Raw genomic sequence first — 111,383 nt, forward strand, 5'->3', positions numbered from 1 at the left:
GTGGTCGTCATGTCTCGTCCACGTGGACCGTCTCCTCGACGACCATCCGCGGCCCGGCGCCGGGATCGGCGAACTCGGCTGCGTCGTCCATGACCTCCCGGCCCACCTCGGACTCGAACGCGTCGTTCAGCGCCCGTCCGTCCTTGAACGTGAGCTCGAGCACGCCGTCGTACTCGGCGTCGTCGGGGTTCACCGGCACTGACGTGCTATACCGTTTCAGGCCGGGCAGGTCACGGGCGATCTCGGCGTGGTCGCCCTGCCACCGCTCGGCGAACTCCTCGTGGCTGTACTCGTCGTCCCGGACGAGAAACTCGACCAGTGTTATCATACATCGTCACTGTTGCCAGCCGCCGACTTTGTTCTATCGGTGCGGTGTGTCCACGGCAGTCGCGGTGATTGTTTACGGGTGCCAAATAACTATGTGCGCGGATCGAGGTATCTGCGGTATGTCCGTATCCGAATCCGAGATGCCGGCGATGCGCGTCGATCACGTCGGCATCGCCGTCGAGTCGATCGAGGACGCCGAGGCGCTGCTGTTCGTCCTCGGTTGCGAGAAGATCCACGAGGAGGCGAGCGAGTACGGTCAGTTCACCTGGGCGACGTACGTCCTCGGCGACGCCTCCCGACTCGAGCTTATCGCCCCCGAGGACGGCTCGGAGTCGTTCCTCACGGAGTTCCTCGAGCGGCAGGGGCCCGGGCTCCACCACGTCACGCTCGAGGTCGCGGACCTCGAGCGAGCGGTCGACGTGCTCGAGGCGCACGACGTTCCCGTCGCCGACCACGCCGAGTTCGAGCACTGGGGAGAGGCGTTCGTTCCGCCGTCGAACCCGACGGGCGCGTTGCTCCAGTTGATGGAGTACGACGACGGCTACGCGGACCACCGCGAAGCCGGAACGCGGCTGTTCGTACGCGGCGAGCCGCTCTGACCGGGCACTCGGGCACGGGTTCCGTCCAGCATCGAGGGCCGGGAGCGCAGTCGCGGCCTGTCACGTGATCACGGCCCTCATCATTTATTGTACTGTGCGAAAAACACGTTCGTGATGTACAAACACGTGGCCCTACTGGTCCGTCAGGACGGCCTGTCCCACGAGGAGTTCGTCGAGCACTGGCAGACCGAACACACCCCGATCGCCCGCGAGATCGAGGGGGTCGTTCGCTATCAACAGGTGCTGCCGACCGAACCGGACCACGCCGAGTTCGACGGGATCGCGGAGCTCTACTTCGAGGACCTCGAGGCCCTCCACGACGCGCTCGGCAGCCCGGGCTCTCGGGACTACGATCCGACGAAGGAGATGGCGGCGAAAGCCCGCGAGGACGTCGACAACTTCCTCGCGATCGAGGACCGGCCCCGGTTCATCGGCGAGGAGATCGTCCAGAAGGACGACGTCGACGGCGATACGGACGGCCTCTACAAGCATTCGGCGTTTCTCGTCCGACAGGAGGGACTGAGCCACGAGGAGTTCGTCGACTACTGGCAGACCAATCATACGCCGATCGCCCGCGAAATCGAGGGCGTCGTGAAGTACAACACGGTCCTGCCAACCGATCCCGAACACGCGGAGTTCGACGGCGTCGCCGAACTCTACTTCGAGGACATAGAGAAGCTGTACGACGCGCTCGGCGGCGAAGGCTCCCGGGACTACGACCCCGAGAGAGGCAAGGCGAAGGAGGCACGCGAGGACGTCGACAACTTCCTCGCGATCGACGAACGGCCGCGGCTCATCGGCCGGGAACGGGTCGTCACGGACGAGCGCTGATCGCCATGTCGGAGCCAGATTTCGATTTCGACGAGCAGGTCCGCGACGCGTTTCCGGAACTCGAGGAGATCGCGGACGGCGACCTTCGCGACCGCGTTGTCGAGGCGTGGGTTCTCGGCCTGGAACGCGGCGGCTGGCGGGACGTCGAAGAGATCCCCTACGCCTGGAACATCCACGAGGCCACGAACGTCGAGCACGTTCGCGGCGTCACGCGCATCGCACTCGAGTCCGCCCGCGAGCAACGGGAGTTTCACGGCGCCGACCCGGATATCGACACGATCGCCGCCGCGTGTCTCCTCCACGACGTCGGCAAGTGCTACGAGTATCCCGCCTTCGTGGACGACGAACTGCTCGCAGCGCCCGATCCGACCTACGTCAGCGAGGAGATCCCCCACTCCATCTCCGGCTACGCGCTCGCCCACGAGGTCGGCTGTCCGCTTTCCGTCCAGCGGGCGATTCCGCACTTCCTCGGCGAGGTCCCGAAACGGACGCTCGAGGCCGAACTCGTCAAAAGCGCGAACTCCGCCTCCTCGAACGCCATCACGCAGGCGACGATGGGAATCACGCTCCAGGAGTGGGTCGAGGAGTACTCCCAAACCTCGTAGCCGGGTCGGCCGTGAGACGGTACCGGAATCTACTACCCGGTTCGAACGATACGAACGAAACCACGGACCGTTCGAACAGCGGGAACAGGTTTTTGTCAGTTCTTCCCGAATGTGCACACATGGCAAGCGACTCGCGACACAGGCCGGTCGAAACCGTCGAAACCGCCTTCGACATCGTCGACGTGGTCAAAGCGGCCGACGGTGCGGGGATCACCGAGATCGCCGCCGAACTCGAACTGGCGAAGAGTACGGTTCACCGCCATGCGAAGACCCTCGAGGCGCGGGGACTGCTCGTCCAGGAGGGCGACACCTACCGTATCAGCACGTGGTTCCTCGATTACGGGATCCACGTTCGCAACCGCCACCGACTGTACAACGTCGCCAGACCGAAAGTCGACGAACTCGCGGCCGAAACCGACGAAAAGGTCTGGTGCGTGATCGAAGAGCACGGCGTGGGCGTCCACATCTACGGCGCTCAGGGACGACACTCCGTGAAAACCCACGCTCGGATCGGTCAGCGGACGCACCTCCATCAGTTCGCCGCGGGGAAGGCCATTCTCGCACACCTCCCCGACGAGCGAATCGAGAGGATTCTCGACGACTACGGTCTTTCCGCACAGACGGATCGGACGATCACCGATCGCGACGAACTCCGCGACCACCTCGAGACGATCCGCGAGCGAGGATACGCGTTCAACCGCGAGGAGTCGGTGATCGGCGTCCACGCCGTTGGCGCGCCGATCAGGAACGAGTCGGGCACCGCGATCGGAGCGATCAGCGTCGCCGGTCCCGCGAATCGACTGCGCGGCGACCTGATGACCGAGGAACTCCCCGATCTGCTGCTCGGCGCGACGAACGAAGTCGAAGTCAATCTCGCTCACTCGTAAATCGGCTCGCGGCACGCGCTAGAATGCCTCCTCGTTCGAACTATTCGAACACCGACGATGCCGGCTCACCGTTACAGGTCGATTTCGATTCGAATAGTGGCACGTGAGCGTCCGAACGCTCGAGTATCCCACGAATGACCGCTATCGAGAGGAGCGAGTGAGACGGTATCGAAACGGAGCGATCCGCGCCAGATATTACAAAGGTACATCTGTAATCCACTCTCCCTGTGCGAGAAGAGGAGGAACAATCATGCACAATGGTGACGGAAAACGCGGCGGATACCGTTTCGATCCGTTCCCATAGCTCGAACGGAGCGTGGAAGACGGTCGGGTCCGAACGATCGATCGACGGCTTACAACTCGAGGAACTCCTCGGCGGTCTCCCAGAGGAGCTTACGCTGGACCGACTCGTCGAAGTCGAGTTCGGCGAACTGCTCGAGCCACGGCTCGGGCTCGAGCATGGGGTAGTCGGTTCCGAACATGACCTTGTCCGAGAGGAGGGACTTGGCGTACTGGAGCACCTGGTCGTCGATATACCGCGGCATCCACCCGGAGAGGTCCATGTAGACGTTCCCCTTCTGCTGACAAATTGCGAGCTGTTCTTTCTCCCAGGGGTAGGCGGGGTGGGCGATGAGAATCTTGAGATTCGGGTATTCGGCCGCCACGTCGTCGATCAGCATCGGATTCCCGTACTTGATCTTCAATCCGCGACCGCCCGGCGAACACGCCCCGAGCGTCGAGTTGCCGCCGTGGAAGACGACGGGAACCCCGAGATCCTCGATCGTCGCCCAGAGTTCCTCGTGTTCGGGATCGGACGGGTCGAACCCCTGGGCGATCTGCTGGAACTTGAACCCGGAGAGATCCAGGTCCTCGACGCAGCGGATCGCCTCCTCGACGCAGTCGTCTTTGAGCGGGTCGACGGAGCCGAAGCCGATGAAGAAGTCGGCGTACTCGTCACGAACCTCGGCGACGTAGTCGTTCGGAACGGGCGGATTTCCGGTGTTCGTTTCCGCGTCCCAGCCGAGCAAGACGGCGCGGCCGACGCCGGCGTCCCGATACTCCTCGAGCATGTGTTCGTACGTGTCCGGCTCGAGGTCGGCACCGAACCGGTCGGCCGCGTCTTGCATCATCTGCCCGCCCGCATCGTGGAGGAACTCGCTCGTCGGCTGGTGGGCGTGCATGTCGATTGCGCGCGGCTCGTCGAGTACCGTAGGCGAACCCATACTACGAGCGATGTGACGATGCTATATGTATTTTCGTCCGCCGACCGCCTCCCATCACTCCGTGGACTCGCAGCCGTCGATCACGACTTCGAGACCAGTTAGGTGACAGTTCCAGAAAATCCATATTCCATATGCTTCCCTGTAGCTACCGGTCCACATATATATTTAGAAAATATTGCCGTTATTTTCGAAACTGGGACTTGATGGCCATAATCGGTGTTTAAGAGTGATTACTGAGATCAACGATCTATTCTTCCGGGAGTCTAATCGAACACCCATAAGAAGCAAACAAGGCTCTAGAGGCCCATATGGGCACGTTATCGGATGGTAAGAAAAACTCGCGAGTTATTAGATAGAGTAATTATATATCTTCTAAAAATAGTTCACTCGAAAGCGTCATATCATTCTCCGCGAGCACGGCTCCGCGCTACTCCCCACGATACGCCAAACTGGAAATTTGGACCACTCGACGGGACGGTCGGGCCGCGGTATCCGATCGTCGACAACGTACGGACGGTCACTGTCGAATGACTGCGCGTAGAATCGATGGAGACGATTCTTGCGGACGCCGATACCAGTCGGCGCGGACGGCAACCGACTCGAGCCAGTTCTCACAGAAATGCAAGGAGGAAGCCCACGACTTTAGTCGTGGGAGGAATCCGACTCCGACGAGAGTCCGCGCAATGACTCCTCGCCGATTTCGTCGAGCACGTGCTGGTGAAACGCCTGCAACGCGGCGCTTTCGTCTTCCGCAAGGACGACGTCGCTGGCCGAGAGGGTGGCCAATCCGAACGTCCGCGGCGTCGGCGAGTCCAGCAGTTGGCGTTCGAGCGCGATGTCGCCGGCATCGAGCGCGCCGACGAAATCCTCGATCTCCGCGACGTCGAGTTTGTCCTCGAGAATCTCCCGATAGGTCTCCTCGATGACCGCGAAGTTCTCTAAGTCCTCGGCGAAGCCGAGCAGCATCTCGCTCGAGACCTGCTGCTGGCTCGCGGACTTCTCGTAGCCCTTGTAGCGTTTGAGGATCATCAGCGACCGCGTCGCGTTGATCCGGAAGTACCGCTGGAGGAGGTCGGTGCCCGAGAGGGCGGCCCGGAGGTCATCTCGGACCTGTTCGGGCTCGAGGTCGTCGACGATTCCCTCGATGTCGACCTTCCGATTCAGCGGCATCGAGAGGACGAAGCCGTTATCGGCGACGGCGACGCGGACGTTGGCGGTCGCCTCCTGGGCGCAGCGGTAGGCCAGCAGCCGCGAGAGACCGTCGTTGAACTGCCGGCCGTACAGCGAGTGGACGTAGTAGTGGCGCTCGTACTCGTCGCGGTCGCGGACGACCTCGATGGCGAGTCGCTCGTCGGTGCTGATACTCTCCGCGCCGGCGTATCGGAACTGGTGTTCGAACAGTCGCGCGATCGCCCGCACGCTGTCGTCGTCGAGCGGGAACTCCCGGAGCCAGGCGCGGACCCGCGGCGGGCCGCCCGCCTCGAAGTGAGCGAGGAGTTCGGCCTGAAACGCGAGGATTTCGCGGCCCAGATCGTACGACAACGGCAGCCGTTCGGAGTACCACGAGGGGACGGTCGGCCGCGCGCTCGTGCGATCGACGTACACCTTCGACCCGCGACGATAGCGATACTCGAAGTGGTCGCCGCCGAGGACGAAGACGTCGCCCTTCTCGAGCGTGTCGAGGTAGCTCTCGTCCAGTTGGCCGACCCACTCGTTGCTCCCGCGCGTGGAGACGTCGCAGGTGAAGGAGTCCGGGATCGTTCCGATGTTGGTCATGTAGATGACCCGCGCCAGCCGGCCCCGTTTACCGATCAGCGTCTCGCCGACGGGGTACTCCTCGTAGTGGTGCTCGCCGTCGGGCGGGTCGTTTGCGTCGCGCCAGACCTTCGCGTAGACGTTGCGATCCCCGAGGCCGGCGTACTCGGCCGTGAGGTACCGCATCAGCGACTCGTACTCCTCGTCGGTGTAGTTCCGGTAGGGATAGGCGCGCCGCAAAATTGCCTTCAGTTCGGACTCGGGACGGATATCCGCGATGGCCATTCCGTAGACGTGCTGGGCGGCGACGTCCTGTGCGTTCTCGGGGATCGAGACGGAGTCGACGAACCCCTCCGCGGCCTTTGCGAGCATGACCGCACACTCGAGCAGTTCGTCCCGATCCAGCGCGATGACGCGGCCCGTCACGGTCTGGCCGACGCGGTGGCCCGCCCGGCCGACACGCTGGAGGAGGGACGCGACCGATTTGGGCGAACCGACCTGCACGACGAGATCGACGTGGGGCATGTCGATCCCCAACTCGAGGCTCGTCGAGGTCGTCACCACGTCGAGATCGCCGTCTTTCAATCGGCCCTCGATATCCTGTCGAACCTCCTTCGAGAGGCTGCCGTGGTGACAGCCGGAGTTCCCCTCGTCGTAGGCGTCGAACTCCTCGCGGAGGTTGTGCAGGACTCGCTCCGCGCCTGAGCGCGTGTTCGTGAAGACGATCGTGTTCGTGTGCGCTTGGATGTGCTCGTGGAGCATCCGATAGAACCGCTGCTGGACGACCTCGCGGGACGTATTGATCAGATCGTCGGTGGGACACTCGAGTCGCATATCGAACTCGCGGGCGAAGCGGGCGTCGACGATCTCGTACGGGCGGGGCTCGCGGCTCACTGGATTCTCCGCTCGCTCTTCCGAGGCGCTACGCGCCTCGCACCCCACCAGAAACTCCGCAACGTCGGAGAGCGGTTCGATCGTCGCCGAACAGCCGATCCGAGTGATGTCGCCTTCCGCCATCGCCTCGAGTCGCTCGAGGCTCACCGAGAGGTGCGTGCCGCGTTTCCCCGCCGCGAGCGAGTGGATCTCGTCGACGATAACGTACTCCACCGTTCGAAGCTTCTCGCGGAATTTAGGGGAATTGAGCAGAATCGCGAGCGTCTCGGGGGTCGTGTTGAGGATGTGGGGCGTCTCCTCGAGCATCTGCTGGCGCTCGTAGGAGGAGGTGTCGCCGTGGCGGATGGCGTGGCGGATCTCGCCCATCACCGTGTCGTCGTCGCGCTCGGCGACGATTTCCTCGATTCCCTCGAGCGGCACCTCGAGGTTGCGGTGGATGTCGTTGGCGAGCGATTTGAGGGGAGAGACGTAGAGACAGTAGACGGCGTTCTCGAGGCCCTCCTCGGACTCGCGATCGAGTTCGTACAGGGAGTTGATGATCGACAGGAACGACGACATCGTTTTGCCGCTGCCGGTCGGGGCACAGACCAACGTGTTCGTCCCGTCGTGAATCTTCGGGATCGCGCCCCGCTGTGGCGGGGTGAAAAAACCCTCGTTTTCGGGAACGAACTCGCCGAACTCCTCGAGCCACCACTCCTGGACCGCGGGCTCTAAGAGGTCGAAAACGTCGCGGTCCTCGACGGTGACGGACGCCGGATCGAAGGGGAGATCGTCGTCGGCGACCGGCAATTCGAGGCCGTCGTTCCCGCTCATTGTCGTCGACTCGGGGGCGGGAGGGAAGAGGGTTTGGTCACCGGAGTGAAAGTGAACCCTGGGATCGGTCGATCGAGTTTCGGCGACGAGGAGACTCGTCCCTGCACTCGCAAGCCGGTCGTGTTTATACTCGACTATCAACCAAGCGAAGCGGAGGATGACGTGAGACAGCGAGACACGATCCGTCCGAATCGATCGGGCCACCGAACCGCGTCGTCGAATACAGTATGAGCCGATTGACGCGTCGCACGCTACTCTGCGGAATCTCGCTTTCGGCCGGTGTCGGAGCCCTCTCCGTGGCCGGACGAGAGAGCCGACTATTCGCTTCGGATTCGGGCGACGAGGGGGTCGCGTTCGATCCGGCGACCGACGGGTTCGGGTTCGACAACTACTCGACGCCGCCCGTGGCTCCGGACCCGACGGCGTTCGTCTCCGAGAGCGCTCTTCAGGAGGCTCTGACGGCCTCTTGGGAGACGACGCTCGGCGACCGACTGTCGCTCCCTGCGAGTGCCACCCCTGAGGGTCAGATTCGAACGGTCGCCGAACGGCTCTACGCGAACGCTAATCGACTGTTCGGAACGAAGGGCTACTGCTACGGCATGGCCGCGGCGGCGCAGTGGTACTTCGAGGAGCCGAGCGCCCGTCCCGTCGACCGCGAATCGACCAGCGAGATCGAACACGTCGACGATCCGCTCGAGGACCGGTCCTCGTCGCCCGTGCGCGACGATATCGAGCGATTCCACCGGGGCCAGTTCACCGACCTCGAGTCGTGGATCCGACGACGAGTACTGCTTTGGCCCGAGCGGATCGACTACCGATCGCAGGTCGACGACATTCGCGAGGCGATCGACAAGTTCGGCTCGGCGGGTCTGACGATCTCCGGCGAGAACGTACTCGAGGCCCACTACGTGCTCTGTTACGATTACGTGGAAAACGAGAACGACGTCACGTTCGCCGTCTACGATCCGAACGACGCCGCAGACGAGTACGAGGGGAGAAGCGACTCGCGGATCGTCGGCATCGATACGACCAGCGACGAACCGCTGCTAGGGTCGTACGAGGGGACATACGATCGATTCCTCTTCGATCGAACGGATCGAGCCGTCAGCACCCGGGTCAGAGCGGATCAGGACCGCTAGCTCGCCGTCACAGCTCCGTCACGACCTCGACGCCGCGAGTATCGTACTCGCTCATCGCCGCGAGTCGGTCGGAGACGTCCTCGAGCCTGACGCGATTCGTGACCAGCCGTTCGGGCTCGAGCGTGCCGGCGTCGATCATCCGGAGCAGTTCGTCGTACCGCGACGGCGGCATGCCTCGAGAGCCGACCACGGTAACGTCCCAGCGTGTCAGCTCGTCGATCGGCAGCGACACCTCGCCCTTTTCGGCGGCCGTCGTCAGCCCGATTTGAACGTGTGTGCCCCGGATGCGGAGACAGTCGACGCTATTTCGGCACGTCTCCGCGCGTCCGAGCGCGTCGACGGAGACGTGCGTTCCCGTTTCGGTAATCGACTCGATTACTCCCGGCACGTCCGTCGCCTCGCCCTCGAGTTCCGCCCCGTTTACCGTCTCCTCGGCCCCGAGATCGGTCGCCATCGCGAGCGGCTCGTCGCGAACGTCGACCGCGATCACGCGAGCCCCGAGTGCGCTCGCGATCTGGACGGCCGCAAGCCCCAGGCCACCACAGCCGTGGACGGCGATCCAGTCCCCGGCGTCGACGCCGGCCCGGTGCGCGAGCGCGTGGAACGCGGTCACGTACCGACAGCCGAGCGCGGCGACCGCCTCCGCGGAGACGTCCTCCGGAAGCGTCGCGGCGTTGAAATCGGCGTGGGGGACGTGGACTTGCTCGGCGAACGCGCCGGGAACGCTCGATTCGAATCCCAGCGCGTAGCCATCTTCGCAGACGTTTCCGTGGCCGTTCCGGCACTGATAGCACGACCCCTCGCCCAGGTTGAACGGGACCGCGACGCGGTCGCCTTCATCGAGCGTGTCGACTCGCTCGCCGACTCGAGCGATCCGCCCGGCGGGCTCGTGGCCGAGAACCTGACCCAGCGGCACCTGATCGTCGGCCCACTCGCCGTGGCCCTGCCAGGCGTGCCAGTCGCTCCGACAGATACCGCAGGCGTCGACGTCGACGACGACCCCGTGGGGGGCCAGGTCGGGCGGGTCGACGGACTCGATCGACAGCGGTTCGCCGTAGGCCTCGAGTACTGCAGCGCGCATACCGTGGCTGTCGAACGGTGACGAGTTAAGATATCCGGCACGCGAGTCGCCGAGCGACCGACCGCAACGTTCCAAGAGGGTACGCTTATCGGCCAGGCCGTGTGAGTGTCCGATATGCGTGTCACCTTTCTCGGAAGCGGCAGCGCGATGCCGACGGGGGAACGATTCCAGACGGGGATTCTCGTCCAGGAGGGCGGCCGAAATCTGCTCGTCGACTGCGGGTCGGGCGTCCTCCATCGACTCCAGCAGTCCGGCGTGGGTTACGAGAACGTCTCGACCGTGCTTCTCACGCACCACCACCTGGATCACGTCGCCGACCTGCTCCCGCTGATGAAAGCCCGCTGGCTCGCCGGCGAGGAACACCTCGAGGTCGTCGGGCCACGGGGAACGAAGGCGCTGGTCGACGACTTACTCGAGGTCCACGAGTACATGCAGGGGAAACTCGAGTTGCAGGTTCGGGAGGTCGTCCCCGGCGAGTTTTCCGTAGCGGGGTTCGACGTTTCGGCTTACGAGACCCGCCACTCGCTGCCGTGTCTGGCCTACCGTTTCGGCGATCTGTTCACCTTTAGCGGCGACAGTGAAGCCTTCGCCGGGCTGGCGAACTTCGCCGAGGGGTCGGCGATTCTGGTCCACGACTGTTCGTTCCCCGACGACGTCGACGTCTCGAACCACCCCACACCGGAGACCCTCGGCAAGGCGTTAGCCGGCCGGGAGATCGGCCGCGTCTACCTGACCCACCTCTATCCCCACACCGACGGTCGTCACGACGAGATGCTCGAGTCGATCGGGACGCAGTACGACGGCGACGTGCGATTCGCCGAGGACCTCACGACGATCTCGGTCGAGTAACTGGGCGGCGATCGGCATACGGGTACGAATTCGGACGCGTTCGGTACCATCCTTCTCGATTTCGGGTAGAGATAGACGATTGATCACTCGTAGCTATTCTTTCGTGAGAATAATACACATGCTGACATTCGTATCCGAACAGGTATATGGCGTGAGTTTGTAGGATCGTAACAACAGAATGGTTCCCTGTACTCAGACGGCGAATTTCGACGAGGTGAGCGGATGAATATTCCGAATCGACTCGCGGAGATCGTGACGACCCACTCCAAGATCGTCATTCTCGCCCTAATACTGACGACGGCGCTCGTCGGTGCGGGAATGCCGATGGTCGACGACGATTCCTCGCTCGATCAGTTCGAAGGCGAGTCGGACGAAGCACAGGCGCTCGAGGATATCAACGAGCGGTTCGAGTCCGAGGGTGACGAGAATACGACGTCGGTTCAGGTGATAGCACGAGGCGATAACGTCCTCACCCAAGAGTCAGTGATCGACTCGCTCGAGTTCCAACAGGAGATTCACGCGAACGAGTCGATCAACGCGACGCTCGTCGAGAACGACTCGATCACCGGCGTCGAGAACATCCTCGCGATTACGGCGATCAGTCAGGAACAGGCCGCTGAGCTCGAAGCGCAGGGCGCCGAACTCGAGGAACGCGAAGCCGCACTCGAGCAACGGCGCGGCGCGCTCGAGGACGGACTCAACGAGACGATCGAGCTCCACAACCAGTACGAGGCCCAGCTCGCAGCTGGCGACGAAGACGGCGCCGCGGAGACCGAAGCCGAAATCGAGGCCACCGTCGAGGGCGCAGCCGAAGCAGCCGAGCTCGACGACGAGCAGACCACCGAGTACGAGGAGATGGTGGAACAGGCTCGCGGTATCGAGTCCGAGCGAATCGAGATTCGCGAGGAGACGGACAACTACGAAGAGGATCCGGAGTATCAGGAGCTGTCCGAGAGCTTCGAAGACGTCTACGCCGGCGCGACGTTCGGCGTCCTCGAGGACGAGTACGACCAACTCGAGGCGGACTCCGAGCAGTTCCAGGAGGAGCAAACAGCACTCCAAGAGGGTGGCGGCGAACAGCCGTCGCTCGACGAGCAGATCGAGGCCCTCGAAGAACTCGACGACGACGAGTTCGAGGAGCTCCTGACCGACACGCTGTCAGACGACGGAAACAACGGCGCTGCCGCGCTCGGGTTCATGGCGTCGTCGTACGATCCCGGATCGACCCAGGCCGACGCCCGCATGACGTTGGTCGTCCAGGAGATGGAGGGCGATGCGATGCAGATGGGCGGTGATACCGGTGGAGTTCTCGAGAGTCAACTCGACCTTCGTGAGCTTGCCAACCAGCAAGACCAAGAGTACATGGTCTTCGGTATCGGCATCATTACCGACGAGATCGACCGTTCGATGGGCGACAGTCTCGCGATCGTCGGCCCGCTCGCGCTGTTGTTCGTCGTCGTCGCGCTGATCATTGCCTACCGGGATCCGCTCGACATTGCGTTGGGGGTCGTCGGAATCGGCGCCGTGTTAGTCTGGACGTTCGGCTTCATGGGCTGGGCCGGTATCGCGTTCAACCAGATGATGATCGCGGTTCCGGTGTTGCTGATCGGGCTTTCCATCGACTACGCGATACACGTCTTCATGCGTCACCGTGAGCAACGGGAGACCGACGGTGTCTCGAGCACCGTCCGCGGCTCGATGACGATCGCGCTGGCCGGCGTCGGCGTCGCCCTCGTCTGGGTGACCGCGACGACCGCGATCGGATTCCTCGCGAACTTGGTCAGTCCCATCGGTCCCATCCGGGAGTTCGGCATCATCAGTTCCGTCGGGATCATCGCTGCACTGATCATCTTCGGCGCGCTGATTCCGGCCCTCAAAGTCGAGATCGATTCGTTCCTCGAGTCGCGCGGGATGAGTCGTCGAAAGCGCGCGTTCGGAACCGGCGAGGGACGGTTCACCAACGTCCTTACGCTGGGGTCGACCGCGGCGCGAAAGATTCCGGTGATCGTCCTGATCGCCGCGCTGTTGCTCACCGCCGGTGGCGTCTACGGCGCGAGTCAGGTCGACACGAGCTTCGACGAGGAGGACTTCCTCGCGGAGAGTCCGCCGGCCTGGACCGAACACCTGCCGGGTGGGATGGCCCCCGGCGAGTATCAGGCCGCAGACGACCTCAAGTTCGTCAACGAGAACTTCCAGCGCCAGGACACGCAGGCCCAGATACTCGTCGAGGGAGATATAACCGACGACGACGCGTTACGGCAGTTATCGGATGCCCAGGACGAAGCCGCAGAGAGCAGTACCGTCTACACGCTTCCGAACGGCGAGGCGGACGTACAGGGCCCGATCTCGGTGATGGAGGAGACGGCCGCACAGAACGAGTCGTTCAACGAGTCGTATCAGGCTGCGACCGACGGCGACGGCGTCCCCAACGAGAACCTCGAGGAGTTGTACGACGAACTGTTCGAAGTTAACGGGGACGCTGCGAGTACAGTCCTCTACCGAACCGACGACGGCAACTACGAATCGGCCCGGCTGATCATCTCGACGCAGGGTGACGCCAGCTTCGCCGACACGACCGACGAGATGCGAGCTATCGCGGGAACGATCGACGTCGACGGCACGGGCGACCAGCGTAACTTGAACGCCGGCGACGGCGAACTCAATGCCATCGCGACCGGCGATCCGATCGTCAGCTACATCGTCGAACAGGACCTGCTCGATACGGTCCTCCAGAGTCTGATGATCACGCTCGTCGCCGTCTTCGGCTTCCTGACGGCGGCCTACTGGCTGACCGGCAACAGCGCGACGCTCGGGACGGTAACTCTGCTCCCGGTCGCGTTCGCTGTCAGCTGGATCCTGGGGACGATGCATCTCCTCGACATGCCGTTTAACGTGTTGACGGGGATGATCACCAGCCTCACGGTCGGGCTGGGCGTCGCCTACAGTATCCACGTCAGCGCGCGGTATACGCTCGAACTCGAGCGACAGGGCAACGTCTGGGACGCGATGCACACGACGGTTACGGGGACCGGCGGGGCGCTGCTCGGCAGCGCCGCGACGACCATCGGCGGATTCGGCACGCTCGCCTTCGCCATCCTTCCCGTGCTCCGGCAGTTCGGGATCATCACCGGCCTAACGATCGCGTACTCGTTCCTCGCGAGCGTGATCGTCCTGCCGACGCTGCTGGTGCTCTGGACGCGGTACTTCGGTCCGGACGTCTCCTTCGACGCGCCGGGATCGGTAACCGGGACGCCGACCGCAAGCGACGGCGGGACCGATAGACAGACCGAAACCGAAATAGCGGACGGCGCGAGAGACGAGGGAGAGTGACCATCCGTGACTGACGACGAGAGTGAGGCCGTCGACGCGTTCGAACGACTCGGGCTCACCAGCTACGAAGCCAAGGTGTTCATCGCCTTACACCGGCTGGGGTCCGGCACCGCACGGGACGTCGCCAACGTCACCGACGTGCCTCGCTCGCAGGTGTACAGCGTCGCGGAAAGCCTCGAGGATCGCGGCCTCCTCGAGGTCCAGCAGTCGAGCCCGATCCGGTACCGGCCGGTCAGCATCGAGGAAGCACAGAACACGCTCGAAAAGCGGTTCGAACGCGAACGCGAACGGGCCTTCGACTACGTCGAGGGGGTCAAAGAGGAGTCGTCGACGGAGGAGACTCAGGAGGACCTCTGGACCGTCCGCAGCCGCGACCGAGTCGACAGCCGCGTCGTCGATCTCCTCTCGCAGGCCGATGACCGGATCATCTTCGGAACGCGGCTGCCGACGTTCGTCACGGAGTCGATCGAGCGGACCATCCGGGAGCGGGCGGCTGCCGGCGTCTCGGTTATCATCATCAGTCGAACCGACGAGATTCGAGACCGGTTCAGCGATATCGACGGCGTCGAGACCGAGTCGCCACCCGACTTTCGCGAGAGCGACGAGCGATCCGGCCGGATCGTCGTCGTCGACGGGGAGAGCATTCTGCTGAGCGTGGTCGACGACGACGGGAGCGAGACCGCGATCTGGAGCTCGGATTCGCTGTTTGCGTCCGTGTTGATCCAGCTGATCGAAGCGAGCGACCAGTTGCGACCCAACTCCGAGTGACGAAACGACGGTCGCTGCTGCCCGTTGCGATTACTCGAGTCGGTACCGTAACAGCGCCGCGATACCGCCGAGGTTCGAGAGCTGTTGGCCGGGCGGGAACTCGCTCGAGAACACCGTCACGTCGCCGCCTTTCTGTTCTGTCGTGCGGACGATCTCGTCGACGCTGATGGCCCACTCGCCGTCGGGACCGCGTTCTTTCTGCAGCCGATCGTCGAGGACGAGCAGGCGTTCGATCGCGCCGAACTCGGCGGCCTGCTTTACCTGATCGGGACCGTAGGCGGCTTTCGCGCCCTCGGCCATACGCCGCGTGAGTTCGTCGATGTACTCGGCCTCGCTCTCGATGCGGGTCTCCTGTTGAACGTCCGCGACGGCGCCGCGTTTGAGCACCTCGTGGACGCCGCGGTCGCCGACGCTGGCCGTATCGACCATCGTGATCTTCTCGGCGACCTCGGGGACGTTGTTCTCGATGTACTTTCGGGCGTCCTGTTTCGTAAAGCCCGGCCCGGCGAGGATGATCGCGTCGGCGTCCTGTCGCTTGAGGACGTCCCCGAGCTCCGAAAACAGCTCCGAGCGCCCGCGACTGTACTCGCCTTTCCCGGTCGTCCCGGTGATCGTCGCCCGCTCCTCGGTGCCGTACTGGGCGACCGTGTGGACGTGGGCCTGTCCCTCCTCGACGGTCGCGATGGCGACGTCGGGGTTCTCGGTGGCCTCCTCGGCTTCCTCGAGGCGGGCCTCCTGATCCGGTTTGAAGTACTTCTCGATCGAGAGCTCCTCGCGCTCCTCGACGTTCAGCGTGTGGTGAAACCCGAGTTGATCCTCGCGCGAGCAGGCGACGATCTCGCCGCCGACGCGGAGTCGGTTGGCGAACTTGTGGAACTCGATGTCTTCGACGGCGATGGCGACCCACATCGGTTCGCGCTCGCCGCCCGTATCGCGCATCTGGTCGTCGTTGCGCTGGATCCGCCGGGTCGTATCGCCCGCGACGCGGTCGCCGGGCTCGAGGACGTACTGCAGGTGCCAGAGGTCGTCGACGCTCTCGGGGACGACGGTGACCCGTTCGCGCCCGCCCTCGACCTGCTCCCGGTCTTTGATCTGCATACCCGGCCCTTCTCGAGGGGTCGGTAAGTGCGTGACGGATCCGACGGGTTCCCCCGTCAGGCGTGCACGAGGTAGTTCTCCGAACACCAGACCCACTCGTTGTACGCCGGCACGTGTAGCCCCCACCAGGTGATGCCGTCGCACTCTTCGGGGCCGTTCATGACCTCCCCTTGCGTTCCCTCCGGGAGGGTCAACACGACATCGTCGTTGAGACAGGGCTGCTCACGGCCGTTGAGCGCGGTCGTCGTGACGACGTCGTCGCCCATCGCGAACGTATTGCCGCCACCGCCGCCGTCGCTGTCGCGGACGAGATCCGCGAAGTGAGCCATGTCCCAGTCGGGGTACGGACAGGTTCGACCGCCGTGGTGGAAGCTGCTACAGTCACCGTCCGGAACGTGCGTGTGGCCGATGATCCCGCCGGATTCGTTCTGAATGCAGGTGTTGCTTGTATAGAACTCGAGGGGAATGTCGTGCATGTCGGCGATACAGCGGACGAGGTCAGCCGACGATTCGTAGCACGCGTTGGTGATGCCGTTGTCGTCGAACCACTCGTGTTCGATTCCGATCGATCGGTGGTTGGCAATGTATCGGGCGTGCCAGGCCGTGCGGTCGTGGTGGACGAGTTGATCGACGTGGCCCGCCGACGGTCCCTCGGTCCAGTCGTAGTTCTTCACGAGGTAGTGAGAGCTCACACCCGAGTTCGAACTGGTCAGGGTATTCAGCGCGCCCTGATAGGCCCCCGCGGTCACGTGGATGACGATCCAGTCGATGCCGTAGTCCCGCGAACTGTGATTCGCCGCCTCGACCCATCGGTCCGCGGCGTCACACTCGGTGTGTGATGCTGTTACTCGGCTAGACTGGGTGCCGAGAAGCGTTCCGGTTCCCGCGGCAACACCGGTCGCCTGCAGGAATCGCCGTCGTTTCCACCGTCCGTCGTCGCCGTCCGCCCGTGCTGTTTCGGAGCGATCGTTTTGGTCCGGATTCGACGCTGCTGTGTCACGTCCAGCACAATTGAGACACATGGCAGCGCATGCCACGACCCGTGTAATAACAGTAGTGTCTAGCATCGTAACTAGCATGCTAGATCTATTGTTTTAACTTGAATAGTATAGCAACAAGCTCGGATCGACCTCGCATGCGACCTGGACGGTATCAGCTCGCCCCTCGCGGGAGATTCGATCGCAGTTCGTATCGGGCTCCGCTACAGTCACGATTGGTACGGAATGGCATAGTTAGGGACGCACGGTATCCCCTTGGGGAGCCAATAGTGTGTATGAAACTCGCACACGTCCAGCTCTTCGAAGACTTCGGCACGCGATCGCTCGCGGTTCACGCGGTCATGGTCCTCGCGTTCGTCAACGCGGTCCTCGCGGGACTGTTTATCCAAGGAGAGATCGGTCTCGTCTCGTTCGTCGCCCTCCTCAACTTCACGGCGGGGCTGTGGGTCGCCCACTCGATTCACTCGCTCGGAAACTCCTCGAGCGACGACGAGTACGACGGCATCCTGAACGAGTTGCTGGACCGCGACGCGAGTACCGACACCGACGTCTCCAAGTCCGAATTCGATACCGGCCGCTTCGGCCGCCTGCTCGCACTCATCGCGGCCGTGACCGCGGTCTCGCTGTTGACCTCCGCGCAGGTCATCGAGGGGTCGGTCCTCCCCGTCGCGATCGTCGCCGTCGGCGCTATCGCCGTCGTAACGGCGATTATCGGCTTCCTGATTGCAGTGGGTGCGTCCTACGACGAGAGCCAGCAACGCTGGTCCGATCGGATCGACGCGAACGCGGAGGCAGACGGCGGCGAGATCGACAACTGATCGCGAGAACGGCACTCGTCGGCGCGAAGGGATCGACGAACAGCCGTGAAAAGCGAGTCCGGCGACAGCAGCGCTTCGAAGCCGTGCGATCCGCTCAGTCGACGAGATCCTCGAGTTTGCCCTTCGTCTTGTCCACGGCCGTTTCGAACGCCTTCTCGATCTCCTCGACGGAGCGTTCGACGAGGCGAACGCGCTCTTTCGGTACGCGCCGCACCACGTCGTTGCCGTCCTCGTCGGTGCCGTAGGCGAACAGCCAGTGACCCTGGAAGTAGGCGATGTGATCGTTGTCGACGGTGGCTCGCTCGAGGTCGCCGGTCGCGGTTTCGTAGACGATCGTCGCTTTGCCCAACTCGAGATCGGTCTCCGTGTCAGTATCCAGTTCTACCATGGTTGACGCGTCGACCGTCAGCGGTGTAGGCATGGGCCCGGCACGTGCAGCCCGGTTCGGCCGAAACAGATGGACCAGCCCTCGAACCGTTCCCAAATCGTTCCCTGACTCGGCGACCTCGCTCGGTCCAGCGTCGACTGTGTGAGTCGGGAACTGTGCAAGCCGGCGACCGACCTCCGTTCCAGAAAATTCTGCCGCTATCGCGGACTGATCGATCGGGAACATCTCGGCCTAGTCGGTCGGTTTCAGCCTCGCCCGGAACCGCCGCATCGGTAAGCATTGCCCTGTCCGACGGATGGAGGCCCGTCGCGGCCCGATGGAATGTATGACGATCGCACTGCGAACGCTCGACGACGGCGCGTGGATCAGCGTCAACGACAGCCGCCAGGTGAGCGTGAGCGACGTCTGGACGCTCTCTCGAGGCGTATTCTGTGACTGTGAACCCGCGTACGTCCTGCTCGAAGGCTTCGTCGATGTCGGCGTCGACGGCTCGACCGTGACCGCGGACGCCGTCGGCCAATGTCTCGACTGCGGCACCCGCGACTCGATCGATCGGTTACCCATCGGCCAAATCGTCGACGGCGAGTTCGAACCGTACGGCCCCGAAGGCGTCCAGTCGCTCGTAGAGCCCGAGCGCTGAGACGGCGGTAACCGATACTGGCAAAGGCGACCGGAACCGGTGAGAACCGGGGCAAACTGACGACAGACGGAGGGGCTTATACGTCCCCGCCATATAACGGATCCAATGCCTACTGACGTCGAACAGTGGAAGGACGAACTCTACGGGACCGACATCCGCACCGAAATCGAACACTTCGCCGATGAGGGGTGGGAGTCGATCCCGGACGACGAACAGGACGCCTGGTTCGAGCGATTCAAGTGGTACGGCCTGTACCACCAGCGAGCCGGCCAGGAGTCGTACTTCATGATGCGGATCGGTCCGCCGGGTGGGGTCCTCGAGCCCGGACAGTTCCGACGCATCGTCGAAATCGCGGACGAGTTCTCCCGCGGGCCCGCCGCAAACCCCGAGTTCGGCAACGGCTGGCTCGACGTGACGACCCGACAGGCGATCCAACTCCACTGGATCCGTCTCGAGGACGTCCCCGAAATCTTCGAACAACTCGAGGACGTCGGCCTCTCGACGGTCCAGGCCTGCGGTGACTCCTGGCGGAACATCGTCGGCTGCCCGGTCGCCGGCAAGGACAAACACGAGCACGTCGACGCCGACGCGCTCGCGACCGAGCTGCACGACACGTTCAAGGAGAACGAGGCGCACTCGAACCTGCCCCGCAAGTGGAAGGTGTCGGTAACGGGCTGCGACGAGGGCTGTGGCCAGGGTGACATCAACGACCTGGCGTTTGAGCCCGCCGAAAAGGAGGTAGACGGCGAGTCGGTGACCGGCTACAACGTTCGCGTCGGCGGCGGCCTCTCGCGCAACGAGCCGCGGTTCGCCCGGAACATCGACGTCTTCGCCACGCCGGCACAGGCCGTCGAGGTCGCGGGCGGCATCTCGGCGCTGTTCCGCGATCACGGCGACCGCGAGAACCGATACAACGCGCGAATCAAGTTCCTCGTCGACGAGTGGGGCCCCGAGAAGCTTCGCGAGACCCTCCAGGAGGAGTACGTCGACTTCGAACTCGAGACCGCGGGCGAGGACCTGCGCGAGTCCTACTCCTACAACGCGGGCGAGGCCGACGGCAAACACGACCACGTCGGCGTCCACGAGCAGGTTGACGGCAACTACTACGTCGGACTGAACGTCCTCGTCGGCCGGATCGGCGTCGACGACGGCTACGCGCTCGCGGACGCGGCGGAGGAACACGGCTCGGGCGAGGTTCGACTCACCCAGCGCCAGAACATCATCCTCACCGACGTGGCCGAGGCAAACGTCGACGACCTGCGCGCGGAATCGGTGCTCGAGGACTACAGCCCCGACCCGCATCCGTTCCAGCGCGGCTCCATCGCCTGTACGGGCACCGAGTTCTGCTCGCTCTCGATCGTCGAGACGAAGAACCGCCAGGTTCGGTTCGGCCGCTGGCTGACCGAGAACGTCACCCTCCCCGAGGGCGTCGAAAACTTCCACATCCACCTGTCGGGCTGTACGGCCTCCTGCGCTCAGCCCCAGATCGCCGACGTCTCGCTGCGCGGCATGAAGACGCGAAAGAACGGCGAACCGGTCGAGGCGCTCGACATCGGCCTCGGCGGCGGCCTCGGCGAAGAGCCGCAGTTTGCCTCGTGGGTCACCGAGCGCGTCCCGGCGGACGAGGTCCCCGGCGCGATCGCGAACCTGCTCGAGAATTTCGAAGAAGCGCGGGACAGCGACGAGCAGAGCTTCCGGGAGTTCGTCGCCAACCGCGACGACGAGGAACTCGCCGACCTGATCGAACCCGAGGAGACGGACTACGAGGATCCGTTCATGCACAACACGAAGCGAACGTGGTACCCCTACGCCGAGGAGGACGACCTCGACGAGAGTCCCGCGCCGGCACGTGCGGACGGGACCCCGATTCCGTCGGACGACTAAGCCTCGCAACGCCGAACCGGGCTCCTGCGTTCTGCGGTACTGCGGTCCCCTTTTCGAACGCGTGTACTAATTGCTTCGGCAGCGTCGGTCTCGAGTCGCCTAAGTGCGTTCGACGATTCCGTTCCAGTATGACCGACCGACTGATGAAAGTCAACGCCTACACGACGCTCGACCTCGTCGATGCCGTCGCCAAGGGACAGGAGTTCGAAACCGAGGCGTTCGCCGTCGCGAACGCGACCTCCGACAAGAAAGTCCCCGACTGCGTCCGACTGCAGTTCGAACTCGACAACATGACCGAAGAACACCTCCCTGCACACATGGAGGAACTCGAGTTGACCCCCGAGCAGGCCCGAGCGCTCGCGGCCGACCTCGAGAAACACGCGGACCGGGTTGAGGCAGCCGACGACGGGCAGTCGGACTGAGTCGAATGCGTTCGTCAACGCCGTTCTTTCGGGCTGTTCGTGGGGAGAGCTCGGACACGTCCCGTTCGTCGCCCTGCTCAACTCCGCTGTAAGGCTGTGGGTCGCCCACTCGAGTCACTCCCTCGGACATAGTGTCAACGGCGATAGCAAATACGCTGGCGTTCTGAACGAACTGTTCGACACCGACAGCGAGGCCGCCGACGGCAGACTTGACACCGAGCGGTTCGGCTGGCTGCTCACACTGATCGCAGCCGCGCCTGCAATCGCGTCGCTGACCTCGTGGCGCAAATCGTTTCCAGCGAAACCGCGACCGGTCCGTCGTTTCAGCAGTAAACCGCTACAGTAAACCGTTTCAGGAGAGAAACAACGGTTGTGTGCAGCTCACCGCGCCACCCGGACCGGACGCCTCAGCGCGAACGTACGTACTCGATACGTCTCTCAGCGGGAGGGTGGTTCCGGTGGCGATCGGTTCGCCGTCGCCGATCCACCGAACCGACGTCGCCTCCGGCGACGCGATGCGAGCGCGACCGTCGTCGACGGTGATCGAGTCGATCGCCGGGGCGATACTGTCCCCGTTGTACTGAACGTAACTTCTGCCGGCCCGTAACGCGTCGATGACGCCCGCCGGCGATCGCTCCTCGAGCAGCAGTACGGTTCGGGAGCGATCGAATCGCTCGTTTTCCGGCGACCGCGGTCTGGCGTGGTAATCGTCGTTTGCGAACGCCCAAATCGGTCGTTGGGGGCCGAACTCGACGAGTAGCTCGTCCCAGATGTCCCGACAGCCGGGATACCGGTCCCGCGCGTTGAACGCCTCGACGCCGAGCACGGTATCGACCCGCTCGAACAACTCTACGTAGGTTTCGAGGCCTTCAGGCTGGGGGTATCGCCCCGGGTGGGGGAGAAACGAGACGCCACCACGCTCGTCGATTTCGGTGGCGACTTGCAGGAGGGATTGTCCACGACCGTGTCCGAGATCGTTGTCGAGACTCACGATGTCGTGGCGCTCGTCGATACCCTCGACGGTTCCGCGAAGCTCGGCCCCCTGTATCGGAAGCACGTCGCCTGCCCCTTCGTGTCGCTCCCACTGCGACCACGGCCAGCTGGTCACGTCGAGGTCCTCGAAGAAGGGTTCGCCTTTGTGCTTGGTCCCGTCGACGTAGTACTCGTGTTCGGTCACGGCGAGGGCACTGTAGCCGGCGAACTGGTATTTGTCGATGAGATCGCCGGGAGAGGGTCGCTCTCGGTCTCCGCCGTCGGCTATCTCGCCGGCTGGGTCGTGAGTGGCAGACTCCGGATCGATGCAGTTTCGCGGCTCGTGGAGGTGAAACTGAGAGAGACACTGGTCGGTGGTCTCCCACTCGACAGCAGCGTAGGGGTTCAGTGTGACGGGCGATGAGCTGGCTCGCGAGCGGGTATTTTTCATTTGCTGTGTGGGTTGTGGGAGGGACGATATGGGGTGTCGAGGCCGGCCGCGCATCGATCCGGCGGTTGCAGTATGGATGGTCACTGGGTACAGATGACTCTCGGCGTTCGATCGTTCACGCTTTTTATAGCGGTGTGACATCGGCAGCCTGCGTTGACTATCGGATCCGGCTGGGCTAACCGTGTCAGTTCGAACGTCTCTCGAGTGTTGTGCTCCACTCCAACCGGCGACGGTTCGTCCGAGCGATCGACTACGGCTTTCGCCACACGTCTCACGAAACAACGGAGGCAGATAACGCTGTATATGTGTCACACAGAGGGATATATAGCGCTCTACTGCACTCCAGTAGCATCCGTTAGCGCGATAGTTCGACGGGCGACGTGACTGTCGTGAGGAAACAATGGCTGACTTCCGTGTGTCATGATCCGGGCAACCGCGAGCCGTCCTGTGGTTGCTCCGGGACGCTGTTACGCCAGACCGTCTCAGTCCAGCACTCTCGATCGGATGCGATCGTAGGTTGCTCGGTCCACCCCGGCGAGTCCGAGTCGGTCGTCGTGGGCGTCACTCCCGCCCGTCGCCACCAGGTCGTGGTCGTTGATCGCCGCCACGACAGGCGCGACGTCGACGCCCCGGTCGTAAGGATAGGCGAGTTCGACCGCATCGAGATCCGCGGATAGCGCCAGTGCGCGCTCCGGATCGGGGTACCGAAGCGGGTGGGCGAGTCCGACCAGCCCACAGGCCTCCGAGAGCACGCGCCGTCCGCGATCGAATTCAGGAACCGTCCGCGGGACGTGGCACGGACAGCCGTCTCCGATAAGTTCGTCTCTGGCCCGTCGGTACTCGTACGGCGCGTCGCTGCGGTCGATCGCGTGAGCGATGTGCGTCCGATGGATTCCGGGCGCGACAGCCACGTCCAGATCGACGCCGAGTTTTTCCTCGACGCAGGCTACGATCTGTCGCGCACGCTCGACTCGGTTCGCTTGCACCGTCTCGAGGAATTCCTTCAGGCGCTCCGATCGCCGGACGCCGTAGCCGAGCAGGTCGACGCGCAGCTCTCCGGTCGTCACGCCCAGTTCGATGCCGTGAACGATCTCGATCCCATCGCGTCTCGTCAGCGGGCGATCAAGATCGGGATGGACCCGATCGTGATCGGTGACTGCAACCGCCTCGATGCCGGCCCGCTCGGCGGCTTCGGGGAGCGTCGCAAGCGGTAGCGTTCCATCCGAGTTCGTCGTGTGTACGTGGAGATCTGCGACTACCATTCTATGTAAGTGTCCGCATGCGACCGTACGAGCGGACGTGCATCGTTCGTGGGTGACGTGCGCCCCTTGGTCGCCGTCGGCAGGATTTGGAACTCACCTCGAGTCGGTTTACCGCTTCCCAGTCGGTAACTGCAGGGCCGAACCAACCGCCACGACTGGATTCGACTCTCCATGTTAGACTGAGGATGCCACTAGCGGTTCCAGTTCGGTCGTCACGTCGTTTATGATCTCCTCGATCGTCTGTTCCATATTCTCGTTGGTGATACTCGTCGCTCCGTTCCGTTTTCCTTCCTCGACGATGTATTCCTGAAGCGTCCGGATATCCGCGATGTTCTCGAGGTACCGTCCGGCGTTCCTGTTGCTCGTGTTCGCTCTGGCGTGAAACCGTCTGGCGTGTTCCGCTTCGTTCGGCACCTCGAGAACGTACCGAAACGTATGACAGTCGTCTCGATCCCCCATCCCCAGATATCCCGGCACGACATGGACGCCGTCGACGATCGAGTTCACGCCCTCTTTGACGCCTCTGTCGATGACCGGCTTGACCCCTGTGCTCACGACGTTGACCTGCTGATTGAACCCGTAGATGAGAGAGTCATCCACCAGGTCAGCTTTCACCGTTTCGTCCGCATTGAAACTGGACTGGTGCAGGGACGGGACCAGTTCCGTCGACACCATATTTCGCATGATCTCGCGGACAGTGTCGGTTTCGATGATCCTGTTGATGTCGAGTCGGTGAGCGAGTTCGATGGCGAGCGTCGACTTACCGATCCCTGCGGTGCCGCCAAGCAGGATAAACAGCGGTTTCTCCAGCCGCCACAGTTGTCTGGTTACCCTGTAAACTCGTTCCTCTCTTTGCAATCCCCTCTCTTGCAGTTTCCGTTGCACCCGCTGTTGGATCTCCCTCGAGTGGACGACCTCGACCTGATCGAGTTCTCGATCGATCTCCCTGACGATCTCGTATCGTTCCTCCAGTGGTAATCCGGTGATCGCCAGCGAGGTGGCAAGCAGCCCCTTCGAGAACGGATGACTGTTCCCGTCTTTGAGTACGTCTGTCATTCGTTCGGGCTGTGGCCGGCAAGCGTTCGTTCACAGAGCGAGATCACCCCCGCATCCAGGCTGTCGACGCTCCCACGGATCGGCGTCGCTTCGTTGTGCATGAACACGATCTCCAGCCCGTTCTCTTTTGCGTATCGTCCGGCGACATCGATCGAGGCCGCTTTGATCTCGGTGAGCAACACGTCGGCGTCACCCATTCCGTCGTCCAGGTCACTCCGGAGTTTGGGCCGGTTCGACAGATTGGTACTGAGGCCGACGACGTCACAGCCGTGTTCCTCCTCGAGAGCCGTTTCGATAGTGGGTGCGACCGACTCCGGCGCGGTCGTGGCGACGAAGACCGATCGCCCAGCGATGTCTTCGCCAGGGACCGGTCGGAACGTCGTCAGTAGATACTCGAGATCCGGAGCGAGACTAGTGATCCCCTCCTCGATTCGTCGTACCTTCTCCTCGCTTGCAAGCGGTTCTTCACACATCGTCACCACCGCCATATCTGACGTTTGCACGCGATACTGTCCGAAATACTGTAGAACGTGTTCGAGCGGCTGGGCCGCTCCGATGAGGGCGATCCTCGCGTCCGTCTCGACCGGGGGCATCGTCGCACCCGATCCTTCCATGATGACGAAGCCGTCGGCGAGGTCGGCCGTCCGCTCGGCTCCGGCGACCACGTTCGAGGCGACGGGATTTCCCGCCATTCCGCCACCACATCGCCTGCAGCCGACGGTGGGTACATCGGCGAGCAGCGCGTCCTCCAAGTAGTCCGACGCGGCGTGTTCCCCGCGTTCCGCCAGTTCGATGAGCGCATCCGCGTCGATCGTTCGCTCGCTCGTATCGACGACGACCGGGTCGGGCGGCCCACCACGGCCCATACAAACGATCGTCGGATCGTATCCCTCTTCGTCCATCGTCCGGGCAATCGAAACGCTGACAGCGGTCTTCCCGATCCGCTTTCCCGTCCCGATAATCGAGAGACTCGGCTGTTCGAGCACATCGTTCGCCTCGGGGCTCTCGAAGACGAAATCCGCACCGATGTAGTCGACTCCGTGAGTCAGGATCGTCGATGCGATCTCGAATCGATCCTCGTAGGTCACGACGGGTTCGTCCGACAGGTCGACGACGAGCGACGGGTTCTGTTCGAGAATCGCCCGTTCGATCGCGTCGAGAACGTCACCGTCCGGGGTATAGATTTCGGCGGCAGTTCCGGTCGCTGCTAACGCCTCCGTCGGGTCCTCGATCTTTTCGGTCCCACCCAGAAAGACGAGTCCGGCGACGACCGCGCCGTTCGACTCGAGTGTCTCGAGCGTTGCCGTCGTTACCGGCGGATAATGCTCCCCATCGACCAGGCAGACGACGTCGCCCCCATCGAATCGATCGAGGGCCGCGTCGGACAGGTGAAGGGGCATGTTCGTGTTAGTTGATGTCTCACTCATAAACTTCGGTGTCATTCTCCCCACGCTTGTCGAGAAAAAGCACTAGCCATACTATAACACCGCCTAGAGGTGGAGCAGTGACGTTCCCTGGACGAAAATCGCTCCCTCGAGACGCGATTAGTTCGCGCGAACCGACCGCGTCTCGGACCGGTACGATCGACAGGTCCTCAAGATTACAACGCTAAGCCCGGTTCGATAGCTGCTTCCGCGCCGGGCTGCTGGCTCACCGACCAGTCACTCCTCGGCGATCCGGCTCCCGCCCGGCGGCATGAAGTGCTGGATCCGGTCCGGACTGGCGATCTTGCGGACGAACGACTCGTCCTCGAACTGCTCGCGGAACCGTCGATAGAGCCGTTTTGCCGCGTCGGCCTGCGCGTAGCGACCGGGCTCGAGTTCGATCGTCGTCGCGGCCTGATCGACGACGGCCGACGGCGGCCCGCCGATGACGCGGGTGTAGGGCTCGCACTGGATGCCGACCGCGACGCCGACCGGCGTATCGTCGTAGTAGGTTCGATCGCCGCGAATCGCGAAGCCGCCTTTCTCGAGGTACTCGCCGCTCTCGGGCGTCTTGGTAACCTGATCGGAGTCCACGGCGTAGACGTCGCCCGCGTAGCGGCCGTCCTTCCAGACCGACGCGTAGGAGACGGCGAACTGGGCGGCCTCCTCGATGCTCGTCTCGGGCAGTTCGATATCCGAGGAGGACGCCTCGCTGGGATCGGTGGCCTTCAAGACGGTGACGGGGCCGCCGTGGGCCTGCGTGTGAAGCACTTTGTCGCCCGGCTCGAGGTACTTCTTCACCAACTCCTCGTTCTGGTCGGCGTTGCGCCCGCCGATCACGAGGTAGCCGTCGCTGGTGTGGAACCAGCGGAACCGGTCGTACCAGGGCTCGTTCTCGCGGATCGGGACGGAGGGCATCGAGAGCCAATCTCGATCCTCGCGCTCGACCTCGTCCGCGTCGTCTCGCTCGTCGTCGCCATCGTCGGCCTCCCACTGGTCGCGGCGACGCTTGGCTTCCTCGAGATCCTTCCGAGTGTTCTCGATGGCCGCGAGCGCGCCCTCCTTTTTCTCCTGGACGGCTTTGGCCTCGGTGTAGAGTCGGTCGGCGTTCTGCTCGACGCCCTGCGTGGTCTCGAGATCGACGTAGTCGTCGTCGACCTCGACCGTTACGATTCCTTCACTGCCGTCGACGTCGATGACCGCCTCGGCGGCCTCGATCCCCTGCTCCGCGCCGGCCTCGAATCGCTCCTCGATCTCGTCCCAGGGCCGGTCCTGGGCGCGCGCCTCCTGAATCGTCGAGAGGATGTCGTCGACCAGGCCGTACTCGGCGTACAGCGACTCGGCCTGCTCGCGCAGCATGTCGGCCTCCTGCTCGAAGCCCTCGATCGCGCCCTGCTGTTGCTCGATGATACGCTCCTGTTTGGCGATCTCTTCCTCGAAGTCGGGGCGTTGGTCGGTCGGATCCGGCTCGCCCTCCTCCTCGAGTTCGAGTCGGAAGAAGTAGTCGTCGAGCGCGCTCAGATAGGAGTCGTACGGCTCCGAGGCCAGTTCGACGTGTTCCTCGAGCGGGAACGGCGTCACGTCGACGACGCGATCCGGACTCGAGTCGCCGTCGTCCCCGGTTTCGTTCTCTCCGCCGTCCTCGCCGCCGTCGCCGTCCTCGCCCTCGTCCGCGAAGTAGAGTCGCGGATCGAAGTTGCCGTTGCGAAGGTCGAGCGCGAGTCGTTCGATCGCCTCGTAGAGCCGATCGTAAACGTCCTCGTCGGCGTCGCTGATGTCCATCGCCTTCTCGACGCTGGCGCGGGTACAGATCTCCTCGGCGTAGAGGCCGCCGAAGTTGAGCTGGGTTGCCAGCGTACGGACGACATCGGTGTCCGACTCCTCCATCTCGTGATCGAACACCTCACGAGAGACCGTCAGCGGATTCGTTCGGCTGTCGGGGAACTCGTAGCGCGAGCCCGGAACGACCGTCCTGGACTTCAGACGGACGGTCTCGAGGCAGTCGATCACCTCGTACTCGCCGTCGGTGACGGCGACGTTTCCCTGCCCGAACAGTTCGACGATGATCCGGGTGGTGCCGTCCTCGCGCTCGAAGGTGAACTCGAGGATGCGGTCGAACTCGAACTGCTCGACGCCGGCGAAGTCGGCACCCGACAGACGGTTTCGGAGCATCATCGCGAACTGCGGCGGTCGGCCCGGAGCGTCCGGCACTCGCTCGGGGGCGACCGTGTGGGCGCGTTTGACCTCGCCGACTTCGATGATGAGTTCGAGGCGGCCGCGATCGAAGTCCCGCATCTTGAGTCGCACGAGATCGTCGCCGTAGAGATAGGCCTTGTCGAGCTTCGCTCCCTCGTAGGCCCCGAGTTCCCCGACGAGGGCGGCGAGGTCGACGCTCGTAAGCTCCCGCTTTGGATCCATATCGTAACTGCCCGGCGCTGTCAAAAAGGCGTGTCGCTCCGTCGCGGCGACGGCGAGGGTGAACCGGGACCGACAGTCGGAAAGGCTAATCCGGACCGACCCCCTTCGTGACCGTATGAGCGACACTGTCGACGCCCGACGGAAGCGGGCTGGGTGGTGCATCCAGCAGCGCGAACAGGACAGCGGAGGTCGCCACCCATGAGCCAGCCAGACGACCGCCCGTGGAAGCGCGTTTCCCGGTTCCCCACGTTCGTCGACCACCTCGAGGACGAGGGCGCGTTCTCGGTCAGAGAGATCGTCGAAAATCTCGAGGTGGACATTCCCGTCGACGGCGTCGTCTACCACGACCGGGGCATCCGCGCGCCGGGCTACGACGCGACCTTCATCCACGAGCCGTCGCGGAGTCGACCCGCGTTTAGCCTCGAGGTCGATACGATCGGTCCGCGAAACACTTGGGCGGTGTTTGACGCCCAACTCGGCTGGGATCTCTACCTCCTGCAGGCCGACGGCGTGGCGGCGCTCGCGTGGGTGAGCGACGAGGAGTACAAGACCGAGGAGGCGACGATGTTCGACTCGAAACACGACGCGCTCGCCGCGGGCCGCTTCTCATTCGGCGTCTTCCTTTACTCGGGCAGCGACTGGGAGGAGCGCGTCGACCGCATCGAGCGAACCGACGCGCCGGCGTATCTCAAGCGCGACGACGGCACGCCGGTGATCCCGCAGAATCCCTCGGAGTTCTACGACTACATCGGCTCGAGCGCGACCGAGTTGCGCCAGAGTGGCGGCAACGCACCGCCGTACCTCGGGATCCTCGAGGTCGAGGTTACGATCGACTAGAACCGAACTTTTTCCGCCTCGGGTGCGCTCGCCACTCGTCTGCTCACGGGCGCGAAGCGCCCGTTCGCATGGCCCGCGGGACCTTTGGTCCCGCGCTGGCGCAAAAACTTCGATGAAAAACGGCCGACTGCTCGGCCTCCGACCTCGCGTCAGTGAACCGCGCTCACTCCGTTCGCGCGGATGCTCGGCGGTGGAATCGCTACTTCTCTACTGAGCGGCTCTCGACACGGACGGTTCGGAAACGGCGCTTGCGGTCGTCACCAACGCTCGATGCGATACGGACCGTCCACCGTCTCGAAGCGATCGACGCACAGTACGCGATCCAGTTCGTGGAGGGCTTCGCAGGCGGCCGTCACGCTCTCAGTCGCGTCACGACGTGGCACGTCAGTCGAGAGTCGGTCGTGACCGCCAGTTTATCGTCGTCCACGTCGACCTCGCCGGTCTCCCGGACGTCCGCGTAGCGGACGATCAGGAATGACTCGAGGATCGCCTGTGTGCCGACGGCCAGCTTGCCGCCGTGGTCGACGGGAACCGGGATGCACAGCGTCGCCGCCGCGATGACCTCGGAGACGGTCTTTCGTTCGAGCATAGTCGGTTCGCGATACGCCGGCCGAGTAAAATGGGTACCAACGTCGTCTCGTCGACACTCAGTCGTCGTACACCGCGTCGAAGAACGCGACCTCGAGGTCGACGGTTCGCCGGAACAGCGACTCGACTCGAGCCTGCCGCCGCGGCGATAGCTCGGGACCGACGGCGTCGAGTTGGCCGCGGAGCCAGTCGACGAACTCGCGAAAGCCCGCGGTCGCGTGGAGGTCGATCCACTCGGCGTAGTAAAACGGGAGGTCGGCGCCCGTACTCGGCGGGCCGTCGGCGTCGGGATCCGCGTACGTCTCGACGGCAGCGACGGCCCACTGCTCGTAGATCCACTCAGCGGGGACCAGCACGGCGAGCGTCTCCGCGTAGCCGCCCTCGTGGGAGGCCCGACCGAGCAGATCGATAAACGCCGCCGTCGGTTCGGCTAACTCCGGATCGGTTCGGCGCGAGTCGGGCACCTCGAGCGCGTCGAACGAGCGCAGGAAGTAGTCGTCCTCGTCGTCGGTGATCGTCTCGAGAAACTCGACGAGCGGCCGCTTGGCCGCCATATCGGGGGCCTGCCCGACCGCGCGGCCAAAGACGCTGACGAGGTCGTTGACGAAGGCGTAGTCCTGGACGAGGTAGTCGGCGAAGGCGTCCGCCGACAGCGTCCCGGCGCCGAGTTCGTCCGTGAACGGGTGTTCGACCGCGTCGGTCCAGGCGGGTTCCGACCGCTCTCGAAGCCAGTCGGTGAACCTGGGCTCGTCGTCGGTTTCGTCGGCGCTGGCTGCGTACTCCGCGTACGTCTCGAACGATTCAGTCATAGCTCCCACCCCTCGAGCGTGTACGCCATCTCCCAGAATCGGTACTCGAGTTTGGCGCTCGTCAGAAACGCCTCGCGCATGGCGTCGTGCTCGCCCGGATAGCGCTCGCCGCAGTGATCGACGAACTCCCGACACCACGCCGTCGCCTCGCGGAACTCCTCGCCCGTGTACAGCTCGATGAACGGCGTGTACCGGTGTTCTTCGTCGGCCAGCTCGGCCATGTGCTCGCCGACATCGAGGTAGCCCTGCATGCAGGGGAAAAGCGCCGACGCGATTTCGGCGATCGACCCCTCGTAGGCCGTTCGCACGAGAAAACTCGTGTAGGCGACGCAGGTCGGCGCCTTCTCGACGGACTCGAGTTCGTTGATCGAGATACCGTAATCGGCGGCGAACTCGCGGTGAAGATCCATCTCGTGGTCCAGTACGTCGTGGGCGACTCCCAGCAGGTGGGTCATCGTCTCCTCGTCGCGGGCTTTCGAGCCCGCGATCGAGAACAGCCGCGCGTAATCGAGCAGATATCGATAGTCCTGTTTCACCCAGTGCTGGAACGCCGCCTCGTCCAGCGTTCCGGCCGCGAGTTCGCGGACGAAGGGGTGGTCTTTCTGTGCCGCCCAGATGCGGTCGCCGTCTTCCAGCAGTCGGTCGCTGAATCCCATCTCGACTCGAGACTGAGAACCGCCAGCGTATTATAACAAACTAGTATAACTCGATGATTCTTCGCGGAACTCGGCACCGTCGGTCGCAATTGGTACCGGCTCGAGACCCGCCGTTCGTTCGAAATGTTCCCGTAGCTGGCTGCACACTGGATCGAGCGAATACGAAAGTGCACGCCGTGATCGTTCGTTCGGTGGGGGCGAACGATTCGGGGAGCGATATCGGCGTGCTGAGAGGTAACTCGGTGTGCCGTTGTCGGTCTGGGGAACGCAGACAACGGTGCCGACGAACGTCGGCGTTCGATGAACAGTCTTCGACAATTATAAATTTTTCCCACAGTATCCAGTATTTAATTGGCGGTAAACGGCTCGAGCAACTGCGCCAGCGTCGGGCCACTCTCCTCGGACGAACGGAGAGTATCCGCCCCGAAGGGGAACATGCTCGAACCAGCACGGACACTGCGAGGGCTACGGGCGCGGCGATCGCAACGCCGCTCACCCTGTCCGCGACCGAAAGCGGGACTCGCTCGATTCGGTTCTGATCGCGTTTGGCGCAGCAAGCGGCGCCGTCGGTATCAGAATCGTAACGAACGAAGCGGCGTCGAAACAACCCAATCCGTTCGCTCGAGCGGTAACGCCGCCGACCGATCGCAGAGCCGATCGGTTTGCCCGAGTCGAGAAAACCGGTCAGAGGGGCTTGCTGACGTACGGCCCGTCCTGATGGTAGCCGAGTTTCTCCCGGTAGTACTCCCGCGCGCCGATGCCGGAGATGACGCTGACCTTGTCGTAGCCGGCGTCGGCGGCGAGTTCCTCGGCGCGGGCCATCAGGCGTCGGCCGTAGCCGCGGTGTTGGTGCTGGTCCGTTTCCCCCTCCTCGCCCATGGCGACCTCGGTGCCGTAGACGTGGAGTTCGCGGACGAGCGCGGTATTCTCGAGTTCCGGCCGCACGGGGTCGTTCGGGAATCGCAGCCGGCAAAAGCCGATCAGCAGGTCTTGCTCGAAGTCCTCGAACGAGATGAAGTGCTCCGTGCCGCCGCAGGCGTCGTAGGTCAGCACGTCGAGTTCGATCTGGTCGGGTTCCTCGTCGTTCATCCCGGCCTCGCGACAGCGGATGCACTCGCAGGACCAGCCGTGTTCGTCCATCCGTTTACGGGCGAGCTGTCGGAGGTTGGACTTCCAGACGCCGGCGTCGATGTAGTCCGCCGGAATGTCCCGCTGGACGCGCTGGAGGCGCGTGTACCGCGGGATCATGTCCTTGATCTCGGCGACGAGGTCGGCGGCCTCCTCGTTGTCGAGGGGGTCGTACTCGCCTTTGTGCCACCAGTCGTAGGTCGCCGTCCCGCGGACGATGAGCGTCGGGTAAATCTTCAGGAAGTCCGGCTTCCACTGCTCCTGCTCGAAGATCCGCCGGAAGTCCTCGAGACACATCTCCTTGCTCATCCCGGGCTGGCCGGGCATCATGTGGAAGCCGACCTTGAACGCCGAGTCCCGGAGGCGCTGGTTGGCCTCGATCGACGCCTGCGCGCCGTGGCCGCGGTGCATCTCCCGGTTGATGCGCTCGTAGGTCGTCTGGACGCCGACCTCGACTTTCGTCCCGCCGAGGTCGAGCATGCGGTCGATCTGCTCCGGGTCACACCAGTCGGGTTTGGTCTCGAACGTGGTCCCGATGTTTCGGATATCGTTCGTCTCGTTTTCGGCGATAACGTCCTCGAGGTACTGCCACTCGTACTCCTCGGGGTCCTGTGCGAAGCTGACGCCTTCGGCCGGTTCGGGCTCCTTGTCGACGTCGAAGTCGTTCATCGCCTCGAGCGCGCGCTTGACGAACCACTCCTGGTAGTCGTGGCTCCGGGCGGTCATCGTCCCGCCCATCAGAATCAACTCCACTTTGTCGACGGGGTGGCCGATCTCGCGCAGTTGCTCGAGTCGCAGCGTCACCTGTCCGTAGGGGTCATAATCGTTCTGCACGCCGCGTGCAGCCGCCGGCTCGTCGCCCGTGTAGCTCTGGGAACTCGAGAACTCCGAGTCCGGGCCGCCGGGACAGTAGAGACACTTCCCGTGGGGACAGCGCTCGGGCGAGGTCATGATCGCGACGGGCGAGACGCCGGAGGCCGTCCGGACCGGCTTGCGCTGGAGGACCGCCTCGAGCTCCTCGCGGCGCTCCTGGGGCGCGTAGTCGAGGATTTCGGAGTTCTTGGGCACTTTCGGTGCCGAGAACTCGGAGCAGGCCGCTAACTTGGCCTTCTCGACCTCGTCGCGTTCGATCTCGCCCGCGAGAATCCGCTCGACGAGCGTCGCACAGACCTGCTCGAAGGCGTCGGTCTCGGTCGGATCGGAGTCGGGCGTCTCGGTACTCACTACACTGATTTGGACGGTCGCGGCGAATAAGCGTGTCGGAGTCGCGACCCCCGTGCGACGGGCTCGACGGTTCGAACGGGACCCGTTACAACCGCGCGGGGTCGGGCGGGCCGGTGACTGGGACGGCACGCCCGACCCCGAATAACCGCCAGTCAATGTCCGTTCGAGGCGGGGGATTTCGACCGAGCCGCCGCGCATACCGGCGGAACCGTTAAGCCGTCCCTGCTGGTAGTCCCATCGGACTGAATGTCCCCGCAGCTGTCGGTCGTCTTCCTGGCGGTAGCGTTACCGTTCGTAGTCGCGGCTGCGACGCCGCTGCTCTTTCGGGCGCTCGGCGAGCGGACGGGGTACGTCGGATCGGTAACGGCGCTTGGCTGTTTCGGCTTGCTCGCCAGTCAATACGGCGCCGAGGGGACCGTTGCCGTCGAGTGGATCCCGTCGCTCGAGGTCGCGCTGCGGTTCACCGTCGATAGCTGGGCGCTGCTGTTCGCGCTGCTCGCGAGCGGCATCGGGGCGCTCGTCTTTCTGTACTCGACGGCGTACATGCACGGCGAGTCCGGCCTCGTCAGGTACTACGCCGCCCTGCTCGCCTTCATGGGCTCGATCATCGGCGTCGCGCTGGCCGCCGACTTGCTCTCGATCTTCCTCTTCTGGGAGCTCACCAGCCTCTGTTCGTTCGTCCTGATCGGCCACTACACGGCCGACGACTCCTCGCAGTACGCCGCCCGGATGGCCATGTTCGTGACCGTCGGCGGCGGCCTCTTCCTGCTCGTCGGCTTCCTGCTCCTGGCGCTGGTCGCCGGCGACGCCCTCGGCCCCGCGGCGGCGTTCGACCTCGCCGCGATGCTCGCAAACCCCGACGAGATGCAGTCCGCGCTCCGCGAGGAGGGGCTGTTTCTGCCGGTGCTCGGACTGATCGCGATCGGCGCGGGGGCCAAATCCGCGCAGGTCCCGCTGCACTTCTGGCTGCCCAACGCGATGGCCGCGCCCACGCCCGTTTCGGCCTTCCTCCACTCCGCGACGATGGTGAAAGTCGGCGTCTACTTCATCGGCCGGGTTCGGCCACTGCTCGCGAGCCTCGAGTGGCTCTACCTCTTTGCCACCCTCGGGCTGACGACGATGACCGTCTGTGCGATCCTGGCGGTCGCCTCGACGGACATCAAGGAATTGCTGGCGTACTCGACGGCCAGTCACCTCGGCCTCATCACGGCCGGTTTCGGCTTCACGTCGGTGCTCGGTGCCGAGACTGGCGTCTTCCACCTGCTCAACCACGCGCTGTTCAAGGCAGCCCTGTTTCTGGTCGCCGGGATCATCGCCCACGAGGCGGGGACACGGCGGCTCGAGGACCTCGGCGGCCTTCGCCACGACCTGCCGATTACGGCCGGTATCACCGCGATCGTCGCGCTCAGTATGGCCGGAATTCCGCCGTTCAGCGGTTTTTACTCGAAGGAACTGCTCTTCGAGGCGGCCGTCGAGGCGAGTCACGTCCACGACATCGGCCTGCTGGGGTGGCTCTACCCGGCCGTCGCCGTCTTCGGGAGTATCTTCACCGTGCTCTACTCGCTGCGATTCCTCTCGCTGTTCTTCGGCGGGCGACCCGACGCGCTCGAGGACGTCCACCGACCCTCGATCGCACTGCTCGTCCCGCCCGCCATACTGGCCGCACTCACGGCCGTCATCAGCGTCGACCCCGAGATTGCAGTCCGCGCCATCGTCCAGGGCGGCGTCGACGCGACCGCCGTCGAGACCCACGAGATGCACGTCGGGATTCCGACTTCGTACTCCCCCGCCGTGGGGATGAGCATCGTCACCATTGGGCTGGGATTCCTCGCGTATCCCTTCTACGGCACCGTTCATAACGGAATTCGCACGATCCCGCGGACGGCCCCGCCGATCAGTTCGAACTGGTGGTACGACGGGATCGTCAACACCCTCACGGACGGCGGCTCGTGGCTCGCAGCCCAGATTCACAACGGCCTGCTCAGGACGTACGCGACGTGGACGCTCGCCGCGACCTGCGCCCTCGCGCTCGCGGGCTTCGCCGCGACGGGGACGATCGTTCCCGTGGAACTCGTCGACGTCGACGCCCCGCCCGTGATCGCGCTCGTCCTGCTCGTCGCGGTGATGGCCGGTCTCGCCGTCGTCCTTTCGACCTCCCACATCGCCGGCATTCTCACGCTCTCGATTCTGGGATTCATGGTCGCCATCTTCTACATCCTCGCGAGCGCCCCCGACCTCGCGTTGACCCAGCTGGTCGTCGAGACGCTCATCCTCGTGATCTTCCTGCTCGTCATCGAGGAGATTCCCGAGTACTACGAGGTCGGTCTCGGTCGGATCGCCCGCGATGCCGTCCTCTCGATCGCCGTCGGCGCGACCGCGTTCGTCACCGTTCTCGTCACGACCGACGCGCGCCCTGAGGGGAGTACCGCCATCGCCCGCTACTACGCCGAGCGCGCCGTTCCCGACGGCGGCGGCACCAACATCGTCAACGTGACCCTCGTCGACTTCCGCGGCTTCGACACGCTCGGCGAACTCGTCGTGGTCGCGCTGGCCGCGATTTCGATCCTGACGCTCGTCGTGATGCGCGAGGGAGGGGACGACGAATGACGCGAGCAGGCACCACCGCTCGAGGTGAGAGGCTGTGACGACGGTCATCATGCGCACGACCGCTCGAGCGGTCGTGCCGATTATCTTCGTCGTCGCGGCTTCGCTGTTCGTGGAGGGCCACAACCTCCCCGGCGGCGGCTTCATCGCCGGCGTGCTCACGACGACCGCGTTCGCGATCATCTACCTCGCCTTCGGTCTGGACTTTCTCGAGCGCGGGGTGCTCGGCCGCGACGTCGATCCCGGCGAGGAGCGCTCGCAGGATCGCGTCGTCGTCGCCTACCGGCGCCTGTTCGAGTACGGGCTGGCGATCGCCGTCCTCAGCGGACTCGTCCCATTGCTGTTCGGGTATCCGTTCCTCTCGCAGTCGTACGTCATCTTCGAGGGGGTACCGATCTACGACCACGTCGAGATCGCGAGCGCGCTCGCGTTCGACTTCGGCGTCTTCTGCGTCGTCGTCGGCGGACTCCTAACGATCCTCTCGGTGGTGGGTGCCGAATGACGGCGTTCGTCGTCGCGGTTGTAGTCGGCGCGCTGTTCGCGCTCGGGACGTTCTTGCTCCTCAGGCGGGACCTGATCCGGGTCGTCTGGGGGCTGGCCATCATCAGCCAAGCGGCGAACGTCTACCTGCTGGCGATGGGCGGGATCGCGGAGGGGACCGCCGACACGGTCCCCGTTCTGGCCGGCCACGGCGAACACGTTCCGGAGACGGCCGATCCGTTGGTTCAGGCGCTCGTCCTGACCGCGATCGTCATCGGCTTCGGCATGACCGCGTTCGCGCTCGTACTGTCGTATCGGGTCTACGAGGAACACGACACGTTAGACGTCTCCGACCTGGGTGATCGCGACTGATGACAGTTCCACTGGCCGCACCGCCGATCGGTACCGAATCGCAGCTCGTGATCGCCCCGATGCTCGTCGTTCTGGTTACGGGCGTCGTCAGCCTCCTGTTCGGTCGGTGGCCGCGGGCGCGAATCGGCGTCAGCCTCGCCGGCGGCGTCGCCTACGTCGTCGCCGTCGCGGCGATCGACTGGTACGTCGTCCTCGCGCCGGACGCGCCGGGGATCGCGACCTACCAGGTCGGCGACTGGCCGGCACCCTTCGGCATTACGCTCGTCGCCGACGGCCTGTCGGCGTTCATGCTCACCATGGTCGCCGTCATCGGGGTCGCCTCGCTGACCTTCTCGACGCGCGTCCTGCCCGAGATCGACCGCCGGAGCTACTACTTCCCGCTGTTTCACTTCCTGGCGCTCGGCGTCACCGGCGCCTTCCTCACCGGCGACCTGTTCAACCTGTTCGTCTGGTTCGAAGTGATGTTGATGGCCAGCTACGTCTTCGTCGCCTACTACGGCGGCCCCCAGCACACCCGCGCCGCGTTCTGGTACGTCGCGCTCAACCTGCTCGCGAGCGCGGTCTTCCTGCTGGGCGTCGGCGGCATCTACGCGACGACGGGTACGCTCAACATGGCGGATCTCGCCCAGCGACTCGCCGATCCGGCGGCGTACGGCATCGATCCCGGCCCGGTCGTCGGCCTGCTGGCGCTTCTCCTGTCGGTGTTCGCGATCAAAGCCGGCCTCGTCCCGTTCCAGTTCTGGATTCCGACCGCCTACCGTGCCGCGCCGCCGCAGATCACCGCGCTGCTGGCCGGCGCGACCAAGAAGGTCGGCATCTACGCGATCATCCGGCTCTCCTTTACGATCTTCGCCGGCGCGCAGGTCGGCGTCTCGCTCGAGGCGCCGGTCGTCGGAACCGTGGTCGCCGGAGACTCCCCCATCGCGTTCGTCGGGGCCGCGCTGTTCGTCATGGCCGCCGGCAGCATTCTCGTCGGCGGCATCGGCGCCGTCGGCCGCGACTCGATCGAGGGGGTGCTGGCGTACTCGAGTATCGGACAGGTCGGTTTCATCGCGCTGCCGGTCGCTATCGCGGCGACGACCCAGAGCGCCGAGTTGCGCCACCTCGCCATCGTCGCGGCGCTGGTCTACGCCCTCAACCACACGCTGGCGAAGGGGCTGCTCTTCCTCGCGGTCGGCGCGATCAGATCGTCGACCGGGACGAGTCAGTTCGCCGGCCTCGGCGGCCTCGCGGGACGGTCGCCGCCGATGGCCGTCGCCGTCTTCGTCGGCTCGCTCGCGCTCGTCGGCATCCCGCCGTTGTCGGGCTTTTTCGGAAAGCTGCTCGTCTTCGATACCGCGGCTCGAGCGGAGCTGCTCCCCGTTATCGCCCTCCTGCTCGTCGGCTCCCTGCTGACCATCGCCTACGCGACCCGAATGTGGAATCAGAGCTTCTGGGGCGCGCGAACGACCGCCGTCGAGGACGCGACCGTCGATTCCGTCCAGGTCGGCGTCCTGATCGCGCTCGCGGCGATCATCGTCGCGGTCGGCGTCGGCTTCGAACTGGTCTACGAGTTCGCGGACGCCGCCGCGACGGCCGCACTGGACGTCGAGGGGTACGTCGACGCCGTGGACCCGGCCGGTCCCGACGACCTGAGCGAGCTGGACGACGCCGGCGAGAGTGCCAGCGGAGGTGACCACGCGTGAAGATTCGTACCTGGCCGATCGCGGGCATCGCCTTCGCCGTCCTGTGGCTCTTCGTTCGCGGCGTTTCGCTCACGCCGATGGTTCTGCTCGGCCAGTTCCTCTTCGGTCTGGTCGTCGGCCTCCCGACCGCGTACCTCTTCCGCCGGCTGTACGCCGGGCGGATCGATCTCGGCCGCGGCATCCTCGCGCTTCCCTACGCGGGTTGGTACGTCGCAACGTTCGTCTGGGAACTCGTCCGCGCGAATCTGGACGTGGTCTATCGAGTGCTCTCCCCGGAGATGCCGATCGAACCGGAAGTGATCCTGGTGCCGCTTCGCGTCGAGTCCGACGTCGCGGTCACGCTCATCGCCAACAGCATCACGATCACTCCCGGCACGGTCACGCTGGATCACGATACGGAGACGAACGCGCTCTACATTCACGCGATCGACGGCCGCGACCCGAAGGCGATCGTCGCCCCAATCTGGCGGTGGGAGGACGCCGCCCTCGAGATGTTCGACGAGCGGGCGTCGTCCGACGATCCGCCGCGAGAGATCGTGGTCTCCGGGGGGGAACGGAGTCGACGCTACGGCGGGGAACCGCTGGGTGATACCGATGACTGAACTGATCGGTCCGGACGTCCTCGAGCTAACGGTTCGTGCGGCGCTGATACTCGTCGGCCTGCTCTGTGTGTGCTGTAGCTACCGCGTCATCGCCGGGCCGACGAATCCGGACCGCGTGGTCGCACTGGACGCCATCGCCACGAACGTCGTCGCCATCGCCGTCCTCTTCGCCATCCAGACCGACCGCGGCCTGTTCGTTACGGTGAGCCTCGTGCTCGCGATCATCGGCTTCATCGCGACGGTCGCGGTCGCGAAGTTCGTCATCGAGGGGGAGGTGATCTGATGATCCGAACCGCGGTTATCATCGCCCTGATCGTCGTCGGCGTCTTCTTCCTGACGGTCGGCACGATCGGCCTGCTGCGCCTGCCGAACGTCTACAACCGGATGCACGCGACGAGCAAGCCGACGACGCTCGGTACCGCCGCGGTCTTCCTCGCCGGCTTCGTCCACTTCGGACCGGGCGACGAGGGACTCACCTCGCTCATCGGGATCGCCTTCCTCTTTCTGACGGTTCCGACGGGCGCCCACATGATCGCCCGGTCGGCCGAACGGATCGGGATCCCGTTCCTCGGGAGCGTGACCTGGCCGGACGCGTCGGTACTGCTGGACGAACGACAAGAAGGGGAGGAAAATCGATCCGCGGACGACGGCGACGACTAAGGACCCCTTGCCGCCCCCGTTCAGGAGTCGTACTCGAGGTCCCGTTCCCGGCTTGGAGCCCGTCGCTCGCGCTGTCGTTGCTCTTGGACGTCCTCGAGCGTCTCCGTCTCCAGCAGTCGCTCGAGTTTCCGCTCGAACTGTTCGTCGGTGAGGTCGCCCGCGGCGTAGCGTTCGCGAAGCGTCTCGAGGGCGTCGCCGGGAGTCGGTTCATCGGCGTGCTCCGGGTTCGAACCGGCGCTCGGCGACTCGTCTCGGTCGTCACCGTCTCCCCACCACTCGTCCCACGAGTCGTCGGTCCACGAGTCCCACCACTCCGTGCGGTCCGCTTCGTCGCCGTACAGGAGCGCGACGAGGGGAACGACGACGATGTAGCCGATGAGCAACGCGGCGAGCCACCACGACTGACCGGTGAACATCGCCGCGAGCCAGAATCCGGTGACGATCGTCGCGGTAATCTCGGTGATGTTCTCACGGAATCGAGTCGCGGGATCGTCGCTCATGGGCGTGAATAGACGTGCTGGACCGAAAGCTGTTTCCACCGAACGGCGTCGTCACTGGTCGAGTAGAGCGGTGTGGAGGAGCGGGACTGGCGCGTCCGGCGTGGTCGGTTACGCGAGGGTCTCGCCGAGCGCCTCGAGTGCGGCGTCGCGAACGGCGTCGCGTTCGCCCGGCAGGAACTCTACGTGGCCGTCCTGGCCGCCGACGACGCTGATGCCGGCGTTCGGCGCCGCTGCGGCGATTTCGTCGCCGAGGTCGCGGACGTTCAGCGCCGCGTTCGCTCGAACGTGCAGTTCGTCGTCGCCGACGCCGAGGGTGACGAACGGCTCGTCGTGGCCCTCGCGCTGGCGTCGGTGCAGCGCGTCGAGCAACAGCGTCGTCGTCGGGAAGTTGTAGCGGTGGGTGAACGCGTCGGTGTCGAGGACCGCGACAGTGACGCCGTCGACGGTTTCGGTGGTCAGGTTCTCCCGGGCCGTCTCGAGTTCGGTCTCGAGTTTCGCGCGGAACTGCTCGGAGACGTGGGCGGCGAGATCTCCGTTGCGTTCGGTCTCCATCGCGTCCTCATCACCGAACAGCAGATCGATCACGAGTTCGCGCTTGTCCTTGTACGACTGGTAGTAGGCCTCGAGCGCGACGGCTTCGCGGCGCTCGGAGACGCCAGTCTCGTCGTAGCCGGCCTCACTCGCGAGGTCGACGTACGCTTCGGGGGTGTCCTCCCAGTAGCTGACGGCGGGGAGGTGGACGAGGTCGTCGCGAACGTCGTCGTTGACGTGGGCGGCGACGTTCGCCGCGAGTGCGGTCGACGTGAGGTCGGCGACGTCGACGCCGGCGAGCGAGGGCGCGACGGTGATCGAAACCGCGCCGGTGATCTCGTCGTCGGCGCGACTGTCGTCGATGACGATCGTCTCCGCGTCGTACAGCGAGAGCAGATCGTAGCCGTCGACGGACTCCTCGGTCGAGCCGGCGTCGACGAGGAGCACGAGCGGCAGTTGCTCGCCGTGACGGTCGCGGGCCTCGAGCATCGAGGTGACGTCGTTGGTGGCGGCGTCCATGTCGTAGACGCGGCCGTCGAGCGGGCGGCGTTCGAAGTAGTGGTACTCCGCGTCCTTGCGGGTGTGTTTCTCGCGGATCAGCGGGAGCACGGCGCGCTCGATGGCCGCGCCGGCGACGTAGCCGTCGGCGGTCGCACCGTGGCGCACGACGATCGGTCGGGCCTCCATCACGGCGCGACGAATCGCGGTCGCGGCGTCGACGAGGTCGTCCTCGACGGTCGAGACGGCGTCGTGGTCGGCCAGCAGGGAGACATTGGTCGGGCGGGCCTCGGACTCGATCGCGTCCTCGAGGCGCTCGCGGATGGTCTCGCCGTCCTCGCCGTCGAGGATCTCGAGCGTCTCGGTTTCGACCTGAAGGTCGCCGTGGTGGCGTTCGACCTCGCCCTCTAAGGCGACGACGTCGTCGATCTCGACGTCGGGGTAGGCGCGGACGCCGGCCTCCTCGAACGCCGCACACTCGACCGTCGCGGTCTCGTCGCGCAGTTCGAAGACGGTCGGACCGCTGGTCTGGCGGACGCCGGTGATCTCGCCCTCGAGTCGGACGACGGTGCCGACCTGGTCGTCGATGGCGTCGATCGTCGTTCGGTTGAGCGCCGGTTCGGGTTCGGCGTCGGCGGCGTCGTCCGTTGCCGGCGTCGACGCGGCCGCGCTCTCGGTCGCGACGGAGCCGCTGGCGCTGCCGGCAGCGACGGCCTCGGTCGCGTTCGGTGCGCCGGATTCGTCGCTCGCTCCGGAATCGTCGACAGCCGTCTGCAGGTCGCCGGCTTCGACGTCGGTTTCGTCGGCCGACTCGTTGGCCGCAGCGGCTGCAGCAGCGTCCTCGTCGGACGCGACTGTGGAACCACCGTCGTTGGTCGATTGGTGATCGTCGGTCGATTCGCTCCGGTCGTCCTCGAGGTCCTCGGGGAGCACCTCGTCGTCGCCGGTGTCGATCAGTTTGCCGCGGAACTCGCGTTCGCGCTGACGGATCGACCAGCCGAGGTCGACGTTCCCGTTGTCTCGGACGCTGAGGACCTGGACGTAGACGTCATCGCCGGGTTCCCAGTCGAGACTCTCGAGTCGTTGGTCTAGTTCGCTTCTATGCAACAGGCCGGTGACGTGGTCTCCGATGTCGACGAAGACACCGAAGTCGGCGTAGCCGTCGACGGTGCCCCGGTAGTAGCGTTCGGGGGTGAGTTCTGAGGCCGAGCTGCCGCGAAATTCGAAGACAGCATCCTCCTCGTGACTCTTGCAGATCTCGCCGTCAACGGGTGTGCCACAGATGATACAGTTACCCATCTACTCGAACCAAGCAGTTTCGCCCTAAAACGGTTGTCGAAATGCGCTCGGCGCGAGAATCGTGACGCGCGGCCCGTTCGTTACTCGAAAACCGGTGAATCGTCCTCGAGAGACTCGATGTCGCTCGCGATCTTGCGAACGTCCTCGGGGAAGAGCGACACCTGCACCTCGTTTCCGTCCGCGTCCTCGAAGACGAGTTTGACGCGCTTGTCGCCGAACGCTCGAGCCTCGGCTTCCTCGACCTCGAACAGCTTGACCGTCGCCGACTTGTTCGTCGGCCCGACGTTCTTGATCGAGCCCTCTTTCAATTCAACCATAAATTCGTCGAGGTTCAGCGTGAGCATACGCGTCGTACGGACCGGGGGTAGAAAACGACATGGCATCGTCGCCGCCCGTTTCGCGTCACGTCACCGCAGAGCCGAGTCGTCGGCCGCCAGCACGAACACTCGGCCAGTTTTAAGGTGAATTCGACCGAACGGACGACGTGCTATGCAGGTCACCTGGCACGGCCACTCGACGTGGCACGTCATCGTAGGGGAGACGGAGCTACTGATCGACCCGTTCTTCGACAATCCGAAGACGGACCTCGAGCCGTCGGATATCGACATGCCGGACTACGTGTTGCTCACGCACGGCCACGCCGACCACATCGCCCACGCCGGGGAGTTCGCCGAGGCGACGCTGGTCGCGACGCCGGAGCTCGTCTCCTACTGCGAGGCGGAGTTCGGCTTCGAGGACGCCGTCGGCGGCATGGGGATGAACCTCGGCGGCACCGTGGAGTGTGGCGACGCGTACGTTACCATGGTCCGCGCCGACCACACGAACGGCATCATGACCGAGAACGGGAAAAGCGGCGGGATGCCGGCCGGCTTCGTCATCTCGGATACGAAGCCGACGCAAGTGAGCGACGAGGAGTCGACCACCATCTACAACGCCGGCGACACCTCGTTGATGTCCGAGATGCGTGACGTCATCGGCACCTATCTCGAGCCCGACGCGGCCATCGTCCCGATCGGCGATCACTTCACGATGGGGCCACAGCAGGCCGCCATCGCCGTCGACTGGCTCGACGTCGACTACGCGTTCCCGCAACACTACGATACGTTCCCGCCGATCGAACAGGACCCCGAGGAGTTCGAGAGCGAAGTCGCGGCGACGGGCAGCGACGCCGAAGTCGTGACGCTCGAGGCCGACAAACCGTTCGAAATCGACTCCTGACCGCTCGCTCGAGCGGCGGATTCGCAACGTCGTTTTTGAGTCCCTGAACATCGATCCGAGACCGCTGAGGCGGATCGTTCTCCGTTCCGGTGAGACCGGGGGGAACGTACTTTGACGCCTCGTTCTCGATAGCTGGATCGTCGGAAGCTCCGACTGGCCGTACAGACGAAACGGTTACCGGAGCGGTCGTCGACCCCTTCGAAATCCGTCAAACGACGTTTTCCGAACGGAGAGCGGTCGTTCGCCAGTCCGAAACGCGCAACCGGTTCACTTCTTGTCCTTCGATCCCGTATGAATCGTGAGGACGGGAATCTCCGAGAGTCGGACCACTTTTTCGGTGACGCTTCCGATGAGAAACCTGCTAACTCCGGTTCGACCGTGCGTCCCCATCACTACCAGATCGATGTCGTTGGCCTCGATGTACTCGATTATTTTTCTGACGGGGACCCCTACCGTAACGTCCGTCGTCGCGACGAGTCCCTTCGCTTCGGCCAGTTCGGCGAGCTCCGCGACCGTGCGCTCCCTCGCTGCCCGCATCGATTCGATCGCCTGTTCGACTCCGCCCTCGTCGCTGTGGATGGGTTTGACCACGGACAGCACGTGAACGGTCGCGTCTTGTTCGGCAGCCAAGTCAATCCCGGTCTTCGCGGCACTTCGGGCCGCATCGCTCCCGTCCGTCGGAATGAGGATGTGCTCAAACATGCTTGTTAACCTTTGGCAAGGAAGAACATAGTTCACGAGGGCCTTTCCGGTGAGGGGACGGGAGACAGTTCGCGTCTCCTTCCCCTACGAGTCGGGGAAATTCGCGTCCTGTATTCAACGTAACTCACCGAACGGCCATTTTGCCAGATAGGAATACGACCGCCTCCGAACGTTCCGATTCCTCTCAGACGAACGGACGGTACCGATCGGGAGAGCAACGTTTACACCGCAGGCTGTGGACGACTCGAGTGCTATGGCGAAGCAAGTCACCACCGTTTCCGAGGAGGGCTACAGCGCGACGAACGAGATCCGCGACTTCGAGACGACGATCGACGCGACCGGAGAGGAAGCGCCCGACACGCTCGAGGCGCTGCTCGCCGCCTACGGCTCCTGTTACGTCCCGGCCCTTCGCGTCGGGGGACAGCAGCGCGACGCCGGGGACCTCGGGCGGATCGAGATCGAGACCTCGGGCGACCTCAACGACGACGACAAACTCGAGTCGATCCGGTTCGACATCCGCGTGGAAGCCGACGTCGACGACGAGACCGGCGAGAAGGTCGTCGAGCGTGCGTTCGAACTCTGTAAGGTTCACGACGCGCTGAAGTCCGAGCTACACGCCGAGACGAGTTTCGAAGGCGGCGCGTTCTGAGCGTCGAACGGGTATCGAGATCGATCGAGGCGTGACGACGATCGGCGTCGAACGTGTTTATTTTCGCGACAGTTATCGGTCCTAGACGGTCCAAACCCACATATCCGGCGGCGTATTCGGGACGTGTATGCGACGGCGACGCGGGTTGGCGGTCGTGATGGTTGCTGGACTGCTCGTCCTGTCCGGTTGTATCGGTGGGTTCGGCCTGAGTAACAACCCCGAAGACGCCGCCAGCGGCGACGGCGCCGACCTCGACGGCGAGCTCGAGATCCACCACATCGACGTCGGACAGGCCGACGCAACGCTGCTCGTCACGCCGGCGGGCGAGACGATACTGATCGATACGGGCGACTGGCGACAGGACGGCCAGGGCGTGATCGACTACCTCGAGCGCGAAGGTATCGATCGGATCGACCACCTCGTTGCGACCCACGCCCACGCGGACCACATCGGCGGCCACGCGGCCGTCATCGAGCACTTCGAGGAGCACGGCGAGGGCGTCGGTGCGGCCTACGACTCGGGCGTCGTCCACACGAGCCAGACGTACGAGAGGTACCTCGACGCCGTCGAGGCGTACGAGATCAGGCTCTTCGAGGTCAGCGATGGCTCGACGTTACCCCTCGAGGACGACGCCGTCGAGGCGAGCGTGCGCAATCCGCCCGATGACGGAACCGGTGACAGACTCCACTACAACAGCATCGCGCTCAGCGTCGCATTCGGCGAGTTCACGTACTTGACGACCGGCGACGCCGAGCGAGACGCCGAACAGCGGATGGTCGGCGCTCACGGTGACGACCTCGCGGCCGACGTCTATCAGGCCGGACACCACGGCTCCTCGACCTCCTCTACCGATCCGTTCCTCGACCGCGTCGATCCGGACGTCGCGGTCATCTCGAGCGCGCTCGAGTCCCAGTACGGACACCCGCACGACGAGGTGCTCGAGTCGTTCGCCGACCGCGATATCGTGACGTACTGGACGGCCGTCCACGGCGACGTCGTCCTCACGACCGACGGGACCGACGTCTCGGTGACGGCCGAGCACGACGAACCGACGGATCCGGAGACGCTGCTCGAGCGAAAACACGAAGCCGGCTCCGAATCGGAATCGGCGTCACTGCAGCCGCCACAGCCGTCGGCGGGGGCCGGAGTTGATACGCCGTCCGCACCTACTGTCTCCTCATGACCGAGACCGACACTGCGGTCGTCGACCGAATCGTCGACGGGAAGACCGCCGTACTTCTGCTCGAAGCGGGCGACACCGTCGTCGCCGAGCGAACGATGGCGGTCGAGTCGCTGCCCGAAGACGGCCGGCACGAAGGGGCCGTTTTCGACGTCGCACTCGAGGACGACGAACTTCGGGAGCTAACCTATCGGCCGTCGGTGGAACGGGAACGACGCGAGAGCGCACAGGAGCGATTCGACCGGCTCTCGGAGCGACTTCCCGACGAGTGAGGTGATCGACCGCTCGCTGCGCTGGGGGCGCGTTCGAAGAGAGGTGGAAGGAAGGTGGTGGGGTGAAAACCCCAACTGGTGGTTCGAGGTGCGTGGGATGACACGACGACGGATCGCCGCCAGTCGGAGGGACGGATGTCCGCCGTCAACAGGTACTTTCACGAGTGGTGCATTAGCCGTACTGCCAAATTATGTTGGAACTTCAGTGCGTGAGAGTGTCACAACACGCGTACTGGCTCGCGGAGGACCGCGAACTCATCGGGACACCCGGCAACTCAACAGGGAGAGATTCCGAGCGCGAATCACTCGAAGATCGATGGGCAGGTTCAAGACGGTGCTCGCGGCAGACACAGGCATGTTACGATCGTTCGACGGGATGGAGCCAGAAATTGCCGACTCAGCGTACGTCGACGAGGCCGCAGTCGTCATCGGGAACGTCGTCGTCGAAGCCGACGCGAGCGTCTGGCCGAACACGACGCTGCGGGGCGATCACGGCGAGATCGTCGTCGGCGAGGGGGCGAACGTCCAGGACAACGCCGTCCTCCACGAAGACGCCGAACTCGAGCCCTACTCGACGGTCGGTCACAGCGCGATCGTCCACGACGCGACCGTGGGCGAGCGCGCGCTGGTCGGCATGAACGCGGTCGTCCTCGACGGCTCCCGCGTCGGCGAGGGGGCGGTCGTCGCCGCCGGCAGCGTCGTCACCGAAGACACCGAGATCCCGCCGTCGACGCTCGTCGCCGGCGCGCCAGCCGAACCGAAGACCGCGATCGACGATCCGCGACTCGAGCGGACGGCCGACCGGTACGTGGAACTCTCGAGGAAATACGCGGAGACGTCCGAGCGACTCGATTGACTCTCGACTCGCGGTCGCTTCGATCCGCGAGCGATGAAAACCCTGATAGCGTCGCCCTCCAAACCAGTGTGTATGAGTGACAACCCGTGGACGGATCGGATCGTCGGCGCGCGAATGAGCGTCGATCAGGAGTTCACCTCGCGGATCGTGGAGTCGCAGTTTTCCAGCCAGCAGTGGAGTCTGATCATGACCGCGACGGAGTTCGAGATCGAACACCCCGACGATCCCGATCGGGCGCGGATCGTCGCCAACACCGAGAAGGTCGAGCAGATCATCCCCGAACTCGAGAACATCGGCGCCGGGATGGGGATGGGCGGACAGCCACAGGGCCAGCAGGGCGGCTCCTCGGGCGGCGGCGTTCTCGGCTCGATCAAGGGCGCGCTCGGATTGGGCGGCGGCGACGGCGGCGACTCCCACGCCGAACAGGAGCGCGCGGCCGAACAACTCACGCAGGAGTACGCCGACGAGTTGCAGTCACACCTCGAGTCGAACGGCCGCTGGGACTCCGTGCGACAGGCTGCAGCGACGGACGAGTGAAGATCGCGGACCGAAGTCGGCGGCGAGTCCCCGAACCGACGTCGACGAGCGTATCGCCACGCGGCTCACGGGCGTCCGATCCGACGCGCCGACGCAAGCCACAGCACCTTTACGGACGCCTCACTTCGGTAGCGGTATGACAGACGACATCGAGACGACGACGTTCGAGATCACCGCCGACGACGACAGCACCGACGACGTAACCATCCCGTCCGGACTCGTCGATCTCGTCGCCGAGGGTGACCAGTCCGACGCCGAAACGATCGCCGACATCACACTCCTCTCGTTCGCCAGCCGCGCCCACCACATCGTCCACCACGGAGAGGGTGCAGACGAAGAGCTCGAGGCTCAGGAGGACCGCATCATGGATCTGTTCGAGGAGCGATTCGGCGTGACCTACGGCGAAGCGACCGGCCACCAGCACTAATCGCGGTTCGAACTGCGAGCGACGACTCAGACGAATACGTTTTCCGCGAAAGTCGATCGACCGATAGCGCGTCGTCCGTCGTCCGATTTAGGATTCGCTCGAGACGGGATTTCCGTTGTTAGCGTCGGCTACGCCGCAGCCGCCGCCGGTTCCACACCCGAATCAGGAGCCGGTCCCTCGGGCACCTCGGGAGTCTCAGAGTCTTCGGGCGGCTGCGAATCGGCCGGTTCGTCGCCACCATCGTCGTTCGTCTCAGGGATGTCTTCGTCGGGCTCGTCACCCGAACCGTCCGTCTCGTCCGCGTCCGTGGGCGGTTCCTCGGTCTGTGGTTCATCAGCGGGCGTCTCGTCCGCGTCCGTAGGCGGTTCCTCGATCTGTGGCTCATCGCCGGGCGTCTCGTCCGCGTCCGTAGGCGGTTCCTCGGTCGGTGTCTCGTCATCGCCCGGTCCGTCAGTTGTCCCTTCGTCGGCAGGCGCGTCAGCTGGAGCCTCTTCGACCGGATCATCAGCTGCCCCTTCGTCAACAGGCTCGTCCGTTTCCGTCTCCGCTGGCTCGTCGGTCTCGTCAGTTGCTTCGCCCTCGAGTTCGTCCGCGTCGGCCGCCTCGATCGTCACCACGGTCTCGGCCGTTTCATTTTCGCTCGAGACCGCAGCCGTGTACTCGCCGGGCTCGAGGTCGTCGGTCTCGGCCGTCAGCGTCGTCTCTTCGACGGCGCCGGGCTCGAGTGAGACCTCCGCCGTATCGACGGTCTCGCCGTCGAGCGCCAGTTCGATCTCCTGGCTGTCTTCCGCCTCGCCGACGTTCTCGAGTTCGGCACCGACCTCGAGCGTTTCACCCTGTTCGACGGGCTCGTTCGTTCCCGTGATCGCGACCGAGAATTCGGCGTCCTCCGTCGGATCGATCTCGCCTGCGGTCTCCGTTGCGGCCGGCTCGACCGCGTCCGCCTCGTAGTCGTAGTTGCTCATGTCGACCGCCCAGACGAGTCGCTCGTCGTCGGTCTCGGGCGTCCACTGGACGGTAAACTCGTTCGCTCCGGGCTCGAGTGCATCGACCGGCTCGTCCTCGGTCGTTCCCTCGAGGAACTCACTGCCGACGAGCAGTTCGGCGTCGTTCGGGTTCTCGTAGCCGAAGGTAACGTCGATCCCGTCGTCGGTCGGCTCCGTCTCCTCGACGGTGAGGTCGGGCAGGTCGGGCCGGACCTCCTCGATGCACTCGCTCGCGTCGGGGTTCGGATGGTCGATCGAACCCGGAATCGCATCGGGCGAGGAGAAGCCGGTGATCGCGGTTCCGAAGTTACCTTCGGGGACCGTCACAGTCGCGCCGTCGGCCGTCTCCTCGACGGCGAACTCCTCGCCGGTCTCGTAGGTGATCGTCCCCTCGAACGGCGCCTCAACGTCGTCGCCGACCGTAATCGCGTACTCGCCCATCGTGTTCCCGAAGCCGCCAGATTCGTAGAATCCGGTCGTGACGATGATCATGTCACCGTCCTCGAACGAGCCCGTCACTTCGGCCTCCGTGCAGTCAACGAACGTCGCCTCGAACGCCTCCCCGCCGTCGACCGTGTACTCGATCGTTTCGCTCGCGAGGACGCCGTCCGCGTCTGCGTCGGTATCGTCGCCCGGAGTCTCGGTCTCACCACCCGCATCCGTCGCGTCGCCGACCGATTCGACCGCCACGTCCAGCGTCGCGTTCTCCTCGAGCGGCGGCTCGAGGTTGAGCGACTCGAGTTCGACGGTCTCGTTGCCCTCGAAAGTCTCGCTCGCGGCGCGCTGCTCGCCGTCCTCGTCGGTCACGGTGAGTTGGTAGTCCACGTCGGCGCTCGCCTCCTCGACGGTCAGCGTCTCGCCGTCGCCCGTCTGGTCGCTCACGTTGAGCGTCGCCTCCGGCTCCGGGGCCGGCGGCTCGTCCGCGAGCGTGTACTCGATCGATTCGGTCGCGAGTTCCGCGTCGTCGTCGCCGACGACGCTCACGTCGACGGTCGTGGACTCCTCGATCGGCGGTTCGAGGGCCAGTTCGAGATCCGTCTGCGTCTCGTTCGCCGCGAACTGGTCGCTCTCGACCTGCTCGCCGTCGTATGCCGCAGCGACGGTGAACTCGGTGTCCGCACTCGCTTCATCCACGACGAGCGTCTCGCCGTCACCCTCCTGATCGCTGACCGCGAGAGTCGCTTCGGGATCAACTGGGTCATCGGGCTCGCCCGGATCGTCGGGAGCGTCGACCGTCACGAGCGCCGTATCGAGCACCGGTGCACCGGCTTCGGTGACGTAGGGCTCGTCCTCCTCGCCGTCCGAGGCCGCGTACTGGAACGACTCGTCGTCGGTCGTATCGTGATGGGCCACCGCGACGAGCGGTTGGTCCCCCTCGATCGGCTCCTCGAGGGCGATCTCGACGTCGGTGTGTTCACCGCTCTCGAGGTAGCTCGAGACCCCGATCACTCCGTTCGGATCGGCGGCGTCGCCGGCGTAGATCGCCACGAACCCGCCCTCGGAGAGTTCGACGCTATCGACGGTGACGCTCTCGCCGTCGCTGTCCTGGTCGGCGAACGCGATGGACGCCTCGCCCTCGAGTTCGTCGACCGCTTCGATCCGCTGTTCAATTTCGATTTCGACGTACTGACTGATCTCGGTCGGGTCGTCGATCCCCTCCTGAACCGCGTACGCCGTCGCGTCACTCGCGGTCTCCTGGATCAGGATCTGCAGCTGCGTGATGCTAATCTGCTGGTACTGGATCAGCTGGGCCGTCTGCTGGCAGGCGGCGCTGGCCGCGAACTGAATCTGCTGGACCGTCGCCTCCTGATGTTGCATCAACACGCCGCTCGCGCTCCCGCTCGCGAGGATCTGGACCTGCGTGACGTCGACGACCTGCGTCTGGATCACGGCCCCCTCGCCCGCGCCGAACGCGGCGGCCTGAATCTGTTCGACTTCGACGACTTGTTGTTGGAGCGCCCCCTCGATCGCTCCTTCGGCCGCGCCGACCGCGGCGTACTGGATTTGCGTAATCGAGATCTCCTGTTGCTGGACGAGCACGCCGCCCGCGGCACCCTCAGCCGCGGTCTGGATCTGCTCGACGGACGCCTCCTGGCTCTGGGCGATCGACCCCTTCGCCGCACCAAAGGAGGCCTCCTGGATCTGCGTGATCGAGATGCGCTGGACCTGTTCGACGGTGACCGTCTGGACCTGTTTCAGCGCTCCCGCACTCGCTCCGCGCGCCGCGGACTGGGTCTGCTCGACCGTCACTTCTTGTTGCTGGACGAGCGCGCCTTTCGCGCCACCCGTCGCGGCCTTCTGGATCTGCTTGATATCGACGCGCTGGTACTGTTCGACCTCGACGTCTTGGGTCTGCTCGAGTGCCTCCTGCGTGGCCCCCTCGAGCGCGCCGGCCGACGCGCCCGCCGCGGCGTGCTGGACGTGCTCGAGCGTGACCTGCTGGCGCTGTTCGACGGTGATCTGCTGGTACTGTGCGAGGGCGCCGTAGGCAGCACCCTGTGCAGCCTCCTGAATCTTCGGCGTCTCGTTGATCTCCTGTGCGCCGGCCTCGAACGCGGCGCCGGCCGCAGCGCCCTGCGCTGCGACCTGAATCTGCTCGACCTCGACGCGCTGTTCCTGGGCGAGTGCCCCATGGGTCGCACCCCACGTCGCAGCCTGCATCTGGCTGGCCTCGACCGTCTGGTACTGGGCGAGCGCGCCGTCGGTCGCGCCGCCGACGGCGGACTGAATCTGCTCGACCTCGACCTGCTGTGACTGCATCAGCGAGCCGTGGACCGCGCCTTTCGTCGCCTCCTGGACCTGCTCGACGTCGGCTTCCTGGTGCTGCGTAACCGACTCGCTAGCACCCTCGATCGCCGCCGCTCGCTGCTCCTGGGTCACGTTGACGCCCTGTGACTGGGCGAGTTCGATCCCCTCGTCGACGCCGGTTTCAACGGCGTCCACTTGCTCCTGGGCGAGGGCCGTCTGGAGGTCCGCGCTCGTTGCTGCCGTCCCCTCGGCAGCATCGGATTCCGGCACCGCATCGGCCGCGTCCGCATCAGTCGTTTCCGCGGCTGCCGTCGTCGGCTCCATCGCGACCAGTTCGAGTGATTCGCTCGAGTCGGCATCCTCGACGTCAGAGGCGCCGTTCGCCGCGGTCTCGTCACCGGTATCGATCTCGGCCGTATCGCCGTTCGAATCGCCGGCTCCGTCCTGACTACCGGCGAACGGAGCAACGGTGGCGCCGAGCAGCGGTAACGCCATCACACTGGTTACCATCAGGAACGCGACGAACAGCGTCGCAGCGACTGCAGCACGTCCCGTGTTCATGTTTCGATTCCTCGATCGGTAGCCGCCACGGACCGCTGCCACGGAATTCGAGAATCGCTCCGTTCGCAGGTCGGCTGTCGGTCGCGGTTTTTCCCCCGGCATCCACTGTCGAATATCACACTCAGAGATCGCATCAGTTCTCAATCATCGGGCCGAACGAGTGCTTAAGCTACGCCGGTTGTTTCAGTTAGTACCGAGAGACAATCATCCATTACGTTCCTCGAGACCGACGAATTCGTGGTTTCGATCGAGCGATCGGACTGCGATGGTTCGTCCGCGATCGGTATCGGCTAGCGGGGACTCGAGCGTTCGGATTGATGACAGGAACGCCCCTATTTGTGCCGTTCTCACGCTACCGGCATCGCTACCAGACGGTGGATATGACGGCGAACTGTCGAACATCTCGGAAACCGAAGTGTTGAACTGGGTTTACGAGAGAGTCGGTGCCATGGAAACGGAAGGGAACTCGGTGGAACTCGTGGATGGGGATGTCGTTCGGCAGTTCGCTCGGGCAGCGGTGCTCGCGGCGCTACTCGGGGCAGTAGCGCCCGTCGCGATACCGCTCCCGCTGTCGCCGGCACCGATCACGTTGCAGGTACTGTTCGTCTTTCTCGCCGGTCTCGTGCTAGGACCCGTCTGGGGATCGGTGTCGATGCTGCTCTATCTCACCGCCGGGGCGATCGGCATTCCGGTCTTCGCGGGGTGGGAAGCCGGGCTCGGAACGCTGTTCGGTCCGACGGGTGGCTACCTCTGGTCGTACCCCGTCGCCGCGGCGCTGATCGGGGCCGTCGTTCACCGCGGCACCGATCTCCGCGATCCAGCTGCCGTCCCGCTGCCGATCGTCGTCGTGGCCCTCGTGATGGGGACGATCATCATCTACGGCATGGGAACGGCCTACGCCGCCTGGCTGCTCGAACTCGAGGCCTGGGAGGCGATCACCGGCTTCGCGCTCCCGTTCATCCCCGGCGAACTGCTCAAGATGGCCGCCGCGATTGCCATCGTCCAGAGCGGTCGAATCGAACCGATCCGGTCGTGATCGTGGGGGCGAAATGATCGAATTCCGCTCCGTTTCGTACGCCTTCGACGACGTCTCCGTCCTCGAGGACGTCTCGCTCTCGATCGCGAACGGGGAGTTCGTCGTCCTCGCGGGTGCCAACGGCAGCGGGAAAACGACGCTGTTGCGACACTGCAATGGACTCCTCGAGCCGGATTCCGGCACCGTTCTCGTGAACGGAACGTCCGTTTCGGAGGACCTCATTGCCGCGCGCTCGAGCGTCGGCATGGTGTTCCAGCACCCGCGCGACCAGTTCGTCGCCGCGACGGTCGGCGCGGACGTCGCTTTCGGCCCGGAAAACCTCGGCCTCGAGCGCGAGGAGATCGATAGACGTGTCGAGGCGGCCCTCGAAGGGGTCAACCTGGCCGGCCGCGAGGACGAGCGTATCGATCAGCTCTCGGGCGGCGAGCAGTCCCGCGTAGCCATCGCAGGGGCGCTCGCAATGGAACCGACGCATCTCGTGCTCGACGAACCCTTTACCGGGCTCGACGATCCGGCCCGACGGTCCGTGCTCTCGCGACTCGAGTCCCTCGCCGCCGACGGCACCGGTATTCTGCTCGCGACCCACGACCTGCGGGACGTTCTCGCCCTCTCTGACCGTATCGTCGCCATGCGGGACGGCCGCGTCGTCGTCGACGATTCGCCCGACGGTGCACTTGAGGACCTCGCGGGACTCGAGGTTCGCGTTCCCGACGCCTGAACAGTCGCTCCGTCACAGCTCACGATTTCGACAATGCTCACGTACGACCCCGACGACACGCTCGCCCACCGGCTCGATCCCCGCTCGAAGCTGGGCGTCCAGATCGGGTTCGCCGCGACCGCGCTGGCTCACACCGGCTCGCGTGCGTTGGTAACCCTCTCCGTCATCGCCGCGCTGATTCTGCTCGCCGCTCGTGTCTCGGTGTTCAGGGCGCTCTACGCGTACCGATTCGCACTGGTCTTTCTCGGACTCGCGCCGCTGCTCGCGGGGCTCACCTTCGGCTCGCCGTGGTTCGATCTCGGAGACGCCGAGAACTCCGCCCGCGCGAGCTACCGTGTCCTGCTCGTTCTGCTCGTCAGCGCGGCATACATCCGCTCGACGCCGATACGCGCGTCTCGAGCCGCGATCCAGCGGACGATCCCCGGAAAGCCCGGACAGCTACTCGGCGTCGGCGTCTCGCTCGTCTTCCGATTTCTCCCCGTGTTGCAGGCCGATATTCGGACGATCCGCGACGCGATGGCCGCCCGACTCGGCGACGAACGCGGCGTCGTCGACCGCGCCAGCACGATCGGACTGCTCGGTCTCACGCGGGCGTTCGATCGGGCCGATCGACTCGCACTCGCCATGCAGGCGCGCTGTTTCGCCTGGAACCCGACGCTTCCCCACCTTTCGTTTTCTCGAGTCGACTACCCGGCACTCGGCCTGGCTGCCGTCCTCGCGCTCTCGACCCTGCTCTAATCCACCCGCCGTTCGGTCCCCGCAGTCGAGAGCGACCGAAGAGCGGAGTGCGGTCGCTCTCGGTTCGGCGGGTCGACGACAGCTCGAGTCGGCCGAATACTACTCGCGTTCCGGGACAGGGGAACTACGTTCGGTCCGCGTCCGCGTCGACCATCGGCTCGCCGAGCCGAATTCCCATCGGCGACGGTCCGGACGTCTCGTGGCCGCGAGCGTAGCCGAGATAGAGGGCGCTGTTGACGATCCCGATGTGGCTGAACGCCTGCGGGAAGTTCCCGAGGTGTGCGCCGGTTTCGGTATCGATCTCCTCCGCGACGAGTCCGAGCGGATTCAGGTACTCGAGCAGCGTCTCGAACCGGGACTCGGCTTCCTCGACGCGCCCGGAGAGCGCGAGCGCGTCGATCAGCCAGCACGAGCAGAGGACGAACGCGCCTTCGTCCCCCGGAAGCCCGTCGTCGCCGTCGTACCGCTTGACGAACACCTCGTCCTCGAGTAGCTCCCGCTCGGTCGCGTCGATCGTCCCCTGTACGCGGTCGTCGTCGAACGGGAGAAAGCCGACGACGGGAAGTAACAGTCCCGTCGCGTCGAGCGCGTCCGACCCGTAGGACTGGACGAACGCACCGATATCCTCGTCGTAGCCGTTCTCGAGGACGTCCTCTCTGATCCGCTCGCGGCTCTCCCGCCAGTCCTCGAGCGGCGCGTCGTGGTCGCCGTCAGTCGCGATGGCGATCCCCCGGTCGAGGGCGACCCAGCACAGCACCTTCGAGTAGACGAAGTGTTCGTCCCCGCCGCGGACCTCCCAGATACCCGCGTCCGGTTCGTCCCAGACGTCGCGAACGTACTCGACGATACCGCGGATCGTCGCCCACTCGTCGTCGTCCAGCGTCCGCCCGTGCTGGCACATCTCGTCGACGGCGAGCAGTAGTTCGCCGTAAATGTCGAGCTGTCGCTGATCGGCGGCGCCGTTCCCGATTCGGACCGGGGAGGAGCCGCGATAGCCCTCGAGCTCCTCGAGTTCTCGCTCCGCGAGGTCTGACTCGCCGTGGAGGCCGTACAGCGGTTGAATCGCTTCGGGGTCGTCCGCCTGGCAGAGGCCCATGAACCAGTCGACGTAGTCGTTCGCCTCCTCGGCGGTGTCGAGGTTCATCAGGGCCTGGACGGTGAAACCGGCATCCCGGAGCCAGTTGAACCGGTAATCCCAGTTTCGAACGCCGCCGATATCCTCCGGCAGCGAGGTGGTCGGTGCGGCGGCGATCGCCCCCGATTCAGCGTGCGTGAGGAGTTTGAGGACGAGTTCGGAACGGACGACGTGATCGTGCCACGGCCCCTCGAACGCGCAGTCGTCCCCGGGATCGCAGGTGTGGGCCCAGTCGGTCCAGTACTCGAGCGTCTCCGCCAGCGCAGCCTCCGGATCCGTATTCGCGTCCTCGGCACCCGTACACCGGAGCAGGAACCAGGCCGTCTCGCCGGCCTCGAGCGAGAACTCGCCGGTGATCCGGCCGTCTTCGATCGCGAGATCGACCGGACTCTCGAGCAGCGTCCGTTCCTCTCCGCCCTCGGCGAGAATCCCGTCCTCGATCGACTCGATCGATGTCTCCGCGCGTCCGTAGTCGAACCGCGGTTCGAGGTCGACCGCTAGGTCGACGACGCCGTCCGTACAGGAGACCTTGCGGTAGAGAACCTTCTTCGGGTGGTCGACCTGACCGGCCGGGGGCAGGAAGTCCGTCAGCGTCGCCGTGCCGGCCGTCGCGTCGAAGGTCGTCTCGAGGAGGTTCGTGTCGTCGACGTAGCGCCGGCTCGTCTCGAAGGAATCGGTCGGCGCGATCCGAAACCGACCGCCCCGGTCCGTATCGAGGATCGCGGCGAAGATGCTCGGCGACTCGAGGTGAGGGAACGGGAACCAGTCGATCGAGCCGTTCGGCGCGACGAGCGCGCAGGTCTCGAGGTTGCCGACGACGCCGTAGGATTCGATCGGTGGGTACTCGTGCACGGACGCTCGTACGAGGACCAGAACAAAAAAGCCGGACCACGAACCGGAGGCGATCAGACGCGACTGATGTCGAATCCAACTCCTGAGCGTACTGCTGACGCGGTCAAGTACAGTCACACTTCCGCTGATCGCCCTCCGCACCTCGAGCACGCAGTCGCCGCGCAAACCCCTTTCCGACCGGAGACTGCGATTCGCGATATGGACTACGAGACCTGGTCCGACCGACAGGAATCGACGACGGTTACGGTCGACGAACACGACCTCGAGGTCGCCTACTACGACGAAGGGGACGGAGAGCCGGTGGTGTTCTGTCACGGGATCCCGACCTCGTCGTACCTCTGGCACCGCATCGCGCCCGAGTTGACCGACGAGTATCGCGTTATCGTCCCGGATATGGTCGGCTACGGACAGTCGGCCATGCACGACGGCTTCGATCGCTCGATCAGGGCCCAAGAAGTGATGATCGACGGCCTCCTCGACGAACTGAACCTCGAGTCAGTCACGTTCGTCGGTCACGACCTCGGCGGCGGCGTGGGCCTCCGGTACGCGGCACACCAGCCCGATTCGGTCTCGAAACTGGTTCTTTCGAACGCCGTCTGCTACGATTCGTGGCCCGTCGACACGATCCTCGATCTCGGACTGCCGGACACCGTCGAAGAGCGGGGCGTCGACGGACTCCGAAAGATGCTCCGCAAGATGTATCGAATCACGCTCTACGGCGACGATCCGGACGACGAGTTCGTCGACGGCATGGTCGCTCAGTGGGATTCTGAGGAGGCGATGGTCTCGCTCTCCCGCAACGCCATCGGGACGAACACGAGCCACACCACCGAGATCGATCCGAGCGAGATCACGGCCGAGACGCTCATGCTCTGGGGTGCCGAGGACGAGTTCCAGCCCATCGAGTACGCCGAGCGCCTCGAGGACGACATCTCGGACGCCGACGTCGTCGGACTCGAGGAGGCTACCCACTGGGTGCCGGAGGACCGCCCCGAGGCGTACCTCGAGCACCTCGAGGCGTTTCTGAGCGAGTAGTCGGCCGTCGGTCAGACCTTTCCAGATCCGACTACCGCAGTTTCCCGGCGAGCACCTTCGCGGCGACGAGCACCGGGTCCCACGTCGTGTTGAACGGCGGGGCGTACGCGAGATCGTAGTTCTCCAGTTCGAAGACGGTCGCCTCGGCCTCGAGCGCGCCGACGATCGCGTGGCTCCGGTGGACCGCGCCTTCGCCGTACTCGCTGACGAGACTCGCGCCGAGCACGCGCCCGGAGTCGCGGTCGGCGGTCAGCGTGACGGTGACGGTACCACCCTCGGGATAGTAGCCGGCGCGCGATTTCGCGTCGATCGTCTCGGTGACCGGCTCGAACCCGGCCTCGAGCGCGTCGTCGTGGTCCAGAATGCCGGTTCGCGCCGCCTCGACGTCGAACGCCTTGACGGCCGCCGTCCCGGCGACGTCGCCCCCTTTGGTGGGCTGTCCGGCGACCGTCTGGCCAACCGCACGGCCGTGGCGGTTTGCGGTCAGGGCCAGCGGGACGTAGACCGGATCGCCCGTGACGGTGTGGGTCGCCTCGGCGCAGTCACCCGCCGCGTAAACGTCGGAACCGCTCGTTTCGCGATAGTCGTCCGTCGCGATCGCGTCCGTCGGGCCGAGTTCGATCCCGGCGGCTTCGGCGAGGTCGGTCCGCGGTCGAACGCCGGTGCCGACCAGCACCATCTCGACGCCGACCCGTTCGTCGGCGGTGACGACGGCCTCGACGGCGCCGTCCTCGTCCGCGTCCTCGCTCTCGACGCCCCCTCCGGCCTCGAGTGCTACCACCTCGCTCTCGAGATAGACGGCTACGTCCCGCTCTCGAAGGTGATCGGCGACCGCCTCGCTCGTCGCCTCGCTGAAGCCCGTCAGCACGCGGTCGCCGCGCTGGAACAGGTGCACTTCGAACCCGTTCGCGGCCAGCGCCTCGGCCATCTCGAGGCCGATGTAGCCGCCGCCGACGATGCCGACGGGACCGGTGCAATCCTCGAGATATCGGCAAGCCGGTCCGCGGTCCGGCTGTTGAAACGACTCGCTCTCGCGCGCTCGAGCGACGTACTCCCGGAGTTCCTTCCCGTCGCTCATCGAGCCGAGGGTGTAGACGCCCTCGCGATCGATGCCGTCGATCGGCGGGACGACCGCCTCGGCACCGGTGGCGAGCAGCAGGTGATCGTACGACTGGACGACGGTCCCCGATTCGCTCTCGGCGGTGACCGTCCGCTCGTCCGGATCGATCGCGACGACTTCGTGGCCCGTCCGGAGGTCGATGTCGCGCTCCTCGCGGAACTCCTCCGGGGTGACCGAGACGAGCGCTTCGAGCGACTGGATCTCTCCCTTGACGTAGTAGGGCAAGCCGCAGGCGCCGTAGGAGACCCACTCCCCCTTCTCGAAGACGACGACCTCGAGGTCGGGATCGTCGCGCTTCGCTTTGCTCGCCGCGGACATACCCGCTGCGTCACCGCCGACGACGACGAAGGTATCCGTCATTGAACGATAATCCCACTCATCAGTTAGACGGCGTTCCGGCTTGCTCGCCCGTTTCCGTCAGCGAGTACACCGATTGGCGCGCGTCCCTGAACGAGACCTGATCCTCGACCAACCCGCCCTCTTTCAGTCGAGAGAGGCCGAACCGGGCGGTCCGGCGCGGCAACATCGTCTCGTCGGCGATCTCGCCCTGGGTTAGCGAACCGTTGTACTCGAGCACTTTGAACACCAGTTTGGCGCTCGGGGGAAGATTGGATAACGTCTCTGAAGCTGGCTCCATCGAGGTGTGCTTCGACTCGACTCCGTGTAAACCATTGCCTGCTCGTGCACGCCTCGCATACATCCGGACGTGTCGCCGAAACTTATAGTTATTCCAGAGGGTGAGAAAATGTCGCATGCTACGTGTTTCGACAGCGCCGGTTCCGTCAGTCCGCGTCGCGTTTCTCGCACACGACGGTGTACGCGGTCCCGTGCACCCCGGTGTCGACGATCTCACTCCGCTCGAAGACGGTCTCGAGCGATGCCGCGACGTCTCCGTCTGGGTTCCAGTTCGCGTACCAGCGCAAGAACCGCCGGAGGAACGGGTTCAGGACTCGAGCGGGGCCATCGGGGATCGGTCTGACATCGACGACGACGAACGTCGCGTTGGGAACCAACGACCGATAGACGGTCTCGACCGTCCGCGGGATATCCGGCATGACGGCGAGTGAGAGCGTCGCGAGCGCCGCATCGAACGGCTCCTCGAACTCGGCCGTCGTCGCGTCGGCGCGACGAACGTCGACGTTCTCCCAGCCGTGGGCGTCGATCCGCTCGCGCGCCTTGTCGATCATGGCCGGGCTGTAGTCGACGGCGACGAGTTCGCCGGATTCGCCGATGTCGTCGCGGAGCCGCTCGAAGTTGACGCCCGGCCCACAGCCGATCTCCAGGACGCGGTCGCCCGGCCGGAGGTCCAGTCGATCGATCGCAGCCTCGCGCATCGGTTCGAAGTCCCGTTCGCTCATCTCGTACCAGTCGCTCCAGCGATTCCAGACGGTGCGACTGCGCTCGAGGTGGGCCGCGTACGCTTCGTCGACCGAGCCTGAAACATCGTTCGCTGGGTCTCGTTCCAAGGGGTCCGTGACCATAGTGGCAGTTGCGTCGGTAGGTGCGAGTAACTACACACGAAGCCTATCGTGTCTTTATAAGATGCACTCTCGGAGAGACGAACCGACCGTCGTCAGGACGCCGCGCTTCTACACCCAACTCCTGTTCGACTCGCGAGTATTCGACGGATCGGTCTGTTTTTTATCGGCCGAATCCAGTGATCGATCGTGACCGATTACGACACCGTCTCCGCCGACGTCGAGCACGAAGACGAGATACCGGAGGACCACCCCAGATACCAGGACCTGCTGACGCGCCACCGGATCGAGAAGGGTGTCGAGAAGGGGATCACGCACTTACAGGGAATGCACGCCGAAGGCCGCGGGAGCGCGTTCGACTACCTGCTCGGTGAGAAGACGATTCCGAGCGCAGACGCCGCCGAACGAGCGGCTGCGGCTCACCTCCTGCTGGCCGACCGCCCCGTGCTCTCGATCAACGGTAACGTTGCCGCGCTGGTCCCCGGCGAGATGGCCGAGTTGGCGGCGGCGACCGGCGCCGACCTCGAGGTCAACCTCTTCAATCGCACGCCCGAACGGATCGGCGCGATCGCGGCGCACCTGCGCGAGCACGGCGCCGAGGACGTCAAAGGGCTCGAGGCCGACGCGCGGATTCCGAACCTCGACCACCAGCGCGCGAAGGTCGACGAGGACGGCATTTACGCCGCCGACGTCGTGCTCGTCCCGCTCGAGGATGGCGACCGCGCCGAAGCCTTGAACGAGATGGGGAAAATCGAGATCGTAATCGACCTGAACCCCCTCTCGCGGTCGCCGCGGGTCGCCGAGGTGCCGATCGTGGACAACATCATCCGCGCCGTGCCGAACATGACCGAGCACGCCCGCGAGTTGGCCGACGCCGACGAGGCGGAACTGCAGCGGGTTATCGACGAGTTCGATCGGGAAGCGGCGCTCGACGATGCGGAGGAGCGGATCCGGGACGGACTGTAACACCAGTTACAGCGAGTTGACCTGCCGATACCGTCTGATCAGGTAGCTGATAACGGCGAGCCAGAGCGCGCCCGCGAAGCCGTAGATCGCATCGCCGGCCGGATTTACCGAGTTGAACTGCAGCGCTGCCACGACGTACGTGAGCGCGGCGAGTACCGCCGGACCGACGACGTACGCGAGCCAACTCGGTCGCCACGACGCGTCGGTTTTCGCGACGGCTCGCATATCCCGGACGAGTACGCCCGGCGTGAGCGCTGACGTGAGAAGCAGTGCCAGTACGAGGCCGAACCCGGCGAAGAACATCGCGTCGCTTTCTGCCCCCGGCTCGAGAGCCACCCAGCCGAGATACGCCCCCGCAGCCGGTACAACGAGGGTGTGGGGAACGAGAAGTTTCCACCAGCCGACGTTACTACCGACCCTCGAGGCGAGCCAGCCGACGAAATCGGGCGCGAGCGGGTACGACCACGCGCTCCCGAAGATCGCTTTCCCCATCGCGATCAGCCCGAATGCGAAATTTACCAGAAAGACGAACGTGGATCCGAAGAACCCTGCCACGGCGACGAGCAAAAGCGCCATCGCGAGGTACTGGAGGGGGGAGCTCTCGGAAGCCATCGAATCGATGGCGAACCCGGCTGCGAGAAGGCCGAAGAGTGTGGCGAAGACGCCGGTAACGATCACCTGCCAGTTGAACGCGTTCCGGGCGTTCTCGCGCGTGAACTCGTGCTCGGCGACCAGATAGACGAGCGCCGGGAGGACGAATCCCGTTCCGAGGCCGAGAACGTGGACGAAGATGCCCGCGAGCGTTCGCTCCTCGAGAAGCGCCGGTCCTGGTTGCGTCGTCGATGTCGATGCCGTCGTCGCGTGATCGTGTTCGTTAGACATGTGTGCGTTGTAGTCAGTGAGTGGCGTCAGCACGGTCGCGTTCAGTTCGAGTCTGCTCGCCCGGAGCGGACGCCCCCGGCGAGCACACCGTCGGTGCGAAAGTTGCGGGCGATCCGCTCGAGGACCAAGAGAACGAAACAGACGACGAAGAGGTTCCCCGCCACTTCCCAGTACGCGTTCGAACTCTGGACGATCGGATCGCTCGCGAGTAGCGGGGCGACGATCCCGACCGCAAAGAGGACCAGACTCAGTTGAAAGCCCGCGAGGACCAGGGTTCTGATACCGGCTGGGTTCCGAAGGCGGACGAAATCGCCGACCGAGAGGGTATCCAGCGGCGTCTCGTAGGTGAGGGCGGCTTTCCCTTCGGGGCTCAGCGGCCACTGCGACTCCGGGTGGTTGACGTAGTACAGCGTGATCGATTCCGGGTACGTCTCCGCGGCGACGACGTCGATCTCGAGGAGTTCGTTCAACCGGAGCCGGACGGTCTCTTTGCTCACGTCCGGGCGCACCCGGGCGCGGATCTGTTCGGCCGAAAAGTACGGACGATCCGCTGCGAGCATCGTTTCAACGACGTGTCGCTGTGTGAGTTTCTTGTTCAGGTCGTCGTCGATCCGGGTGTCGATCCAGGGCGGCAGGGAAGTCATCTGTTGCTGTCCCAACGCATTCTGCGTGGGGGATATAAACCTATATTCGAATTTGGCGGCCGCCAAACGGCAATAAACAGTTCACTGCGGCCTCCCGACGGTCGATTACAGTACTCGTGTAGTTCCCTTGCCCTCAACGGTCGACGACCCGTGGTGACACGCCGTCCCGTTTACCTTCCCGATCGATCTCGAGTGAGCCGCCGCCGTCGACGTACGGCAGCCGAGATCTGGCGCTTGCGACCGCTTCTTCGACCTGATAGTACGATATCGAGAGGTACTCGCTCGCTTGGCGCGTGAACGAGTCGTCGATCTCGTAGTCGATGCCGTCGGAGCCGTTGAGACACTCGTCGTCGTAGTTGATGAGCCAGCGGCGGGCCAGTTCGACGCCCTTCTCGGCGTCGTAGCCGCGGGCGACGTAGTGTTTGTAGGGGTGGCGGATCCACGAACACTCCCAGTGGGCGTAGACGTCGACCTTCTCGGCGTTCTCGACCTCGTGGAGGACGACGTGCAGTTGCATGTCGGCCAGCGGCGACGCCCGCCAGACCCACGAGCCCTCGGAGGTGTTCCCGTCCGTGCGGACCTTCAGCGAGGCGATCGGGTTGCGCGAGAAGCCGAGTTCGGAAAGAATTTGCTCGAGGCGTTTCTCCGAACAGTGGGTCGTCAGCGCGTACTCGTCGGCCGTGGTGTGGCTGACGGCGTAGCCGTCGAAGCGCCCGGAGAGCAGGTAATGGATCTGCGGCCACGTACTTCGGCGGACGGCGTTGACGAAATCCTCTCTATAACCCATCAGGGGGGATACGAGGATCACGCAAAAGGGTATTCGGCAGGCACATGCGAAATCCCCGAACGAAGGAGAGACGGCCATGCTACCGCCGGTAGTACTGTTACGCTGCTCGCCGTACTCGTTTCTGTCACTGATGACCGAGTGGATTGATCCGCCGGACGACGACATCGTCGCCCGTCTGGATCTCGACACGACGCAGGAAGCACCGGAGATTCGGCTCGTCGAGATCGTCGCCGACCTCGAGAGCGTCCCCGAGACCGAACTCGACCCGATCTACAACAGTATCGACGACGTGGTCGACTCGCTTCTGTCGTCGCCGCCGTCTTCGACCGCGAACGCGGAACTCGAGTTCACCTACGAAGGGTATCGAATCCGCGTCCAGCAGGGCGGGACCGCCGTCCTTCGAGACGCGACCGCCTGAGCGCTCCGGCCAAGACTGCATCGGATCGCCTCGACGACCGCCCGGACGATTCATCGGGTATAAATTCCTCCTCCCGCTTCAGTCCACACATGGATACCTACGACCTGATTATGCGAAACGCCGAGGAGGTCGTCACCGACGAGGAGGTGCGCGAACTCGCCGACGACCCCGCCGGCAAGCGCGCATACGTCGGCTACGAGCCCTCCGGCGTGCTCCATCTCGGGCACCTGCTGACGGCGAACAAACTCATCGACCTCCAGGAAGCCGGGATGGAGGTCGTCGTCCTGCTCGCGGACGTTCACGCCTACCTGAACGGAAAGGGCAGCTTCGACGAGATCCGCGACACCGCCGAGCAGATGAAAGCCCAGTTCGTCGCCTACGGACTCGACGAGGACACCACCGAGTTCGTCTACGGCTCCGAGTACCAGCTCGAGGAGGAGTACACCCTCGACCTACACGAACTCGAGCTGTCGACGACGCTCAACCGCGCCCAGCGCGCGATGGCCGAGATTCAGGGCGGCGAGACCGCGAAGGTCAGCCACGTCGTCTACCCGTTGATGCAGTGTCTGGACATCGAGTACCTCGACCTCGACCTCGCCGTGGGCGGACTTGACCAGCGCAAGGTCCACATGCTCGCCCGCGAGAAACTGCCTGAACTCGGCTACGACGTTCGGCCCGCGCTTCACACGCCCATCGTCGCCGACCTCACCAGCGGCGAGGGGAAGATGTCCTCGAGCGAGGGAATCACCATCTCGATGGAGGACTCGACGGAGGAGCTCGAGGAGAAGGTCAACTCGGCCTTTTGCCCGCCGACGCGCAATCCCGAGGGCGACCTCGAAAACCCAGTTCTCGAACTGTTCGAGTACCACGTCTTCCCGCGCTTCGAGGAAGTCGTCGTCGAACGGCCCGAGAAGTACGGCGGCGATCTGACCTACGAGGCCTACGAGGATCTGGCCGCGGACCTCGAGTCGGGCGAACTCCACCCCGCCGACGCGAAGGGGACGCTCGCGACCTCCCTCGACGAACTGATCGCGCCGGGGCGGGAGAAGCTGCTCGAGATTCGGGACTGATCGGCCGGTCGACCGACAACTAACCGATCGACCAACTGATCGACTAACCGACTGACCGATCGACTGAGGGACCGACTGGGCGCTCTTTGTTACACCGCCGGCGTGTCAGAACTTCGGCGATGGGTTGAGGCTCGTTCGACGTGAGGAGAAGGTATGTCGTTTCATCTCACACCGGAGCAGGAAGCCATCCGCGACGCAGTCCGGGAGTTCGGTGCGGAGGAGATCCGGCCGGTCGCGGCCGAGTACGAAGCCGAACAGCGGTATCCCGCGGATCTGTTGTCGGACGCGGCCGAGCTCGACCTCGTCGCGCCCCACGTGCCGGAGTCGTACGGCGGGGCCGGGATGGACGCGATTTCGACGGCCATCGTCACCGAACAGCTGTGGCGCGCCGATCCCGGCGTCGGCGGCTCGATCGCCGCGGCCGATTTCGGGACCGGAATGCTCCTCGAGTACGGCGACGAGTGGATGTGCGAGGAGTGGCTACCCCAGATTACGGCCGGAGAGACGCCCATTGCGACCGGAATTTCGGAACCAGCACACGGCTCGAACGTGGCGGGGATGGAGACCCGTGCTGAGAGGGATGGGGATGAGTGGGTCATCAACGGCCAGAAGATGTGGATCACGAACGGCACCGTCGCGGACGTGACGATCGTCATGGCCAAAACCTCGCCGGAGCAGGGCCACGGCGGGATCACCGCGTTTCTCACACCGACCGACGTCGACGGCTACGACGCGACGCGAATTGACAACAAGCTGGGTATCAAAGCCCAAGACACCGCCGAGATCGTGCTGGACGACCTTCGCGTTCCGGAGGAGAACGTCGTCGGCGAGGTCGATAGGGGGTTCTACCAGCTGATGGAGTTCTTCGCGCCCGCCCGCGTCGACGTCGCCGCACAGGCGACCGGGGTAGCCCAGGCGGCGCTCGAGGAGGCGAGCTCGTACGCAAACGAACGCGAGCAGTTCGACCGGAAGATTTCGGAATTTCAGGCGATCCGGCACACACTCGCCGAGATGGCGACGAGCGTGGAGGCCGGCCGGTCGTTGGCGTATCGCGCGGCGGCGAGCCTCGAGTCGGGTGACACCGACCGGGCGACGCGCCTCGCCTCGATGGCGAAACTGTTCGCGAGCGAGCGCGCCGTCGAGGTCACCGACGAGGCGCTGCAGGTTCACGGCGGTGCGGGCTACGTCACGGACCATCCGGTCGAGCGGTTCTACCGGGACGCTCGCGTCACGAAGATCTACGACGGGACGAGCGAGATCCAGAAGGGGATCATCGCCGATCAGTTGCTCTAAGCGAGGCTATCCGTCTCCGTTTCTGCAAGTGTACCGGTGACGCAAATACGCTGCTCGCGCTGGCAACGGTGATTGCCACGCCCTCCCCAGCCGACTCACTCGTTCATTCCATTCACTCGCTCGTCCCTCGCGCAATTTTGAACGGCGTCTCACTCGCGTCGTAGCTCGCTTCGCTCGCGACTCGCTTTCGTTCGCCGCCGTTCAGCGCGCGCCACCGCACGTGGTTCGATTGGCTTTGGATCCCGCCGATTCAAGTACGAGCGCGCCCCTCTCGAGTGTATGACCACGAACGAGACGCGACGGTCGATTCTCGAGGCGCTCGCTGAGGGGCCAGTGTCGGGCCCGCAACTGGCCGAGTCGCTCGACGTCTCGCGGGCTGCGGTCTGGAAACAGATCGATGCGCTCCGGGACGCCGGCTTCGAGATCGAGAGCGGGCCGACGGGCTACGAACTGGCCGCGGTGACGGCGTTCAACGGGCCCGCCGTCGAGTACGAACTCGAGGCTCCGTTCTCGATCGAGTACCACGACTCGATCGGGAGCACGAACGATCGCGCACGCGAGTTGGCGAGCGAGGGTGCCGCGAACGTCGCCGTGCTCGCGGACGAACAGGTCGGCGGCCGGGGACGGCTCGAGCGCGAGTGGTCGGCACCCTCGGGCGGGGTCTGGCTGAGCCTCGTCACGCGGCCCGACATCGCCCCCGCACAGGCGCCGCTGTACACGCTCGCGGCGTCGGTCGCAACGGCGCGGGCGGCCCGCGAAGCGGGCGTCGACGCGCGGATCAAGTGGCCCAACGACGTGGTCGTCCCGGTCGGCGACGAGGGCGAGTACCGGAAGCTGGCGGGCATTCTCACCGAGATGGAGGGCCAGATGGATCGGGTCGACTGGATCGCCGTCGGAATCGGCGTCAACGCGAACATCGACGCCGAGACGCTACCCGAAGGGGCGACGAGTATCCGCGAGGAGGCTGGCGACGTCGACCGCCGGCGGTTCGTCCAGCGGCTGTTAGAGGAGTTCGACCGCTACCGGACCGATCTCGAGTCCGTCGTTCCGGCCTGGCGCGAACTGGCGCTGACGCTCGGCCAACGGGTGCGAGTCGAGCGCGCGACGGGCGACGTCGTCGGGGAAGCCGTCGACGTCACCGAATCGGGCGCGCTCGTGATCGAGACCGAGGGCGGACGGGAGACGGTCGCGGCTGGCGACTGCGAACACTTGCGGCCGGTCTGATCAGTTCCCGCCAAAACTGAGAGCCGGTCGATCACTCGGCGGCGAGCTGTTTTTGATCCGTCCGATCGTCCGATTCCGGCGCGTTGACCCGAATGGTCAACACCGGAACCGGCGCGTGACGGACGACGCGTTCCGTGACGCTGCCGAGTAAGAGTCGATCGATACCGCCGCGGCCGTGGGTCCCCATGACGACGAGGTCGCACTCGTCGGGCCGGGCGTGGTCGACGATGACGCGGCTCGGCGATCCCTCGAGCACCCCCGTTTCGACCTCGATGTCGGCCGGCGCGAGCTCTTTGACTCGTTCGACGGCCGCCTCGCCCTCCTCGCGAAGCGCACCGGTAATGCCGTCTAGGGGCGTTTCCATGGGCAAGCCGCCGTAACCGGCCACGCTGACGACGTAGATCGCCCGAACCGTCGCGTCGTGGGCCTGTGCCAGATCGAACGCGTACTCGAGGGCGCGCTCGCCCTCCGGCGACCCGTCGGTCGGGACGAGGATACAGTCGTACATGCTATATGTGAACGTTTACCATCCAATGGTATAATAACGTTGTTGTCGTATCTCGTCACTGTCACTCGTGTGAGAGGGATCGTCGAACGTATCGCCGACGGACGCGTTCAGCCCTCGAAAACGACCTCGCGCATGTCGTCGACGCCGGCCCGACGAACCACGGCCCGGACGGGGTCGCGGGCACCCGAGAGGTTGTCCGAGTCGCCGTCGAGAACCAGCAGCCGCGCTTTCCGGCCGGGTTCGACCAGTCCGTACTCGAGATCCGCAATCTCCGCGCCGTTGATCGTCGCCATCCGGAGGATTTCGTCGGCCGAGAGTTCGGAGAGTTTGGCGAGGAACTCCATCTCCCGGAACATCGACGGCGAGTTGAGCATCACGTTGTCCGTCCCGAGCGCGAGCGTCGTTCGCTCGTTCAGTTCCGTATACGGCGAGAGCCCGACGTCCGTCACGAGATTCGATCGGGGACAGACCGCGATCGGCACCTCCTGGTCGGCGATTCGCTCGAGGTGATCCGGCTCGGGGTGAACGACGTGGACCAGAAAGTCGGGCTCGAGATCCAGCGCGGGGTGGATATCGCTCGCGTCCACTTCGCCCGCGTGGATGCCGAAGGGTTTGCCAGCCTCCCGCGTCGCCGCCCGTTCCTCGCCGAACTCGGCGTCGTTGGCTCCGCTGGCGCCGTAGCCGTCGCCCGCGTGCATCGCGTCGATCGAGCCACGGCCGAAGGTGACGGTGTCGATCTCGAGGCCCTCCACTGCGGCTTCGAGCTGTCGGACGCCCTCGACGTCGCCCTCGCGGAACTCGAGACAGGCTGCGGTGCCGGCTCGCTGCATGAATCGGAGGGATCGACGCATGGCGTCGACGAGTTCGTCGTTCGATGCCTGCCGAAGTAAGCGGTGTTTCAGCCCGTCCGGCGGCGCGACCAGTTCCTCGAGCGAGAGCCCGCGGCCGGCCTCCTTGGCGATCGAGTCGCCGATGTGCGTGTGAGCGTTGACGAACGCCGGACAGATGATAGCCGAACTATCGACGGACGTTTCCTCGATGGCCTCGATCCGACCGTCGTCGCCGATCACGACGCGTCCCGCCACCGGCTCGAAGTCGCGGCCTCGGAGGATCGTCCCCGTTCGTTCCATACCACTCTGTTCGCCTTCCGTGCCTTCAACGGTTCGGGGTTGGGTGATGATACTGATCTCGAGATAGTCCTGTTGCCTGACTCTTACGAACGTACCAGACAACGTCGGCAACACAGGCATATCGCTCGAGCACATCCGTGCTAGCATGAACCAAATCGAGGTGTTCGAAGAGATTGACGCCCCGCCGGAGGTCGTCTGGGACGTCCTCCTCGAGTTCGAGAGCTACCCCGAGTGGAACCCGTTCGTCCGGGCGATCGAGGGCGAACCGACCGAGGGTGAACGGCTCCGGGTGCAGATCGACCCGCCAAACTCCCGCGGGATGACGTTCAAGCCGGAGGTCGTCGCCGTCGAGGAGAACCGTCGGCTCGTCTGGCTCGGCCGACTGGTGGTTCCGTTCGCTTTCGACGGCTACCACGAGTTCCATTTGGAGCCGATCGATGCTGGTGAGCCGAGTGGAGCGAGGCGAACGCGACTGCTCCACCGCGAGACGTTCCGCGGCGCGCTCGTCCCGTTACTGTTAGACCAGGAGTCCCTCGAGGCCGGGTTCGCGGCGATGAACGCCGCGGTTAAGAAGCGGGCCGAGGCGCGGGTCGAGGCGACGGAGTGAGACTTACACCAGGTCCGGAATCGCGTCGAGTCCCTCGATCTCGTACGTCGGTGCTCGCTCGAGGTCGTACCCTACACGGTGCGATCGCCGGATAAACGCAACGTCGATACCCGCGGCTTCGGCCGCTTGCACGTCGACCCAACTGTCACCCACGTACAGCGCGTTCTCGATGCCGAGTTCCTCGAGCGCGAGCTCGAGATAGTACGGCGTCGGCTTCTTGCGATCGATCCCCTGGACGGTCGGCTCGCGGCCGTACCACTCGTCGAACCAGTCGAGGTCGTAGTGGTCGACGATGTTGCCGATCGTCTCGTGTTGGTTGTTGCTGACGATGGCGGTGGCCGCCTCGAGATCCGCGAGCGCGTCGATATCGTCGTAGAGACGCTTACGGCCGGCTTCGATCTCCTCGAGCTGGGCCTCGATCGCCGCGTACTCGCGGGCCGTCCAGAGCTCGTGAGGGTCGACCTCGTGTGCGCCAGCGATGTCCTGCAGCGAGTCGACGCTCGGTCTCATCAGGGTGCGAACGTGGTCGTCCGATGGGTCGGTCACGCCGACCTCCCCGAACGCGTCGTACATCGCGTCGACCAGTACCGCCCGATCCGTCGGTGTCGTCAGTACGCCGTCGTTGTCGAAGACGACCGCGTCGTATTCCGTGGCCATCGATTTCGTCCGCACGTAGGAGCCGGGAGGATTTCGGCGTTGCGCTCGCGGTTCCGTGACCGTGAACGCTCCGTCGGGGCGGGGAACTCGCCCGCCGATCACGGTGCATGTGCAACCTCGCCGCTCACTTGCCGCGGTTCGCTACTACCGTCACTGTGAGCATTCTCGAGCGGCTCAGCGAAACGCTGCCGATCGGTACTGGAGACGTCGGCTATCGGTGTCCGTCGTGTGGACACGTCTTCGACGCGGCGGACAAACGATGCCCGGAGTGCGGTGAAATCGGCGTTCGTGAACGAGGGAGTTTCGAACTCGAATCGAAGTAGCACCCGTCGCTCGGAGTCCGCGTTCGAGCGCGCCATCGGTTTTCGGGTATCGTCGGTGATCGGTCCGCAGGTTCAAGTACGGACGGGCGGCCAGCATCGGCGATGGACTCCCCGAACACCGTCTCCCGCTCGAGGAACGCACACGGTCAGCCACGCTCTCCGCCCCGGGTGAACGATGGGCCATAGGGCGCTCGTCGCCTACCGGCGGCCAGATCGCCGCTACGATGTCCGTTACAGCCACTGGGGCGGCGACGGCGTCTCCCTCGGCGAGCGGATCACCGCCGACTCTCCGCTCGCAGACGGCGCGGTCGACCCCGACCTGCTGGCGAACGCGGTCGACCGCGAACGGGTTCTTACGGCCCATCTCGACCCCTGTGTTTACGAGGTGCTGTACCTCGTCTCCCCGGGGGCTGACTACCGTGTCTCGGCCTATCGCGTCTGCTGGCTCGAGTGGGGCGACGGCCGCGAGGACGGTCGCGGTGCGATCGTCGCCGTCGCGGACGACACCGCCGACCGGCGGGTCCGGACGTGGTTTCGCGCGACAAAAACGACGCTCGCCGACGTGATCGAGATGGGGGCGCTCTCGCGTCGCGCGGCCCAGGCCTACCTCGAGGCGCGCGTCTGCGAGGACGAGGACGGCACGGTCTACACGTACGGGACGTCGGAGTTGGACGACTCGTCGTACGCGCCGACGCCGGACCGGTGGCTCGCGGACGAGCGGGTTCGAAAAAACCGAGGCAACCGAGATCACCGTGAAAACGACGACGCGGGCGACGGCACCTGATCAGTCGATCTCGCTCCAGCGGGCGTCGGCCAGCGTTCGCTGCACGATGTCGTTGCCGACGGCCTCCGCCAGCGTCTCGAAGCCGGCCCGCTCGCTTCGACTGTCCGCGTTGGCGACGAGCCTCGAGACGATGAACTCCGGCGTCGACCGACCCACGGTGTCGAACCGCGGCTGGTAGTCTACCAGTAACTCGAGGTCGGGATTCAGCCCCTCCGCAAAGATGCCGTCGACCCGCGCCGCCGCCGGGAGCGGTTCCAGGTCGTCCGCGAGGTGAGTGACGAACACTCCCAGCGCCTCCCGATCGACGGCCAGCGTGACGAGTCCGTGCAACAGGTCCGCCGCGCTCCCCGGTTCGGTGATCGCCTCGAACTCGTCGACCAGCATCAGGGTGCGCCCGCCGGTCGACAGCGGCGGCACGATCGAGCGCAGCGTCGACTCGAGGACGCCCGCGTTGAAACTCGCGTGGCGGCGGTGGAAGACCAGCGAGTCGACGGGGGTCACTTCCGCGCGCTCGGCGGGGACGGGAAGCCCCATCATCGCCAGCAGGACGACCTGACACAGCGTCTCGAGTAGCGTCGTCTTCCCGCCGCTGTTCGCCCCGGTGAGGACGGAGACGCGTTGGTCGCCGGGAACCGCATTCACGCCGGCCGGGACCGCCGTCACGTCGTGCTCGCCGAGCGCGTAGGTAACCGGCTGGACCCCGTCTTCGTCGGTGGTCGCGAGCGTGAGGTTCCGCGCGTTGACTACGGAGACGGCGGCGTCCCGCCCGGTAACGAATTCGGGGCGCGTACAGTCGTACGCCAGCGCGAACCGCGCCAGCGAGAGGTGCAAGGCGATGTCGTCGACCGCGCCGACGGCCCGGTCGACGGCCCCCCGATTCTCCTCGAGGGTGTCCTCGAGGTCGCTCGCGACGGTCGTCTCGCGCTCGTCGATCGCTTCGGTGAGATCGCTCCGGAGCGTTCGCAGGGTAGCCCCGACGAAGTCCGTCGGGTCGGCCGCGTCGTCGGGCATCGCCTCGCGAACCCGATCGATCGTGACCTCGGTCTCGGTCAGAAGCCGATCCTCGAACGAGTCGCGAAACCCGACGACGTCGCGGACGCCGCCGTCGCGCAACTCCTCGATCAACTCGAGGGCGTTGGCGTCCAGATCCTCGACCGTCCCCAGCGCCGCCCGCAGGCGGTCGAGTTCATCGTCCGCACCTTCGCTGACCCGTCCACGGTCGCCGTCGAGCGCCGCAAGCGCGTCGCTCGCGGCCCTGAGCCGGTCCCGTTCGAGGTCGGCGATCGTCGCGAACGGCCCCGAGTCGACGCCGGCCGCGAGCAGGGCGAGTGCCGTTTCCACGGCGGCGTGTTCGCTCCCTTCCCGGTCGTCGTAGCGCTCGTAGGCCTCGAGGACGGCCTCCTGATCCTCGGCGCCGAGTGCGGCCCAGGCGTCGCGGGCCGCGAGCACGTCATCGAGTCTCGACTCCATCGCCTCGCGGTCGGTCAGCGGCGTGAGCACCCGAATTCGGTCGGCAGCCCGCTGGGTGACGGCGTGTTCGACCGCCAGATCGAGCAGTTCCTTGTACGCCGAGCGCGCGTCGCTCGTCGCCAGCACGTCGATTCCGTCGCCGCCCGTCGCCCGTCGCAGGATGCGCGTCGCCCGGCCGCGGGCGAGTCCGGCGTCCGCAAGCGCGCGCACGTCACCGCTCTCGATGGCCTGCACCGCGCGTTCGTTCCCCAACTCCTCGACTAACGTCGCCCGCGTCTTCGGCCCGACGCCCCAGTACTCCTCGAGTCGCATGTGTTCTGGACTCGAGCCAACCGTCTTGAACACTGTGTCATCGCCTCGCGAGGAGTCGTCGTTCGTCGTCGCGGCTCGCCCACCGACCGCACGTTCGGGCGAATGATTCGTGTTCGTTCATCCAGCGTGTTCACGTCCATGCTCGACTATTCTCGACGAGTAACGGTTCACCGGACGTAACGCCCCGATCAGCCGTGCCACTCGGCTCACGTCGAGCTACGGACGCTCTCGGCCGACTTTCAGAAAAATGTGCACGATAATGTATATTAGGGCACATTGATCGCCGCGGGTGGGGCACAAACACGGGGATTTTTATCTACTCGGGCGCCTACTCACTTCCATGACTGATGGGCGGGGCGAGACTCCCCGGCGAACAGGAATGACCGAGAAGTGTGGCGTCGTCGGCGTCTCACTGAGCGGTCGAGACGCGGCACGACCGTTGTACTATGCACTCTACGCACTCCAGCATCGCGGCCAGGAGTCCGCGGGGATCGTTACGCACGACGGCTTTCAACAGCACAGCCACGTCGAGATGGGACTCGTGGGCGACGTCTTCGATGAGGACGACCTCGACGTGCTCAACGGCGCGGCAGGGATCGGCCACGTCCGGTATCCGACGGCCGGCTCCGTCGACTCCTGCTGTGCCCAGCCCTTTTCCGTCTCGTTCAAAAGCGGATCGCTCGGCCTGAGCCACAACGGGAACCTCGTCAACGCCGACGAAATCCGGGACGAACTCGCCGCCACGGGCCACGCCTTCACCAGCGACGGCGACACCGAGGTCATCGCCCACGACCTCGCGCGCAACCTGCTCGAGGAGGACCTCGTGCGCGCCGTCAAGCACACGATGCAGCGCATCCACGGCTCCTACTCGCTGACGATCAGCCACGACGATACGATCCTCGGCGTGCGCGACCCGCAGGGCAATCGACCGCTCTGTATCGGCGAACTCGAGGACGGCTACATCCTCGCCTCCGAATCGGCGGCGATCGACACGTTGGATGGCGAACTCGTCCGGGACGTTCGTCCGGGCGAACTCGTCGTCCTGCAGAAAGACGGCGAAGGGTTCGACTCCTACCAGCTGATCGAGAAGGAGAACACGGCCCACTGCTTCTTCGAACACGTCTACTTCGCGCGGCCGGACAGCGTCATCGACGAGACGCTGGTCTACGAGGCGCGTCGGAACCTCGGCCGCAAGCTATGGGAGGAAAGCGGTGTCGAGAGCGACGTCGTCATGCCGGTGCCCGACTCCGGCCGCGCGTTCGCGGCTGGCTACGCCGACGCCGCGACCGAAACCGCGCCCGACGGCGAACCCCGCGACGAGGACGACGACGGCGTCGAGTTCGCCGAGGGGCTGATGAAGAACCGGTACGTCGGCCGGACGTTCATCATGCCGACCCAGGACGAGCGCGAGCGGGCGGTACGGCTCAAGCTCAATCCGATTAAATCGACCATCGAGGGCAAAACCGTCACGGTCATCGACGACAGCATCGTCCGCGGAACCACCTCGACGCAGCTCGTCCAGCTCCTCAAGGACTGCGGGGCCGAGGCGGTCCACGTCCGAATTGGCGCGCCGAAGATCGTTGCCCCGTGTTACATGGGGATCAACATGGCCACCCGCGAGGAGCTGATCGCCTCGGACAAAACGACCGAGGAGATTCGCGACACGATCAACGCCGACAGTCTCGCGTACCTCTCGACCGACGCGGTCGCCGAAGTCCTCGGCAAAGAGCGACTCGACCTCTGTCTCGGCTGCGTGACGGGGGAGTATCCCTACGATATCGACGGCGAGGAGACCGACCGAGACGTCACTCGTCCGGAACTCGGCGGGCGAGCGCTGCACGCTGACGACTGAGGCCGACGACGACGTTTGTCTCGACCCGTTTCTGTCGGTACGTTTATTCACACCTAATCCATACGCTCGACAATGGCAGCGCCGTCGTTCGTCCCCTCGCTCCTTTCCAGCGTGCCGTCGCGCGAGTGGTGGTACCGGAGCCACAAAGACGGACGGTCTCCCGTGGGAATCTACCTCCTCGCGTTCTGCTTCGGCGCCAACGCGGGCACTGGGTTCTTCCTCTTCCTCGAGGCACTCCCGTCGGTGTACGCCGAGTTCTCCGCGTGGCAACTCGGGAGGGTTGGCCTTCTCTTGGGAACGTTCCTCCTCTTTCTCGAGACCTTCCGGGGCGTGTTGAATCACCAACCGATCGGGTTTGCGGGCGGGATCACCATCTGTCTGTTCCTGGCCGGTTTCGGCGCCTACTGGTTGTTAAGCGGTGAGACAGCGTCCGGTCGCGTAGCCGTCCTCCTCGCTGGCATCGCGGTCAGCTACTTCTTGCACCGACGCGATCTGTTCTTCCCGCCCAAGGCGGACTGCAACCCGGGTGACGCGGAGGAAACGTCGCGCAACGACTGACGAATCGACAGCGGCGCACGAATCCAACTCGATCGCGGTCCTCCCTCCGCTCGAGACCGTTGATATCGGCCACTCGAGCCGCTAATACCGTCGAACGGTGGATTGGCGCTTATCGGCCGACGATCGAGCGCCGTTGATGTCTGGGTCAGTACGTCACGTGTAACAGGACGTAAACGACGATTCCCAGCGAGAACGAGATCAGCCACAGGCTCGCCGCGACTCGGCCGAAACGGGCATGATTGGTCTGGTACAACTCCTCGATGGGATGGGCGAACGCGAGCAACAGGGCGTAGTAGACCAGCGGCACGCAAACGACCGCGAGGAGGATGTGGATCGCGAGGATCGGCAGGTAGACGAACTGGTACACCGAATCGGGTCCGGGAAACGGCTGCGGGCCGCCGGTCGCGACCAGCCGATAGAGGTAGAGCGTGAGGAAGGCCGCGAACAGGGCAAACGACGCGAGCATCGCGACGCGGTGTCTGTCGACGTTGCCGCGACGGATGGCCCGCCAGCCGAACGTGATCGTTCCGATTGCCGTCGCGCTGATCGCCATGTTGACGTGAGGTATCGCGTCGAGCACCCACTCGGGGGCGGTCGGTACCGTCGAGGACGGGACCTGGCCGCTCGCTGCGGCGAAGACGACTGCGAGCGAGACGACGCTCAAAACTGCCGTGAGGGAGGTGACGCGTTCTCGAGGGACGTACTCCATAGATACTCGTTTGACCGTGGCACGAAAGTGATTACTGTCCCAGTCGGACCCCCGACCGTACAGAGCTCTCTGACGCAAAGTGAGTCGAAATTGAACTCAACTCAAACCGAACTTTCACACGACCCATACATATATTAGATTGTGAAAGAATAGTTGCGTACCTATGAACGAATCGAGATCGTCGGGAGCGTTATCGAATCTATACGAACAGCGGATCGGAACGCCCAGAACCAGCGACGAAGTCAACGGCTATTGGCTCTTCGTCGCTGGCGTACTGACTGGTGTTATCGGCATGGTCCTGTTCTTCCTGACCGAGGCAGCAACAGTTCCACGCGGAATGGCCTACGCGTTCGCAGCGCTGGCACTCCCGTTTATGATCCTCGGGGCGGTTATTAGGTTCCCGCTTCGACGCGCCGGAACGTCGCTCGGATACCTCGGCGCATTTCTCAGTTTCACTGCAGTCGTCTGGTTCGTTTCGATCTTCCCCGACCAGTGGTCGACTATTTCGGGACAGAGCGGGATTATTACGCTCTACAGCCTCGGTATCGGCATCACCGCACTCGCAGGCACAGCGGTCCCGTTGCTAACCGATCCCATCTACGAAGCGCACGCGACCCAGCAGGCCGAAAACGAACAGATGCGCGAGGAAGCGACCGATCGAGACGCAGACCTCGCGGAGAGCCGCGAGCGCGCCGTCCAACTCGAGGATCAGGTCAAAACGCTTCAGGCCGAGATCGATACGGCTCGGCAGAGCGCCGGCCGGTTCGAAGTCTTTCAGGATAAACGCAGCGAGTACCGCTGGCGATTGCGCCACCGCAACGGCAACGTGATCGCGTCCTCCGGGGAGGGGTACACCCGACTCCACAACGCCCAGAAGGGAATGCAGAGCGTCCGGCGCAACGCACTCGGTGCCGGCGTCCTCCGAATCGAGCCCGAACCGGACGCGGACGAAACACCCGAACCGGCGGACGCGGCCGAGCCCGTCGTGGCGCTGCCGACCGAAGCCGAGACGATCGAGAGTCGGGCGGCGTTCGAACTCTACGAGGACAACGGTGGAGAGTACCGCTGGCGGCTCCGGCACGACAACGGGAATATCATCGCGGATTCCAGCGAAGGCTACGCATCCAAGAGCGGCGCTCGAAAGGCTCTCGACGGGATCCGTGAGTACGTCATCCCGGCAGATTATCTCTGGTTCGATCCGACCGGATTCGAAGTGTACTCCGACGCCGCAAGTGAGTGGCGCTGGCGGCTCGTCCACCGCAACGGAAACATCCTTGCGGACAGTGGCGAGGGCTACACGCGACGTCACGACGCGAGCCGCGCGGTCACCCGATTGCGCGACCGAATCGACGACCTTGAGTTCGAAATCGACGAAGACGCCGGCAACGAGTGGCGGTGGCGGCTTCGCAGCGCGAACGGAGAGATAGTCGCCGACAGCGGCGAAGGATACGACTCTCGAGGGAACGCCGAAGACGCCGTCGAGCGCGTCCAGAACTATGCGCCGGATGCCGACACCTTGGATATCGGCCAGGCGGCCTTCGAGCTCTACGAAGACGCCGGCAACGAGTGGCGATGGCGACTCCGCCACCGCAACGGCAACATTCTTTCCGATTCCAGCGAGGGATACGCATCCAAGAGCGGCGCTCGAGACGGTATCGAGAGTGTCAAGCGCAACGCACCGACGGCCGAAGCGACCGAACTCGAGACGAAAGCGCAGCAGTAAGTCGTTGCTGTCGGTTTTCTACAGTAGCCATTGAAACTCAATGCACACCTGATCGCACGACCGCTGTGCGATCAGCGTGTAAACCGTTTCAGTTGTTGTGGTATTTTCGACGCTTGGCTGCGATTACGCTCGACGAATCAACACGGCGTACAGAACCGCGGTCCGATTCGAACGTTACGACCGGAAACTAATCGCTTACCGGCGGATCCCGACGGAGCACCCTCCGTCTAACAAGCGCCATCGCTCTCGATAAATCGGGTTGGTATGAGACCGCGCGTATCGTCGGGGCCTGTCGCTGTTCAGTGTAGTTTCGTCAGAAGTTATGCGTGGGTGATGTCCTCGGAGGAGATCACCTGCATCGTGTTGGTGGAGCTCATCCACCCATGCGATGCGTGGGACCGGATTTGAACCGGCGGACCCCTACGGGACAGCGCCCTCAACGCTGCGCCGTTGGCCTGGCTTGGCTACCCACGCTCGCGGTGTCTTTGTCTTTCTGCACTCAATCGTATCCAGTGTGATTATAAAAGCCCTTTCCTTTGTAGGCGCGCCTGCGGCGAGGTCACACGGGACTGACCCGTATCGAGGCGGTGATTTGAAATGCGACAGTTGCCAAAGGATACCATGGCTAAGTATTCGACCGGGTCCTCGTCCGGAGGCGGCGGGACGAACTGCGAACTCTGCGGGGCCGAGAGCAACAGGCTCCGGCTCGCGACCGTCGCCGGGGCCGAACTCGAGGTCTGTCCCGACTGCGCACCGCACGATGACAACCAGCAGAAATCGAGCTCGCGGAACCAGCAACGCAGTTCTCAGGACAGCGGCGCAAGCACTTCGAGCGACGGCCCCAGCCGCAAGCAAAAGGCGGCCCAGAACGTCGCCAAGGCGAACCCGGTCTGGGACGGCGACTCCGAGCACTGGGAGAAAGAGGGGACGAACTACGACGACGACCCGCTTCCCTATCTCGTCACGAACTACGGCGAGGAACTGGTCGAAGCGCGTCAGGAGGCGGGACTCCAGCGCGACGAACTCGCGGACGAACTCGGCGCGCCCGAGAAGGACCTGCTCGCCGTCGAACAGGGGCGAGCGACGCAGGCCGGTGTCGGCGGCGGACTGATCGAAGCGCTCGAGGAGCGCCTGGACGTGACGCTCGCGGAGTGACGACGCAACTGTAGGTGACACGATTGCGCGTGACGAGAACGACAGGGGATACCGACACGGCTGCGGGTAACGGCACGACCGGCAGCGCGTCCCGATCGAACGCGACGCAGGCGGGCGGTCCTCGGCAAGCAGACTTTTCATGGCGGACGACGGAGTTCACCCAATGACCGGGCAACGGGCGGCTCGAGAGCCGTACACGACGCGGTTCGAAACCGAGGTGACGTCCATCGACGGCTGTGACGTCTGGCTCGAGACGAGTTACTTCTACGGCGAGAGCGGCGGTCAGCCGGCCGACCGCGGGACGATCGGCGGCATCGAGGTCGCGGACGTTCGGTACGACGACGGCGAACACGTCCACGTCCTCGCCGAGGAGCCGTCGTTCCGGGTCGGAAACCGGGTACTGTGTTCGATCGACTGGTCGTTTCGCATGTACTGCATGCGCGCCCACACAGCCAGTCACGTGCTCTACGGCGCCGGCAGACGGCTCCTCGAGGACCTCGGCTACGGCGGCTTCGACATCAGCGAGGAGAAGGTTCGGGTCGACCTCGAGACGAGTACGGAAATCGACGACGAGACGCTGCTCGAACTGGACACGCTGGTCAATCGAGTGGTCTGGGAGTCTCGGCCGGTGACGTGGGACGATATTCCGGTCGCGGACGCGCGAGAGCGCGAGGCTATCGCGTTCAACGAGGCGACCGAGGAGGGCGCCTTCCAAATGGGACGCCTCCGAATCGTGACGATCGGGGGCGAGGACGACAACGGAACCACCAACGGACTCGTCCGCAGGGACGGCGGGTCGAGCGACCCGTGGGACGTCGCGGCCTGTGGCGGAACCCACGTCCGCAACACGCGGGAGGTCGGCCCCGTGACCGTTCTCGGCCGGTCGAACCCCGGTAAGGGGTTGACGCGAGTCGAACTCGCGGTCGGCCCACGCGCGATCGATCGCCGCGAAACGGAAAAGCGCGTCGCGCTCTCGTCACGACGGGCGCTCGGCGTCTCCCTCGAGGACGTCGGCGACGAACTCGCCCGATTGGACGACGAACGCGACGAGCTCGCCGCCGAAGTTCGATCGTTCCGCCGGGAACTCGTCGAAACGGACCTCGAGCAGGCGGAGTCGTTCGAGCGGGACGGACTCGAGTGGGTCGCGACGACGGTCGCGGACATCGACGTGAATGAGGCGGGTGAGATCGCGAGCGCCGCTGCGGGCGACGTCGCTGATGTCGTCGTGATCGCCGGAGATTCCGGGGCGGCCTACGCAGTCGTGGCCGCGGACGGATCGTGCTCCGCCGAGGCCGTGATCGACGATCTGACCGACGAGTTCGGCGGCGGTGGCGGCGGCTCGGCGGCGCTGGCGAAGGCGGGTGGGTTCGACGCGACGCCGGCGGAGGTCGTCGCGGGCCTGAGGGAGTAGCGAGCCACGCGACTGTTCGAAATCTCTCGAGGGTGAAAACGCCGCCCCGAGTTATTACTGACCCGCGAGCGACCAACTTCTATGGGAGTCGATTACTCACAGCTGCGCGATCCGAACGCCGAGTACACGATGCGCGATCTCTCGGCGGAGACGATGCAGGTCACTCGAGAGCGCGGGAACGGCCGCGACGTCGAGATCACGGACGTCCAGACGACGATGGTCGACGGCAACTTCCCGTGGACGCTCGTGCGGATCTACACGGATGCGGGAATCGTCGGCACGGGCGAAGCCTACTGGGGCGCGGGCGCGCCCGAATTAATCGAACGGATGACGCCCTTCCTGCAGGGCGAGAACCCGCTCGATATCGACCGACTCACCGAGCACCTCGTCCAGAAGATGTCCGGCGAGGGTTCGATCGGCGGCGTCACGATAACGGCGATCTCGGGCATCGAAGTTGCCCTCCACGATCTGGCTGGCAAGATCCTCGAGCTCCCCGCTTACCAGCTGCTGGGTGGCAAGTACCGCGACGAGGTGCGAGTCTACTGCGACTGTCACACTGAAGACGAGGCAGATCCAACAGCCTGTGCTGACGAGGCCGAGCGCGTCGTCGAGGAACTGGGCTACGACGCGCTGAAGTTCGACCTTGACGTGCCGTCGGGCCACGAGAAAGATCGCGCGAACCGCCACCTTCGGGAGCCGGAGATCGACCACAAGGTGAGCATCGTCGAGGCCGTTACCGAGGCCGTCGGCCACCGTGCCGACGTGGCCTTCGACTGTCACTGGACGTTCTCCGGCGGCAGTGCGAAGCGACTCGCGAAGGCGCTCGAGCCCTACGACGTCTGGTGGCTCGAGGATCCCGTGCCGCCGGAGAACCACGACGTCCAGCGCGAGATCACGCAGTCGACCACGACGCCGATCGCCGCCGGAGAAAACGTCTACCGCAAACACGGCCAGCGTCGCCTCATCGAGAATCAGGCGGTGGACATCATCGCGCCAGATATGCCGAAGGTCGGCGGGATGCGCGAGACGGCGAAAATCGCCGACAAGGCCGATACGTACTACATGCCGGTCGCGATGCACAACGTCTCCTCGCCGGTCGCGACCGTCGCGAGTGCTCACGTCGGGGCCGCCATTCCGAACTCGCTGGCGGTCGAGTACCACTCCTACGAACTCGGCTGGTGGGAGAACCTAGTCGAAGAGGACGTCATCGAGGACGGCTACATCGAGGTTCCCGAGGAACCCGGTCTCGGTGTCACGCTCGATATGGATGTCGTCGCGGAGCGGATGGTTGACGGTGAGGAGTTGTTCGATTGAGCGAAAGCGAAATCGAGCTCGGAAGACTCGCGGTGCTCGTCTTCCGTTGTTCGACGCGGCGTGAGCCGCGTCGGACTCGTGAATCTTTGATTCACGGTGTTTGACTGAGCGAAGCGAAGTCAAACTCGCTGAGCAATGTTAAAGGGCGTTCGGCGAAATAGCGAACGATCGGAGTCGGTTCACCTGATTCCTCGTAGCGAGGTTTGCCACGGAATTGCAGGAATGATGTATTAGTACACCATATATTTACTTCACTGGCCGTTGAGAGTCGAACCGTGAATTGGAACAGCGACCACGAGCACTGCGACCGACGAACTGCTACCGACGGCGGAACCCCCAACCACGAGACCGAGTTCGAGAGCGGGGACGGCTCGCACCACCCCGGACCGCCGCGGTTCGTCACCGTCGGGGACGGCATCGTGAATCCCAACGGTCGGGAGATGGAGACGCGCGACGACCTCGCGCCGTGGAACCCCGACGCCGACGGGGCCTACGAGTGGCACCTCGTTGATTCGCCGGAGGGAGCGACCGCCGAGCCGACCGACGAACCGGTCGCCGAGTTCGAACCGGACGTGCCGGGCGTCTACACGCTCGCCCTCGAGGCCCCCGACGGAACCCATCGGCTGTCAGTTCGTGCCTTCCCCGAGGCGGACGACGACGCGCCCCGGCCGCGGATCGAACTCGATGCGGTACTCGAGGACGATCGAATCGTCCTGTCGCCGACGGCGACCTGCGTTGGCGACGAGCCGTCCGTCGAGTTCTACGTCGACGACCGGGACGCGGACGTCCTCGAGCCGGACGGAACCATTCCGATCGACGCCGTGGACGAACCGGTCCGGATCTACGCCGTCGCCGTGGCCGAGCGCCACTCCGTCCCGGATGCGATCGAACTGGTCCCAGACGAAGAGACCGGGTCGGTCCGCGTCGAGCATCCCTTCGAACCGCCGGCGTGGGTCGCGGACTCGATCGTCTACGAGATCTTCACCCGCCGGTTTCCCGATCAGAACGAGCCGACGTTCGCGACCATCGCGGACCGACTCGACCACCTCGAGCGCCTCGGGGTCGACGTCCTCTGGCTGACGCCGTTTCTCGAGGCCGAGAGCGGGTTCGGAACCCCGATGGCGGCGGGTGGACCCCACGGCTACAACACGCGGGACTACTTCACCGTCGACGCGGATCTCGGGACGATGGCCGACTTCGAGGCGCTGGTTGACGCCTGCCACGAGCGCGGGATCAGGGTCGTATTCGACCTCGTGATCAACCACACCGCGGATACGCACCCGTTCTACGAGGCCGCAGTCGACGACTCCCATCCCGAGCACGAGCGCTACCGCGACTGGTACCGCTGGGAGGCGTTCGAGGCCCGCGATCCGGACACCTACTTCGGCTGGGACGGGATCCCGAACCTCGACTACGGAAACCCCGAGGTTCGGGAGTACCTGCTCTCCGTCGTCGACTTCTGGGCCGAACGGGTCGACGGTATCCGGGCCGACGTGGCGTGGGGCGTCCCGCTGACGTTCTGGACGGAGGTCCACGACCGCGTGACGAGCGCCGACGGCGAGTTCTTCCTGTTAGACGAGACGCTGCCCTCCGACGTCGAGATGGGCGGCGGCCGCTTCCACATGCACCACGACGACGTCCTTCACGACACGCTCGAGCGGTTGGGCGAGCGGTTCGGGTCCGCCGAGTCGACCGCGGCCGCCACTACTGGCGAGACGGACGTCGCCGACGCCGTCCCCGTAGACGACGAGGCCACGGACACACCTGACGACGACGAGGAAGACGCCGTCGCCGACGAGTTCGTAGATAGGGCCGCACACCTTGACACGTCGACCGCCGAGGCCGTTCTCGATGCGCTCGAGGATCGCGATCGGCGCGGCTCCCATCCGGACTCGGAGTGGTTGCTGTACGTCGAAAACCACGATACTGACCGGTATCTCTCCGAGTACGGTCGGGAGGCACAGCGCGCCGCGGCCGCTGCGACGTTCACCCTCCCCGGATCGCCGATGTGCTATTACGGCCAGGAGACCGGCGTCCGCGGTCGGCGCGAGCCGATGAACTGGGGTGCGTTCGACGAGTCCCTGCTCGCGTACTACGAACGGCTGTTCGAGAGTCGCCGCGAGGAGCCCGCGCTACAGACCGACGCGAGCCTCGAGCGAATCGCTTACGAGTCGGAAACGGACGCCATGGTGGCGTTCGCCCGGTTTGCGCCCGAAGGGGGCCGGCGAGTCGTCGTCGCGATTCACTTCGGCGAGGGATCCGCGACGGTGGCACTCGAGGAGTCGGTCAGTGAAACGGATCTGCTGACCGGCGAGTTGGTCGTCGATTCGACGACTGGCGACGTCGTCGTGGACAGCGTCGTCGTTCTCGAGAGCGAGTCGGTGGACGACTGAGACCGTCGACTGCGGACCTGTATCGACGGACGAACGATATCGTCTCGTCGTCACACTGGCGTCGAGAACGGCGAGAGAGGTGACGAGAATCGAATCGAGAGCGCTCAGCCTTCCATGCCGCCGAAGGAGAGGCCGCTCTCGACGTAGCTCTGGGCGAAGAAGTAGATGAGCGCGACCGGGAGCGCAAACAGGATCGCGAACGCCGCGAACTCCGTCCACGGCGTGGAGTGGCGGCTCCCGGTGGCCAGCCCGTAGAGTTCGATCGAGAGGGTCTCGTTCCCCGGCGAGAGCAGCGTCTGTGCGACGATGAACTCGTTCCAGCCCGCGAGGAACGCGAACACGAGGACGACGGCGAGCCCCGGTTTGGCGAGCGGGAGGATGATCTCGCGCATCACTTGCCACTGGCTCGCGCCGTCGACGATCGCCGCCTCCTCGTAGGAGACCGGGATGTTGTCCATGAACAGCTTCAACAGCCACGTGTTGAACGGGATCGCCCCGCCGGCGTAGAACAACCCGAGCACGAGGAGGTTGTTGTTGACCCCGAACTCGACGAACAGGGCGTAGAGCGCGACGAGAACCGCGATCGAAAGCCCCGCACCGACCTGTGTGAACAGGACGTAGCCGTAGAGGACGTTACTCTTGCCGATGAACTTCCGGCGCGAGAGCGCGTACGCGCCGGGCACGGCGAGCGTGATGGTCACGCTGACCGTGACGAAGACCACCACGAGGCTGTTCTGGAGCGCGCTCCAGAACCGATCGCCACCGAGGACGGTTCGATAGGCCTCGAGGTTGTACCCCGTTGGATCGGCGAACACGCCGTCGGACGTGAGCAGCGTACTCCCGCCCGAAAGGGAGGCGGTGACAACCCAGTAGACCGGGAACATCAACACGAGCAGTATCGAGACGGCGAACCCGGTTGCGAGCGCCGTCTTGGCGATATCCTCGGGTGTTCGACGGCCGGCTTTCAGATCGACGATCGCAGTGTAGAGTCCTTTCATCGTTATGCTGCACCCTCCGCGATGTTCGTTTTCTTCACCGCGAGGAGCATGAACATCCCGATGATGATGATCGCGATAGTCATGATCGACGAAGCCAGCGCGAACTGGTTCTCGATGATCGCCTCACGGTAGCCGTACACCAGAATGAGTTCGTTCTGGCGGGCCGGACCACCCTGATTCAACACCCACGGGATGAGGAAGTTCTGGAACGACGTCGCGGCCGTCAGGATCGACGCGAAGATGACGGGGCCCTTGATCGACGGGAACGTCACGTTGGCGAACCGATGGAAGAAGCCCGCACCGTCGACTTTCGCCGCGTCCTGGAGCTCTCCGGGGACGTCCTGGAGGGCACTCACGATAATGATGACCATGAACGGGTATGCGAGCCAGACTTCAGTCGTCACGTAGGCCCCAAAGGCGGTCCACCGACTCGAGAGGAACCCGACAGGAACGTCGGCCAGCAGGAACTGCGGCGCGTTGACCGTCGTAAAGAAGACGATCGTATCGACGACGCCCGCGACCGAAGTGACGGCGCCGTTGTACATCGATAGGAACTCGTTCATCGGTCCGAACCGCGCCCCGCTAAACATCGCCCGCCAGATACTGATCGTAAAGATCGGGGGGAATCCCATCGGAATGATGACGATCGCCCGCATGTAGCGTTTGCCCTTGACCCGCTCGTGGGTCAAGACCATAGCGAGACCGATGGCGAGAATTACCTTGAGTACGAGGCTCAGGGCCAGATAGAGCCAGGTGATGGACATCGAGTTCCAGAACTGCCAGTCGGTGAGCAGTCCGACGTAGTTGTCGAACCCGACGACCGACGTCTCGCCGCTGACCACCGAGCCGGCGGTCGTCGCGTCGGTCAGCGAGATGTAGATCAGCATCGCGATCGGGTAGATCATGAACATCGAGAACAGCAACAGCCCGGGGAGCACGAGGAGCCACCCGATGAGGTCTCTGGTCTCGAGGTTCAGATCGTCGACGAGCTCCGTTGTCGACCGTCCGGAGGGAAAGACACCCATTGTTCGTCGTCAGTCCCAGCTGTCGCGAATCTCGTCGGCTGCCGTTTCGAACGCGTCGGCCGCCGATTCGCTCCCGGAGAAGAGCTGATCGAGGGCGTCCTCCATCGGAGCCCAGACCGAGTCCATCTTCGCGTCGGCCGGCATCGGAACACCCATATCGACGGTCTCGCTGAACGCGCCGACCGTCTCACCGAGTTCGTCACTGCCAACGTGATCGTTGTGGACGGGGATCATGCCGTTGTCCGCGTTCGTCGTGATCACGTCGTCGCTGGTGGTGTACCACTCGGCGAACTCGATAACGGACTCGAGCGTTCCCTCGTCGGCTTCCTCGCCCTCGGTCGTGAAGTACCAGAGCGGAATGCCGGTCAACGGCGTCGGCTCGCCGCCGTCGGGAAGCGGCAGCGGAGCGACGCCCAGATCGAGGTCGGCGTACTCGCCGGTCATCCACGGGCCGTTGATCGTAAACGGCGCGTTGCCGTCGCCGAACGTCGCCTCGTGGGCTTCGTTGTCCGACGCGGCGGGCGTGTACGGATAGAGCGACTGTTCGATGAACTCCCCACCCTCGATCACGGCGTCCGAATCGACGCCTAGCTCGTCCGCTTCCTCGTCGAACAGCAGGCCGTCGAACGCCTGCAGGTACGCGCTCATGAAGTAGACGTCCGTCGGCGGATAGGCGAGACCGTACGTCCCCTCGCCGTCGGGGTCGTGGTAGTCCTCCATGATCTCCTCCATCTCCGAGATCGTTTCGGGCGGCTCCTCGACCATCTCCCGGTTGTACATCAGCGTCACGGTCTCTGCCGCGTACGGGAGTCCGTAGACGTTCCCCTCCCACTGGACCGCCTCGGCCGCCGCTTCCGAGTAGGTGTCCTCGAGATTCAGGTCGATGTCGTCAGTTGCATCGTACAGGTAGCCTTCGTCGTGATAGAGCCCGATCCAGTCGTGGGCCCAGGTGAAGCCGACGGGCCCCTCGCCAGCGGGGAGCGCCGTCTCCAGTTGCTCTTCCATCTCGTTGACGGAGTTCGAACCGAGGTCGTGTCCGGTCTCCTCGTTGAACTCGTTCAGGAAGTCGTCGAACTGCTCCGCCTCCGCGTCTTGGAACTCGTGCCAGAGTACCTCCGGATCGTCGCCAGTGAACAGTCCCCCGATACAGCCCGCGAGCGTCGACGCCGCGGCCGTGCCACCGATTCCCTTCAGGATTGATCTGCGGTTCATTGTCATGCCTCAATCGGTGATGTATTATGTATTCACATATTTAATAGTTGTGGGTGCGGAGTGTATCGGGCGTCCCGAATAACTATTTCTGAATTATTAATCATATATTCGCCAAATACCGTCCAGATCGCACTCTATCGCCCAAATTCACATACAATCGTAGTGCTTCGAACGGGTAGTTCGTCTCCAGCGTACGTTTCTTGCACGGACTGATTGTACCGTACCGACATCGGCCTCTCGAAGGTAGATGAAATAATACACCACTCATTCCGATTATTGAGAAAGGGTTTTGTAGACGGTCGCCAAACCCTTCCTGTATGGCACGTGTTAGCGTCGACTCGCTCCGCAAGACGTACGACCGCGGCTCGATCGTCGCCGTCGACGATCTGAATCTCGATATCGAAGACGGCGAGTTCATCACCGTCGTCGGTCCGTCCGGTTGCGGAAAGACGACGACGCTCCGAATGTTGGCCGGCCTCGAGGAGCCCTCCGGGGGGACGATCACGATCGGCGACGAAGATGTCACGGACGTCCACGCGAAGAACCGGGACGTCGCGATGGTGTTCCAGAACTACGCGCTCTACCCCCACAAGACCGTCTTCGAGAACATGGAGTTCGGACTTCGGATGAGCACCGATCTCGAGGAAGCCGAACGCGAACGTCGGGTCATCGAGGCCGCCGAAATGATGGGGATCGACGACCTGCTCGACGACAAACCCGACGAGCTTTCGGGCGGGCAGAAACAGCGTGTTGCGCTCGGCCGAGCGATCGTCCGCGAACCCGATCTCTTCCTCTTCGACGAGCCGCTTTCCAACCTCGACGCGAGCCTCCGGACGGAGATGCGCGCAGAGATCCAGCGTATCCAGGACGAACTCGGAATCACCGCGGTCTACGTCACGCACGATCAGGAGGAGGCGATGACGATGGGCGATCGGATGGTCATTCTCAACCACGGCGTCCTCCAACAGACTGGGTCACCGACGGCGGTCTACGAGAACCCGGTCAACCGATTCGTCGGCGGTTTCGTCGGCTCGCCGTCGATGAATTTCGTCGACGTTGACGTCGAACGCAACGGCAACCAAGTCCGGCTGCTCGGTCCCGGCGGGCGGTTCCAATTCGATCTCTCGGCGGCGTACGTCGACCGACACGCCGGAGAGCTCTCGGCCGACCGGTACACACTGGGGATCCGACCCGAGAACGTCTCGGTCGCCGACGGAACGGCCGACAACACGGTTCAAGCCACCGTCGAGGTCGTCGAACCCGTCGGCTCGGACAATTATCTCCACGTCGACGTCGCCGATGACTTCATCGTTCGGGTCGAGTCGACGGTCACCCCGGAGACCGGGGATCAGGTGACGCTGACGTTCTCGGAGTCCGATCTCCACCTGTTCGATCGGGATCGCGGCGTCGATATCTTCGGCGCCGAGACCGAACCGCCGGAAGCGCCGGCCCCGTAACGACTCGTTGCGCTTTCGGTCGCTCGAGCGACGGTGGATCCGGACTCGAGTCTCTCTCTCTTGTTCGTCCGATATCGAGCCACGTTCGTCACGGCCGAAAACGACCCGTTGGAGACGAGTCGATGCCCCGGCTGTACGCGTACCCGTTGGCCGAAGCATAGCGAGGCGACCGTTCCGCCGCCGTTACTCGTGGCTGGCTGCCCTGCCACTCGCATCGGCAGCCGACGATTCGACGGTCTCGGCCGCCTCGAGCGCGCTGGCGGTCGCGAGTCGAATCGCGTGCGGCCAGCCCAGCGGCGTCGCGCTGTCGGGCGTGCCGTCGTCGAACAACTGCTCCGGAAGATACGCTCCGGGTCGTCGGAGCGAGCCGCCGGGCGCGACCAGCGCCAGTAACGCTCGAGCGCGGTCGTCGAACTCGGCGGCTCGGTCGTGGCCGTTCGCGGCCAGCAGGTCGCGGAGTTCGACGGCCGCGTGGGCGCCCCACGCGGTCGTCACCGTCCAGATCTTCGCGTCCGTCTGCTCCCGGACCCGCCAGGGGTCGTCCTCGAAGCGCGCCAGTCCCTCGATCGGCCCCTCGGGATCGCGGTAGAGCCCGTCGAGCGTCGTCTCGACGTGGGAGACGAGCCGATCGAGCCGGTCGTCGTCGACGGTCCGGATCGCGTCGTACTCGCAGTGTGCCGATGCGAGCGCGAGCGTACTCCCGTCGAGGCGGTCGTCGAGGTCGTCGCCGTCGAGGCGCATCGCGTAGCAGCCGCGGTCGGGCACCCACAGGTCGTCGAGCGCTTTGTAGACCCGAGTCGCCTGCGCTCTCGCGTGGGCCGCGACGTCCTCGCCGACCGGCGCTCGAGCGATCGCGGCGTAAGCCTCGAGGAACGTCGCCGTCGTGTGCGTAAACCGCCCGGTCATGTTCTCCCAGGCGTTCTGGACGCGTTCTGGCAGCCCGTCGTCCGCGAGGGTCGCGTCCATCCCCTTGAGTGCCGACGTCAGCGTCTCGTGAACCCGCTCGTCGCCCGCGTCGACGCGCCGGAGGTAGGTCGCGAGAAAGGCGGCGACGCTCGCGGTCTGGTCGGCCTGATAGTCCGCGGTGTTCGCCTCCTCGAGCCGGCCGTTCGCCCAGCCCGGTGCGAGTCGGCCGTTGTACGGCCAGACGCGGTGGGGCCACGTCCCGTCGGCGCGTTGGGTGTCGGCGTAGAAGCGTGCGCTGGCTTCGTGCCAGGAGTCGAGACCGAGCCCCGTCCGTTCGTCGGCGTCGAGAAGAAAGCGGGAGATTTCGGCGTCGTCGCGGAACCAGGTGTAGCCGTAGCCGCCGGAGTACCGGTAGAAGGGGTCGAACTCGGGGCCGGCGATCCGCGCGCCCGTCGACGACCGCAGGAGACAGAGCGCCCGCAGGTCCGCGAATCCGCGGTCGATTCCGGATGTCGCGTCGGGAAGCCGGTCGCGGGCCTGACTGTGACCCGCGTCGACGATCGACTCGCGGTCACTATGGGCCATCGCGTTCGATCGCACGCGCTCGAGCGCGTCGTCGCGATGGGACGCCTCCGTCAGCAGTGTCGCGATGGTCGCGTTCGGCGCCGAGCCGGTCAGTTCGAACTCGACCATCGTGATCGGGCTGAGTCGGGCCTCCTCGTACCGGTCGTCGTCTTCGGAGCGTGGAAACGGTGCGGGCTCCGGCTCGAGTAACTCCTCGAATCGCTCGGGAACTTGCCCCGAGACGGAGATCTCGGTCGACGCGGCGACGAAATCGCGCTCGCTGTCGTGGTAGACTTCGACGGCGTCGCCGTGCCAGAGCTGGCCGATTCGGCTCGCCCGTCCCTCAGGGGCGAACCCGAAGCAGGCCTTAATCGAGGCGTCGACGCCAGTCGCTGCGTCGTCGAGCACGAAGTGGGTCACGTGACCGCGATCCACCGCGAGGTCGTACTGGGTACAGCCGTACCCGGCGACCTCGTGGACGGTTTCGACGACCGCCGTGTCCTCGATGTAGCGCTGGTCTCCGTCGTCGAACCAGTGGGTTTCGCCGTCAAACTCGAGTCCGAACCGGGAGCGTTCGATGCCAGCAACGCCGGAGAGCGGGTAGGAGTAGTCGCTGATCGATCCGTCGGGCGCGACGTGGACGAGTCTATCGTCGAGACCGGAGAACAGTCCAGTCGTCGAGCGTCGCTCCCCGGGAAACCGCCGAGGATCGCCCTGAGATCGCTTAAAGTCGTTGAGGGCGCCGTGTAATTCCATCGTACGTTCGGTTGGTGCCCGCCCCATTAAATCTTGTTGAAAAATGTGTTCCTACTTTTCACGAAAGGTCAGAGACACGTTCGGAGCGGTGACGGCCGAGGAGTTGGATCCGGCGGAGCGAATCGTCGCAGCTACGGCAGCCTGCAAACGGCATCGGGACCCGGTGATCGGGAATCTTTTAGCGCAACCGGACAATTGTGAACTACTGAGTATACATGGATACCGACGATCTCGGCGACCTGCTCTCGCAGTTCGGCCTGTCAGCGAAGGAGATCGACACCTATCTCGCGATACTCGATCACGGCGAGTCGAAGGCGAGTACGATCGCCGACGCTGCGGATGTCTCTAAACGATACGTCTACAGCATCAGCGAGGAACTCGAGGATCGCGGCTTCGTCGAGGTCGACGACCACGCCGTTCCGACCGTTATTCGGCCCGTCCAGCCCGAGACGGTCGTCGGACGACTCACCGACAGCGTCGAAGCGATCGAGCCGGAGTTGCAGTCGCGGTACACGACGACCGAGCGGACGGGCGAACAGTTCGAGGTGATCAAATCTCGCCAGACGGTGCTCAAACGGATCGAGGAGCTGTTGGCCGCCGCGGAGACGGAGGTCACCCTCTCGCTGCCCGTCGAGATTCTGCCGCAGGTTCGCTCGACGCTCGAGGAAACCGTCGACCGAGGCGTTCTGGTCTTGCTTCTGTTGGGCGGCACCGACGAGGATCAGGATATCGCCTCGCTGGCCGGAACGGCGAGTACGGTCCGCACGTGGGACGCGCTCGTGCCGACGATGCTCACGGTCGACGCACAACACGGATTGCTCGCTCCGAGTCAGTTGCTGACGAGTTCGACGAGCGAGACGAAGGCGATCAGCATCTCACAGCCACAGCTCGCCCCCGTCTTCGCCGGCTCCTTCCTCGCAAACTACTGGCCGACCGCCGAGGAACGGTACGTGAGCGCGCCTGGCGAACTTCCGCGGACGTTCGAGGGGTTCCGCAACGCGGTCTTCCAGATCGCGCTCCACCGGGCCACGGAGAGCCGGATCGAGGCCACGGTGACGGGAACGCCGGTAGGGGACCGGGACCTTCCGTCGACGCTCTCCGGCGAGGTCGTCGCCGTTCGACAGAGTCTCGTCCGCCCCGTCTCGTCGACGGTGCCGATCGAGAACGCCTTCGAACTCGACGTCGACGGCGAGCGCTACACGATCGGCGGCACGGGTGCGTTCCTCGAGGATTTCGAAGCAGAATCGGTTACCGTCCGCCCGCTCGAGGAGGAGTAGGCTGATCGATCCTATTTTTCGCCCGTGAGTAAATCTCTTGAGTCGGGACCGTGAACGTCTCGACGTGATGGACAGCCACTGCCACACAGCGGGAGGGATCGCCGGTGTCTGAACGCCAGTCGGTCAGGGACCGACTCGTCGAGAGCGGCGTCATCGCCGTGCTCCGCGGAATCGACGAGGATCAGATCGTACCGGTTGCGCGAGCGATTCACGAGGGGGGCGTCGACGCGCTCGAGATCACCGCGGACGGAACGCGTGCGAGCGAACAGATCGCGGCCGTCGACCGCGAACTCGGGGACACCGACGCGATCGTCGGCGCGGGGACCGTCCTCGACGCGCCGACGGCGCAGTCGGTGATCGACGCGGGCGCCGAGTTCGTCGTCTCGCCGAACACCGACGTCGAGACTGTCAGACTGTGTAACCGACAGGACGTGCTCTCGGCACCGGGCGTCATGACGCCGACCGAAGCCGTCACGGCGCTCGAGGCCGGCGCGGACGTGCTCAAACTGTTCCCGGCCTCGACTGTCGGGCCAAGTCACATCGGCGCGATTAGTGGCCCACTCGGCGACGTCGACGTGATTCCAACTGGCGGTATTTCGCCGGCGAACGTCGAGTCGTACTTCGACGCCGGCGCGGTCGCCGTCGGTGCCGGCAGCGCGCTCATCGACTACGACGCGATCGCCGACGGCGATATGGACCGCGTTCGAGAGAGCGCCGCCGAGTTCGTCGAGACCGTCGAATCCGTACGAAGGGACTGATCGCTGCCCGCGTTCGCAGTTTTCCGTCGACGCCAAAAACTCGTTACCGGTGCAAGATTCCGTTTCGACGGGTTCGGACGTCCGTTTCGATCTTCCGTGCATCGAGCGACAGTCATCGGTATGCAGAGCGAAAAATCTTCGAAAACCGATAGTTACTGACGGTGGCCGAGCGCCGTTCAAATATTTACTACGAATTGGGTAAACTTTTTGCGGGCGGGGGTTCTCTGGTGAGCCATGAAAGCGATCGCTGTCGAACCCGGGGCCGGTACGCCCGTCCTCGTCGAAAAACCCCGTCCCGATCCGAAGCCCGGCGAAGCGCTCGTTCGCACGCTTCGCGTCGGCGTCGACGGGACCGACCACGAAGTCATCGCGGGCCACCATGGAAACCTCCCCGACGGCGCGGATCGACTCGTGCTCGGCCACGAGGCCGTCGGCGTCGTCGAAGATGCGAACGGAACCGATCTCGAGGAGGGCGAGTTCGTCGTCCCGACGGTTCGGCGGCCCCCGAACGGAACCAACGAGTACTTCGAGCGCGGCGAGCCCGACATGGCTCCCGAGGGAAAGTACGTCGAGCGAGGAATCGTCGACGGACACGGGTTCATGGCGGAGTACTTCACCAGCCCCGCGGAGTACCTCGTCCCGATTCCCGAACGGCTCGCGCCGCTCGGATTTCTGGTCGAACCGATTAGCATCAGCGAGAAGGCCATCGAGCACGCCATCGCCTCCCGGTCGGCGTTCGACTGGGAACCGGAGTCGGCCATCGTGCTCGGAAACGGCTCGCTCGGGCTCATCACGCTCGCGATGTTCGAGGAGGTACTCGAGATCGATCGGACCTACTGTCTCGGCCGACGGGACCGACCGCATCCGACGATCGACCTCATCGACGAACTCGGGGCGACGTACGTCGACTCGCGCGAGACGCCCGTGCCGGAGATTCCCGACGTTTACGAGTCGATCGACCTCGTCTACGAGGCGACCGGCCACGCGAAACACGCCTTCGAAACGGTCGACGCGCTCGCGCCGAACGGCGTCGGCGTCCTGCTCGGCGTCCCCGAACCCTGGGAGTTCGAGGTCGACGGCGGTCGCCTCCACCGAGAACTCGTCCTTCACAACAAGGCCCTGCTGGGGACCGTCAACTCCCACCGCGGCCACTTCGAGGCCGCGATCGATACGCTCTCGCAGCTTCCGACGTGGTTCACCGACGAGTTCGTCACCGGCGTCTACGGACTCGAGGAGTTCGAACGAGCGTTTGACACCGGCGACGACGTGGTGAAGACTGCCGTCGAGTTTAGCCGTCTCTGAGCACGCTCGAGTTCGCAGTTACGGCTCTGTTTTACCACCGACTCGATGCCGTTGCTGTCGATCCTCGAATAGAAACAATTACTATTATTGAAGTAAGTATTTGTGCTATGGGAGTCGATTATACGCAGCTACACGATCCAAACGCCGAGTACACGATGCGAGACCTCTCGGCGGAGACGATGAACGTCACCCGCGAACGGGGCGGTGGCCGAGACGTCGAGATCACGGACATTCAGACGACGATGATCGACGGCAACTTCCCGTGGACGCTCGTGCGAATCTACACGGACGCGGGTATCGTTGGGACCGGCGAGGCCTATTGGGGTGCGGGTGTGCCAGAACTGATCGAGCGCATGGCCCCCTTCTTGCGTGGCGAGAACCCGCTCGACATCGATCGACTCACCGAACATCTCGTCCAGAAGATGTCCGGTGAGGGCTCGATCGGCGGCGTCACGGTGACGGCGATCTCGGGGATCGAGGTCGCGCTGCACGATCTGGCGGGTAAGATCCTCGAGGTACCGGCCTACCAGCTGCTGGGCGGGAAGTACCGCGACGAGGTTCGCGTCTACTGCGACTGTCACACCGAAGACGAGGCGGACCCGGCGGCCTGTGCCGACGAGGCCGAACGCGTCGTCGAAGAGTTAGGGTACGACGCGCTGAAGTTCGACTTGGACGTGCCGTCGGGCCACGAGAAGGATCGTGCGAACCGTCACCTTCGCGGCCCCGAGATCGAGCACAAGGCCTCGATCGTCGAAGCCATTACCGAACGTGTCGGCTCGCGCGCCGACGTGGCCTTCGACTGCCACTGGACGTTCTCCGGCGGCAGCGCGAAACGGCTTGCAAAGCGACTCGAGGAGTACGATATCTGGTGGCTCGAGGACCCCGTCCCGCCGGAAAACCACGACGTCCAGCGGGAGGTCACCCAGTCGACGACGACGCCGATCACCGTCGGGGAGAACGTCTACCGCAAACACGGCCAGCGCCGGCTGCTCGAGGAGCAGGCCGTCGATATCATCGCGCCGGACATGCCGAAGGTTGGCGGGATGCGCGAAACTCGAAAGATCGCCGATCTGGCGGACATGTACTACGTTCCCGTGGCGATGCACAACGTCGCCTCGCCCGTCGCGACGATGGCCAGTGCCCACGTCGGGGCGGCGATTCCGAACTCGCTGGCGGTCGAGTACCACTCCTACGAACTCGGTTGGTGGGAAGATTTGGTCGAAGAGGACGTCATCGAGGACGGCTACATCGAGATTCCCGAGAAGCCGGGTCTCGGCGTCACGCTCGACATGGACGTCGTCGCGGAGCGGATGGTCGACGGTGAGGAGTTGTTTGATGAAGCATGAGCTTCATCAAACTCGCTGAGCAGAGCTCAGCGTTGTTTGACGAAGCGTAAGCTTCGTCAAGCCAGCAAATTTTCGATTTGCGCTGTTCGATTGAGCGAAAGCGAAATCGAGCTCGGAAGACGAGCATCGCGAGTCTTCCGTTGTTCGACGCGGCTCACGCCGCGTCGTGCTCGTGTCTCTCCGAGGTAATCCGTTGCTGATCTGAACGCGAGAACGACTGCACCCTCGAGATGGTGGTGCCGGGACGTGTTTTATTGTCCTCCTCGAGGTGAATCTGGGTATGTCGCCAGACGAGCGTCCCGTCAGCCGCCGCCGGCTACTGGGGCTGAGTGCCAGTATCGCGACCGCAACCGGTTTCGGGAGCGTCGCGAGCGCGAGTACCAGTACGCAGGAGACCGAGGACGACGACGAGCCGGACGGAGCCACTGACGACGATGTAGGGGGACGGTACGCCGAAATCTACCAGGAGTCGATCGACGACGTTGTGCTCATCACCGTCCCCGGGACCGGCGAGCCCGGTCAGGAGACGCCCGGTGGACTCGGATCCGGGTTCGTGGTCGACGACTACGTCGTGACCAACTACCACGTGGTCGGTGGCTCCGACGAGGTCGAACTGCAGTTTCGGGACGAACAGTGGCGAGAAGGGTCCGTCGTCGGAACGGACGTCCACAGCGACCTGGCTGTCCTCTCCGTCGACGACATGCCGGACGATCCCGACGGACTCGAGTTCGCGACCGACGGGCCGACGGTCGGGGACGAAGTCCTCGCCCTTGGCAACCCGCTCGGGCTCGACGCGTCCATCTCACAGGGGATCGTCAGCGGGATCGATCGATCGCTCCCGAGTCCGACCGGGTTTTCAATCCCGGCGGCGATTCAGACCGACGCCTCAGTCAACCCGGGTAACAGCGGCGGTCCGCTCGTGAACCTCGATGGCGAGGTCGTCGGCGTCGTCTTCGCCGGCGCGGGCCAGACGATCGGCTTTGCCATCTCCGCCGCGCTCGCGAATCGCGTCGTCCCCGCACTCGTCGAGGATGGCACGTACGAACACCCCTACATGGGCGTTAGCGTTACGCCCGTCGGACCGCAGATCGCCGAGGCGAACGATCTCGAGGAGCCACGGGGCGTATTAATCACCGAAACCATCCCGAACGGGCCCGCCGAGGACGTCCTCCAGCCGGCGACCGGCGCCACGACGGTCGGCGGGACGGCCGTCCCCGTTGGTGGCGACGTGATCGTGGCCATCGACGAGCAGGAGATTCCCAATCAGGACCGGCTCTCGTCGGTGCTCGCCCTCGAGACGTCTCCCGACGAGACGATTCCGATCGAGATCATTCGCGACGGGGAGCGCGGAATCGTCGAGTTGACGCTCGAGCCGCGGCCGGACGTCGACGCACCGTGATCGGGTCCCAGCAATCTCGAAGTTGACGTCCTGTGCGGGACTCCAGTCGCTACGCACACGCGACCCTCGTCCCTCGGGCATCGATCGAGAGGGATCACCGTTCTCGGACCCGTTGCCGGCAGCGAGAGATACCGGTGTTCGCACGCTTCGAACGGACTTCGGAAGCCGTTTCGGAGGACGAATTCGCGGACGCGTTTCTGCGGGGCCGATCCCGGTACCCTCGTCGAGACGATTCAGGCGTTCGTCGACCTCGGCTTCGGCCACGTGACGGTCTACTAGATCGGTTCGAACCGGGCGGGTTCGTCGAGTGCACCGAAAAACGGTCCTGCCCGCGGTGCAGTAGTCGTCGGTCGTTAGTTGTCCGCTTCCGCGTCCTCGGCGTCCTCGCGAGGTGCGTTCTGCGTGCCAAGGTCGTCGTCGCCCGCGTCCACTTGGTCGGGGTCCTGATCGACGCGCTCGAGTTCGTCCTCGATCTCTGCCTCTCGTTCCGCCTCGTACTCGTTCGCTCGGTCTGCGTCGTCTTCAGCCATGATCGTGGGTCCGGCCTCGAGCGGCTTGATCGCCGGGCCGTCGCATGCAAAGCTGACCCGTTCGCGGGTCGAATCGTCCTCGGACACGAAAGACAGATAAAAGACGCCCCAGTGTGAACAGACAGACATGGACGTTCCGTACGACCTGACCTCGTACGTTCGGGTGTTGAAGATGGCAACGACACCCACGACTGAGGAGTTCCTTCAGGTATCGAAGATCGCCGGCGCAGGTATTCTGCTCATCGGGCTGATGGGCTTCCTCATCGGAGGCATCATGATCCTGTTGACTGGTGGTCTCTGATGGGAATCTTCGCAGTCAAGACGACGGCGAGTCAAGAGCGCACCGTAGCAGACATGATCATCAACCGCGAGGAGCCCGAAATCCACGCCGCACTCGCCCCCGATTCGCTGACCTCCTACGTGATGGTCGAAGCCGAGGGCAACGCCGTGTTGAACCGCGTCCTCGAGGACATTCCCCATGCCCGGAGCATCGTGCCCGGCGAATCCGACATCTCGGAGGTCGAGCACTTCCTCTCGCCCAAGCCGGACGTCGAGGGGATCGCCGAGGGAGACATCGTCGAACTCATCGCTGGCCCCTTCAAGGGCGAGAAGGCCCAGGTCCAGCGCATCGACGAGGGCAAGGATCAGGTGACCGTTGAACTGTACGAGGCGACGGTCCCGATTCCGGTGACGGTTCGTGGCGACCAGATTCGCGTGCTGGACAGTGACGAGCGCTAACACGCTCGTCAAGCAGTCAGCGCGGCGAGGCCGCGCTGAATATTCCGACGAACGGTAGTGAGTCGGTTCACTCGGCGCAAAGCGCCGAGTGAGTTTTATACTACAGTTTGCAAGGAGCGGTGCGAACGCCGTGATCGAATCCGACGCAGTACAATTGAGGAGTGCGACGGTGCCGATTCCGGCGATGGTTCTGGGGCGACAGGATTCGCGTGCCGAATTCGGACGAACGCTCTTCTGAGATCTCTTTCGAAGAGGCACGTCCGTGTTTTCGATTGTGACCTGATCCGTTCAGTACAGGTTACGTATCGAACGATAGCGTTCTCTGAAATGCTCTGGATAGCCGGATCTTCTCTAAATTTTTCAGGCTAATTCATCATGTTACGAAGCGTATGGTTCGTGGTGAATTGGCGATGGCTACTCCAGCGGAGAACAAAGAGGTAGTGCGACAGTACTACGAAGAAGCCTTCAACGAGGGGCGGATCGAACTGCTTGACGAACTGATCGCGGAGAACGTTGTCAACCACGATCCCGTCTCGGACGAGACGCTCACGCCCGAGGAAGCGAGAGGATTCGAAGGGTTCGTCCGACACGTCGAAGCCGCCCGCGAGGCATTTCCCGACGCGACAGTGACGATTGAGGAACTGATCGCTGAGGACGACAAGGTCTTCGTTCGGTTTACGTTCGATGGGACGAACGAAGGCCCGTTCGCCGGATTCGAACCGACAGGCAAACGGGTCAAAGGGTCGAACATGATCCTCATGCGACTCGAAGATGGTACGATCGTCGAACGGTGGGAAGAGTCCGACAATTTGGACTTCCTCCAGCAACTCGACGTCCTCCCCGCAACGGAAGAACTCATGAAGGCGAAGGCGTGAGAGGACGCTTCCCGCTATTTCTTCGAGGTGGTCGGTATACCCTAAAACGGCTCTGTTGAAACCCTCCACAGTTGACATAAACAGCGTGCTGAATACAGGGCACGAATGTGACACGAGATTCGGCTTGATTTGCGGAGGTGGTGATCGCTCAGTACAGGCCACACGTTTAACGGCCGATAACCGATATGAAGATCATACCAGCTATAACCGATCCACTGAGGATGGCAAGGATCAAAGTGACTAAGAAGTTATATCCTAGTGATGCGCTCACAAGCGCAGAAAAAACGACCGTCCAGAAAATCAGCTGGATCAACTTTGTTTGGGACGTATGATCATGGATTTCGGAAGGCATAAGGAATATTTCTGACTATATATTCAAAGTTCTTCTGATCTTTTACAAGGTGAGTTTTCTGCAGTAATAGCTGTCGCCGCTCATGGTCGATATGCACGTGTAGTGAGCGGACGGTTCACCGCTTTTGGCGTGAAACAAACGAAATCAATGTGCTGCACTAATCCTCTATATTCAGCACGACCGCCGAAACCTATCACCGATTGAGGGTTTCAACAAGGCCCCTAAAACCGAACGGCTGTCGAGCGGTGCACACCGCCCATCGTTCGACGGATCGGCACCCGCTACCGCTTGAGTTCCGTCGCGATCGTCTGCATGTTCGCGACGTCTTCGATCTCCTCTAACAGTTCCTCGCGGTTGCGAACGTCTTCGGAGTTCGCGCCGTAGGCGCGAACGTATTCGGCGCGACTGTGCTCGGTGAAGGCGTGTCGGATCGCGAGGTAGCCGTCCGGAACGACGGTGCCACAGACCTTACACTCCCGTCGCTCGTGTTCCGTCGCCTGATGGACGACGGTTGATTCGACGTCCTCGAACACCGCTCCGCAGCCGTCGATGCCGCATTCCCAGGCCATTCACTCTCACTGAAACTATCGAGCGGCCGGCCTAATGATCTTTTCGCAGCCAGGACTGAGGGGCGCCGTCTCTCGCGCACCACACCAGATAGGGCTTCGATACGTCGGTTCCAGGAGATGCTATGCTCGCTACGAATCACTCGGCGCTCTCCGCCTTCGACGCCGACCACGTCCGCCGTGCCGTCCAGAACACCGTTTCCGATCAATTCGATCGTTCTGTGAGTACAACACGGCGTCGATGGACGTCCTGAAACTGTGGCGAGTCTATTGGTCGACGACGCGCTCCTCCTCGCACTCGAGCCCGACGAATCGGTCGAACCGATCGTCACCGTCATCAAGGAGAGCGTCGGCCGGCCGCCAAATCAGAATTCATAACTCGAGCGTCCCGAAAGAGGCTGTCGTGAGCGAGGGTACCGCTGTGGAGAGTCGAGTCGACTGTCACGTGAAGGTGCTCGACGAGTCGGTCGTCGATCGAGCGATTGACGCCGGCCTCGATGCCATCGTCTACGCGCCGCATTTCACCCGATTACCGGAGATTCGGCGCCGAGCGGATCGCTTCTCGAGCGAGGACCTGCTGGTCGTCCCCGCACGGGAGGTGTTCGCCGGCTCGTGGCGCGATCGAAAACACGTCCTGGCGCTCGGTCTCGAGGAGCCGGTGCCGGACTTCATCCCGCTCGAGGCCGCGATGGCGGAGTTCGAGCGACAGGGGGCCGCCGTGTTGGCTCCGCATCCGGAGTTCGCAACGGTGGGCCTCACCGAAGCGGACCTCCGTCGGTATCGAGACGCCATCGACGCGGTCGAGATCTTCAATCCGAAGCACCTCCCGTCGCACAATCGGCGGGCACGCGAGCTGGCTAGCCTGTTCGATCTCCCGCCGTTTGCGTCGTCGTACGCCCATCTCCCGAGCACGATCGGTGTCGCTTATACCGCGTTCGAGACCGAGATCGACGCCGAGGCCGACCTCGTGAGTGCGCTCGCGGACGGCGTTCCCCGACGCGTCGCCCACCACACCGGCAGCCGACGATGGCGAACGGCCGCAGTCGAACTCGCCCACCTCTGTTACGAGAACACCTGGGAGAAGGTCGATCGACTCTTCCTCTCGGGAACCGAGCCGACGCATCCGAATCACATCGCCTACGACGGTCGGTTCGACGACGTTTCCGTCTATTGAGGGCCGCGTATTCGAGTCACTGCTCCTCCTCGAGGGCGTCCGCGATTCGCTCGAGTTGGATTCCGACGTAACACAGCGCCTGGGTCTGCATGATCGCGGGGTCGTCGCTCCACTCGTTCGTGATGTAGGCCGCCTGTTTTCCCGCTCGGTCGAGATGGTTGGTATCGTTCGGCATGGCCTCCGAAGCGTTCGGCGTCGAGACCTGAAACGGTTTGGGTCGGTACGGATCGGCAATCAGTGCAGGAATTCGTGTAACTCCTCGAGGTCCCACGTGTTGATCACGTCGGCAGGCTCGGCCCAGCCGCGACGGGCAGTGTGGACGCCCCAGCGCATGTACTCGAGCGTCGCCGGCTGGTGGGCGTCGGTGTTGATCGAGATGGGTGCACCCTCCTCGAGGGCGGCCTGGACGGCGCTCCCCCAGAGGTCGAGACGGCGCGGGTTGGCGTTGACCTCGAGGGCGGTGTCGTGTTCCGCGGCAGCCTTGCCGAGCCGCCGCGCGTCGAACTCCAGTCCGGAGCGCTCGTTGAGCAAGCGACCGCTGGGGTGGCCCAGCACGTCGACGGCGGGGTTCTCGATCGCGCGGACGAGCCGTTCGGTGGCCGTCTCGGCGTCCTGATCGAGGGCGCTATGTGGCGAGGCGACGATCACGTCCAGCGCCTCGATCACCTCCTCAGTGAGGCCGATCTCGCCGTCGGCGTCGACGTTGGCTTCGATCCCCGCGAGGATCTCGATCTCGCTCGCAGCGGCGACCTCTCGGATCCCCTCGACCTGCTCGAGAATCTCGGTGTCCGAGAGTCCCATCCCGCCGACGATTCCGGGGCCTTTGGCGTGGTCCGCGACGCCGTAGAACTCGTAGCCCAACTCCGCGGCGGCGTCGACCATCGCTTCGATGCTCGTGTTGCCGTCCGACCACTCGGTGTGGGAGTGCAGATCCCCGCGGATATCCTCTCGAGTGATGAGGTCGGGTAGTTCGTCGTTCTCGGCGGCGGCGATCTCGCCCCGATCCTCGCGGAGTTCCGGCGGAATCCACGGGAGGCCGAGGGCTTCGTACATGCCTTCCTCGGTCTCGCCGGCGACGCGCTCGCCGACGCGCTGGTCGGATTCGGGGTCGTCGACGTCACTCACGTCGAACGCGCCGTACTCGTTTAACTTCATGTCGCGGGCGATCGCGTAGTTGCGAAGCCGGACGTTGTGGTCCTTGCTCCCCGTGAAGTACTGCAGCGCGGAGCCGAACTCCTCGGGGACGACGACCCGGAGATCGACCCGGATCTCGCCGACGCGGATGCTCGCCTTCTCGGGCCCGGACTCGATCTCGCTGTCGACGGAGTCCCAATCGACGAACGCCTCGATCACGTCCTCGTTCCGCTCGGTCGCGACGAGGGCGTCCACGTCGCCGATCGTCTCGCGCCAGCGTCGGATCGAGCCGGCGACCTCGCAGCGCTCGACGGCCTCGAGCCCCTCGAGAAAGGCGAGCACGTCGTCCGCGAGCGGACGGGCCTCGCCCAGCAGTTGGCGCTGGCCGACCTCGCGGGCGAACTCGATTCCCTCTCGGATGTTCTCCTCCGTCTTCGGGCCGAACCCCTTGATTTCCCGAATCTCGCCGGCCTCGGCGGCTTCCTCGAGGTCGTCTAACGTCTGCACCCCGAGTTCGCGGTAGAGTTTCCCCGCGGTCTTCGGGCCGACGCCTTCGATTCTGGTGATGTCGGCGATGTCGATCGGCAGCTCCGCGCGGAGCTCCTCGAGTTCCTCGATCTGCCCCGTCTGGACGTACTCGACGACCTTCGACGCGATGGCGTCGCCGACGCCGTCGATCTCCTCGAGAATCTCCTCGTCTCCCGCTTCGACCCGATCTCCGATCGGAACGGGGTGGGCCTGGATGTTCTCGGCCGCGCGTCGGTAGGCGCGCGGTTTGTACTCGACGTCGTCGGCCGCGAGTAGGTCGGCGAACTCCTCGAATCGGCCGGCGATTTCGGCGTTGGTCGCCATTATCGTCCCCCCCGACTGCCGGCGTCGTCGTCGCCGAGGGCCTGCTTCAGGAACGACATCCAGCGCTTTCGATCGGCGGCTTGCTGAGCCTTTTGCTCACGCTCGAGGTCGGTCGGTCCGAGGCTCTCTAAGGCGTTCAGCGCCCGATCGATCCCGATGATACTCTGGGCGAGGTCCTCGCCTTCCGCGCGGGAGATGTCTTCTTCCTCGATGGCCTCGAGGCGGTCGTTCCGTTCGCGGCGCAGGTTCTTCTTCGCCCGCTCGACGCGGTCGCGCTCGCCGGTTGGGACCGTCTCGCGGCGCTTGATCTCGAAGACGAACGTCCGGAGGTCGATCGCCTCGCCCTGGACGGTGATCGTCTCGGGGATGTCCGCGCCGACGGTCGCGCCCTCGCGCTCGACCCGCTCGAGCAGCTGCTTGCGCTCGTATGCTTGCACGCCTCGATATCCGGGGTGGGAGGCCAAAAATGTACAGTTCGTCCCTACCAGGGTGAGCCGCCGCCTCGTCTCGACCGTCTTCGAGCCGATCGGATTCGACGGCGTTCGGTCGAACGATGATCCGGACGGGGTTCGAGCTGTAACTGATAGTTCGAGCTGGGACTGCTAGCCCGATCGAACTGTTAGGGACGGAAAACTGTCGTGAGAACGGGCGTAAGCCCGCCATTCGCGCCGCGATTCAGTGCGAGGGACGAACCCCAAATCCCTTAGCGGTGCCACACATACCCCCGATCAATGGCGAAGTGCGACGTGTGTGGGAAAGACGAAAGCATGCCCTACAACTGTCGGCACTGCGGAGGCACCTACTGTGGTGAACACCGACTGCCGGAGAACCACGACTGTACGGGGCTCCAGAACTGGAACGACCCCGACGGCGTCTTCGACAGCGGCTTCGACGACTCCGTAAACGGCGGTGGGGGCAAATCGAAGGCCTCGAGTCTCACCGACAAACTCCCCATCAACACCGGCGCGGGCGGGCCGCTCGCGTACTTCCGCGGGAACATGACCTACACGCTGCTGGCGCTGATGTGGATCACGTTCCTGTTGCAGTGGATTGTGCTCACGGTCGGCGGGGTTGCGCTGCACAACACCCTGTTCACGCTCTCGACCGCCCACCCCGAATACGTCTGGACGTGGGTAACGTCGACCTTCGCACACAGTCCCGGTAGCATCTTCCACATCGTGTTTAACAGCATGGTGATTTTCTTCTTCGGGCCCCTCGTCGAGCGTTACGTCGGCTCGCTGAAGCTGGCGATCCTGTTCGTCGTGAGCGGCGCTCTCGCCGGACTCGGCCAGATCGGCATCTCGATGGCCCAGGGCGATCCCTCGAGCGTTCTCGGGGCCAGCGGCGCCGCGCTCGCAATCTTGGGCGTCATCACGATCCTGAACCCGAACCTCCGGGTCTACCTGTTCTTCATGATCCCGATGCCGCTGTGGATACTGACGGCCGGCTTCGCGATCATCAGTCTCGGCTTCATCGGCGGCGGCGCCGCGGGCGCGTTCAACATCGCCCACGCGGCGCATCTGGTCGGCCTCCTCGTGGGACTGGCCTACGGCGAGTACATCAAGCGGACTCAGAACGTTCGCGCGCCGAGTCAACTCCAACTCGGCGGCGGCGGACCCGGCGGTCCCGGTGGCCCCGGCGGTCGTCGCCGGTTCTAACCCCCCATCGCTCACTGTCCACACTCGAGCACTCCCCTCAAACCCCCGAACTGATTTTCGCTCCCCGTCAACTCGACCCTACTGATGACTCCACCTCATCCGGACCTCGCACCCGACGGCTCGCTCGAGCGCGACGACATGGAAGCCCTCCAACGCGAAATCGCGGATGCCGCGGTCTTCGAGGACGACTTCGCGTTCGATCCGGCGGCGCTCTCGAACCCGCTCGAGGCCGCCTCGAGCCCCGACGACCCGCCGATCGTCGCGGGCGTCGACCAGTCTTTCCTCACGAACGCCGAGGGCGACCAGGACCGCGCCCTGAGCGCCGTCGTCGCGATGCGAGGCGGCGAGGTGATCGAGCGCGTCCACGCGGTGACGCCGCTCGAGATCCCCTACATCCCCGGGCTGCTCGCGTTTCGCGAGGGTGGACCGATCCTCGAGGCGCTCGAGGCGCTCTCCGTCGACCCCGACCTCTTCCTGTTCGACGGCAGCGGCCGCATCCACTTCCGGCAGGCCGGCATCGCGACTCACGTGGGCGTCGTCCGGGACGTGCCGGCCGTTGGCGTCGCGAAGAGTTTGCTCTGTGGCACGCCGCGCGAGGAGACGGAGAACCTTCCGGCGGGTACTCGAGTCCCCATCGAGGCTAACTCGGGGGTCGACTGTCCCGACGGCACCCTGATCGGCTACGCGGTCCAGACGCGCCAGTACGACTCCCCGGATCGGTACATCAACCCGCTGTACGTCAGTCCCGGCCACCGCGTCGGTCCCGAAACCGCGGCCGATATCGCGCTCGCGCTCGCCTCGTCGTACAAACTCCCAGAACCCGTCCGACTGGCCGACAGCTACGCCGACGAGGCGAAACGAGAAGTCGACGAAACGGCGTGAGGGGTGGGCAGGGCCAGGGGACGGTGAGGTATCGGCGGTCGCTACGACGGGGTCAAGAGCTGTCGAATCTGGGTGAGCACTGACCCGCCGACGGTGTCTCCGTCGCGAGCGAGAATGACCGTCTTGTCGGTCTGTCGGGTCACCGTCCGCGGAATCGTCCCGACGAGGCGGCGCTGAAGCGCCCCCTGACGCGTCGCGCCGAACACGAGGACATCGTGGTCGGCGGCGAGATCGAGCAGTTCCGTCGCGACGTCGGTGCCGGCGTGGGTCGTCGACTCCGTCCGAACGGGTGGTCCCGGGGCGTCCTCGAGCGCGTCCCGGGCCTGCTCGATGTATTCGCCGGCCGCGGTCGAATCCGTCTCTCTGTCGACGACCGACGCCAGGTGGACGGTCGCATCGTTTCGCGCGGCGATCGCGGTCGCGACGTGAACCGCCGGACGGACGTGCGGACCGCCCGCGACCGGAACCAGAATCGAGTCGACGCCGTTGGCCTCGTGCCCGATGCGTTCGACGTAGAGGTCACACGGTGCGCGTTCGATGAGTCGATCGATCGTCGATCCGAGAACGGCGTCGGTTCGGCTTCCGCGGGCCTGCCAGCCGACGACGAGCGCCCGCGCGTCGGTCTGTTCGACCGCCGCGAGGATTCCCTCGGCGACCGAGTGACTGACAACCTGTGCATCGTCGACGGTGACGTCACCGGGCGCGACGGCGATCGCTCTATCCAACAACTTTCGACTGTTTCCCGCGTACTGATCGATAATCGTCTCGTCCGAGTAGACGGAAAACGGCGAGTCGTGCGATTTGACGACGACAGACACGATTTTGACGGGACTATCGCTCGCTCGAGCGAGATCACCGGCCGTTCGGACCAACTGTTCGACGCGGTCGGGATTGCCGACCGCGACCAGTACCGGTTGGGTCGCTTCCGAGGCACTCATACGTGGTATATAGTACCACGGTAGTGAATAGCTCTCGGTTAGCGCTCGAGAACGTCACCGATACTGACCACTTATCTCGTCGGTTCGCCGATCGAACTCGGCCAGGGGAAATGGTGTCGGAGGAGAGCCACCGAACCGATCATCGATCGCTCGTTGTCGCCACAGCGACCGACGCTCCGGTACCAGTCGCTACAGTGCTCGAGCCTCACATCCCCGGCGCGACGACGCACTCACCCGCCGAACCGAATCGCCGAACCGAACAGTACGTTCAGCGCGACAAACCGTCGATACTTAGGTATCGTCTCTCGAACCCGTCACGTATGGCCACCGCTGATGACGTCGAGGAAGCCGACGATGGGCCGGAGGGCACCGTCGTCGAAGAGGATCGCGAGGCCGAATCGACTACGACCGAGACGGACGCGACCAACCGCCAGTCGTCTGAACCCGCCACAGACGACCGCTCAGCGTCCGATACTACTGCGAGCGACCGCACCGTATCCGAGACCACGACCGACGAGACGAGCGACCAGGACCGCTACGCGCGCAAGAAGAGCGTCCTGATCACGGGCTGTTCGTCGGGAATCGGGCGGGCGACCGCCGAGGCATTCCTCGCCAACGACTGGCAGGTCTTCGCGACGGCGCGCAATCCGGACGACATCGCGGCTCTCGAGGACGCGGGCTGTATGACCTTCGCGCTGGACGTCACCGATCCCGACCAGGTCGCGCGTGCGGTCGAGCGGGTCGTCGACGACGCCGGCGCGATCGACTGCGTCGTCAACAACGCGGGCTACGCCCAGATGGGACCGATGGAGGATATTTCGACGTCGGATCTCCACCGCCAGTTCGACGTCAACGTCTACGGCCCGCACCGACTCGTTCGCGCGGCGCTGCCCCACATGCGCGCCCAGGGCGCCGGCCGAATCATCAACGTCTCGAGCGTCGTCGGCCGGATCTCGTTCCCCGGCTCGGGCGCGTACGCGGGCTCGAAACACGCCCTCGAGGCGATGAGCGACTCGCTGCGCGCCGAAGTCGAGGAGTTCGGCATCGACGTCACCGTGATCGAACCCGGCCCCGTCGAGACGAACTTCACCGACCGCGTCGACGAGGAACTGCCGGAGAGCGAGCGCACGCCGGCCTACGAGACGCTGTACGAGCTGTACGACGAGATGCAACTGATCGGCGGCGGCAGCGGGGGGCCGTTCGCCTCCGAACCGAAAGACGTCGCGCGGGCGATTCTCGAGTCCGCGACGACCCCCGAGCCGCCGGCCCGCTACCCGGTCGGTCCCCTCGCGCAGTACGGCGTCTACGCTCGATTCCTGCCCGACACCCTCCGCGACGCGGGCTATCGGCTGCTCCGAAAACTGGTCTGAACTGTCATCCGATTCGTTCGGAACGCTTACACGATCGGCTCTCGAACGTCGACCACTGTCATGTCCGCCAGCCAATCGAGCGCGGTCGAAGTTGCGGATCGAGTTTCGGCGCTCCTGTACGGCATCGCCGGCTGGCTCCTCGTCGGGTTCGGACTGCTGTTCGGGCTGGTCGGGGCCGGGAACATCGTTGCCGGTGCGACACAGGGCGCCGCAGTCGGATACGCGTTGCTGGCGGCGCTGTGGCTCGTCGCCTCGTTCGTGCTCGTCGCCTTCGGCATCTTCGTCAATCCAGGAATGCGACGACGGCTGGACCGTCGGCACTCGCCGTCGGCGTTCGGCCGCGTTCGGTCGGTCGATCGACGGGTCGTCCGTCCCGACGAGGACTGCGACGAACGCTGTGTCGCCTGTGACTCGCGCGTCGACCGGGGACTGGTTCGGCGCTACCGGGAGGAGTACGCGTTCGCGGGGCTGCCGGTCTACACGCGGAAAGTGGACTACAACTACTACTGTCTCGAGTGTGCAACAGCGGAACTGTCGGATGAGTCGGCAGCCAGCGACGGCAGTCGGGACGTCGAACGCGGTCGTCGAACCGCGGACGATCGCCATCTCGAGCGACGATAATCGGGATCGTTGCTATGGGACGACCGGTTTCGGTCGCTCGGGGGCGGTCAGTCGGCGGGGTTCGGTGGCCGGTATCGGTCTGCGGGAGCGTCAGCGGGGGTCGTCTGTCGGTCGGTGTCGGTCTCGACGAGCGTGTACACCCCACCAGTGCACTGACGGATATGCCCGTTTCGCTGGAGGGAACGACAGCGGCGCTCGACGGTTACCGGATGGGTCTCGAGGGCCGTTGCGAGATCGGCGATCGTCGCCGGACTGGACGCTTCGAGCGCCTCGAGGATCGCATCTGCCTGCGTTCGTTCTGGGGTGTCGTGGTCTGGCATACCGTCTCATCCATCACGTACTCGGCGGAGTGTATCAACCGGACACCCGGTTCCCAGTCAGTCGGAACGTGGTTTCCGTTGGTTATTATTTTCCCGTTTTGCCGAGCAGCATCGTCCAGTATCTCGCGGAACGGTGGCGTCCCGCGGCCGAACTCTGTTGGCCGCCCGAGGGGAAGTCTCGAGTGAACCGTTGGGCGTTACGAGTCCCAGGCCTCGACGAACTCGGTCGGCAGCGCCGTGAGATCGATTCCCCAGGCGATCGGCAGCCAGAAAAGCGCGACGGCCGTGATCAGGATGATTCCAATCACGTTGAGACCGATTCCGACGCGAACCATCTGGGGCAGCGTAATGTATCCGCTACCGAAAACGATCGCGTTCGGCGGCGTCGCGACCGGGAGCATGAACGCGAACGAAGCCGCGGTCGCGGCGGCGATCATCAGCCCGAAAGGGTGGACGCCGATGCCGACCGCGACGCCGGCGAGAATGGGCATCAACATCGCCGTCGTCGCCGTGTTCGAGGTAACCTCGGT

The 111,383-nt window shown here is 64.5% G+C and carries 105 protein-coding genes and 1 tRNA gene (2 of these 106 cut by a window edge); 59 read left to right on the top strand and 47 right to left on the bottom strand.

From position 1 onward, the window contains the following. Window positions 1-11, bottom strand: partial view of a thiamine pyrophosphate-binding protein gene (locus ACSFC5_RS04790; protein WP_440764103.1) — the beginning only. Its footprint begins 1,693 nt before the window's first position; the window shows 11 of its 1,704 coding nt (coding positions 1-11); it begins with the start codon at window positions 9-11; the stop codon falls past the left edge of the window. Beyond that, window positions 8-328, bottom strand: a complete 321-nt coding sequence (locus ACSFC5_RS04795; protein ID WP_440764104.1) for an EthD family reductase — start codon at window positions 326-328, stop codon at window positions 8-10. Before ACSFC5_RS04795 ends, ACSFC5_RS04790 begins: the two co-directional genes overlap by 4 nt. Before the next feature lie 118 nt (window positions 329-446). Here ACSFC5_RS04795 and ACSFC5_RS04800 point away from each other — a divergent pair, with 118 nt between their 5' ends. From ACSFC5_RS04800 to ACSFC5_RS04815, 4 genes are all read left to right on the top strand, one after another. Next, window positions 447-926: a VOC family protein gene (locus ACSFC5_RS04800; protein ID WP_440764105.1), complete on the top strand. Its 480-nt coding sequence runs from the start codon at window positions 447-449 to the stop codon at window positions 924-926. A gap of 114 nt (window positions 927-1,040) precedes the next feature. Next, complete coding sequence (locus ACSFC5_RS04805; protein WP_440764106.1) at window positions 1,041-1,757, top strand: EthD domain-containing protein; 717 nt, start codon at window positions 1,041-1,043, stop codon at window positions 1,755-1,757. Between the two features lie 5 nt (window positions 1,758-1,762). Then, a complete protein-coding gene (locus tag ACSFC5_RS04810) occupies window positions 1,763-2,362 on the top strand; it encodes an HD domain-containing protein (protein WP_440764107.1) in 600 nt (199 codons plus the stop codon). Between the two features lie 119 nt (window positions 2,363-2,481). Continuing rightward, entirely contained in the window at window positions 2,482-3,249 is a 768-nt protein-coding gene (locus tag ACSFC5_RS04815) for an IclR family transcriptional regulator (RefSeq protein WP_440764108.1), read from the top strand. 353 nt (window positions 3,250-3,602) lie between these two features. Here ACSFC5_RS04815 and ACSFC5_RS04820 read toward each other — a convergent pair whose 3' ends face one another. Next, the gene (locus ACSFC5_RS04820) at window positions 3,603-4,472 is read right to left on the bottom strand and encodes an amidohydrolase family protein (protein WP_440764109.1); all 870 of its coding nucleotides are present in this window, start codon (window positions 4,470-4,472) and stop codon (window positions 3,603-3,605) included. Between the two features lie 642 nt (window positions 4,473-5,114). Continuing rightward, window positions 5,115-7,934 (bottom strand): ATP-dependent helicase, encoded by a 2,820-nt coding sequence (locus ACSFC5_RS04825; protein WP_440764110.1) that lies wholly within the window; start codon window positions 7,932-7,934, stop codon window positions 5,115-5,117. Window positions 7,935-8,161: 227 nt separating this feature from the next. On the opposite strand from ACSFC5_RS04825, the gene ACSFC5_RS04830 reads away from it, so the two are divergent. Next, entirely contained in the window at window positions 8,162-9,073 is a 912-nt protein-coding gene (locus ACSFC5_RS04830; protein ID WP_440764111.1) for a hypothetical protein, read from the top strand. Between the two features lie 7 nt (window positions 9,074-9,080). Here ACSFC5_RS04830 and ACSFC5_RS04835 read toward each other — a convergent pair whose 3' ends face one another. Then, on the bottom strand, window positions 9,081-10,154 hold the full coding sequence (locus ACSFC5_RS04835; protein WP_440764112.1) for a zinc-dependent alcohol dehydrogenase family protein: 1,074 nt from the start codon (window positions 10,152-10,154) through the stop codon (window positions 9,081-9,083). A gap of 114 nt (window positions 10,155-10,268) precedes the next feature. Here ACSFC5_RS04835 and ACSFC5_RS04840 point away from each other — a divergent pair, with 114 nt between their 5' ends. The 3 genes from ACSFC5_RS04840 (at window position 10,269) to ACSFC5_RS04850 (ending at window position 15,101) form a co-directional block, all read left to right on the top strand. Continuing rightward, entirely contained in the window at window positions 10,269-11,003 is a 735-nt protein-coding gene (locus ACSFC5_RS04840; RefSeq protein ID WP_440764113.1) for an MBL fold metallo-hydrolase, read from the top strand. 222 nt (window positions 11,004-11,225) lie between these two features. Then, window positions 11,226-14,333 (top strand): efflux RND transporter permease subunit, encoded by a 3,108-nt coding sequence (locus tag ACSFC5_RS04845; protein ID WP_440764114.1) that lies wholly within the window; start codon window positions 11,226-11,228, stop codon window positions 14,331-14,333. Between the two features lie 6 nt (window positions 14,334-14,339). Further along, a complete protein-coding gene (locus tag ACSFC5_RS04850; RefSeq protein ID WP_440764115.1) occupies window positions 14,340-15,101 on the top strand; it encodes a TrmB family transcriptional regulator in 762 nt (253 codons plus the stop codon). Between the two features lie 30 nt (window positions 15,102-15,131). Here ACSFC5_RS04850 and ACSFC5_RS04855 read toward each other — a convergent pair whose 3' ends face one another. Next, window positions 15,132-16,199 (bottom strand): mRNA surveillance protein pelota, encoded by a 1,068-nt coding sequence (locus ACSFC5_RS04855; protein WP_440764116.1) that lies wholly within the window; start codon window positions 16,197-16,199, stop codon window positions 15,132-15,134. Between the two features lie 56 nt (window positions 16,200-16,255). Then, window positions 16,256-17,221 carry an N-acetylmuramoyl-L-alanine amidase gene (locus ACSFC5_RS04860; RefSeq protein WP_440764117.1) on the bottom strand — a complete coding sequence of 322 codons (966 nt, stop codon included), beginning with the start codon at window positions 17,219-17,221 and terminating at the stop codon, window positions 16,256-16,258. A gap of 251 nt (window positions 17,222-17,472) precedes the next feature. On the opposite strand from ACSFC5_RS04860, the gene ACSFC5_RS04865 reads away from it, so the two are divergent. Continuing rightward, window positions 17,473-18,015: a hypothetical protein gene (locus tag ACSFC5_RS04865; RefSeq protein WP_440764118.1), complete on the top strand. Its 543-nt coding sequence runs from the start codon at window positions 17,473-17,475 to the stop codon at window positions 18,013-18,015. A gap of 94 nt (window positions 18,016-18,109) precedes the next feature. Here ACSFC5_RS04865 and ACSFC5_RS04870 read toward each other — a convergent pair whose 3' ends face one another. Further along, complete coding sequence (locus tag ACSFC5_RS04870; RefSeq protein ID WP_440764119.1) at window positions 18,110-18,403, bottom strand: hypothetical protein; 294 nt, start codon at window positions 18,401-18,403, stop codon at window positions 18,110-18,112. A gap of 325 nt (window positions 18,404-18,728) precedes the next feature. On the opposite strand from ACSFC5_RS04870, the gene ACSFC5_RS04875 reads away from it, so the two are divergent. The 3 genes from ACSFC5_RS04875 to ACSFC5_RS04885 all read left to right on the top strand — a co-directional run bounded on the left by ACSFC5_RS04875 (window position 18,729) and on the right by ACSFC5_RS04885 (window position 21,349). Further along, on the top strand, window positions 18,729-19,043 hold the full coding sequence (locus tag ACSFC5_RS04875; protein WP_440764120.1) for a DUF8134 family protein: 315 nt from the start codon (window positions 18,729-18,731) through the stop codon (window positions 19,041-19,043). 105 nt (window positions 19,044-19,148) lie between these two features. After that, window positions 19,149-20,927, top strand: coding sequence for a nitrite/sulfite reductase (locus ACSFC5_RS04880; protein WP_440764121.1), 1,779 nt, complete (start codon window positions 19,149-19,151; stop codon window positions 20,925-20,927). 128 nt (window positions 20,928-21,055) lie between these two features. Further along, window positions 21,056-21,349, top strand: a complete 294-nt coding sequence (locus ACSFC5_RS04885) for a DUF6360 family protein (RefSeq protein WP_440764122.1) — start codon at window positions 21,056-21,058, stop codon at window positions 21,347-21,349. 352 nt (window positions 21,350-21,701) lie between these two features. Here ACSFC5_RS04885 and ACSFC5_RS04890 read toward each other — a convergent pair whose 3' ends face one another. The 5 genes from ACSFC5_RS04890 to rqcH all read right to left on the bottom strand — a co-directional run bounded on the left by ACSFC5_RS04890 (window position 21,702) and on the right by rqcH (window position 28,932). Continuing rightward, window positions 21,702-22,772 (bottom strand): CehA/McbA family metallohydrolase domain-containing protein, encoded by a 1,071-nt coding sequence (locus ACSFC5_RS04890; protein WP_440764123.1) that lies wholly within the window; start codon window positions 22,770-22,772, stop codon window positions 21,702-21,704. A 482-nt stretch (window positions 22,773-23,254) separates the two neighbouring features. Beyond that, on the bottom strand, window positions 23,255-24,034 hold the full coding sequence (locus ACSFC5_RS04895) for a PHP domain-containing protein (RefSeq protein WP_440764124.1): 780 nt from the start codon (window positions 24,032-24,034) through the stop codon (window positions 23,255-23,257). 174 nt (window positions 24,035-24,208) lie between these two features. Beyond that, window positions 24,209-25,090, bottom strand: a complete 882-nt coding sequence (locus tag ACSFC5_RS04900) for an AAA family ATPase (RefSeq protein ID WP_440764125.1) — start codon at window positions 25,088-25,090, stop codon at window positions 24,209-24,211. Beyond that, window positions 25,087-26,490: a cyclic 2,3-diphosphoglycerate synthetase gene (locus tag ACSFC5_RS04905; RefSeq protein WP_440764126.1), complete on the bottom strand. Its 1,404-nt coding sequence runs from the start codon at window positions 26,488-26,490 to the stop codon at window positions 25,087-25,089. Before ACSFC5_RS04905 ends, ACSFC5_RS04900 begins: the two co-directional genes overlap by 4 nt. Window positions 26,491-26,751: 261 nt before the next feature. Next, window positions 26,752-28,932: a ribosome rescue protein RqcH gene (gene rqcH, locus ACSFC5_RS04910; protein ID WP_440764127.1), complete on the bottom strand. Its 2,181-nt coding sequence runs from the start codon at window positions 28,930-28,932 to the stop codon at window positions 26,752-26,754. A gap of 198 nt (window positions 28,933-29,130) precedes the next feature. Between rqcH and ACSFC5_RS04915 the strand changes: the two genes are divergently transcribed. After that, window positions 29,131-29,769 carry a hypothetical protein gene (locus ACSFC5_RS04915; protein ID WP_440764128.1) on the top strand — a complete coding sequence of 213 codons (639 nt, stop codon included), beginning with the start codon at window positions 29,131-29,133 and terminating at the stop codon, window positions 29,767-29,769. A 352-nt stretch (window positions 29,770-30,121) separates the two neighbouring features. Here ACSFC5_RS04915 and ACSFC5_RS04920 read toward each other — a convergent pair whose 3' ends face one another. From ACSFC5_RS04920 to ACSFC5_RS04935, 4 genes are all read right to left on the bottom strand, one after another. Continuing rightward, window positions 30,122-30,358: a hypothetical protein gene (locus ACSFC5_RS04920; RefSeq protein ID WP_440764129.1), complete on the bottom strand. Its 237-nt coding sequence runs from the start codon at window positions 30,356-30,358 to the stop codon at window positions 30,122-30,124. A gap of 58 nt (window positions 30,359-30,416) precedes the next feature. After that, window positions 30,417-31,166, bottom strand: a complete 750-nt coding sequence (locus ACSFC5_RS04925; RefSeq protein WP_440764130.1) for a TenA family protein — start codon at window positions 31,164-31,166, stop codon at window positions 30,417-30,419. Then, complete coding sequence (gene tenA, locus ACSFC5_RS04930) at window positions 31,163-31,822, bottom strand: thiaminase II (RefSeq protein ID WP_440764131.1); 660 nt, start codon at window positions 31,820-31,822, stop codon at window positions 31,163-31,165. Before tenA ends, ACSFC5_RS04925 begins: the two co-directional genes overlap by 4 nt. A 684-nt stretch (window positions 31,823-32,506) precedes the next feature. Continuing rightward, a complete protein-coding gene (locus tag ACSFC5_RS04935; protein ID WP_440764132.1) occupies window positions 32,507-34,174 on the bottom strand; it encodes a tRNA uridine(34) 5-carboxymethylaminomethyl modification radical SAM/GNAT enzyme Elp3 in 1,668 nt (555 codons plus the stop codon). A 246-nt stretch (window positions 34,175-34,420) separates the two neighbouring features. On the opposite strand from ACSFC5_RS04935, the gene mbhE reads away from it, so the two are divergent. The 7 genes from mbhE to mnhG are packed head-to-tail and all read left to right on the top strand — an operon-like array spanning window position 34,421 to window position 40,577. After that, window positions 34,421-36,781, top strand: a complete 2,361-nt coding sequence (mbhE, locus tag ACSFC5_RS04940; protein WP_440764133.1) for a hydrogen gas-evolving membrane-bound hydrogenase subunit E — start codon at window positions 34,421-34,423, stop codon at window positions 36,779-36,781. Between the two features lie 34 nt (window positions 36,782-36,815). Then, on the top strand, window positions 36,816-37,280 hold the full coding sequence (locus tag ACSFC5_RS04945; protein WP_440764134.1) for an MnhB domain-containing protein: 465 nt from the start codon (window positions 36,816-36,818) through the stop codon (window positions 37,278-37,280). Continuing rightward, a complete protein-coding gene (locus tag ACSFC5_RS04950) occupies window positions 37,277-37,630 on the top strand; it encodes a sodium:proton antiporter (RefSeq protein ID WP_440764135.1) in 354 nt (117 codons plus the stop codon). The genes ACSFC5_RS04945 and ACSFC5_RS04950 overlap by 4 nt, the downstream gene beginning before the upstream one ends. After that, window positions 37,630-39,315: a complex I subunit 5 family protein gene (locus tag ACSFC5_RS04955; RefSeq protein WP_440764136.1), complete on the top strand. Its 1,686-nt coding sequence runs from the start codon at window positions 37,630-37,632 to the stop codon at window positions 39,313-39,315. Before ACSFC5_RS04950 ends, ACSFC5_RS04955 begins: the two co-directional genes overlap by 1 nt. Beyond that, window positions 39,312-39,917 carry a Na+/H+ antiporter subunit E gene (locus tag ACSFC5_RS04960; protein WP_440764137.1) on the top strand — a complete coding sequence of 202 codons (606 nt, stop codon included), beginning with the start codon at window positions 39,312-39,314 and terminating at the stop codon, window positions 39,915-39,917. The genes ACSFC5_RS04955 and ACSFC5_RS04960 overlap by 4 nt, the downstream gene beginning before the upstream one ends. Beyond that, window positions 39,910-40,200, top strand: a complete 291-nt coding sequence (locus tag ACSFC5_RS04965) for a monovalent cation/H+ antiporter complex subunit F (RefSeq protein WP_440764138.1) — start codon at window positions 39,910-39,912, stop codon at window positions 40,198-40,200. Before ACSFC5_RS04960 ends, ACSFC5_RS04965 begins: the two co-directional genes overlap by 8 nt. Beyond that, a complete protein-coding gene (mnhG, locus tag ACSFC5_RS04970) occupies window positions 40,200-40,577 on the top strand; it encodes a monovalent cation/H(+) antiporter subunit G (protein ID WP_440764139.1) in 378 nt (125 codons plus the stop codon). The genes ACSFC5_RS04965 and mnhG overlap by 1 nt, the downstream gene beginning before the upstream one ends. Window positions 40,578-40,597: 20 nt before the next feature. Here the strand turns inward: mnhG and ACSFC5_RS04975 are convergent, their stop codons facing one another. From ACSFC5_RS04975 to ACSFC5_RS04985, 3 genes are all read right to left on the bottom strand, one after another. Continuing rightward, complete coding sequence (locus ACSFC5_RS04975; protein ID WP_440764140.1) at window positions 40,598-41,077, bottom strand: SHOCT domain-containing protein; 480 nt, start codon at window positions 41,075-41,077, stop codon at window positions 40,598-40,600. A 108-nt stretch (window positions 41,078-41,185) separates the two neighbouring features. Beyond that, a complete protein-coding gene (locus tag ACSFC5_RS04980; RefSeq protein ID WP_440764141.1) occupies window positions 41,186-43,405 on the bottom strand; it encodes a DHH family phosphoesterase in 2,220 nt (739 codons plus the stop codon). Between the two features lie 80 nt (window positions 43,406-43,485). Then, window positions 43,486-43,749, bottom strand: a complete 264-nt coding sequence (locus ACSFC5_RS04985; protein WP_440764142.1) for a hypothetical protein — start codon at window positions 43,747-43,749, stop codon at window positions 43,486-43,488. Window positions 43,750-43,894: 145 nt separating this feature from the next. Here ACSFC5_RS04985 and ACSFC5_RS04990 point away from each other — a divergent pair, with 145 nt between their 5' ends. Continuing rightward, window positions 43,895-44,623, top strand: a complete 729-nt coding sequence (locus ACSFC5_RS04990) for a metal-dependent hydrolase (RefSeq protein WP_440764143.1) — start codon at window positions 43,895-43,897, stop codon at window positions 44,621-44,623. 267 nt (window positions 44,624-44,890) lie between these two features. On the opposite strand, the gene ACSFC5_RS04995 is transcribed toward ACSFC5_RS04990, so the two are convergent. After that, entirely contained in the window at window positions 44,891-45,325 is a 435-nt protein-coding gene (locus ACSFC5_RS04995) for a universal stress protein (RefSeq protein WP_440764144.1), read from the bottom strand. Between the two features lie 253 nt (window positions 45,326-45,578). On the opposite strand from ACSFC5_RS04995, the gene ACSFC5_RS05000 reads away from it, so the two are divergent. From ACSFC5_RS05000 to ACSFC5_RS05025, 6 genes are all read left to right on the top strand, one after another. Then, window positions 45,579-45,974, top strand: a complete 396-nt coding sequence (locus tag ACSFC5_RS05000) for an OsmC family protein (RefSeq protein WP_440764145.1) — start codon at window positions 45,579-45,581, stop codon at window positions 45,972-45,974. Window positions 45,975-46,101: 127 nt separating this feature from the next. Beyond that, window positions 46,102-47,157 carry a ComEC/Rec2 family competence protein gene (locus tag ACSFC5_RS05005; RefSeq protein WP_440764146.1) on the top strand — a complete coding sequence of 352 codons (1,056 nt, stop codon included), beginning with the start codon at window positions 46,102-46,104 and terminating at the stop codon, window positions 47,155-47,157. Beyond that, on the top strand, window positions 47,154-47,426 hold the full coding sequence (locus ACSFC5_RS05010) for a DUF3006 domain-containing protein (RefSeq protein ID WP_440764147.1): 273 nt from the start codon (window positions 47,154-47,156) through the stop codon (window positions 47,424-47,426). The genes ACSFC5_RS05005 and ACSFC5_RS05010 overlap by 4 nt, the downstream gene beginning before the upstream one ends. 355 nt (window positions 47,427-47,781) lie before the next feature. Next, on the top strand, window positions 47,782-48,282 hold the full coding sequence (locus ACSFC5_RS05015; protein WP_440764148.1) for a gamma carbonic anhydrase family protein: 501 nt from the start codon (window positions 47,782-47,784) through the stop codon (window positions 48,280-48,282). A gap of 72 nt (window positions 48,283-48,354) precedes the next feature. Next, a complete protein-coding gene (locus tag ACSFC5_RS05020; RefSeq protein ID WP_440764149.1) occupies window positions 48,355-48,819 on the top strand; it encodes a DUF5799 family protein in 465 nt (154 codons plus the stop codon). Window positions 48,820-48,955: 136 nt separating this feature from the next. Then, the gene (locus ACSFC5_RS05025; RefSeq protein WP_006090295.1) at window positions 48,956-49,246 is read left to right on the top strand and encodes a DUF7545 family protein; all 291 of its coding nucleotides are present in this window, start codon (window positions 48,956-48,958) and stop codon (window positions 49,244-49,246) included. Between the two features lie 128 nt (window positions 49,247-49,374). Here the strand turns inward: ACSFC5_RS05025 and ACSFC5_RS05030 are convergent, their stop codons facing one another. Further along, the gene (locus ACSFC5_RS05030) at window positions 49,375-53,541 is read right to left on the bottom strand and encodes a DUF7282 domain-containing protein (RefSeq protein WP_440764150.1); all 4,167 of its coding nucleotides are present in this window, start codon (window positions 53,539-53,541) and stop codon (window positions 49,375-49,377) included. Between the two features lie 448 nt (window positions 53,542-53,989). On the opposite strand from ACSFC5_RS05030, the gene ACSFC5_RS05035 reads away from it, so the two are divergent. The 3 genes from ACSFC5_RS05035 to ACSFC5_RS05045 are packed head-to-tail and all read left to right on the top strand — an operon-like array spanning window position 53,990 to window position 56,033. After that, window positions 53,990-54,577 (top strand): biotin transporter BioY, encoded by a 588-nt coding sequence (locus ACSFC5_RS05035; protein WP_440764151.1) that lies wholly within the window; start codon window positions 53,990-53,992, stop codon window positions 54,575-54,577. A gap of 13 nt (window positions 54,578-54,590) precedes the next feature. Then, window positions 54,591-55,295: an energy-coupling factor ABC transporter ATP-binding protein gene (locus ACSFC5_RS05040; protein WP_440764152.1), complete on the top strand. Its 705-nt coding sequence runs from the start codon at window positions 54,591-54,593 to the stop codon at window positions 55,293-55,295. 33 nt (window positions 55,296-55,328) lie between these two features. Then, a complete protein-coding gene (locus ACSFC5_RS05045; protein ID WP_440764153.1) occupies window positions 55,329-56,033 on the top strand; it encodes an energy-coupling factor transporter transmembrane component T family protein in 705 nt (234 codons plus the stop codon). A gap of 124 nt (window positions 56,034-56,157) precedes the next feature. Here ACSFC5_RS05045 and ACSFC5_RS05050 read toward each other — a convergent pair whose 3' ends face one another. Beyond that, window positions 56,158-58,020: a glycoside hydrolase family 15 protein gene (locus ACSFC5_RS05050; RefSeq protein ID WP_440764154.1), complete on the bottom strand. Its 1,863-nt coding sequence runs from the start codon at window positions 58,018-58,020 to the stop codon at window positions 56,158-56,160. A 198-nt stretch (window positions 58,021-58,218) separates the two neighbouring features. Between ACSFC5_RS05050 and ACSFC5_RS05055 the strand changes: the two genes are divergently transcribed. Further along, entirely contained in the window at window positions 58,219-59,055 is an 837-nt protein-coding gene (locus ACSFC5_RS05055) for an alpha/beta fold hydrolase (protein WP_440764155.1), read from the top strand. Window positions 59,056-59,086: 31 nt separating this feature from the next. Here the strand turns inward: ACSFC5_RS05055 and ACSFC5_RS05060 are convergent, their stop codons facing one another. The 3 genes from ACSFC5_RS05060 to ACSFC5_RS05070 all read right to left on the bottom strand — a co-directional run bounded on the left by ACSFC5_RS05060 (window position 59,087) and on the right by ACSFC5_RS05070 (window position 61,656). Further along, window positions 59,087-60,535, bottom strand: coding sequence for an FAD-dependent oxidoreductase (locus ACSFC5_RS05060; RefSeq protein WP_440764156.1), 1,449 nt, complete (start codon window positions 60,533-60,535; stop codon window positions 59,087-59,089). A gap of 19 nt (window positions 60,536-60,554) precedes the next feature. After that, entirely contained in the window at window positions 60,555-60,812 is a 258-nt protein-coding gene (locus ACSFC5_RS05065) for a winged helix DNA-binding protein (protein ID WP_440764157.1), read from the bottom strand. A gap of 145 nt (window positions 60,813-60,957) precedes the next feature. Next, complete coding sequence (locus tag ACSFC5_RS05070) at window positions 60,958-61,656, bottom strand: class I SAM-dependent methyltransferase (protein ID WP_440764158.1); 699 nt, start codon at window positions 61,654-61,656, stop codon at window positions 60,958-60,960. A gap of 186 nt (window positions 61,657-61,842) precedes the next feature. Here ACSFC5_RS05070 and ACSFC5_RS05075 point away from each other — a divergent pair, with 186 nt between their 5' ends. Next, a complete protein-coding gene (locus tag ACSFC5_RS05075) occupies window positions 61,843-62,619 on the top strand; it encodes a 4-phosphopantoate--beta-alanine ligase (protein ID WP_440764159.1) in 777 nt (258 codons plus the stop codon). Between the two features lie 6 nt (window positions 62,620-62,625). Here the strand turns inward: ACSFC5_RS05075 and ACSFC5_RS05080 are convergent, their stop codons facing one another. The 3 genes from ACSFC5_RS05080 to ACSFC5_RS05090 all read right to left on the bottom strand — a co-directional run bounded on the left by ACSFC5_RS05080 (window position 62,626) and on the right by ACSFC5_RS05090 (window position 64,932). Then, complete coding sequence (locus tag ACSFC5_RS05080) at window positions 62,626-63,501, bottom strand: magnetosome magnetite crystal formation protein family (RefSeq protein ID WP_440764160.1); 876 nt, start codon at window positions 63,499-63,501, stop codon at window positions 62,626-62,628. 41 nt (window positions 63,502-63,542) lie between these two features. Continuing rightward, complete coding sequence (locus ACSFC5_RS05085) at window positions 63,543-64,145, bottom strand: hypothetical protein (RefSeq protein ID WP_440764161.1); 603 nt, start codon at window positions 64,143-64,145, stop codon at window positions 63,543-63,545. 133 nt (window positions 64,146-64,278) lie between these two features. Beyond that, complete coding sequence (locus tag ACSFC5_RS05090) at window positions 64,279-64,932, bottom strand: hypothetical protein (protein WP_440764162.1); 654 nt, start codon at window positions 64,930-64,932, stop codon at window positions 64,279-64,281. Between the two features lie 130 nt (window positions 64,933-65,062). Between ACSFC5_RS05090 and ACSFC5_RS05095 the strand changes: the two genes are divergently transcribed. The 4 genes from ACSFC5_RS05095 to ACSFC5_RS05110 all read left to right on the top strand — a co-directional run bounded on the left by ACSFC5_RS05095 (window position 65,063) and on the right by ACSFC5_RS05110 (window position 68,937). After that, the gene (locus tag ACSFC5_RS05095; protein WP_440764163.1) at window positions 65,063-65,350 is read left to right on the top strand and encodes a HalOD1 output domain-containing protein; all 288 of its coding nucleotides are present in this window, start codon (window positions 65,063-65,065) and stop codon (window positions 65,348-65,350) included. A gap of 89 nt (window positions 65,351-65,439) precedes the next feature. Beyond that, entirely contained in the window at window positions 65,440-66,420 is a 981-nt protein-coding gene (locus ACSFC5_RS05100) for a tyrosine--tRNA ligase (RefSeq protein ID WP_440764164.1), read from the top strand. Window positions 66,421-66,573: 153 nt separating this feature from the next. Then, window positions 66,574-67,713, top strand: coding sequence for an acyl-CoA dehydrogenase family protein (locus ACSFC5_RS05105; RefSeq protein WP_440764165.1), 1,140 nt, complete (start codon window positions 66,574-66,576; stop codon window positions 67,711-67,713). Between the two features lie 279 nt (window positions 67,714-67,992). Then, window positions 67,993-68,937: a biotin--[acetyl-CoA-carboxylase] ligase gene (locus tag ACSFC5_RS05110; RefSeq protein ID WP_440764166.1), complete on the top strand. Its 945-nt coding sequence runs from the start codon at window positions 67,993-67,995 to the stop codon at window positions 68,935-68,937. 31 nt (window positions 68,938-68,968) lie between these two features. Here ACSFC5_RS05110 and ACSFC5_RS05115 read toward each other — a convergent pair whose 3' ends face one another. Together ACSFC5_RS05115 and ACSFC5_RS05120 are read right to left on the bottom strand one after the other, a co-directional pair. Next, window positions 68,969-69,445, bottom strand: coding sequence for a universal stress protein (locus ACSFC5_RS05115; RefSeq protein ID WP_440764167.1), 477 nt, complete (start codon window positions 69,443-69,445; stop codon window positions 68,969-68,971). Window positions 69,446-69,552: 107 nt separating this feature from the next. Further along, window positions 69,553-70,575, bottom strand: coding sequence for an amidohydrolase family protein (locus tag ACSFC5_RS05120; RefSeq protein ID WP_440764168.1), 1,023 nt, complete (start codon window positions 70,573-70,575; stop codon window positions 69,553-69,555). 145 nt (window positions 70,576-70,720) lie between these two features. Between ACSFC5_RS05120 and ACSFC5_RS05125 the strand changes: the two genes are divergently transcribed. Then, complete coding sequence (locus tag ACSFC5_RS05125) at window positions 70,721-71,182, top strand: SRPBCC family protein (RefSeq protein WP_440764169.1); 462 nt, start codon at window positions 70,721-70,723, stop codon at window positions 71,180-71,182. 3 nt (window positions 71,183-71,185) lie between these two features. Here ACSFC5_RS05125 and ACSFC5_RS05130 read toward each other — a convergent pair whose 3' ends face one another. Further along, on the bottom strand, window positions 71,186-71,839 hold the full coding sequence (locus ACSFC5_RS05130; RefSeq protein WP_440764170.1) for an HAD family hydrolase: 654 nt from the start codon (window positions 71,837-71,839) through the stop codon (window positions 71,186-71,188). A 498-nt stretch (window positions 71,840-72,337) separates the two neighbouring features. On the opposite strand from ACSFC5_RS05130, the gene ACSFC5_RS05135 reads away from it, so the two are divergent. Then, on the top strand, window positions 72,338-72,946 hold the full coding sequence (locus tag ACSFC5_RS05135; RefSeq protein WP_440764171.1) for a DUF6735 family protein: 609 nt from the start codon (window positions 72,338-72,340) through the stop codon (window positions 72,944-72,946). On the opposite strand, the gene ACSFC5_RS05140 is transcribed toward ACSFC5_RS05135, so the two are convergent. Next, window positions 72,947-74,728, bottom strand: a complete 1,782-nt coding sequence (locus tag ACSFC5_RS05140; protein ID WP_440765023.1) for a MutS-related protein — start codon at window positions 74,726-74,728, stop codon at window positions 72,947-72,949. It abuts the gene before it with no gap. Between the two features lie 379 nt (window positions 74,729-75,107). On the opposite strand from ACSFC5_RS05140, the gene purF reads away from it, so the two are divergent. Together purF and ACSFC5_RS05150 are read left to right on the top strand one after the other, a co-directional pair. Then, window positions 75,108-76,580: an amidophosphoribosyltransferase gene (gene purF, locus ACSFC5_RS05145; protein ID WP_440765024.1), complete on the top strand. Its 1,473-nt coding sequence runs from the start codon at window positions 75,108-75,110 to the stop codon at window positions 76,578-76,580. A gap of 72 nt (window positions 76,581-76,652) precedes the next feature. Further along, a complete protein-coding gene (locus ACSFC5_RS05150; RefSeq protein WP_440764172.1) occupies window positions 76,653-77,138 on the top strand; it encodes a hypothetical protein in 486 nt (161 codons plus the stop codon). Between the two features lie 145 nt (window positions 77,139-77,283). Here ACSFC5_RS05150 and ACSFC5_RS05155 read toward each other — a convergent pair whose 3' ends face one another. Then, a complete protein-coding gene (locus ACSFC5_RS05155; protein ID WP_440764173.1) occupies window positions 77,284-77,847 on the bottom strand; it encodes a DUF420 domain-containing protein in 564 nt (187 codons plus the stop codon). A gap of 163 nt (window positions 77,848-78,010) precedes the next feature. On the opposite strand from ACSFC5_RS05155, the gene ACSFC5_RS05160 reads away from it, so the two are divergent. Beyond that, the gene (locus ACSFC5_RS05160; RefSeq protein ID WP_440764174.1) at window positions 78,011-79,570 is read left to right on the top strand and encodes an HVO_2922 family protein; all 1,560 of its coding nucleotides are present in this window, start codon (window positions 78,011-78,013) and stop codon (window positions 79,568-79,570) included. A 389-nt stretch (window positions 79,571-79,959) separates the two neighbouring features. Here ACSFC5_RS05160 and ACSFC5_RS05165 read toward each other — a convergent pair. Continuing rightward, window positions 79,960-80,044: transfer RNA gene (locus tag ACSFC5_RS05165), tRNA-Leu, on the bottom strand. Window positions 80,045-80,191: 147 nt separating this feature from the next. On the opposite strand from ACSFC5_RS05165, the gene ACSFC5_RS05170 reads away from it, so the two are divergent. The 4 genes from ACSFC5_RS05170 (at window position 80,192) to ACSFC5_RS05185 (ending at window position 85,843) form a co-directional block, all read left to right on the top strand. Next, window positions 80,192-80,725 (top strand): helix-turn-helix domain-containing protein, encoded by a 534-nt coding sequence (locus tag ACSFC5_RS05170; RefSeq protein WP_440764175.1) that lies wholly within the window; start codon window positions 80,192-80,194, stop codon window positions 80,723-80,725. 163 nt (window positions 80,726-80,888) lie between these two features. Next, complete coding sequence (locus ACSFC5_RS05175; RefSeq protein WP_440764176.1) at window positions 80,889-82,136, top strand: alanyl-tRNA editing protein; 1,248 nt, start codon at window positions 80,889-80,891, stop codon at window positions 82,134-82,136. A gap of 81 nt (window positions 82,137-82,217) precedes the next feature. Continuing rightward, window positions 82,218-83,450, top strand: coding sequence for a mandelate racemase/muconate lactonizing enzyme family protein (locus ACSFC5_RS05180; protein ID WP_440764177.1), 1,233 nt, complete (start codon window positions 82,218-82,220; stop codon window positions 83,448-83,450). 275 nt (window positions 83,451-83,725) lie between these two features. After that, complete coding sequence (locus ACSFC5_RS05185) at window positions 83,726-85,843, top strand: alpha-amylase family glycosyl hydrolase (RefSeq protein ID WP_440764178.1); 2,118 nt, start codon at window positions 83,726-83,728, stop codon at window positions 85,841-85,843. A gap of 104 nt (window positions 85,844-85,947) precedes the next feature. Here the strand turns inward: ACSFC5_RS05185 and ACSFC5_RS05190 are convergent, their stop codons facing one another. From ACSFC5_RS05190 to ACSFC5_RS05200, 3 genes are read right to left on the bottom strand one after another with little or no spacing between them, the layout of a single operon-like run. Continuing rightward, the gene (locus tag ACSFC5_RS05190; protein ID WP_440764179.1) at window positions 85,948-86,841 is read right to left on the bottom strand and encodes a sugar ABC transporter permease; all 894 of its coding nucleotides are present in this window, start codon (window positions 86,839-86,841) and stop codon (window positions 85,948-85,950) included. Window positions 86,842-86,843: 2 nt separating this feature from the next. Beyond that, entirely contained in the window at window positions 86,844-87,866 is a 1,023-nt protein-coding gene (locus ACSFC5_RS05195; RefSeq protein WP_440764180.1) for a carbohydrate ABC transporter permease, read from the bottom strand. Between the two features lie 9 nt (window positions 87,867-87,875). Next, window positions 87,876-89,078 (bottom strand): substrate-binding domain-containing protein, encoded by a 1,203-nt coding sequence (locus ACSFC5_RS05200; protein WP_440764181.1) that lies wholly within the window; start codon window positions 89,076-89,078, stop codon window positions 87,876-87,878. A gap of 317 nt (window positions 89,079-89,395) precedes the next feature. On the opposite strand from ACSFC5_RS05200, the gene ACSFC5_RS05205 reads away from it, so the two are divergent. After that, window positions 89,396-90,535, top strand: a complete 1,140-nt coding sequence (locus ACSFC5_RS05205) for an ABC transporter ATP-binding protein (protein WP_440764182.1) — start codon at window positions 89,396-89,398, stop codon at window positions 90,533-90,535. 183 nt (window positions 90,536-90,718) lie between these two features. Here the strand turns inward: ACSFC5_RS05205 and ACSFC5_RS05210 are convergent, their stop codons facing one another. Continuing rightward, window positions 90,719-92,761, bottom strand: coding sequence for a DUF7997 domain-containing protein (locus ACSFC5_RS05210; RefSeq protein WP_440764183.1), 2,043 nt, complete (start codon window positions 92,759-92,761; stop codon window positions 90,719-90,721). 215 nt (window positions 92,762-92,976) lie between these two features. Between ACSFC5_RS05210 and ACSFC5_RS05215 the strand changes: the two genes are divergently transcribed. The 5 genes from ACSFC5_RS05215 to ACSFC5_RS05235 all read left to right on the top strand — a co-directional run bounded on the left by ACSFC5_RS05215 (window position 92,977) and on the right by ACSFC5_RS05235 (window position 98,843). Then, window positions 92,977-94,038, top strand: coding sequence for a TrmB family transcriptional regulator (locus ACSFC5_RS05215; RefSeq protein WP_440764184.1), 1,062 nt, complete (start codon window positions 92,977-92,979; stop codon window positions 94,036-94,038). A gap of 104 nt (window positions 94,039-94,142) precedes the next feature. Then, entirely contained in the window at window positions 94,143-94,796 is a 654-nt protein-coding gene (locus ACSFC5_RS05220; RefSeq protein WP_440764185.1) for a bifunctional 4-hydroxy-2-oxoglutarate aldolase/2-dehydro-3-deoxy-phosphogluconate aldolase, read from the top strand. A 234-nt stretch (window positions 94,797-95,030) separates the two neighbouring features. Beyond that, a complete protein-coding gene (locus tag ACSFC5_RS05225) occupies window positions 95,031-96,098 on the top strand; it encodes a glucose 1-dehydrogenase (RefSeq protein WP_440764186.1) in 1,068 nt (355 codons plus the stop codon). Window positions 96,099-96,205: 107 nt separating this feature from the next. Continuing rightward, window positions 96,206-97,444 carry a mandelate racemase/muconate lactonizing enzyme family protein gene (locus tag ACSFC5_RS05230; RefSeq protein ID WP_440764187.1) on the top strand — a complete coding sequence of 413 codons (1,239 nt, stop codon included), beginning with the start codon at window positions 96,206-96,208 and terminating at the stop codon, window positions 97,442-97,444. A 280-nt stretch (window positions 97,445-97,724) separates the two neighbouring features. Next, window positions 97,725-98,843, top strand: a complete 1,119-nt coding sequence (locus tag ACSFC5_RS05235; protein WP_440764188.1) for a S1C family serine protease — start codon at window positions 97,725-97,727, stop codon at window positions 98,841-98,843. A 353-nt stretch (window positions 98,844-99,196) separates the two neighbouring features. Here the strand turns inward: ACSFC5_RS05235 and ACSFC5_RS05240 are convergent, their stop codons facing one another. After that, a complete protein-coding gene (locus ACSFC5_RS05240) occupies window positions 99,197-99,460 on the bottom strand; it encodes a hypothetical protein (RefSeq protein ID WP_440765041.1) in 264 nt (87 codons plus the stop codon). A 40-nt stretch (window positions 99,461-99,500) separates the two neighbouring features. Here ACSFC5_RS05240 and ACSFC5_RS05245 point away from each other — a divergent pair, with 40 nt between their 5' ends. The 3 genes from ACSFC5_RS05245 (at window position 99,501) to ACSFC5_RS05255 (ending at window position 100,986) form a co-directional block, all read left to right on the top strand. Then, complete coding sequence (locus ACSFC5_RS05245) at window positions 99,501-99,674, top strand: protein translocase SEC61 complex subunit gamma (RefSeq protein WP_440764189.1); 174 nt, start codon at window positions 99,501-99,503, stop codon at window positions 99,672-99,674. Continuing rightward, window positions 99,674-100,111, top strand: a complete 438-nt coding sequence (locus tag ACSFC5_RS05250) for a transcription elongation factor Spt5 (protein WP_004217006.1) — start codon at window positions 99,674-99,676, stop codon at window positions 100,109-100,111. Before ACSFC5_RS05245 ends, ACSFC5_RS05250 begins: the two co-directional genes overlap by 1 nt. 410 nt (window positions 100,112-100,521) lie before the next feature. Continuing rightward, window positions 100,522-100,986, top strand: coding sequence for an ester cyclase (locus ACSFC5_RS05255; RefSeq protein WP_440764190.1), 465 nt, complete (start codon window positions 100,522-100,524; stop codon window positions 100,984-100,986). 633 nt (window positions 100,987-101,619) lie between these two features. Here ACSFC5_RS05255 and ACSFC5_RS05260 read toward each other — a convergent pair. Beyond that, entirely contained in the window at window positions 101,620-101,907 is a 288-nt protein-coding gene (locus tag ACSFC5_RS05260) for a DUF7565 family protein (RefSeq protein ID WP_440764191.1), read from the bottom strand. Window positions 101,908-102,307: 400 nt separating this feature from the next. On the opposite strand from ACSFC5_RS05260, the gene ACSFC5_RS05265 reads away from it, so the two are divergent. Further along, a complete protein-coding gene (locus tag ACSFC5_RS05265) occupies window positions 102,308-103,078 on the top strand; it encodes a PHP-associated domain-containing protein (protein WP_440764192.1) in 771 nt (256 codons plus the stop codon). Window positions 103,079-103,094: 16 nt separating this feature from the next. On the opposite strand, the gene ACSFC5_RS05270 is transcribed toward ACSFC5_RS05265, so the two are convergent. Genes ACSFC5_RS05270 through ACSFC5_RS05280 form a run of 3 tightly spaced genes read right to left on the bottom strand, consistent with a single transcriptional unit; the run spans window position 103,095 to window position 105,501 of the window. Beyond that, window positions 103,095-103,253 carry a hypothetical protein gene (locus ACSFC5_RS05270; protein WP_440764193.1) on the bottom strand — a complete coding sequence of 53 codons (159 nt, stop codon included), beginning with the start codon at window positions 103,251-103,253 and terminating at the stop codon, window positions 103,095-103,097. A 59-nt stretch (window positions 103,254-103,312) separates the two neighbouring features. After that, window positions 103,313-105,064, bottom strand: coding sequence for a DNA polymerase/3'-5' exonuclease PolX (gene polX / locus ACSFC5_RS05275; protein ID WP_440764194.1), 1,752 nt, complete (start codon window positions 105,062-105,064; stop codon window positions 103,313-103,315). After that, complete coding sequence (locus ACSFC5_RS05280) at window positions 105,064-105,501, bottom strand: DUF5788 family protein (protein ID WP_440764195.1); 438 nt, start codon at window positions 105,499-105,501, stop codon at window positions 105,064-105,066. Before ACSFC5_RS05280 ends, polX begins: the two co-directional genes overlap by 1 nt. A gap of 294 nt (window positions 105,502-105,795) precedes the next feature. Between ACSFC5_RS05280 and ACSFC5_RS05285 the strand changes: the two genes are divergently transcribed. Together ACSFC5_RS05285 and ACSFC5_RS05290 are read left to right on the top strand one after the other, a co-directional pair. Beyond that, on the top strand, window positions 105,796-106,722 hold the full coding sequence (locus tag ACSFC5_RS05285) for a rhomboid family intramembrane serine protease (RefSeq protein ID WP_440764196.1): 927 nt from the start codon (window positions 105,796-105,798) through the stop codon (window positions 106,720-106,722). An 84-nt stretch (window positions 106,723-106,806) separates the two neighbouring features. Then, complete coding sequence (locus ACSFC5_RS05290) at window positions 106,807-107,604, top strand: endonuclease V (RefSeq protein ID WP_440764197.1); 798 nt, start codon at window positions 106,807-106,809, stop codon at window positions 107,602-107,604. A 41-nt stretch (window positions 107,605-107,645) separates the two neighbouring features. Here ACSFC5_RS05290 and ACSFC5_RS05295 read toward each other — a convergent pair whose 3' ends face one another. After that, a complete protein-coding gene (locus ACSFC5_RS05295; protein WP_440764198.1) occupies window positions 107,646-108,542 on the bottom strand; it encodes a universal stress protein in 897 nt (298 codons plus the stop codon). A gap of 320 nt (window positions 108,543-108,862) precedes the next feature. Here ACSFC5_RS05295 and ACSFC5_RS05300 point away from each other — a divergent pair, with 320 nt between their 5' ends. Both ACSFC5_RS05300 and ACSFC5_RS05305 read left to right on the top strand, forming a co-directional pair. After that, the gene (locus ACSFC5_RS05300) at window positions 108,863-109,912 is read left to right on the top strand and encodes an SDR family oxidoreductase (RefSeq protein ID WP_440764199.1); all 1,050 of its coding nucleotides are present in this window, start codon (window positions 108,863-108,865) and stop codon (window positions 109,910-109,912) included. Between the two features lie 60 nt (window positions 109,913-109,972). Further along, the gene (locus ACSFC5_RS05305; RefSeq protein ID WP_440764200.1) at window positions 109,973-110,533 is read left to right on the top strand and encodes a DUF8108 domain-containing protein; all 561 of its coding nucleotides are present in this window, start codon (window positions 109,973-109,975) and stop codon (window positions 110,531-110,533) included. A 47-nt stretch (window positions 110,534-110,580) separates the two neighbouring features. On the opposite strand, the gene ACSFC5_RS05310 is transcribed toward ACSFC5_RS05305, so the two are convergent. Beyond that, window positions 110,581-110,853: a helix-turn-helix domain-containing protein gene (locus ACSFC5_RS05310; RefSeq protein WP_440764201.1), complete on the bottom strand. Its 273-nt coding sequence runs from the start codon at window positions 110,851-110,853 to the stop codon at window positions 110,581-110,583. A 197-nt stretch (window positions 110,854-111,050) separates the two neighbouring features. Continuing rightward, window positions 111,051-111,383, bottom strand: the 3' end of a protein-coding gene (locus tag ACSFC5_RS05315; RefSeq protein WP_440764202.1) for an SLC13 family permease. Its footprint extends 1,629 nt past the window's final position; only the last 333 of its 1,962 coding nucleotides appear in the window; its start codon lies off the right edge, out of view; it ends in the stop codon at window positions 111,051-111,053.

The organism is Natronorubrum marinum (assembly GCF_052040125.1).
Classification (GTDB): Archaea; Halobacteriota; Halobacteria; order Halobacteriales; family Natrialbaceae; genus Natronorubrum.

What these genes read in the sequence shown, in the direction of transcription:
- ACSFC5_RS05090 (WP_440764162.1), bottom strand. Translation starts at nt 64,932, where the DNA reads ATGGGTTATAGAGAGGATTTCGTCAACGCCGTCCGCCGAAGTACGTGG.
- ACSFC5_RS05245 (WP_440764189.1), top strand. Translation starts at nt 99,501, where the DNA reads ATGGACGTTCCGTACGACCTGACCTCGTACGTTCGGGTGTTGAAGATG.
- ACSFC5_RS04995 (WP_440764144.1), bottom strand. Translation starts at nt 45,325, where the DNA reads ATGTTTGAGCACATCCTCATTCCGACGGACGGGAGCGATGCGGCCCGA.
- ACSFC5_RS05305 (WP_440764200.1), top strand. Translation starts at nt 109,973, where the DNA reads ATGTCCGCCAGCCAATCGAGCGCGGTCGAAGTTGCGGATCGAGTTTCG.
- ACSFC5_RS05055 (WP_440764155.1), top strand. Translation starts at nt 58,219, where the DNA reads ATGGACTACGAGACCTGGTCCGACCGACAGGAATCGACGACGGTTACG.
- ACSFC5_RS04865 (WP_440764118.1), top strand. Translation starts at nt 17,473, where the DNA reads ATGAAACTCGCACACGTCCAGCTCTTCGAAGACTTCGGCACGCGATCG.
- ACSFC5_RS04905 (WP_440764126.1), bottom strand. Translation starts at nt 26,490, where the DNA reads ATGCCCCTTCACCTGTCCGACGCGGCCCTCGATCGATTCGATGGGGGC.
- ACSFC5_RS05295 (WP_440764198.1), bottom strand. Translation starts at nt 108,542, where the DNA reads ATGAGTGCCTCGGAAGCGACCCAACCGGTACTGGTCGCGGTCGGCAAT.
- ACSFC5_RS05010 (WP_440764147.1), top strand. Translation starts at nt 47,154, where the DNA reads ATGACCGAGACCGACACTGCGGTCGTCGACCGAATCGTCGACGGGAAG.
- ACSFC5_RS05160 (WP_440764174.1), top strand. Translation starts at nt 78,011, where the DNA reads ATGAACGAATCGAGATCGTCGGGAGCGTTATCGAATCTATACGAACAG.
- ACSFC5_RS05270 (WP_440764193.1), bottom strand. Translation starts at nt 103,253, where the DNA reads ATGCCGAACGATACCAACCATCTCGACCGAGCGGGAAAACAGGCGGCC.
- ACSFC5_RS05100 (WP_440764164.1), top strand. Translation starts at nt 65,440, where the DNA reads ATGGATACCTACGACCTGATTATGCGAAACGCCGAGGAGGTCGTCACC.
- ACSFC5_RS05015 (WP_440764148.1), top strand. Translation starts at nt 47,782, where the DNA reads ATGTTACGATCGTTCGACGGGATGGAGCCAGAAATTGCCGACTCAGCG.
- ACSFC5_RS05120 (WP_440764168.1), bottom strand. Translation starts at nt 70,575, where the DNA reads ATGGAACGAACGGGGACGATCCTCCGAGGCCGCGACTTCGAGCCGGTG.
- ACSFC5_RS05260 (WP_440764191.1), bottom strand. Translation starts at nt 101,907, where the DNA reads ATGGCCTGGGAATGCGGCATCGACGGCTGCGGAGCGGTGTTCGAGGAC.
- ACSFC5_RS04955 (WP_440764136.1), top strand. Translation starts at nt 37,630, where the DNA reads ATGACAGTTCCACTGGCCGCACCGCCGATCGGTACCGAATCGCAGCTC.
- ACSFC5_RS05115 (WP_440764167.1), bottom strand. Translation starts at nt 69,445, where the DNA reads ATGTACGACTGTATCCTCGTCCCGACCGACGGGTCGCCGGAGGGCGAG.
- ACSFC5_RS05130 (WP_440764170.1), bottom strand. Translation starts at nt 71,839, where the DNA reads ATGGCCACGGAATACGACGCGGTCGTCTTCGACAACGACGGCGTACTG.
- ACSFC5_RS04895 (WP_440764124.1), bottom strand. Translation starts at nt 24,034, where the DNA reads ATGGTAGTCGCAGATCTCCACGTACACACGACGAACTCGGATGGAACG.
- ACSFC5_RS04950 (WP_440764135.1), top strand. Translation starts at nt 37,277, where the DNA reads ATGACGGCGTTCGTCGTCGCGGTTGTAGTCGGCGCGCTGTTCGCGCTC.
- ACSFC5_RS04825 (WP_440764110.1), bottom strand. Translation starts at nt 7,934, where the DNA reads ATGAGCGGGAACGACGGCCTCGAATTGCCGGTCGCCGACGACGATCTC.
- ACSFC5_RS05205 (WP_440764182.1), top strand. Translation starts at nt 89,396, where the DNA reads ATGGCACGTGTTAGCGTCGACTCGCTCCGCAAGACGTACGACCGCGGC.
- purF (WP_440765024.1), top strand. Translation starts at nt 75,108, where the DNA reads ATGACCGAGAAGTGTGGCGTCGTCGGCGTCTCACTGAGCGGTCGAGAC.
- ACSFC5_RS04885 (WP_440764122.1), top strand. Translation starts at nt 21,056, where the DNA reads ATGACCGACCGACTGATGAAAGTCAACGCCTACACGACGCTCGACCTC.
- ACSFC5_RS05095 (WP_440764163.1), top strand. Translation starts at nt 65,063, where the DNA reads ATGACCGAGTGGATTGATCCGCCGGACGACGACATCGTCGCCCGTCTG.
- ACSFC5_RS05065 (WP_440764157.1), bottom strand. Translation starts at nt 60,812, where the DNA reads ATGGAGCCAGCTTCAGAGACGTTATCCAATCTTCCCCCGAGCGCCAAA.
- ACSFC5_RS05300 (WP_440764199.1), top strand. Translation starts at nt 108,863, where the DNA reads ATGGCCACCGCTGATGACGTCGAGGAAGCCGACGATGGGCCGGAGGGC.
- ACSFC5_RS04925 (WP_440764130.1), bottom strand. Translation starts at nt 31,166, where the DNA reads ATGACTGAATCGTTCGAGACGTACGCGGAGTACGCAGCCAGCGCCGAC.
- ACSFC5_RS05180 (WP_440764177.1), top strand. Translation starts at nt 82,218, where the DNA reads ATGGGAGTCGATTACTCACAGCTGCGCGATCCGAACGCCGAGTACACG.
- ACSFC5_RS04985 (WP_440764142.1), bottom strand. Translation starts at nt 43,749, where the DNA reads ATGCTCACGCTGAACCTCGACGAATTTATGGTTGAATTGAAAGAGGGC.
- ACSFC5_RS04880 (WP_440764121.1), top strand. Translation starts at nt 19,149, where the DNA reads ATGCCTACTGACGTCGAACAGTGGAAGGACGAACTCTACGGGACCGAC.
- ACSFC5_RS05310 (WP_440764201.1), bottom strand. Translation starts at nt 110,853, where the DNA reads ATGCCAGACCACGACACCCCAGAACGAACGCAGGCAGATGCGATCCTC.
- ACSFC5_RS05190 (WP_440764179.1), bottom strand. Translation starts at nt 86,841, where the DNA reads ATGAAAGGACTCTACACTGCGATCGTCGATCTGAAAGCCGGCCGTCGA.
- tenA (WP_440764131.1), bottom strand. Translation starts at nt 31,822, where the DNA reads ATGGGATTCAGCGACCGACTGCTGGAAGACGGCGACCGCATCTGGGCG.
- mnhG (WP_440764139.1), top strand. Translation starts at nt 40,200, where the DNA reads ATGATCCGAACCGCGGTTATCATCGCCCTGATCGTCGTCGGCGTCTTC.
- ACSFC5_RS05085 (WP_440764161.1), bottom strand. Translation starts at nt 64,145, where the DNA reads ATGACTTCCCTGCCGCCCTGGATCGACACCCGGATCGACGACGACCTG.
- ACSFC5_RS05005 (WP_440764146.1), top strand. Translation starts at nt 46,102, where the DNA reads ATGCGACGGCGACGCGGGTTGGCGGTCGTGATGGTTGCTGGACTGCTC.
- ACSFC5_RS05045 (WP_440764153.1), top strand. Translation starts at nt 55,329, where the DNA reads ATGCTCACGTACGACCCCGACGACACGCTCGCCCACCGGCTCGATCCC.
- ACSFC5_RS04835 (WP_440764112.1), bottom strand. Translation starts at nt 10,154, where the DNA reads ATGCGCGCTGCAGTACTCGAGGCCTACGGCGAACCGCTGTCGATCGAG.
- ACSFC5_RS04810 (WP_440764107.1), top strand. Translation starts at nt 1,763, where the DNA reads ATGTCGGAGCCAGATTTCGATTTCGACGAGCAGGTCCGCGACGCGTTT.
- ACSFC5_RS05250 (WP_004217006.1), top strand. Translation starts at nt 99,674, where the DNA reads ATGGGAATCTTCGCAGTCAAGACGACGGCGAGTCAAGAGCGCACCGTA.
- ACSFC5_RS04805 (WP_440764106.1), top strand. Translation starts at nt 1,041, where the DNA reads ATGTACAAACACGTGGCCCTACTGGTCCGTCAGGACGGCCTGTCCCAC.
- ACSFC5_RS05035 (WP_440764151.1), top strand. Translation starts at nt 53,990, where the DNA reads ATGGAAACGGAAGGGAACTCGGTGGAACTCGTGGATGGGGATGTCGTT.
- ACSFC5_RS05105 (WP_440764165.1), top strand. Translation starts at nt 66,574, where the DNA reads ATGTCGTTTCATCTCACACCGGAGCAGGAAGCCATCCGCGACGCAGTC.
- ACSFC5_RS05175 (WP_440764176.1), top strand. Translation starts at nt 80,889, where the DNA reads ATGACCGGGCAACGGGCGGCTCGAGAGCCGTACACGACGCGGTTCGAA.
- ACSFC5_RS05070 (WP_440764158.1), bottom strand. Translation starts at nt 61,656, where the DNA reads ATGGTCACGGACCCCTTGGAACGAGACCCAGCGAACGATGTTTCAGGC.
- ACSFC5_RS05135 (WP_440764171.1), top strand. Translation starts at nt 72,338, where the DNA reads ATGGGCCATAGGGCGCTCGTCGCCTACCGGCGGCCAGATCGCCGCTAC.
- ACSFC5_RS05215 (WP_440764184.1), top strand. Translation starts at nt 92,977, where the DNA reads ATGGATACCGACGATCTCGGCGACCTGCTCTCGCAGTTCGGCCTGTCA.
- ACSFC5_RS04900 (WP_440764125.1), bottom strand. Translation starts at nt 25,090, where the DNA reads ATGACAGACGTACTCAAAGACGGGAACAGTCATCCGTTCTCGAAGGGG.
- ACSFC5_RS04990 (WP_440764143.1), top strand. Translation starts at nt 43,895, where the DNA reads ATGCAGGTCACCTGGCACGGCCACTCGACGTGGCACGTCATCGTAGGG.
- ACSFC5_RS04980 (WP_440764141.1), bottom strand. Translation starts at nt 43,405, where the DNA reads ATGGGTAACTGTATCATCTGTGGCACACCCGTTGACGGCGAGATCTGC.
- ACSFC5_RS05235 (WP_440764188.1), top strand. Translation starts at nt 97,725, where the DNA reads ATGTCGCCAGACGAGCGTCCCGTCAGCCGCCGCCGGCTACTGGGGCTG.
- ACSFC5_RS05110 (WP_440764166.1), top strand. Translation starts at nt 67,993, where the DNA reads ATGACCACGAACGAGACGCGACGGTCGATTCTCGAGGCGCTCGCTGAG.
- ACSFC5_RS05125 (WP_440764169.1), top strand. Translation starts at nt 70,721, where the DNA reads ATGAACCAAATCGAGGTGTTCGAAGAGATTGACGCCCCGCCGGAGGTC.
- ACSFC5_RS05290 (WP_440764197.1), top strand. Translation starts at nt 106,807, where the DNA reads ATGACTCCACCTCATCCGGACCTCGCACCCGACGGCTCGCTCGAGCGC.
- ACSFC5_RS04855 (WP_440764116.1), bottom strand. Translation starts at nt 16,199, where the DNA reads ATGCAGATCAAAGACCGGGAGCAGGTCGAGGGCGGGCGCGAACGGGTC.
- ACSFC5_RS04845 (WP_440764114.1), top strand. Translation starts at nt 11,226, where the DNA reads ATGAATATTCCGAATCGACTCGCGGAGATCGTGACGACCCACTCCAAG.
- ACSFC5_RS05150 (WP_440764172.1), top strand. Translation starts at nt 76,653, where the DNA reads ATGGCAGCGCCGTCGTTCGTCCCCTCGCTCCTTTCCAGCGTGCCGTCG.
- ACSFC5_RS05200 (WP_440764181.1), bottom strand. Translation starts at nt 89,078, where the DNA reads ATGAACCGCAGATCAATCCTGAAGGGAATCGGTGGCACGGCCGCGGCG.
- rqcH (WP_440764127.1), bottom strand. Translation starts at nt 28,932, where the DNA reads ATGGATCCAAAGCGGGAGCTTACGAGCGTCGACCTCGCCGCCCTCGTC.
- ACSFC5_RS05230 (WP_440764187.1), top strand. Translation starts at nt 96,206, where the DNA reads ATGGGAGTCGATTATACGCAGCTACACGATCCAAACGCCGAGTACACG.
- ACSFC5_RS04820 (WP_440764109.1), bottom strand. Translation starts at nt 4,472, where the DNA reads ATGGGTTCGCCTACGGTACTCGACGAGCCGCGCGCAATCGACATGCAC.
- ACSFC5_RS04800 (WP_440764105.1), top strand. Translation starts at nt 447, where the DNA reads ATGTCCGTATCCGAATCCGAGATGCCGGCGATGCGCGTCGATCACGTC.
- ACSFC5_RS04870 (WP_440764119.1), bottom strand. Translation starts at nt 18,403, where the DNA reads ATGGTAGAACTGGATACTGACACGGAGACCGATCTCGAGTTGGGCAAA.
- polX (WP_440764194.1), bottom strand. Translation starts at nt 105,064, where the DNA reads ATGGCGACCAACGCCGAAATCGCCGGCCGATTCGAGGAGTTCGCCGAC.
- ACSFC5_RS05030 (WP_440764150.1), bottom strand. Translation starts at nt 53,541, where the DNA reads ATGAACACGGGACGTGCTGCAGTCGCTGCGACGCTGTTCGTCGCGTTC.
- ACSFC5_RS04840 (WP_440764113.1), top strand. Translation starts at nt 10,269, where the DNA reads ATGCGTGTCACCTTTCTCGGAAGCGGCAGCGCGATGCCGACGGGGGAA.
- ACSFC5_RS05025 (WP_006090295.1), top strand. Translation starts at nt 48,956, where the DNA reads ATGACAGACGACATCGAGACGACGACGTTCGAGATCACCGCCGACGAC.
- mbhE (WP_440764133.1), top strand. Translation starts at nt 34,421, where the DNA reads ATGTCCCCGCAGCTGTCGGTCGTCTTCCTGGCGGTAGCGTTACCGTTC.
- ACSFC5_RS04795 (WP_440764104.1), bottom strand. Translation starts at nt 328, where the DNA reads ATGATAACACTGGTCGAGTTTCTCGTCCGGGACGACGAGTACAGCCAC.
- ACSFC5_RS04915 (WP_440764128.1), top strand. Translation starts at nt 29,131, where the DNA reads ATGAGCCAGCCAGACGACCGCCCGTGGAAGCGCGTTTCCCGGTTCCCC.
- ACSFC5_RS04920 (WP_440764129.1), bottom strand. Translation starts at nt 30,358, where the DNA reads ATGCTCGAACGAAAGACCGTCTCCGAGGTCATCGCGGCGGCGACGCTG.
- ACSFC5_RS05195 (WP_440764180.1), bottom strand. Translation starts at nt 87,866, where the DNA reads ATGGGTGTCTTTCCCTCCGGACGGTCGACAACGGAGCTCGTCGACGAT.
- ACSFC5_RS05285 (WP_440764196.1), top strand. Translation starts at nt 105,796, where the DNA reads ATGGCGAAGTGCGACGTGTGTGGGAAAGACGAAAGCATGCCCTACAAC.
- ACSFC5_RS05000 (WP_440764145.1), top strand. Translation starts at nt 45,579, where the DNA reads ATGGCGAAGCAAGTCACCACCGTTTCCGAGGAGGGCTACAGCGCGACG.
- ACSFC5_RS05155 (WP_440764173.1), bottom strand. Translation starts at nt 77,847, where the DNA reads ATGGAGTACGTCCCTCGAGAACGCGTCACCTCCCTCACGGCAGTTTTG.
- ACSFC5_RS05255 (WP_440764190.1), top strand. Translation starts at nt 100,522, where the DNA reads ATGGCTACTCCAGCGGAGAACAAAGAGGTAGTGCGACAGTACTACGAA.
- ACSFC5_RS04975 (WP_440764140.1), bottom strand. Translation starts at nt 41,077, where the DNA reads ATGAGCGACGATCCCGCGACTCGATTCCGTGAGAACATCACCGAGATT.
- ACSFC5_RS04860 (WP_440764117.1), bottom strand. Translation starts at nt 17,221, where the DNA reads ATGTGTCTCAATTGTGCTGGACGTGACACAGCAGCGTCGAATCCGGAC.
- ACSFC5_RS04890 (WP_440764123.1), bottom strand. Translation starts at nt 22,772, where the DNA reads ATGAAAAATACCCGCTCGCGAGCCAGCTCATCGCCCGTCACACTGAAC.
- ACSFC5_RS05170 (WP_440764175.1), top strand. Translation starts at nt 80,192, where the DNA reads ATGGCTAAGTATTCGACCGGGTCCTCGTCCGGAGGCGGCGGGACGAAC.
- ACSFC5_RS05040 (WP_440764152.1), top strand. Translation starts at nt 54,591, where the DNA reads ATGATCGAATTCCGCTCCGTTTCGTACGCCTTCGACGACGTCTCCGTC.
- ACSFC5_RS05060 (WP_440764156.1), bottom strand. Translation starts at nt 60,535, where the DNA reads ATGACGGATACCTTCGTCGTCGTCGGCGGTGACGCAGCGGGTATGTCC.
- ACSFC5_RS04815 (WP_440764108.1), top strand. Translation starts at nt 2,482, where the DNA reads ATGGCAAGCGACTCGCGACACAGGCCGGTCGAAACCGTCGAAACCGCC.
- ACSFC5_RS05020 (WP_440764149.1), top strand. Translation starts at nt 48,355, where the DNA reads ATGAGTGACAACCCGTGGACGGATCGGATCGTCGGCGCGCGAATGAGC.
- ACSFC5_RS05140 (WP_440765023.1), bottom strand. Translation starts at nt 74,728, where the DNA reads ATGCGACTCGAGGAGTACTGGGGCGTCGGGCCGAAGACGCGGGCGACG.
- ACSFC5_RS05210 (WP_440764183.1), bottom strand. Translation starts at nt 92,761, where the DNA reads ATGGAATTACACGGCGCCCTCAACGACTTTAAGCGATCTCAGGGCGAT.
- ACSFC5_RS05225 (WP_440764186.1), top strand. Translation starts at nt 95,031, where the DNA reads ATGAAAGCGATCGCTGTCGAACCCGGGGCCGGTACGCCCGTCCTCGTC.
- ACSFC5_RS04965 (WP_440764138.1), top strand. Translation starts at nt 39,910, where the DNA reads ATGACTGAACTGATCGGTCCGGACGTCCTCGAGCTAACGGTTCGTGCG.
- ACSFC5_RS04875 (WP_440764120.1), top strand. Translation starts at nt 18,729, where the DNA reads ATGACGATCGCACTGCGAACGCTCGACGACGGCGCGTGGATCAGCGTC.
- ACSFC5_RS05080 (WP_440764160.1), bottom strand. Translation starts at nt 63,501, where the DNA reads ATGTCTAACGAACACGATCACGCGACGACGGCATCGACATCGACGACG.
- ACSFC5_RS04830 (WP_440764111.1), top strand. Translation starts at nt 8,162, where the DNA reads ATGAGCCGATTGACGCGTCGCACGCTACTCTGCGGAATCTCGCTTTCG.